The organism is Streptomyces sp. JLSY215 (genome assembly GCF_059682825.1).
In genome coordinates this window covers 5,099,806-5,211,429 of sequence record NZ_CM185022.1, presented here as the reverse complement: position 1 = coordinate 5,211,429, position 111,624 = coordinate 5,099,806, and the positions used below count along the sequence as shown (strand labels likewise).

Here is a 111,624-nt window from a genome sequence, read left to right as displayed (position 1 = left end):
TGGGCAGGGCGGGGTCCGGCGGCGCGGGCGGCTCCGGGTCCGGCAGTCGCGCCAACTCGCGGGTTTTCGTGGCGGGTTGGACGGTGAGCCGGGTGCCGTCGGGGAGGACGGCCGTGTGCGGGACCTCGTCCGCCGGTACCGCCACCGCCTCGAAGACGCCGTACGGGGTGCCCTTGCCGGGCGGCGCGGTCACATGGAAGCCGGGGTAGCTGGCCAGCGCCAGCTCGACCGCGGCGCCGCTGACCGCCCGCCCGACCGCGTCCTGATCGGCGTCGCGCACCACCAGCCGCAGCAGCGCGCTCGCCTCCTCCTGCACGTCGGCGTCCGCCCGGTCGGTACGGGCCAGCGTCCAGCGCACCTCGGCGGGGCGGTGCGCCGCGGCGTCCAGGGCGGCCTCCATCTGGCGGCGTACGAGGCGGGCCTTGGCCGCCACGTCCAGCCCGGTCAGCACGAAGGTGACCTCGTTGCGCCAGCCGCCGAGGCGGGTCAGCCCGGTCTTGAGGGTCGGCGGCGGCGCCTCGCCGCGCACCCCCGCGATCCGGACCCGGTCCGGCCCGTCCTGCGTCAGCCGTACGGTGTCGAGCCGGGCCGTCACGTCCGGCCCGGCGTAGCGCGCACCGGCCGTCTCGTACAGCAGCTGGGCGGTGACCGTACCCGTCGTGACCGCGCCGCCGGTGCCGGGATGCTTGGTGATCACCGAGCCGCCGTCGGCGGTGATCTCGGCGAGCGGGAAGCCGGGCCGCAGCAGGTCGGGGGCGCCGTCGTCGGCGAAGAAGCTGTAGTTCCCGCCGGTCGCCTGGGTGCCGCACTCCAGCACATGCCCGGCGACGACGGCACCGGCCAGCTGGTCCAGGTCCTGCGGCCGCCAGCCGAAGTGCGCCGCGGCGGCCCCGCTGACCAGCGCGGCATCGGTCACCCGGCCGGTCACCACCACATCGGCCCCGGCCCGCAGGCACTCCGCGATCCCCCCGCCGCCCAGATAGGCATGGGCGGTCAGCACGCCCTCGCCCCAGGACCGCCGGTGCAGCAGGTCATCGCCCTCGACATGGGCCACCCGTACGGGCACACCGGTCTTCGCCGCCAACTCCCGCACCGCATCGGCCAGTCCGGCCGGATTCAGCCCGCCCGCGTTGGTGACGAGCCGCACACCGCGCTCGGCGGCCAGCCCCAGCCCCTCCTCCAGCTGCCGCAGAAAGGTGGTGGCGTAGCCGCGCCCGGGGTCCTTGAGGCGGTCCCGGCCGAGGATGAGCATGGTCAGCTCGGCGAGATAGTCGCCGGTCAGTACGTCGAGGGGGCCGCCGGTGAGCATCTCGCGGAGGGCGTCGAAGCGGTCGCCGTAGAAGCCGGAGGCGTTGCCGATGCGCAGGACGGCGGGGTCGGCTCCGATGGGGCGGGCGGGGCGGCCCGTCGCGGCTGTGCCGGCGGGGCGGCCCGTCGCGGCCGTGCCGGCGGGGCGACTCGTCGCCGCCGTGGGGCCTATGGGGCCGTCGGTCATCGGGCGCCGCCGTTCCCCGCCGGGGCACGGCCCTTCCCCGGCGGCCCGGCGAAGGCCTGCGCGATGCCGAGCCAGCGCTCCGCGTCCGCCCCTTCGCTCCGCAGGGTCGGCAGATCGGCGCGATGCGCCCGCTGGGTGACCAGCAGACAGAACTCCAGCGCGTCCCCAGTCACCCGCTGCGCCGCGTCCTCGGGCCCGTACGCCCAGAGCTCCCGCCCGCCCGGCGCCCGCAGCTCCACCCGGAACTCCTCCCCGGGCGGGGTGAGCTGATGAACGGAGTAGGCGAAGTCGCGGGTCCGCACCCCGATCCGGGCGATATGGCGCAGCCGGGCGGTGGGGATACGCGTCACGCCCAGCGCGTCGGCGACGTCCTGTCCGTGCGCCCAGGTCTCCATCAGCCGCGCGGTCGCCATCGAGGCGACGCTCATCGGCGGCCCGTACCACGGCAGTTTGTCGCCCGCCGGCCAGTTGGCGAGCGCCTCCCACAGCGCCTCGCGGCCGGTCCGCCAGTCCTTGAGCAGTGCGGCGGGCGGCGTCCGCGCCCCGGCCTCGGCCCCCTCGTCGACGAAGGTCAGCGGCGCGGCGAGCGCCTCCGGTACGGCCTCGCGGACGAAGCGGTCCGGGTCGGCGGCGGCGAGCAGCGACTTGCGGTCGGTCCAGGCCAGATGGGCGATCTGGTGGGCGACGGTCCAGCCCGCGGCGGGTGTCGGCGTCGCCCACCGGTCGGCGGGGAGCCCGGCGACCAGGGCGTCCAGCTCCTCGCTCTCTTCCCTGAGGTCCGCAAGTACGGCGCCGGGTTCGGACACGCGACACTCCCCTCGTCGCGCCAACTGCCGTGCGGGCAGGGCGCATTGACATCGGCGTACGGATATACGGATGCGGTGCGATGCGGTGCGGGTGCTGGAGCGAGCCTGGCAGCGGCGGCAGAAACAATCAAGCACGCCTGCATGATTTTCCGCCACGGAGATGCCCGGCGCGGCACCGTCGCCCGCCGCACGCGCAGTCACCCCAAGGGGATCCGACACCAGTCGGCCGGCGGGGCTCAGTCCGGCTTCGGCCGGGACCGCAGGTGTCGCATCTGGGTGTGGCTGAGGTCGTTGGCCCGCCGCATGTGCCGGGTGATGACTTCGAGTTCGTCGTCGGTGTGGTCGTCGAGGAGCGTCTGCCAGGTCCGGCCGAGGTCGTCCCAGAGCGCGGTGACGCGGGCGAGGCGGTCCGGCACGGTGGTGACCAGCACCCGGCGGCGGTCCTGCTGGTCGGGGGCGCGGACCACGTAGCCGCCGCGTTCGAGCCGGTCCACCAGGCGGGTGGCCGAGCCCGTGGTGAGGCCCGTCATATCGGCGATCTGCTTGACGGTGAGCGGTCCGGGTTCGGCCGTCATCAGGCTCAGGCACTGCACATCGGTCGGGTGCAGCCCGAGGTGGTCGGCGACCGCCTGGTTGAACAGGACATACGCCGCCAGATAGCGGCGGGACTCCATGGACAACTCCTCGTACAGCCGGGCCCGGCGCGGGTCCGCCATCTGGATCACACTCCAATTCACTGCGCGACGCAGCGATCTGTCGTATTCTGCTGTGCGACGCAGTTAATGCGCTGCGCAGTTATTTTACCTCGTGGAGGAACCATGCTCACCGTGGCCGTCACCGGAGCCACCGGCGCCCAGGGCGGAGCCACCGCCTGCGCCCTGCTGGCCGCCGGCCGTCGGGTCCGCGCCCTGACCCGCCGTACCGACTCACCCGCCGCCCACGCCCTCCGCGGCCTCGGCGCCGAGGTGCGGCACGCCGACTTCGACGACCGGGCCTCCCTCGACGCGGCCCTCTCCGGCGTCGATGCGCTCTTCGCCGTCACCACACCGTTCGGCGCCGACACCGCCACCGAAACCCGGCAGGGCAAGGCCCTCGTCGACGCCGCGGCGGCCGCCCGCCTCGGGCACGTCGTCCTCACCTCCGCCGCCCACGCCGACCGCCGCACCGGCGTCCCGCACTACGAGAGCAAACGCCTGATCGAGGAGCACCTGCGCGCGGCCGGCGTGCCCTGGACCGTGATCGCCCCGGCGGCGTTCATGGACAACTACGCCTCCGGCTGGACCCTCGACGGGCTGCGCGAGGGCGTCTTCGCCTGGCCCATGCCCGCCGACCGGCCCCTCACCCTCATCCCCGCCACCGACATCGGCGCATTCGCCGCACTGGTCCTCCAGCGCCGCGACGAGTTCGCCGGCCGCCGTATCGACATCGCCTCCGACGAGTGCACCCCCCGGCAGATCGCGGACGCCCTCGCGGCCGCCCTCGGCCGTCCGGTCGCGCACCAGGAGGTTCCCCTGGACTACGTCCGGACCCGGTCCGACGACCTGGCGGCGATGTTCGCGTACTTCACCACCACCGGCCTGGACGTCGACGTCGCCGCGCTGCGGCGCGACCACCCCGAGGTCGGCTGGCAGAGCTTCGGCGACTGGGCCGCCCGCCAGGACTGGCCCGCGCTGCTGTCCTCCAGCTCCACCTCCACCGAAGGAGCACCGTCTTGAAACCCATCGGCTACTGGCTCAACCGCACCGACCAAGCACTCACCCGCTCCATGGACGACGTGCTGTCGGAGTTCGGCCTCACCCGGATCGCCTGGCAGGTCCTCAACCTCCTGCGCGACTCCCCCGAAGCCGCCGAGTCAGACGTCCGGTCGGCCCTCGCCGCCAACGCCGACGTCGCCACTCTGACGGCCGCCGTCGACACCCTGCTCACCGACGGCTGGGCGACCCGTCCGACACCGGACCGGCTCGCCCTCACCCCGACGGGACGTCAGCGTCTGGCCGGCGTCGCCGCGCGCGTCGATGCGTTCCGCGCGCTGTCGATGACCGGCATCTCGCCGGACGAGTACCGCACCGCCGTGCGCGTGCTGGAACGCATGACGCACAACGTCGAAAGCGCGACGGGGCCCAGCCGTTGATCATGTCCTGCCGTGGGCCGTGGGCGAGCCTGCCGGCACACATCGGCAGATGCGGTGAATCCGGCGCGCCACCCGTTGGCAGCGGCCGCACGCTGATCGCGTCTCGCCATGGCCTTATCCCTCCGGTACTGGGGTGCCACGCTCCCAGAGTTCATCGCAGTGCGCCATGAACCGCGAGAAGACCCCGTCGTCGCTGTGCCGGCGCAGATGCATCAGCGGCGAGTCGTGTCCGACAGCCGTTGCCAGGTGTGGGGTGACGAGCGCTTCGTCGTCGAAACGGAAGACCGACAGCGAGACATGGTTCATGGCGTCGGCCGGCGTCGAGAAGCGCGCTTCGAGACCGGGGACCCGCCCCAGCCTCGCAAGCTGCTCAAGAGTGGTGTTGATCCGCGTGGAGACCGTCAGCGAGACACCCTCGATCTCCTCGCGTTGGCGTGTGACGTCCCCGCCGGGGTCACCGAGCAGGAAGCGGACGCGGCAGCCGCGCTCGGCCTTGCGGCGCAAGGTTTCCGGGAAGGCCGGCACCTGTGTCCACAGGAAGTAGGACGTGAAGCCGCCGAAGAACAGCTCATCGCTCGCGTCCTCGATCAGCTTGGCCCAGACGCCGGACGGGCAGGCCGACCGGTACGCGTAACTCTCCACGATCTCCCGGCCGCCACCGGCCCTGAGCCGTTCCTTGACGGCCTTCGGCCACAACATCTCTGCCTCAACTCCCAATGCATTGGAGGCGTCTTCACGATTCCTCGCGTGCGGGATCAGTTCTTCGTCCGCGACCCACCGTTCCACGGTCTTGCCGGAAACTCCCACGCGGAGGGCAAGCATCCTGGGCGAAAGCCCCGCCGTCTCCATAGCTGACCGTAAGGCCGTATTCAAGGCTCCCCCTGGGGACGTTTGGGCGTTCTTCGACCGTAGCCCCAGAAGGCCCGGCAGTCCCGGGAAACGGCGCGATACGACCCTCACGGGCGGTCAGTCTGGCCTCGACGAAGACCCCCGCGGCCGTGGTGGACGGCCCGGGGGCGTGGCCATCAACCCTGAGAGGTTGACGACGTGATGCAAGCTATCGCGAGACTCTGTTGCCCGCTCTTGCGGATGCTGTTTCCGGCCCCTGGGCGCCACCGGGCGCCAGGTCCGGTGACGTCTCCGCCTGTCCTGGTCGAGGACATTCCGGCCGTCCTGCCTCCGCGACACATGCGACCGGAGCCGCTGCGCGGCGAGGACTCGTACCTGATCCGCCCGTACGTCCTCACCCATGAGGAGCGGCGGGAACGCCGGGCTCAGCGCGGACGGCGGCAGGCGTTGTGGCTTGCCGTGCACGGGTACGACGTGGGGCCGCGCTGGATTCACGGTGTGGAGGTGGGGGCCTGATGGCCCGCATGTGCCGGCCCGTTCAGTTGGGGGAACCGGCGCCGGAGCCCGTGCCGGTTGCGGGATGTGACGTGTGCGGGGCGCTGGCCGAGCAGCGGGCCACGGCGTACGCCGTCGGGGACCGGTCGAAGGTGTCGGACTGCAACGTCGAGATGCGGCGGCACGCCCATCCGCAGGTGGTGCGGGTATGAGCGAGGGCAGTGGCAGCGGCAGTGCGCGCCGCAGGAACAGGAATGTGTCGTATCAGGATCCGCTTGCCGTGCCGCGTTCCGGTCTCGCGGACCCCAGTTGCTGCCCGGGGTGCGCTCTGCTGAAAGAGCAGCTGCGCGAAGTCCTCTGGGCGCAGAACGGCCTGGCCTTGTGGGAGGTGCTCGACAACATGACGAGGCACAAGGAATACGGGCATCCGGACGGGCCGGCCCCGCCCCAGTAGGTCGGGGCGGCGGTCGCTCGGCAGGGCGGGCCGGCGGGCGGTGGCACGGCCGAGCCCCGCCCGTCACCTCACGTGTGCGCCTTCCCCGCGCTCCGTACCGCGCCCACGCTCGCCACCACGACCAGGCCGATGGCCAGCACCTCGGCCCAGCCCAGCGCCTGGTGCAGCACGAGGAAGCCCGCGGTGGCGCCCGCGGCCGGCTCCAGGCTCATCATCACCGCGAAGCCGGACGCCGGAAGCTTGCGCAGGGCGAGCAGTTCCAGGGTGTACGGCAGGACGGACGACATCAGGGCGACGGCCGCGCCCAGCCCCAGGGTGACCGGGTCCAGCAGGGCGGCCCCGGCGGTGGCGATGCCGAGCGGCAGGCTGAGCACCGCCGCGACGGTCATCGCCAGCGCCAGCCCGTCCGCCTGCGGGAAGCGCTGACCCGTACGGGCCGAGAGCAGGATGTACGAGGCCCAGAGCCCGCCGGCCGCCAGCGCGAACGCGGCGCCGACGAGATTGAGACCGTCGAACCCCTCGCGCCCCAGCAGCACCACGCCACCCAGCGCCAGCGCCGCCCACACCAGGCTCAGCAGCCGGCGTGAGGTGGCCACCGACAGGATCAGCGGCCCGAGGAACTCCAGGGTCACCGCGGCGCCCAGCGGGATGCGGTCGATCGCCTCGTAGAAGAGCGAGTTCATGGCGACCAGGGCGACGCCGAAGGCGAGCACCGTGGCCCAGTCGCCGCGCGTGTAGCCGCGCAGCTTGGGACGGCAGATCAACAGCAGCACCAGCGAGGCGGCGACCAGCCGCAGCGTGACGACGCCCAGCGCACCGGCCCGCGGGAAGAGCAGCACCGCCACGGAGGCGCCGAACTGCAGCGAGACGATCCCGCCGATCACCAGCGCCACCGACCCGATCCGTCCGCGCGCCCCGGCCGCGCCCGAGGCCCCTGCCGCGGCCTCGGCCGTCAGCACCTCCGGCGACGGTGGCACGGGCTGCGGGATGCCGCCGTCACGGGGGTACGCGGAAGAGGCGGCCGTGGCGCCGACGGGCGAGGCGCCGGCCCCGGTCGCACCGGGGAGATCTGAGGTACGGGGGGAAGCAGAGGCGGGGCCGGTCGGTATCGGGCCGTCGGCGCTGCCATGGCTGGAATTCACATCCCTACGCTAAGGCTCGCCCTTCCGTCCGTGAAATGCCGTTTCCGCTGTTGTTATGCTCCGCGCGTATGAGCGTCGAGCTGCGTCATTTCCGTTGCTTTCTGGCCATCGCCGACACGCTCAGCGTGACCCGCGCCGCCGAACGCCTCCATCTGACCCAGCCCGCCGTCTCCCGTACGCTCCGGCAGCTGGAGCAGGAAGTGGGCGTCCGCCTCGTCGACCGCTCCACCCATCACCTCGCGCTCACCCCCGACGGCCTCGCCTTCCGCGACCGGGCGGCGATCGCGGTCACCGCCTTCGACCGCGCCCTCGGCCACGCCCGCGGCGCCGCCTGGCCGCTGCGCCTGGGGCACGCCTGGTCGGCGGCCGGCACGTACACCACCGCCCTGCTCCGCCGCTGGCACGAGGAACACCCCGACACCCCGCTCGAACTCCTGCGCATCGACGACCGCACGGCCGGCCTCGCCCGCGGCGATGTGGACGCGGCCCTGCTCCGCGGTGAGGTACGCGCGCCGGGCCTGGTCACCGAGCGGCTCACCACCGAACCCCGCGTCGCCGGCCTCCCCGCCGACGACCCGCTGGCCCACCGCGCCGCCCTCTCCCTCACCGAGCTGTCCGACCGCACCGTGGCCCTGAACACCGTCTCCGGCACCACCACCCTCGACCTGTGGCCCGAGTCCGCCCGCCCGGCCACCACGATCACCATCGGCAACACCGACGACTGGATCGCCGCCGTCACCGGCGGCCGCGCCATCGGGGTCACCACCTCCGCCACCGCCGATATGCACCCCCACCCCGGAGTGGCCTATGTCCCCCTCACCGACGCCCCGCCGGTCCCCGTGATCCTCGCCTGGCGCGACGGCCCCGGACACCCGCGCATCCCGGATCTGGTCGCGCTGGCCCATGAGGTCCTCGGCGGGGCGGACGGCTAGGGACGGCCAGGGCGGAGAGGCCCCGCCCGGCGCGGCGCGGGTGATCCGCGCCGTCGCGGCGTCACCGCTCCCCCGTATCCCGCTCCCCCGCATCCCTCTCGTCCGCCGGCTCCCCCAGCGCCTCCGCGAGCACCTCCGCGAGATGGCGTCCCGGGCGGCCGGCCAGCTGGTCGAGCTGGGTCCGGCAGGAGAAGCCGTCGGCGAGGATCTCGGTTTCCGGTCCCGACTCCCTTACGGCGGGCAGGAGTTGCTCCTCGGCGCAGGCCGCGGAGACCTCGTAGTGACCGCGTTCGAAGCCGAAGTTGCCGGCCAGGCCGCAGCAGCCGCCGCTCAAACGGCCGGTCAGACCGGCCTGTTCGCGGAGGCGTCGGTCGGCGGCGTCGCCGAGGACGGCGTGCTGGTGGCAGTGCGTCTGGCCGGCGACGGGGCGGTCGATGCGGGGCGGCCGCCAGTCGGGGGCCAGCGTCACCAGGGCTTCGGCGAAGGTCAGGACGGAGGAGGCGAGCCGGGCGGCGCGCGGGTCGCCGGAGAGGAGTTCGGGCAGGTCCGTACGGAGGGCGGCGGCGCAGCTGGGTTCGAGGACGACGAGGGGGTGGGCGCCGTCTCGGAGCAGCGGGCTCAGGATGTCGACCGTGCGGCGCATGACGGCGCGGGCCCGGTCGAGCTGGCCGGTGGAGACATAGGTCAGCCCGCAGCAGAGCGGGCGGTGGCGGCGGGGCGTCCGTCCCGCCGGGCGCAGGGGTGCGGTCGGCGGGAGGAGGGGGCGCAGGCCCGCCGCTTCCAGGACCCGTACCGCCGCCCGGCCGACCTCCGGGGAGAGGTGGTTGGTGAAGGTGTCGGGCCAGAGGATCACGGTGCGGCCGCTCTCCGGGGGCCGGCGGCGCCACCACCAGCGGGTGAAGGGCTCGGTGGCCAGGCGGGGGATCGCGCGCTCGGGGGCGATGCCGCCGAGGCGTTTGGCGACGGCGGCCAGCGGCGTACGGGCGAGGGCGTTGAGGACGGGGGCCGCCGGGGCCGCGGCACGGAGCCACTCCGGCAGGCGCCCCAGCGCGTAGTGCGCGGCGGGGCGGATGCGGCCCGCGTAGTGGTGGTGCAGGAATTCCGCCTTGTACGTGGCCATGTCGACGCCCACCGGGCAGTCGCTGCGGCAGCCCTTGCAGGAGAGGCAGAGGTCGAGGGCGTCGCGTACCTCGGGCGAGCGCCAGCCGTCGGTGATCACCTCACCGGCCAGCATTTCGTGCAGGAGACGGGCCCGGCCGCGGGTCGAGTGCCGTTCCTCGCCGGTGGCGCGGAAGGAGGGGCACATGACGTCCGTGGCGGCGGGACCCAGGGTGGCCGTACGGCATTTGGCCACGCCCACGCAGCGGCGTACCGCGGCGGAGAAGTCGCCCTTGTCTTCCGGATAGCCGAACTCCACCGGGACGGGACGCCTCGGCAGGACGTCGAAGCGGAGGTTCTCGTCGAGGCGGGCGGGGCGTACGAGCATGCCGGGGTTGAGGCCGGCGGCCGGGTCCCACAGGTCCTTGAAACGGCCGAACACCTCGACCAGCTCCCGGCCGTACATCTTCGGCAGGAGTTCGGCGCGGGCCTGGCCGTCTCCGTGTTCGCCGGAGAGGGAGCCGCCGTGGGACACCACCAACTCGCCCAGGTCGTAGGAGAATTCGCGGAATCGGCGGATGCCGGGATCGCTCATCAGGTCGAAGTCGATACGGATGTGGATGCAGCCGTCGCCGAAATGACCGTAGGGGGTGCCGCGCAGGCCGTACTGGGCGAGGAGGGCGCGGAAGTCCCGCAGGTAGGGGCCCAGTCGGGGCGGTGGGACGGCGCAGTCCTCCCATCCGGGCCAGGCCTCGCCGCCGTCCGGCGTACGGGTCGCCGTGCCGGAGGCGTCCTCGCGGATCCGCCACAGGGCGCGTTGGCCGGCGGGGTCCGCGACGATGGTGTGGTCGGTGGTGCCGTCGGCCGCCGCCCGGCTCAGCGCCTCGGCGCGGGCGGCGGCCTCCGCGGGGCTTTCGCCGCCCGTCTCCACGAACAGCCAGGCGCCGCCCTTGGGCAGCCCGGACGCGTCGCCGACCAGGTCGGCGGCCATGCCCTCGACGGTGAGCGGGCCGTGTGCCAGGAGGGTGTGTGCGGCTTCGGCGGCCGCGCTCTCGTCCGGGTAGCCGAGGACGGCGAGCGCCCGCGCCGCCGGGGTCTCCACCAGGCGGACCGCCGCCTCGGTCAGTACGCCGAGGGTGCCCTCGCTGCCGGTCAGGGCGCGGGCGAGGTCGGTGCCCGCTTCCGGCAGCAGGGCGTCCAGGGCGTAACCGGAGATCCGGCGGGGCAGGTCCTGGGGATAGCCGGTGCGCAGGAGCGCCAACTCCGCCGCCACCAGCGCCTTGACGCCGTCCCGGAGACGGGGCGGCAGGCCGGTCGGCGCGCCCGTGGAGTCCGTGCCGCGCCCGGCCCGTACCCGCTCGCCGCCGTACGTCAGCAGCTCCAGTTCGCGGACGCTGTCGGCGGTGGTGCCCCAGGCCACCGAGTGGGAACCGCAGGAGTTGTTGCCGATCATGCCGCCGAGGGTGCAGCGGCTGTGGGTGGAGGGGTCGGGGCCGAAGGTCAGGCCGTGCGGGGCCGCGGCGGCCCGCAGGTCGTCCAGGATGACGCCCGGCTGGACGACGGCGGTGCGGGACTGGGGGTCGAGGGATTCGATGCGGTGCATATGGCGGGTGAAGTCGAGGACCACGCCGACGCCGGTCGCCTGCCCGGCGATGCTGGTGCCGCCGCCGCGCGGCACCACGGGTACGCCGTGCTCCCGGCACACCCGCAGCGCCGCCGCGACGTCGTCGGCGTCCCGGGGCGCGACCACCGCCCGGGGCACCCGCCGGTAGTTGGACGCGTCCATCGTCATCAGCGCCCGGTCGGCGGCGGCGAACGAGACCTCGCCGCGCACCGCCGCCGTCAGGTCGTTCGCCAGGTCCCGCTGCTCCGTCTCCGTACGATCAGCCATGCCCCCAGCCTGCCCGTCATGAGGCGTCGGATGTGTCGATCGCCCCGCCCGCGAAGGGGTGGAACGGGAAGAGGCCGCCGGGATCGTGGGCGGCCCTGAGGTCCGCCAGCCGCCGGTGCAGGCCGGTCCCGTGGAGGCTGCGCGCCACCTCCGCCGCGTCCGCCCGCGTCCGCTGCTCGCCGAACAGGAAGTTCACATTGCGGCCGATCCGCCACGGCGCGACGGCCGCCAACGCCTCGTCGTGCAGCGCCCGTACGGCCGCGAGCTCGGTGCCGTCCGTGGGCGAGAGCACCGACAGCGCGAAGCGGGCGGCGCGGTGGCCGACCGCACCGGCCGCTGAGCGTGCGGCCATCGCCCCGCCCAGGTGCCGCAGCTGAACCACGACCATCATCGGCGCCGCGGGTCCGCTCAGCGCGGCCACCCGGCGCAGCGCGGCCGCGTCCAGGCCGCTGAGCAGCGCGTTGTCGCCGTGGTAGGCGTGCGGGTCGGTGGGGTCCTGGTGGATGGTGCCCGAGGCGGTGTAGGGCATCTCGCGCAGATCGTCATGGGCCCGCGGGCCGACCGCGCGCAGCGGCGCCACCAGCTTCTCGCCGTCCTCGGCGCTCCCCGTGTAGGCGATCCGGATCTGCGCGAGATAGCGGCCGCGCAGCGCGTCGGGCAGCTGGGGGATATCGGGATAGGCGATCAGCGCGAGCGAGGACGTCAGCTCGTCCGGGACGGTGTCCGTCCAGTGCAGATACGCCGCGAGCGCGTCGTCGATCCGCTCCCCGTCGAAGACCAACTGGCCGCCGTACAGCCGCGCCACCGGCATCAGCGCGAACTCCATCGCGGTCACCACCCCGAAGCCGTGGCCGCCGCCGAGCAGCGCCCGGAACAGGTCGGGGTCGGTGTCGGCGGTGAGGTGCCGCTGCCGGGCGTCGGCCGTGACGAGGTCGATGGACCGGACGTGGTCGGCGGCGAAACCGTAGGTGCGGGCCAGGATCCCGACCCCGCCGCCGAGGGTGTAGCCGATGACGCCGACGCCCGGGGAGGAGCCGTTGAGCGGGGCGAGGCCGTGCGGGGCGGCGGCCTCGACGACCTGGCCCCAGACGGCGCCCGCCGCGACGCGTGCGGTGCGGGCCGCCGGGTCCACGTGCACGCCGGACATCCGCCGGGTGGTGATCAGCAGCCCGCCTTCGGTGGCCGCGGACAGCCCGTGGCCGGTGGCCTGGACGGCGACCGGGAGGCCCTGTTCGCGGGCGAAGGCGACGGCGGCGGCCACATCGTCGGCCGACTCCGCCCCGACGATGACGGCCGGGCGGTGCCGGTAGGCGGTCTGGAAGCCGGAGCGTTCGGCGTCGTAGCCGGCGTCGGAGGGGAGGAGTACGGGTCCCTGGACGCGGCGGACGAGGCCGGCGAGCGCCGCCGGATCGGGCGCGGGGGTGGTGGCGGAGTGCGGGAGGAGTGCGTCGGTCGTCTGCATGCCCCGCACTCTCACGGCATAACTTGACACCCGCCGTCATATATAAAATCCGGGGGTGAAGTCGGACCGTCTGCTGTCGATCCTGCTGCTGCTCCAGACGCGCGGCCGGGTCCCCGCCTCCGAACTCGCCGCCCGGCTGGAGGTCTCCACCCGGACCGTCTACCGCGACATCGAGTCGTTGTCGGCGGCCGGTGTGCCCGTCTATGCGGAGCGCGGGCGGCACGGCGGCATCGCGCTGCTGCCCGGCTTCCGTACGGATGTGACGGGGATGACCACCGACGAGGCGCGCGCCCTGTTCATCCTGGCCACGCAGGGCGCGCACTCCGCCCTCGGGCTGGACGACGCGCTCGGTTCGGCGCTGCGCAAGGTGATGGCGGCGCTGCCCGCGCCGCACCGCCCGGCCGCCGAGCTGGCGAGCCGCCGCATCCTCGTCGACCCGGACAAATGGCTGGCCCGCCCGTCTCCTGACATGCCGTCTCCCACCGCCGTCGACCTGGACGTCCTGAACACCGCCGTCTTCACCGATCTGCGGCTGCGCATCCGCTACCGGCACAGCGGCGAGACCCGGCTACGTACGTACACCGTCGATCCGTACGGGCTGGTGGTGAAGGCCGGCACCTGGTACCTCGTCGCCGACCGGCGCGGCACGCCGCGGCTGTTCCGCGCGGACCGGGTGGCGTCGGCGACCCTCACCGACGCCCCGGTGCGGCGGCGCGCGGGCGTGGAGCTGGCGGAGGTCTGGCAGGAGCTGCGGAGCGGGGTGGAGGAGCGCCCGGTGGGAGTCCGGGTGACCGCGCGGATCCGGCCCGAGCGGCTGGATCTGGCGGTACGGATCCTGGGGCCGGCGCTGGCCGGACCGCCCCGGAGGGGGGACGCCGAGGACGACTGGGCCGTCATCGAGCTGGCGTACCCGGTGATCGAGGCCGTCCGTCAGCTGCTCCAGTTCGGCGACACGCTGGAGGTGCTGCACCCGCCCGAGGCGCGGCGGGTGATGGCCCGTGCGGCGGCCGCCCTCGGCGAGATGTACGGCGGGGAGGGGGCCGGGCCGCGGGATGATCATCCGAGCCGCCGGCCGTGATCCGCCGTCTCACCGCACGACTCGCCGTCATCTCATCCGGTGGACGCACCGCCGGAGCCCCCACCGCGACGGATTAGGCTGCCTCCGTGGCTGATATCCAGATTCCCGCCGACATCAAGCCCGCCGACGGACGCTTCGGCGCGGGCCCCTCCAAGGTGCGTACGGAGGCGCTCGGCGCCCTGGCCGCCACCGGTACCTCTCTCCTCGGTACGTCCCACCGCCAGGCCCCGGTCAAGAACCTGGTCGGCAAGGTGCGCGACGGCGTACGCGACCTCTTCCAGTTCCCCGAGGGCTATGAAGTCGTCCTCGGCAACGGCGGTTCCACCGCGTTCTGGGACATCGCGACGCACGGCCTGATCGAGAACAAGTCCCAGCACCTCTCCTTCGGCGAGTTCTCCTCCAAGTTCGCCAAGGCCGCGAAGCTCGCGCCGTGGCTGGCCGAGCCCAGCGTCATCTCCGCCGACCCGGGCAGCCACCCGACGCCCGAGGCCGAGGCGGGCGTGGACGTCTACGCCTTCACCCACAACGAGACCTCGACCGGCGTCGCCGCGCCGATCCAGCGGGTCGCGGGCGCCGACGCCGGCTCCCTGGTCCTGGTCGACGCCACCTCCGGCGCCGGCGGCCTCCCCGTCGACATCGCCGAGACCGACGTCTACTACTTCGCCCCGCAGAAGTCCTTCGCCGCCGACGGCGGTCTGTGGCTGGCGGCGTTCTCCCCCGCCGCCCTGGAGCGCGCCCGCGCCATCCACGCGTCCGGCCGCCACATCCCGGAGTTCTTCTCGCTGCCCACGGCGATCGACAACTCCCTGAAGAACCAGACGTACAACACCCCGGCCCTGTCCACCCTCTTCCTGCTCAACGAGCAGCTGGAGTGGATCAACGGCCAGGGCGGCCTGGACTGGGCGGTCCGCCGCACCGCGACCTCCGCGCGCACCCTCTACGGCTGGGCCGAGGACTCCAAGTACGCGACCCCGTTCGTCGTCGACCCGGCCAAGCGCTCGCAGGTCATCGGCACGATCGACTTCAACGAGGACATCGACGCCGCCGCCATCGCCAAGGCCCTGCGCGCCAACGGCATCGTCGACACCGAGCCGTACCGCAAGCTCGGCCGCAACCAGCTGCGGGTGGCGATGTTCCCGGCGATCGACCCGGCGGATGTCGAGGCGCTGACCGCCTGCATCGACTACGTCATCGAGAAGCTCTGACGGTCGCCGCGCACTGCGCACAGGCGGAGAGGCCCCGGCCCCGGCACGTTGTGGCCGGGGCCTCTTCGCTGTCCGGGCCTCTTCGGCAACGCGGTTGACGCTCAGGACCTGCCTATCCACACCTCGTCCCGGCAGAAGGCGGCTCCGCCGGTATGGCGGACGCGGAAGAGGGACATCGGGCCGGGGCCGGACGTGAACCCCCAGAGCGCGAGTCGCCCGAGGGCGGACCAGTCGCGCTCGGAGACCTCCTCGTCGAGATCGAACCCCGCGTACCTCGCCGTCGCGTGATCGATGTGAAGGGCTCGCAGCACTTCCTCCGGATCGCCGTAGACCTCCCAGTCCTCGTCGTCATCGCAGTCCCATCCGAAAACGCGGAGGTTCTCCACGCCGGGGAGGGACACCTCGTTCTCGAGGTAGGCGTTCCCCCAGCTGAGGTCGACCGACCCGACGATCCGGGCCTCCGGGTGCCGGGCACGCTGGCGCGCGATCTCGGACGTCATCCCGTCCGCGAGGAGATCGCTGCCCAGCGCCGGATCGTTGATCCGTACGACACTGCCCCAGCATCCGACCGCGACGAGGTCGAGGTCGGCCCGCACCTCGGGCGTCGGCGGATACCGGCAGTCCGGCAGCTGCTCCAGGACCTCCGCCACCGTCCCCAGCGACTCGACGACCTCGCGGGCGCGCACCGGGTCGTGCGCGGCCGTCGCCGGACCGTCGTACTCGCCCGGAGCGGGGAACGGCGGGAAGAGCAGGGTGAGGTCGACCGCGCCCCCGGCTCGCACGCTCGTCCGGGGGTCGGGCTCGGGGGCGTCGTGCACGGGGCCGCCGGCCGCATCGAGATCAGGTTCCATTGCCATGCCGCAATGCTAAGTACCGGCACTGACAACGCAGTTGGGCCACCCGATGCGGCCGGTCCGCTCACCGGGCGAGCCGCTGGAACCTGCGCACCGCAAGCGGCAGGAACACCGCCGCGATGACCACCGGCCACACCACCGCCATCAGCACCGCATGCGACTCCACCCAGCTCCCGCCCGAGGCCACCGGGTTGCCGAACAGCTCCCGGGTGGCGTTGGCCGTCGAGGAGACCGGGTTCCACCGCGCGAGGGTGCCCAGCCAGTCCGGCATCTTCGACGGCGGGGTGAACACGCTGGAGATCATGGCGAAGGGGTACGCGAGGGCGTACAGACCGCCGGCCATCTCCTGGTTGGGGACCAGGAGGCCGATCAGGACGCCGATCCAGGTGAGCGCGAAGCGCAGCAGCAGGAGCAGGGCGAAGGCGGCGAGGGTGGCGGCCGGGCCGCTGTGGGAGCGCCAGCCGGTGAGCACGGCGATGACCGCCAGCACCGCCAGGTCCAGGACCGCGCCGAGCGCATCGGAGACGCCGCGCCCGCTGACCACGGCGGACGGCGCCATCGGCATGGAGCGGAAGCGGTCGGTGACGCCGCGGTCCCGGTCGATGACGACGACCAGCGCGGTGTTCATGAAGCCGAAGGAGACCGTCATGGCGAAGATGCCGGGCATCGCGTAGGCCGTGTAGTCGGCGCCGTCGCCCACGACCATCGCGCTGCCGAAGACATGGACGAAGAGGAGGGTGGAGACGATCGGGAAGCCGAGCCGCCAGGCGATGTTGACGGGTTGATTGACGAGGTGGGTGAGGTCGCGGCGGACGACGGTCCAGCAGTCCGCGAACGCCCAGTACAGGCGCCGGAAGGCCGTCTCGCCACCGTCCGGGTCCGCGGGCCGTGGCCCCTTGCCGCCGTGCGGGATGTGCAGCACCGTTCCGGCACTCATACCGACGCCACCTCCGCCTTCTCGCCCGTAGGGTGTCCGGTCAGCCGGAGGAAGACCTCGTCCAGGGTGGGCCGGCGCAGCCCGATGTCCGCCACGCCGACCCCCTCGTCCTGCAGGGTGCGGGCGACCTCGGTCAGCGCCGCGACGCCGTCCGTCACCGGCGCCCCGACCCGCCGTTCCGCCTCGTCCGCCGTCGGCCGGACGCCGTCCGCGGCGACCCGCGCCACGGCCGCCGCCGCCCGCGGCAGATCGGCGGCCGTCCGCACCACCACCTGGAGGCTCTCCCCGCCCACCTCCCGTTTCAGCTCGGCGGAGGTGCCGTCGGCGATCGTCCGGCCGTGGTCGATGACGGCGATACGGTCGGCCAACTGGTCGGCCTCGTCGAGGTACTGGGTGGTCAGAAGGACGGTGGTACCGGTCGCCACGAGCGAGCGGACCGCCTCCCAGACCTCGTTGCGGCCGCGCGGATCGAGGCCCGTGGTGGGCTCGTCGAGGAAGAGGACGTCGGGCGCGAGGATCAGGCTGGCGGCCAGGTCGAGGCGGCGGCGCATACCGCCGCTGTAGGTCCTGGCCTGCTTCCCGGCCGCTTCCCCCAGGCCGAACCGTTCGAGGAGTTCGACGGCTCGCGCGCGGGATCCGCGGGCGCCCAGATGGAAGAGCCGCCCGAACATCTCCAGATTCTGACGACCGGTCAGCATCTCGTCTACGGCGGCATACTGGCCCGCCAGCCCGATCCGCCGCCGCACCCGCAGGGGCTCGCGGGCCACGTCGCAGCCGGCCACCGTCGCCCGGCCACCGTCCGGCCGCAGCAGGGTGGCCAGGATGCGGACGGCCGTGGTCTTGCCCGCGCCGTTCGGGCCGAGCAGCCCGTGCACCGTGCCGCGGCGCACGGCGAGATCGAGCCCGTCCAGCGCCCGTTTCTCCCCGTACCGCTTGGTCAGCCCCTCCACCAGGACCGCGTCGCCCGCTTCCCCGCGCGCGCCCCGCACACCGACCGCCATCGCTTCCCCTCCCGCGTCATGGACGCCCGCAAGCGGCGCCCGCCATCAAACTGGGTACACCGTACCCGATTGCGCGTACGGCGTACCCAGTTAATGTCGCGGCCGCATAGAATGACCGCACCATGACGACAGAACACAGCGGCAGCGGCGATGTCTCACGGAGCCTGGAGCTGCTCTGGGGCACCGGCGAACGCCCCAGCCGGGGACCCAAGCCGGGCCTGACCCTCGACCGGATCGTCACCGCGGCGGTGACAGTCGCCGACGCCGAGGGGCTCGGCGCGCTCTCCATGCGCCGGGTCGCCGCCGAGCTCGGCGTGGGCGCCATGTCGCTCTACCGCTACGTACCGGGCAAGGGCGAACTCCTCGACCTGATGCTCGACAAGGTCGTGGAGTTCGACGCCGCCGCACACCCCGACCCCGCCGCCGGCTGGCGCCCCGCGCTCGAAGCCGTCGCCCGCAACAACTGGCGGCTGCACCTTCAGCACCCCTGGCTGCTCCAGGTCGACCAGACGCATCCGCTGCTCGGGCCCAACGCCCTGGACGTGTTCGAGTACGCGCTGCGCGCCCTGACCGGCACGGCACTGACCGACCGCGAGAAGGTCCATGTCATGGTCGCCCTCGACGGTTTCGTCCACGGCACCGCCCGCACCCAGCTCAACTCCGCCCACGCCGAACGGCGCACCGGCATCAGCGCCGAGGACTTCTGGCGCGCCCAGGAGCCGATCCTCAGCAAGGCCATGCGCAGCGGCCGCTACCCGACCTTGGCCCAACTCGCCGAGGACGCGTTCACCGGCGACGACAACCCGGTCTTCGAACTGGGCCTGTCCGCGCTGCTGGACGGCTTCGCCGCGACCCTCGCCGCCCGCACCCCCGGCTCCCGCCAGGACGGGCCTGGGGACGGGCTTGAGGATGGCCCCGGGGACTGACCTCCGAACGGCCCCCGAACGGCCCTCCGAAGAGCCCCCCGAACGGACGCATCGCGGAATCAGACCCCCTCACGGAGTGACGAAACGGGACGGATATGCCTGGATGGAGGCATGACGACCCCACCGAGCCCCGGTCTCGCCGAGTTCGAACGCCAGGGAGCGATCCTGCTCACCACATACAAGCGGGACGGCACCGGCGTCGGCACCCCCGTCAATCTCGCCGTCGACGGCGACCACGCCTACTTCCGCACCTACGGCAGCGCCTGGAAGGTCAAGCGGATGCGGAACTTTCCGGAGGTGGAGATCTGCGCCGCCACCTGGCGCGGCCGGCCGACCGGTCCCACATACAAGGCACGGGTGCGGCTGCTCGACCCGCAGACCCGCGAGTACCGGCGCGCCGAGCGCTCCCTGACCCGTAAGTATCCGCTGATCCACGGGCTGCTGGTGCCGCTGGCGCACCGCCTCAAGAAGGAGAAGTCGCTGCATTACGAGCTGCGCCTGACGGAGGACGCGGGCCCCGCTGGGGGCATGGGCGCCCCGTAGCCCACCGGCGCGCCCCGTAGCTCCCGGCCCCTACCGCTTACGCACCATCCGGCGCAGCCCCACCACCGCCACCGCGACCACCCCGAGCACCAGCGCCCCCTTCACCACACCGGGCTCCGTCGCGCCGGTGGACCCGGTCCCCGAACTCCCCTTCCCCGCGCCTCCGTTGCCCCCGGCCCCGTCCTGCGCCGCGGAGTCGTCCTTCACCGAGTCCGGCAGCTGCGCCCCGCTCAGCCCGACCGGCTCGACCGTGCTGTCGCTGCCCTCCGACCCGTACATCAGCGTCCGGCCGTCGCGGGTGAAGGTCACCGACTCCCCCTGCTGCTGGATCGGCGCCCCCACGCTGCCGATGTCCTTCGGGCGCCCGTTCTGCCAGCGGTACATCCGGGCGCCGAAGTAGCCGCGCATGACCATCCGGGTGCCGTCCGGGGAGAACGCCCCGTCCGTCACCCACAGATCGATCGGCGCGACCTTGCGGAACACGTTGGTGCCGGTGGTCGTCAGCCGTTGCGGGCCCTCGTAGAGCGCGCCGCCGCCGTCCTGTTTCTTGCTGGCGATGTAGACCCGGCCGGTCTTGGGATGCACCATCAGCGCCTCGGCGTCGCGCGGCCCGTCCGCGTACTTCACGGTGAACTGGGCGGCGGTGACGGTGGCGTCGCGCAGCCGCTTCGGCTCGGGGAACCGGTAGATCCACACATGGCTCCAGGTGCCGCCGAGGTTGTCGCCGATGTCGCCGACGTAGATGTTCCCGTCGGGGCCCAGCGAGATGGCCTCCACATCGCGCGGCGCTCCGATGCCGCGCAGGGTGATCCGCGCGACCGTACGGCCGGATGCGGAGTCGACGGCGTAGACGTACGGGCCGTCGTCGCTGTCGTTGTGGGTCCAGTAGATCCCGGGGTGCGCGCGGCTGGCGGCCAGCCCGCTGGACTCCGTGATCCGGGAGTCGCCGATGGTGAAACCGTCGGGCTCGTCGGCGGCGGCCGGCGCGACCGCCGCCGCCCAGAGGATCCCCGCGGCACCGGCCGCGCACAGAAGCGAACGCATGGGGAAAGAGTGCCATCCCGGAGCGGGGGCGGGGCGCGTGGCCGCGGCGGCGCATGGGTGCACGGCCGCGTGGCCAGCGTCACGCCCCCGCCGCGTACCGGAGAGTAAGGTTCCTCGGCCATCATGGCCCGATGAGGATCATGTTCGTCGGTGACTCGATGACGATCGGTACCCCCGGCGATTTCACCTGGCGCTACCGCATGTGGCAGCACCTGAACGCGACGGCCGACGGCCCGTACCGCATCGTGGGACCGCGCCGCGCGCTGCATGACACCCTCCGGGACTCCCCCACCTCCCACGACTACGCGGACCCCGGCTTCCCCGAGGAGGCGCGCGGCCATCTCGCCGGGTGGGGCGAGGGCTGGCTGCACATGGCGCCGCTGATCGGGGACGCGGTGCGCCGGTACGAGGCCGACACGCTGCTGGTCTCCCTCGGGCTGATAGACCTCGGCTTCTACACGAACGCCGAGCAGACCGCGGAGAACGTGCGGCGCTTCGTGGCCGCGGCGCGGGAGGCCGCGCCGCGGGTACGGGCGGTGCTGATGCCCGTCATACGCAATGTGCGGGCCGCGACGGATGCCGCGTTCGGGGCGCAGTGCGAGCGGTTCAACGAGCTGCTGGGCAAGGCGGTCGCCGAACTCTCCGCGCCCGGCTCGCCCTTGCTGCTGGCCTCCGAGCCGGACGGGTGGGAGATCGGGACCGCCACGTACGACGGGACGCATCCGTCGGCCCTGGGGGAGCATCTGCTGGCGGGGGCGTTCGCGGATGCGATGCACCAGGCCTGGGGGGTCGGGGGGCCGTACGGACACGCCTACCGGTCGGCCTGAGCCTCGCCGCCGTGCGGCGGCGGCGCGGGACCGGGACCGGCGGAACGCCCGCTTGATTCGAGCGCACTCGAAGGCGTTGGCTGAACGCCATGAAGTACACGCAGCTCGGACGCACCGGACTCCAGGTCAGCCGACTCGTCCTCGGCACGATGAACTTCGGCCCGCAGACGGACGAGGCCGACAGCCACACGATCATGGACGCCGCACTCGAAGCGGGCATCAACTTCGTCGACACCGCGAACGTCTACGGCTGGGGCGCGAACAAGGGCCGTACGGAGGAAATCGTCGGCTCCTGGTTCGCCAAGGGCGGCGGCCGCCGCGACCGGACCGTGCTGGCCACCAAGGTCTACGGCAACATGGGCGCCGACGGCGATCAGGTCTGGCCCAACCACCACAAGCTCTCGGCGCTGAACATCCGGCGCGCGGTCGACGCCAGCCTCCAGCGGCTGGGCACCGACTACATCGACCTCTACCAGTTCCACCACGTCGACCGGAACACGCCCTGGGACGAGATCTGGCAGGCCATCGACGTCCTCGTCCAGCAGGGCAAGATCCTCTACGCCGGGTCGTCCAACCACGCCGGCTGGCACATCGCGCAGGCCAACGAGAGCGCCCGGCGGCGCGGTTCCTACGGTCTGGTCAGCGAACAGTGCCTCTACAACCTCGCCGAGCGGCGCGCGGAGATGGAGGTCATCCCGGCGGCCGAGGGCTACGGCCTCGGCATCATCCCCTGGTCCCCGCTGCACGGCGGGCTGCTCGGCGGCGCGCTCCGCAAGGAGCAGGAGGGCGGCGCCGGCCGGACGAATTCCGGGCGCGCCGCCGACATGCTGGCCGACCCCGCGGTCCGCGCGCAGGTCCAGGCGTACGAGGACCTGGCCGACAAGCACGGTCTGCGGCCCGGCGAGCTCGCGCTGGCGTGGCTGCTCACCCGGCCCGCGGTGACGGGCCCGATCGTCGGCCCGCGCACCACCGAACAGCTCGCCTCCGCGCTGCGCGCCGTCGAGCTGACGCTGCCCGCGGAGCTGCTGGCGTCCCTCGACGAGATCTTCCCGGGCCCCGGCCCGTCGCCGGAGGCCTTCGCCTGGTGAGCGCACGCGCCCGGCGGCCGGAACGTCCTCGGCGGCCGGGCGCCCGGCCAGGCCCTGGCTAGCGCACGGCCGCCGCCACGATCACCACGATGAGCAGCACGGCAAAGAGCCCGGACATGATCCGGTTACGGGTTTTGGGGTCCACCCAATGAGCGTAACCGGACCGGATCCGGGCGCTTCGGCGGCCCGGCCCCGGTCAGTGTCCGAGGGGCCAGGACGCCAGCTTCTCGTAATGCGGCTGGCGGCCGGCGATGCCCGGCTGCGGCGGATGGCTGCGCATCAGCGCCAGCTCCCGCACCGTCCACGCCGTGCCCTCGAAGCCGTCCATCCCGGCCGCGAACGGGGCGAGGCGCTGGTCGCTGCGGTTGCGGGCGAGCGTGAGATGCGGGTGGTAGGGACGGTACGTACGGTGCGCGGCCGCCGTCAGACCGGCCCGCCGCCCGGCCGCCTCGGCCGAGTCGGCCAGCTTGCCCATGACCGTCAGCCCGCCCTCGCCGCCCGCCCACAGCACCCGCTCGTCGAACCGTCCGCCGCCCGCGATCCGCAGCTCGTACGGCTCCTGCCGCCGCGCGGCCCGCGCCAGCCGCTCCTGGAGGTCGGGCAGCACCTCGTCCGCCACCTCCCCGTAGAAGGCGAGCGTGAAGTGCCAGCCGTCCTGTCCGGTCCAGCGCAGCCGGTCGGCTCCGGACAGCGCCTTCAACCGCGCCACCTCGTCGGCCAGTTCATGGATGACGGCGTCGGGGGGCAGCACGGCGGCGAAGAGTCTCATACCTGCCAGTCTCGCCCAGGCGGCGGCCGGGGACCCTCCGTATACGGCATCTCACGCCGTCACGGCGACCCGCTTCGCGTCGGCTTCCCCGGCCTCCCGGGACGCCCCGTCCTCCGCGGACTCCACGGTCTCACCGGCCTCACCGGTCTCCCCGGCCGCACCGGACTCCCGGGCCCCGGGCACGCTCCGTGCCACGAACGCCACATGCCGCTTCCCCCGCCGCAGGTCTATCTTCAGCCGCAGGCCGCCCATCCGGGCGAGGATCAGGCCGATGGCCGCCGCGGCCGCGGCCGAGACCAGACCGCCCGCCAGGAAGCCGATACGGGCCCCGAAGGTGTCCGTGACCCAGCCGACCAGCGGCGCGCCGAGCGGCGTACCGCCCACGAAGACCATCATGAACAGGCTCATCACCCGGCCGCGCATCAGCGGATCGGTGGCCATCTGGATGCTGGAGTTGGCGGTGACGTTGATGGTCAGGCCGAAGACGCCGATGGGGGCGAGCAGCGCCGCGAAGACCCAGATCGACGGGGAGAGCGCGGCCACCACCTCCAGGGCGCCGAAGATCAGCGCCGAGCCGACCAGCAGCCGCAGCCGGGAGGTGGCGCGCCGGGCGGCGAGCAGCGCGCCGATCAGCGAGCCGGCCGCCATCAGGCCGTTGAACAGGGAGTACGTGCCGGCCCCGGCGTGGAAGACCTGGGCGGCGAACGCGGTCAGCCAGATCGGGAAGTTGAAGCCGAAGGTGCCGATGAACCCGACCAGGACGATGGGCCAGATCAGCTCGGGGCGCCCGGAGACGTAGCGCAGGCCTTCCCGCAGCTGGCCCTTGCCGCGCGGGACGGAGGTGGCCTTGTGGAGCTCGGACGTGCGCATCATCAGCAGGCCGATGATGGGCGCCAGGAAGGACAGGCCGTTGAACAGGAAGGCCCAGCCGCTGCCGAGGGCCGTGATCAGCACACCGGCGACGGCCGGTCCGATCAGCCGGGCGGACTGGAAGTTGGCGGAGTTGAGGCTGACGGCGTTGCGCAGATCCGCCTGGCCGACCATCTCGGAGACGAAGGCCTGCCGGCAGGGGTTGTCGACGACGGTGACCAGGCCCAGGAGGAAGGCCACCAGGTAGACGTGCCAGACCTGCACGTGGCCGCTGAGGGTGAGCACCGCGAGGGCGAGGCCGGTCAGCCCCATGGCGGCCTGGGTGGCCAGCAGCAGCTTCCGCTTGGCGAAGCGGTCGGCGATCACGCCGCCGTACAGGCCGAAGAGCAGCATCGGCAGGAACTGCAGCGCGGTGGTGATGCCGACGGCGCCGGACGAGCCGGTGAGGCTCAGCACCAGCCAGTCCTGGGCGATGCGCTGCATCCAGGTGCCGGTGTTGGACACCACCTGGCCGGTGGCGAAGAGGCGGTAGTTGCGGATCCTCAGCGAACTGAACGTGCCCTTGCGCGGTGTGGCGGCGGGGCCGGCGGCGATACCCGGGGCGGCTGTGCTGCCCGGGGCGGTCGCGGTCGCGTCGTCGGAAACCGTGTCGTGGTGGGAGTTCGGTGCGGGGGCGGAGTGTGCTCCGGATCCCGTACTCAAAGTGGCTTCGCCTCCTCGGCCTGGGGTTTTACAGCTGTGCGAGCTTGTCCAGCACGGGAGCTGCGGCCCGTACCTTTGCCCACTCGTCATCGTCCAGCCCGGCGGCCAGCTCGGCGAGCCAGGCATTGCGCTTGCGGCGGCTCTCTTCGAGCATCGCCTCGGCCTGTTCCGTCTGCGTGACGACCTTCTGACGCCGGTCGTCGGGGTGCGCCTCGAGCCGGACCAGGCCCTTGGCCTCCAGCATCGCCACGATGCGGGTCATCGACGGCGGCTGCACATGCTCCTTGCGGGCCAGCTCGCCGGGCGTGGCGCGGCCGCACCGGGCGAGGGTGCCGAGCACCGACATCTCGGTGGGGCTCAGCGATTCATCGACCCGCTGGTGCTTGAGACGGCGGGACAGGCGCATCACGGCGGACCGCAGAGCGTTCACGGCGGCAGCGTCGTCGCCGCTGGACAGTTCCGGCATGGTCGTTAGCATAACTCATTACCTTTTCTAAGTAAAGCCGTGGGCGGGACCCGGCGAAGCGCCCCCCGATTTCCCCCTTCACTCACCCATTCGGGTGAGGACGCGGCCGAAATCCGCCCGCCTGAGCGGCTCGCACCGGGACCGTGTCCTCATGGGATCGAGAGTGCTCAGCGTGCGCGTGGACGGGGAGTTGCTGGAGCGCATTCGGCAGCACGCCGCAAAACGCGGAATGAGCGTCCAGGACTATGTGGTCCGGACGCTCATCCGCGATGACTTCGACGAACGCTTCCAGTCGTCGGTCGACGAGACGGAGCGGTTCTACGAGGCGCCGCCGTTGTGAGGCGGCCGCCGTTGGTTACTTGACGCCCAGCGCCTGCTCGATCGGATGCAGCAGGAAGTAGACGAGGAAGCAGAGCCCGACCACGTTCAGCAGCCACGGGATCTGCTTGAACCGTCCGGTCGCCGTGCGCAGCAGGATGTACGACAGCACGCCGATGCCGATGCCGTTCGTGATGCTGTACGTGAACGGCATCGAGATCACCGTCAGGAACGCCGGGATGCCGACGGTGAAGTCGCCCCAGTCGATGTCCTTGACGTTCGAGGCCAGGATCAGGAAGCCGACGACGAGCAGCGCGGGCGTGGCGGCCTGCGAGGGCACGACGGTCGCCAGCGGCGTGAAGATCAGCGCGAGCAGGAAGAGCCCGCCGGTCATCAGGTTCGCGAGGCCGGTCCGCGCGCCCTCGCCGACACCGGCCGTGGACTCCACGAAGCAGGTGTTGGCGGAGGCGGAGCCCGCGCCGCCGGCCGCGACCGCGATGCCGTCGACCATCAGGATCCGGCCCATGTTCGGCAGGTTGCCGGTCTCGTTGTCCAGCAGCCCGGCCTCCTCGCCGACGCCGATGATGGTGCCCATCGCGTCGAAGAAGCCGGACAGCAGCACCGTGAAGACGAAGAGGCAGCCGGTCAGCACGCCGACTTCCTTGAAGCCGCCGAAGAGGCTGATGTGGCCGATCAGACCGAAGTCCGGGGCGCCGATGATCTTCTCCGGGACGTTCGGGACGGCCAGCCCCCACGCCGCGTCCGGGATGTCGGCGACGGCGTTGATGATGATCGCGACCACCGCCATCGTCACCATGCCGATGAGAATGGCGCCCTTGGTCTTGCGCACGGTCAGGACGAACATCAGCACCAGACCGAGCACGAACACCAGCACCGGCCACCCCTGGAGCTGGCCGCCCTGCCCCAGGCCCAGCGGCACGGTGGTGTGCGCGGCGTCCGGGTTGCGGGTCACGAAGCCGGCGTCGACGAGGCCGACGAGCGAGATGAACAGGCCGATGCCGATGGCGATGGCCCGGCGCAGCCCGCCGGGGATCGCGTCCATCACCCGCTGCCGCAGGCCCGAGGCGACCAGGATCATCAGCACCAGACCGGCGAGCACGACCATGCCCATCGCGTCCGGCCAGCTCATCTTGGGGGCGAGCTGGAGCGAGACGACGGCATTGATGCCGAGGCCGGCGGCGATGGCGATCGGGACGTTGCCCATCAGGCCCATCAGGACGGTGCTCAGACCGGCCATCAGCGCCGTGGCGGTGACCAGCTGACCGTTGTCGAGGTGGTGGCCGAATTTATCGACACCGGCACCGAGGATGATCGGGTTCAGCACGATGATGTAGGCCATCGCGAAGAAGGTCGCCAGACCGCCGCGGAGTTCGCGGCTCACCGTCGACCCCCGCTCGGAGATCTTGAAGAAGCGGTCGAAGCCGTTCTTGGGCGGCTCGGGAGCCGGGTTCTTGAGAATGTCGACCGGCGTGGTGGCCGAGGGGGACATGCGGGACCTCAGTCGGACGGGCCTTGAATCAGGCGCAGTGGCCCAACAGCCCGGAACGCGAGCAGGGACAGGGCCAGGGACATAAACACAATCAACCGGATCAGCTTGGATGAATCAACGATTCAAACCCGCCAGACCCAGAAAGGTTCAGTATGAATAAACAATCCGTTGATCGCTATCTCCGCGCGTAGATGCTTGTGGCGTCCGGCCCGACCCTGGGGGCACCGGCCCGCGCCTGGGGACATACGCCCTCCCCGTAAGCTGACCCCCATGTGGAAGAAGTCCGAACTGCGCGAGGCCCCGGCGCCCCTCGAAGGTCCCGTCGTCGGCACGATCACCGGCGGCACCATCATCTGGTTCGTGCTCTTCCTCGGCCAGCTCCCCTTCTACGGCTGGTACGCCGACCACGACCGCGCCTGGCTGATCTGGACCTGCCTGGCCGGCGCCGGCCTCGGCCTGCTCGGCATCTGGTACGTCCGCAAGCGCGATGCCGCCATCAAGCGCGACGCCGCACTCAAGCGGGACGCGGCGAGCGACCCCGTCTGAGGGCCCACCGGCACCCGCCCCGGCAGGTGAACCGGACATTCCCCCCGTAACGTCGGGGACATGACGCACCGGGCGAGAGCCGAGGTCGACGGACCCGAGGACGGGCCCGGAGGCGGCCCCGGACCGGCCGCCGGGCGCCCCGGTGCCGAGGCCCCCGCCCGCCGCCCCGTCCCCGAAGCCGCGCACCCCGGCCTGACCGCCGCCGAGGTCGCCGAACGAGCGGCCCGGGGCGAGATCAACGACGTGCCCGTGCGCTCTTCCCGCTCCACGGCCGACATCGTCCGGGCCAACGTCTTCACCCGGTTCAACGCCATCATCGGCGTGCTCTTCGCGATCATCCTCGTCGTCGGCCCGATCCAGGACGGCCTGTTCGGCTTCGTCATCGTCGCCAACACCGGTATCGGCATCGTCCAGGAGCTGCGCGCCAAGAAGACCCTGGACAACCTGGCCGTCATCGGCGAGGCCCGCCCGACCGTACGCCGCGACGGAGTGGCCGCCGAGATCCCCACGTCCGAGGTGGTCCTCGACGACGTCCTCGAACTCGGCCCCGGCGACAAGATCATCGTGGACGGCGAGGCCCTGGAGACCGACGGCCTGGAGATCGACGAGTCGCTCCTGACCGGCGAGGCCGACCCGGTCCTCAAAAAGCCCGGCGACCCGATGATGTCCGGCAGCTTCGTCGTCGCGGGCGCCGGTGCCTTCACCGCCACCAAGGTCGGCCGCGAGGCCTACGCGGCCCAGCTCGCGGAGGAGGCGAGCCGGTTCACGCTGGTCCACTCCGAGCTGCGCACCGGCATCAGCCAGATCCTCAAATACGTGACGTGGATGATGATCCCCACCGCCCTCGGCCTCATCCTCAGCCACCTGCTCACGCTGGGGCTCCCCGCCGACGAAGCCATCCGCCGCATGGTCGCCGGCATCGTCCCGATGATCCCCGAGGGCCTGGTCCTGCTCACCTCCGTGGCCTTCGCCATCGGCGTCATCCGCCTCGGCCGCAAGCAGTGCCTGGTCCAGGAACTGCCCGCCATCGAGGGCCTGGCCAGGGTCGATGTGGTCTGCCTGGACAAGACCGGCACCCTCACCGAGGGCGGCATGGACGTCCGCGAAATCCGCCCCCGGAACGGCGCCGAGGAGCCGTACGTCACCCGGGTACTGGCCGCCCTGGGCGCCTGCGACCCCCGCCCCAACGCCTCGCTCCAGGCCATCATCGACGCCTACCCCGCCACCGACACCACCTGGACCGCGGCCGACACCCTCCCCTTCTCCTCCGCCCGCAAGTACAGCGGCGCCTCCCTCGTCACCCCCGACGGCGACCGCACCACCTGGCTCCTGGGCGCCCCGGATGTCCTCCTGCCCTCGGGCGACCGGACCCTGGCCGACATCGACACGCTGAACGCCCAGGGCCTGCGCGTGCTCCTCCTGGCCGCCACCGACCACGCCCTGGACGACCCCGAGGTCACCGCGGCGGTCCGCCCCACCGCCCTCGTCGTCCTCGAACAGCGCCTGCGCCCCGACGCCCGCGACACCCTGCGCTACTTCGCCGACCAGGGCGTCCAGGCCAAGGTCATCTCCGGCGACAACGCGGTGTCGGTGGGCGCGGTGGCCGGCACACTCGGCCTGCCGGGAGCCGACGCCCCCGTGGACGCCCGCAGCCTCCCCGCCGATCCGGCCGACATGGCCACCGTCCTCGGCCGGCGCACCGTCTTCGGCCGCGTCACCCCGCAGCAGAAGCGCAACATGGTGGCCGCCCTGCAGTCCGACGGCCACAACGTCGCCATGACCGGCGACGGCGTCAATGACGTCCTCGCCCTCAAGGACGCGGACATCGGCGTCGCCATGGGGGCCGGCTCGGAGGCCACCCGCGCCGTCGCGCAGATCGTCCTCCTCAACAACAGCTTCGCCACCCTCCCCTCGGTCGTCGCCGAGGGCCGCCGTGTCATCGGCAACATCACCCGGGTGGCCACCCTCTTCCTCACCAAGACCGTCTACTCGGTCCTCCTGGCGATCCTGGTGGCCGCCTGCCAAATCCCCTACCCCTACCTGCCCCGCCACCTGACCCTGCTGTCCACCCTCACCATCGGCGTCCCGGCCTTCTTCCTGGCCCTCGCCCCCAACACGGAACGCGCCCGCCCCCACTTCGTCCGCCGTGTCATGCGCTACGCCATCCCCTCCGGCCTGATCACCGGCGCCGCCGCCTTCGCCACGTACCTCCTGGCCCGCGGCTACTACACCGGCCCGAACGCCCTCCCCGCGGAAACCAGCGCCGCCACCCTGACCCTCTTCCTCGCCGCCATGTGGGTCCTCGTGATCATCGCCCGCCCCTACACCTGGTGGCGGATCGCCCTGGTCCTGTGCATGGCCCTGGGCTTTGTGATCGTCCTGGCCACACCCTGGCTGCAACGCTTCTTCGACCTGAAGCTCGTCGGCACGACCATGCCCTGGACCGCCGTCGCCATCGCCGCCGTCGCCGCCGTACTGCTGGAGATCACCTGGCGCTGGGTCGCCCGCCGCTTCCCCGCCTGAGGAATTGGCGACTCCGCTCACCTCCCCCTAGGGTTCATGCCCATGACATTCAATGCGGGGGACCTGAAGTACGAAATCCTGGCCAGGGGCCACCACCACGGCGGCGGCGGCACCTACTCCAGCACCGGCGACGGCACCATGGAGTGGTGGATGTGGGTGATCCTCGCCATCGGCGTGATCGCCATCCTCTGGAGCGTGGTCAAGAAGTTCACGAACTGACCTGACGCACCTGCCGCTCACCCCAGGGGCGCGGCCCAGCTCCACACATTGGGCCGCGCCTTTCGGTTTCCTGCTCCCGGCTTGAGCGCCTGTTGAGCGATGGGGAGCAAGCGAGTTACGGACGTCGGCCCGCACAGGCGACACCGAGCTCGCCTCCGCAATGTCCCAACTTAGGCGCCCACTGCTTCGCCGAGGATGTCCGCAACCGGTTGAGCCAGAGGGCAGCGGATCGATCTCGCCTTGAAGCCTTGATCAATTCAACCTTGCCCAGCCTCCAGGCCCCTGAGAGCCGTAGAGCTATACCGGCTCTACGCGGAGTTTAATTTCATGGTTATGCTCGACATGATCCACGACAACTCCTTCAATCAGGTCTCCTATATCCGGCCATTCCTCTCGAGATGCCATTTTCCCATTGGGGAGATAGGATCCAGCGTCAACCACGACAGCGACATCGGGAAATTCGGCAAGTCGCACGAAGAAGCCAAATCCGCTGTGCCGAACGACAGATCCTTGCGCGCGCGCACCAAACGGGAGATGCCGCTTCACCTCTCCCCATGCGTGATCATCAATCATCCGTGACGAACCTCTTTCATATCCGGTGCCAAGTTCTCGGGTACGTGTTCAATTGTGCTAGATCTTCGTGCGGAATCGGGACTTCCATAATCGGCCCACCCTCATACGGCCTTTCATGTTTCTGGAAGTAGCGCCTGTAGTCTTCGGCGGGTATTTCTATCTCAATCAGGCCTTCACCGTAAAACTTTGCGTATTTGTTGTAAACCATATCGGCGTCATTCTTTGCGAAATATGCGCACCCGTCCATCCCTGACGGATGATTTTTCCCTCCGGGGAAGTCCTCCGGTAGGTACCCGTTGTCCTTCTGATGCTGCCCCAATCCTTTCTGAGGAGCCTTGAACAGATATACTGGACGCTCGCCCTCGTAAGGCGCAAGTCCGAGAGGGTCGAATGCCGCCAACGGGTTGCGCACATAAGCGACCGGATTATCGGATGGAGCCAGACCCAACGGATCTGGTGACAGGTATCGCCCCGTTACCGGATCACAATGCCGGAAATAATTGTAGTGAAGCGATGTCTCCGGATCGAAATACTGCCCCGGGAATCTCAGTGGTGTGTACGCCGTGGCTTCGCGGTTCCATTGCGTGGCTCCCCAGAGGGTTGACCGGGCGCGCCAAGCAATGTTTCCGGTTTCCGAGACGAGCGCAGTAGGACTGCCAACGAGATCGGTAACAATGGCGAAGAAGCGCTCATCGACCTCCGACTGCGGCATCACAAGCGGATCCGAGTCGTTTAGCTTGCGTTCCCGTTGGATCAGCGGGGTAAAGCCCTGGTGATCCCACGTGAGAACAATGCCGCCGCCGGTCTGTTCGCAGAGTCTGTGACCATCCCAGGTGAAGTCCACCCGCTCTAGGACGGTTTGCTGATCTCCGGCGAAGCGCTGTTTCGAAGTACGGCGGCCGAGGGGATCGTAGGTGTACTTCCAGCAGGTGCCGTCGGGGGTGGTACAGGCAGTCAGACGGTCTTCCGCATCCCAAGCGAAACGCCATGTATCAGGCTTGCGGGAGAGGCGGATCTTCTGGCGGACGGTGGTGCGGCCAGCCGCGTCGTATTCGTAACGGATAGCTCCGGCATGATTGACGCGGGTGCCGGTGTAGGTGCGCTCGCCCCGAGCCTCGGGGACCGGGTGGCGATCCGGCCAGGTGGCGTGTGTTTGGTTTCCGGCTGCGTCGTACGCGTAGGCCTCGGTCCAGTTGCGGGCGGAGACAGTGGTGACCCGGCCGCCCTTATCGAGTTCGAAGCGGCGAACACCGCCGAGATGATCGTCGATACCAGTGAGGTAACCGTCCGCGCGGTAGGTATAGGCCTGGTGTTGGAGGGTTTCGGAGGCAAATGTGACGTGCTGGTCGGTGAGTCGACCCACGGCATCGAATTGGTTGGCGAAGGCGAGGTCGCCAAGGGCGCGAGAAACCTCCTTCCCTAGCGCATCGTGTTCGAAAGCCACGGTGCGGCCGGAGACGTCAAGCCTGGTGCACCGCCCTGCTGCATCGTAGGTCCATTGACTCAGGGCGCCGGTGGGCGTGGTGCGAGATATGCGGCGCCCGAGAGTGTCATAGGTGAATGTGGTGGTGCGGCCGTTCACCGTCTCGGCGAGGAGTTGACCGAACTCATTGTGACTCTGGATGAGTTCGCTGTCAGGGGCAATGATCTGGGCCAGTCGCCCGGCTGCGTCGTAGCTGAAGGTGGTGAGCTCGCCGTCGACGTCCTTGGTGACTATGCGGCCCAGCGCGTCGTGGGTGAAGCGGATCGTGTGGCCGAGTGCTGTGGTGCGTGAGGTCAGTCGGCCGGCTGCGTCGAGTGTGTAGGTCTGGGTGCGGTTGTCGAAGTCCGTTTCGGATATCAAGCGCCCGGCGTTGTCGTACTCATACCGCCATGTCAGACCCTGAGGGTTGACGACCTTCATCAGTTTGAGTTCGGTGTCATGGATGAACTCGTGACGTGCACCGTCCGGGTCAGTGCGCGCCTTCAGCTGGTCGAAGTGGCCGAATTCGAAGGTGGTGACCTGGCCCAGGGAATCGGTGTGGGTGGTGCAGTTGCCTTCGCCGTCGTAGGTCCAGGATTCCGTCGTCGCATCCGGGTTGAGGCGGGCCGCAAGGTGGCCTTCCGGGGTCCACTGGTAGTGGGTGGTGTTGCCGAGAGGATCAGTGACGGAAGTGGTGCGGCCGTAGGCATCCCGGTGAAAGGTAGTGACGGAGCCGAGCGGGTCGGTGACGGTGCACGGGAGACCCGCAGCGTCGCACTCGATGCGGGTTGTGTTGCCGAGGGGGTCTGTGACCGTGGCGAGGTGGCCAAGAGCGTCGTGGGTGAAGTGGCTGGTGTTGCCTGCGGGGTCAGTGACGGACGTCCGGTTGCCCTTGGCGTCGTACTCCTGGCGGACCGAATGGCCATCCGGGCCGATGACATGTGCCGGCAGGCCCAGGTCGGTGTAGGTGGCGGTGCTGGTGGTGCCGTCCGGGCCGACGACGGAGACGAGGTGTCCGCCGTCGTCGTAGGTGAAGTGGGTGGTGACACCCAGCGGATCGGTGATCGCCAGAGGCCGGTCGGCGGCGTCGTAGGTGGTGCGGGTGGTGTTGCCGAGCGGGTCGGTGACCGCGATGACCTGGAGGCGGTCGTTGATCAGGTACCGGGTGCGGAAGCCTTCACCGTTGGTGTGGGTGGTTGTCCGGTGCCCGGTTTCAGGGTCGACGTCGCCGTAGATGAATCGGTTGGCGATGTGGCCTTCGGCGCCGGACTGGGCGGTGCAGCGATGGCGTGGGTCGTAGGTGTACTCGTAGCGGGAGTCGTTGGAGTCGACCCAGGCGGTCATGCGGTGGTCGGCGTCGTACTCGAACCGGGTGACGGCGCCGGTGGAGTTGGTGACGGTGGTGAGGTTGCCGTCCTCGTCGTGTCCGTACGAGCGGATCAACTGGTCGGAGCCGTCCTCGGCCGCACCGGCCAAGTGCAGTGCGGTGAGGCGGCCTTCTTCGTCGCAGGTCAGCTTGAGTTCGTAGCCGGCGCTGTGGCGGATCGCGTACGGGATGCCGGTCTCATCCGCGTAGTCGAAGGTGATCCGGTGGCCGTTGCGGTCGGTGATCTCGTCGGGCAGCGCGATGCCGGGGGCGTGCAGGGCGTCGCTGAAGTAGCGGGTGTGCCCGGTCTCGGGGTCGTTGACGGCCCAGTCGTCCTGGAGGGTGCGCATCAGGGGCCAGCGAGGGCCGTGCCGGGGGAGTACCCGTTCGCCGGTTCCCGGGACCGGGTAGCGCAGCAGCATTCCGGTCTCGGTGACGAAGATGATCTCTTCGGTGCCGATTTCCAGCCGCTGGTCGATGGTGGAGGACCAGGATGGACCGATGTGGCGCCCGATGCGGGTCGAGGACTCGTATTTACGGGTGAAGGCGAGCGGCAGGGCACCGGGCAGGGAGATATCGGTCTGGGCCAGGAACACCTTGCCCGTGGCCAGGTCGACCGGGTCTGTGCCCTCCGTCTCCTTCGTCTCATCCTTGCGGGTCTTGTCGTGCGCGTTGCCGGCTCCGGCTTCCTCATGGGCCCCGCCGGACCGGCCACCGCCCGATTCGCCACGGCCCGGCCGGCCGCCGCCGCCCGTGCCGTTGGGCGCGTGCGGCATGTCCTCCTTGCTGCCCTTGAGGTGCTTGCCGAATGCCTCGGCCTGCTTGGCCTCGTTCTCGGCGTGGTTGGCTGCGACCTTCTTCATCCGGTGACCCGTCCCGTGGTACAGGTCCTCGACCGCCTTGCCCGCATCCTTGCCCAGCGTCGTGCCGAGCTTTTCGGCGGCGTGCTCCAGCGCCTTGACGATCGGATTGCTCATTCGAAGCTCGCCCCCGCAGCCTTCGTCTCGAATTCCGCGGCATGCCCGGCCACCATCCGCGCATGGCCGTGCATCTTCTCCGCGCGTGCGTGCAGCGCCTCCGGGTGGATCGAGAAGCTCTCCCCCGCGCTGCCCCCGCCTCCGCCCGCGGAGACACCGAGGGCGGACTCGGCGGCCTGGAAGACCAGGCCGCCCACCGCCTTGCCCACCGTCTCCACCAGTGGGTCGATGGCCGCCTCGATGACCTGGCCGATGATGTACTGCTCCAGCTGCTGGACCAGGTAGTCCATGAGCTTCTCGGCGGCCTCGACGACCAGCGCCTCGGCCGCTTCTGCGATCCCGAGGGTGGCGACGGCCGCGGCCTGGTCGGCGATGAACGTGATGGCCAGCACGGTCAGTTCGGCGATCGCCTCCACCTTCATCGCCACGATCGTGTCCGCCGCGATATCCAGAGCCGTCGCCACCGTGTGACAGGCATTGACCAGCTCCGTCATATGGCTGTCGGACATCTGGCCCCACTTGGCCAGCAGGGCTTCGTACGACGCGCCCTGATACACGTCCTCCAGCTGTTTGACCGTGGCCGTGGATTCCTTGTGGGTGTCATCCAGCTTCTGCGCGAAATCCCGCACGTGAGAGCCGAATTCGCGGACCTTGTCCTCGTCGATGTTCGGCCAGTTCACCCCGATGAACTGAAGGAACGACACCACCTGCTCAGGCAGCTCGATCGCCATACTGATCCCCCCCTCAGTAGCGTCTCCGGCCAGCCCATCAGACGCTGTTCAAGGAGGCGCAAGGAGAGGGCAAACAAACGCTCTAAGGGGAGTCAGAGATATTCCTATTGGCGGGAATTGGCGGAAAATCGCTGCTGGTTCAGGCCCCGACTTTTCTTGATCTTCTCGTCCTGGGCCCCGTGCAAATAGTCAGGGAACCCGTACGCGATCTCGTCATGTGACCCGTACGGAATCTCGCCGCGCATCCCGTACGAACGGGACCCGGCCCGGCCCCGGTCCGGCCCCGCTCCGCCACCCCCACGGCGCACCCGGACGCCGCTCCGGCTCTGCTCGCCCGGCCGGCGGGCCGGACTCCATCACCGTCGTCGAGGTCGGGGAATGTGCAGACCTGCCGACCGCCCGCCCGCAAGGCTGGCGCCCCCGCCCCGCTGCCCCTATGGTCCGTCCCCATGAAGCTCATTTCGGGGGACTCGGCGTACGAGATCCTGGCCCGCGGTCACCACCACTACTCCCACCACTACGGCGGCAGTCACGGGACCAGCGACGGCGTCATGGACTGGTGGGAGTGGCTGATCCTGGGCATCGGCCTGATCGTCGTCGTCTGGGCGCTGGTGAAGAAGTTCAGCTCCGACTGACGCCCCCCGCGCGGACAGCGGGCCCCGTCAACGTGCGGCGGGGCCTAGGCACGCCTGACCGGCCTCCGGTCAGTCGAACCACCGTGCCTCCGCCAGCTCCTCCCCCCGCTCCGGGTCCTCCAGCAGGGCCGCGACCTCGAAGCGGCGGGGCCACTGGGCGGCGGCCCAGGAGAGGCCGGCGGCGACGCCTTCCAGGGTGGCGGCGTGCAAGGTGGCGTCGGGGGTCCAGCGCCAGTCCAGTTCCGTGCCGTCCGCCAGCACCAGTGCCTCGTGCTCGATGTACGAGGCGGGAGTGGCGGGGCCGAGCAGCACGCGCACCGGCTCCGGGACGTCGTGCCGGACGCCCTCCGACCGGACCTCGGCGGTGACGGCCTCGCTCAGGCGGCGGACCTGGAGGAGTTCGGCCAGTTCGGCGGCGCGGGACGGGCGGACCGGGAGGAGCGGGAGGTCGGCGGCGAGCGGCATCAGGTCGGGGGCGTCGGCGACCAGTGCGGTGCCCGCGTCCACGACCTGGATCTCGCCGCCGACCACGGCGCGCAGCTCGTCGGGCAGGGTGACGTCGTCGGGGTCGAGGTCGGTCAACGCGCCGTAGAGGGCGTGCAGTTGGGCCGCGCCGACGGCCGCGTCCGGGTCCGTGAGGCGGGCCAGGAGTTCCGCCGCGCCGCCCGGCTCGTCCAGCAGCGCGGTGAGGGACGTACGGACGCCGAGGGCGCGCAGGACCTGGTCGTCGACCTCGCCGGCGTCGGCGGATTCGTAGAGGCCGGACAGGAGCGGGTCGCCGCCGGCCGCGCGGAGGCCCGCGGGGCGGCGGCCGTCCAGTACGGGGTGCCCGCGCAGCCACCAGGCGGTGTAGGGGCGTACGGACTCCGTGGTGCCGTCGGGGAGGAGGACCCGTACGGGGGTGGTCAGGGCGTCGCGCAGGGGTGGCTGGGAGAGCATGGCGAGGACCTGGGGCCAGCAGTCCTCGTCGACCAGGTCGAGATCGCGCACGGCGACCAGCTCCGTGACGACCGGGGGGACCGGCGTCCCGGGCAGGCCGTCGAGGATGTCCTCGCACCACACGTCCACGGCGTCGAGGAGCCCCGGGTCGTCGGGTTCGGCGAAGTCCCCGTCGCGCGGCTCCAGTTCGTCCGGGTCGAGGACGACGTCGGCGGCGCGGACGAGGGCGAAGGCGGCCAGGACGCCGACGGCGGTCAGCGGCTGCTCGCCCCAGCGGTCGGCCAACTCGGCGTCGCAAGCCGCGAGTTCACCTTCCCGGATGACGCGTTCGAAGGGGCTGCCGGGGAAGACCAGCTCCCCGGCCGGGGCCAGCTCGCCGTCCTCGTCCGGCAGCGCCAGGGCGGCCAGCCAGGGCTCGTCGCCGGGGGCGAGGTTGGCGTCGCGGACCAGGCCGAGGACCGCCTCGGCCAGCTCCTCGGCGCCGAGCGGCGCCCCGATGCCGCCGCCCAGCTCGTCCGCGAAGAGGTCGAAGGCGTCCTCATCGGCGTCGAGGGAGTTCTCCACGGCCGCCCGCACCTGGGGAGTGGTGAGCACGGCGCGCGGGGAGGCCGGGGTGGCGCCCAGTTTTTCCAGGAGGGGGTGTACGGCATCGGGGTGGGCGACCTTGAGGCCGAGGCGGGCGAGGGTGCGGTGCCGGGCCTCGGTGTCGCCGTTCTCGTAGGGGCCGCCGCCGGGCAGCGGCAGCAGGACCTGCCGGGGTCCGATCGTGGTCCGTACGCCGCCGCTCGCGCCGCCCGGTCCCTGCCCGGCCGCGGCGTCCGCTTCCCGCCCGCCCGACCCGGCGAGCGGTACCGGCAGTCCGCTGAGCCGGTCCGGGTCCGTACCGGCCAGCGCGTCATACAGGCGCCACCACCAGCCGGGCGCCCGCTCGACGCCCGCCAGCCGGTCCACCATCTCGCCGAGCGGCACCCGCGCCACGCCCAACGCCCGCAGCTCCGGGCGCCGTTCCAGACCCGCCGGCAGCAGGCTGGGGAACAGCTCGGACAGCACGCCGACGGTCGCCGCGCCGGCGCCCTCCAGCAGCTCGGCGTCCACGGGGCGCAGGACATAGCGCTCGGCGGTGTCCTCCTCCCCGTCCCACTCGGGCGCCTCCGCCGGCTCCTGGGGCGTACCCGCGCTCGGCAGGAAGCGCACCCGCGGCAGCATCTCCAGCACCTGGCGGCGCAGTTCGCCGTCCAGGCCGCCCTTGCCGAGGGGGCCCGGTACGAGGTCGAGGGTGCCGACGGAGACCGGCTGCCAGTCGCGCAGCAGGGAGGCGTAGGTGACGGCGGCCTGCTCCACCAGGAAGTCGGCCAGGGGTCCCGCGGCGACATGGCGGCGGGTCGGTTCGAGGGGGAACGACGCGATGAGCAGCGCGGGCAGACCGAGCGCCTCGTCCGTCGGGGTCGGCGCATGCACCACGGCGGCGGTCGAGGGACGCACCGGCGCCCCCTCCGCGTCCACCGGCACCGCCCAGGTCACCGACCACACGGGGCGCAGCCGCTCCTCGAGCGGCCGGTCGGCGAGCAGCGCCGGCTCCAGCGGGCCGCCGTCCGTGGCCACCCGCCAGCGGGTGGCGCCCCGCTCGCTGTCGTCGATCAGAACGTAATCGCCGTCCTGGCGGCGCCTCAGCTCCCGTACGCCGTCCCGGGTCTCGATCACGACCTCGGAGAGGCCCGGCAGGGTCAGCAGCAGGGCCGCGTCGACGCCGGCCAGCAGCCGCTCGGCGAGGTCCTGCGCCGCGCCGTCGCGCAGCGGCAGCACCACGGCGGTGTCGTAGCCCTCCGGCGCGCCGCCCTCCGCGGGCAGCGGGAGGCGCAGCAGCGGCACATGGCCGTCGCGGCGGCGCAGCTCGCCGCCCAGGCCGGGGCTGTGCGCGGCCACCTCCTGGGTCAGCGCGCGGGCCTCGGCGAGCGACCAGCGGACGCCGCCGGTACGGCCCACCAGCGCGGGCTCGTCGCTGACGGACAGCACGGCGGCGAACCCGACGCCGAACCGGCCGACCGCACCGGCCGCCACACTGCTCTCCCGCTTCGCGGAGGCCCGCAGCGTGGACAGCGATTCGACGCCGGTGGCGTCGAGGGGGGCGCCGGTGTTGGAGGCGACGAGGACGGCGGATTCGGTGTCGTCGGCGGCGTGCAGGGTCAGCCGCAGCCGGCCGGGGACGCCGGCGCGGGCGGCCGCGTCGGCGGCGTTCTGCGCCAGCTCGACGACGAGGCGGTCGCGATAGCCGCCCAGCGCGAGGTCTTCCTCGGCGTTGGCGTCCTCCCGGAAACGGGCGGGCGACGCGGCCCAGGCGTCCAGTACGCCGCGGCGCTGCCGCGCGGTCCCGAACGGGTCAGCGCCCTCGTCGACGCCCCGTACCCACGACGTACCAGCCACGTGTTCGTCTCCCTTGAGGTGGTCCTGCTGGGCCAGACGTTACCCTCCTGGGTTCGCCCCACGTTGCCGAGTGCGGCGCCGTGCCTCGTCTGTTGTTCTGGACCCGCCTTCGGCGGGATCGGGGGAGGTGGCGGGGTTGGCCGCGGGCCAGGGTGGTGGGTGCGGTGCCGGGCCTCCAGGACTTCGTCCCTACGGCCCGTCCCCTCCCGGCCGTTTCGCGGCCACCCCGGGGTGGGGGGTGAGGTCCGCTGTAGCCGGCCTGAGAGGTTCAGCGGGCGGCCCGTCTTGTACCTCCCTCCCCCGGCCGGAGGTCGACGACGTACGGGAGGCGTCAGGCCGTAGGGACGCAGTCCTGGAGGCCTGCCGCCGCACCCACCCCACACGCACACAACGACCGCCACGGCCAACCCCCACCCACGCCCGCCGAAGGCGGGCGCACCCCCACGGCGGGAAACCCGACAACGTGGGGCCCAAACCGGCGGCAGCCGCCTAGCTGTGGCCCAGCTCCTCCGCCGGCCCCGCGTCCGACACGGACCCGCCCGGCTCCGGACGCAGCGACAGCGGCTCGACGACGGTCTCGTCCACCACCGGCGCGGCCGGCCGCGGCGGTGCCGGCATGACGGCCGCCTCCGAATGCGCCCCGCAGCCGTACGCGAGGGAGACGACCCGGCCGTCCGCCGGGGCGAACTCATTGGCGCACACGCCGAAGGCCTGGCGCAGCGAGCCGGTGAGGGGGGTGAGGAAACCGCAGGTCATGCACGTGGCGGGGGCCGCCTGGGCCATCGGGGTCTTGGCTCCGTACGCCTCTTCCCAGCGGTCGGCCGCGGCGTGCAGGCCATAGCGGGAGAGGACGCGGGCGCGGCGCATGCCCAGTTCCTCGGCGACGGAGGCGATGCCGCCGCGCGTGGGGAGGGGCTGGGTCGCGGGTGAGCCCTCGACGACGTCGGCCTCCTCCGTGTCGGCGACGTCGGCGGCCATGCCCTCGGCGACCACGGAGTTCGGCGGCGGGCCGTCCTCGCCGGAGTAGCCGGGCTCCAGGCGCAGGTCCTCGGCCTCGGTGGGCAGCAGATCGCCGGGGCCCATGTCGCCGGGGCGCAGCCGCTCGCTCCAGGGGACCCATTCGGGGGCGAGGATCGCGTCGGGTCCGGGCAGCAGGACCGACTCGTCGACGGTGACGGTCTTGGCGCGGGAGGCCCGGACGATCGTCACGGCCCAGCGCCAGCCCCGGTAGCCGGGTTCGTTGCAGGCGAAGAGATGGGTGACGACACGGTCCGCGTCGGCGACGGCATCGATGTGGTCGCCGACCATTCCGGGAAGCGCGGTTTCCTCCGCCGCCGCCCGGGCAAGGTCGACCGCCTCGGCGCACAGACGGTCAGGGGTCCGGCTTCGCATCGCAGCACTCACAAGAATCGATTCTCTCTTCCACGCCGTCTCACGAGTGCGCCAGCCAAGGCTGTCCTGTCTGTCCGGACGACCGGCGGGGCCGGGGCGGGCGGAGCGGACCAGAGGACCGCGTCGACGTCCGCGCCCGATCGGTTTCGGTCGAGCGCACCTCTTACGTCCCATTCTGAGGGATAGCAACGAGGCACGCGGCCAAAAACGACCGCCGGTGGCGCGCTACACACGCTACCCCTTCAACGGTGTACGACCCCTCGGCGGGAGCGGCAAATGTCAGCGGCTGCTCGCAGAGGCCGCTGCGCCCCGCGCGGCAGGGCGGTGAAAGCGTCATCTCCCGGGCGAGTTGGGGCAATATGACGAGGTGGCCGGCCGAACAGGCGGGGACTCAGGCAACCGGGCCCGCCGGGCGGGCCGGGCGGCCGGCCGCGCGCTGTGTACACCGTTCACCGGGGCGGCCCGGGGGGTGCGCCGCGCGACCCGTGCGCACGGCGCGGGCGAATCCGGTCTGAGCAAGCTGATCGAGCTGCACGCGGTGAACTCCGCGGGCGACATGATGATCACGATCGCGCTGGCCTCGACGGTGTTCTTCTCGGTGCCGACGGATCAGGCGCGCGGCCGGGTGGCGCTGTACCTGGCGGTGACGATGGCGCCGTTCGCCCTGCTCGCGCCCGTGATCGGGCCGCTGCTGGACCGGGTGCCGCACGGCCGCCGGGCGGCGATGGCGGGCGCGATGCTGGCGCGGGCGCTGCTGGCGCTGACGATGTCGGGCGCGGTGGCGAGCGGCGGGCTGGAGCTCTATCCGGCGGCGCTGGGGGTCCTGGTGGCGTCGAAGGCGTACGGGGTGGTGCGCAGCGCGGTGGTGCCGCGACTGCTGCCGCCGCGGATCTCGCTGGTCAAGGCCAATTCCCGGGTGACGCTGGCGGGGTTGCTGGCGACCGGGGTGGCGGCGCCGGCCGGTGCCGGGCTGCATCTGATCGGGCCGAGCTGGCCGCTGTACGGGGCGTTCGTGGTCTTTGCGACCGGTACGTTCCTGTCGTTCTCGCTGCCGCACAAGGTCGACTCGGCGAAGGGCGAGCGGCGGGCGCGGCTGGCGTCCCGGGACACCGTCGAGGTGTCGGGCGCCAGGCCGCCCAAGCCGGGGCTGCGTACGGTCGGGCCGTCGGTGCTGCACGGCCTGCAGGCCAACGCCTGTCTGCGGTCGCTGTCCGGCTTTCTGACGTTTTTCCTCGCGTTCCTGCTGCGCGAGCATCCGCTGGGCGGGCTGGGCCCGGCGACGTCGCTGGGGCTGGTGGTGGCGGCGGCCGGGGGCGGCAATGCGCTGGGAACGGCGGTGGGCGCGTGGCTGAAAGCGCGCGGTCCGGAGGCGATCATCGCGGCCGTGCTGGGGCTGGCGCTGAGCGCGACGGTGCTCGCGGCGGTGTTCTACAACGTGATCGCGATCGTCGTGGTGCCCGCCGCGGCGGCCGCGGCCGGGCTCTGCCAGGCGCTGGCCAAGCTGTCGCTGGACGCCATGATCCAGCGCGATGTGCCGGAGGCCGTACGGACCTCGGCGTTCGCCCGGTCGGAGACGGCGCTGCAGATGTCGTGGGTGGTGGGCGGCGCCATCGGCATCTCGTTGCCGCTGGTCGGCATGGTGGGCCTGTCGGTGGCGGCGGGGCTGGTGGCACTCGGGGCGGCGCTGGCCGTACGGGGGCTGCTCGGCGCGGCCCGCCGGGGCGGCACGGCGCAGGCCCGGGTGGTCTGACCGGCAGGGCCGGGTGGTCCGACCGGCGGGTCCAGGTGGCCCGGCCGGGCGTCCGGGTGGACCGGCCGGCGGGCCCTGGTGGCCCGTCCGGCGCGGCACGCCGTACCCGCGCGTGGCGTGGGCCGAAGCGCCCGATAGCCTGCCCGTATGACCGCTGCGTTGATCTCCTGGGGCAAGGGCCGCCGCGCCGCTGCCGCCATTGGTGCCGTGTCCCTGGGCCTCCTCACCCTCTCCGCCTGTGAGAAGCCGACCGCGCTCGTGACCGTGACGGCCGGCGACTCGACGGTGTCGGCCGAGGCGACTCCCGGTTGCGACGGCAACGGCAAGCCCCTCGACAAGGTGAAATTCACTGCCTGCATCTCCAAGGAGGGCGGCAAGACGATCACCGTCAGCCCCGGCGAGAAGGTGCGCATCGGCGTGGAGCCGGACATCGCCGAGAACGGCTGGCTCGCGTTCGCCGGTGACAGCGGCCAGACCGTGCCGAAGACCCGCCAGACCTACCGCACGCTCGACAGCAGCAAGCTGTTCATCAAGCAGGACCCGCAGACCCAGCAGATCATCAACGTCGACAAGGTCACCCTGCAGGTCGCGGAGTACCCCAAGGGCGGCGGCCAGATCCCCTCGGCCATCTTCCACTTCACGCTGAAGCAGAAGGACTGACCGGCGCTGACCGGCACCGGGAACCGGCCACGCACGGCACGGAGCGCCTGATGCGCATCCTGGTCGTCACCGCGGTGGCCGCCGAGCGCGACGCGGTGTGTGCCGCGTCCGGGCCGTACGACGTGGCGGCGCTGCCCGGCGGATACGGCCTGCACCGGGCGCAGCGGCCCGCCGCCCAGGCCCCGCCGCTCGACGTCCTGGCCGCCGGTGTCGGCCCCGCCGCGGCGGCCGCCGGCACGGCCACCGCGCTGACCGCCGCCGCGCTCGCCGGCGAGCCGTACGGCCTGGTCGTCTCGGCCGGTATCGGCGGCGGCTTCGCGCCTCGGGCGCCCCTGGGGTCGGTGGTGGTCGCGGACGCGATCGTTGCCGCCGATCTGGGCGCCGAGACCCCCGACGGCTTCGTTCCGGTCACCGACCTCGGTTTCGGGACGGTGGCCCACCGCCCCGATCCGGCGCTGGTCAAGGCCGTCGCCGCGGCGGCCGGCGGCACGGCGGGCACCGTGCTCACCGTCTCCACGGTCACCGGCAGCGCCGCCCGCACCGCCGAGCTGGCGGCCCGTCATCCGGGGGTGCTGGCCGAGGCGATGGAGGGCTTCGGGGTCGCCGAGGCGGCCGCCGCGCACGGCGTGCCGGTGCTGGAGCTCCGTACGGTCTCCAACGCCGTCGGGCCCCGCGACCGCGCCGCCTGGCGGATCGGCGAGGCGCTCGCCGCCCTGACCGCCGCCTTCCGCACGCTGCCCGCAGCCTGTGCACCGTTTCCGAGGAGGAACCCGTGACCGAGACCCGGCCGCTGAACATCGCGTACTCGCCGTGCCCGAACGACACCTTCGTCTTCGACGCCCTGGCGCACGGCAGGGTCCCCGGCGCGCCGGAACTCGCGGTCACCTTCGCCGATATCGACATCACCAACGGCATGGCCGAGCGCGGCGAGTTCGATGTGCTGAAGGTCTCCTACGCCGTGCTGCCCTGGGTCCTGGAGGAGTACGCGCTGCTGCCGTGCGGCGGCGCGCTCGGGCGCGGCTGCGGGCCCCTGGTGCTGACCAAGGAGCGGGGCACGGCCGCCGACCTGACGGGCAAAACGGTCGCGGTGCCCAGCGAACGCTCCACCGCCTACCTGCTGTTCCGGCTGTGGGCGGCCGCCGAAGTGCCGGGCGGTGTGGGCGAGATCGTGGTGCTGCCGTTCCACGAGATCATGCCGGCGGTGCGCGACGGCAAGGTGGACGCGGGCCTGGTCATCCACGAGGCGCGCTTCACCTACCAGAACTACGGGCTCGCCTGCCTGGCCGACATGGGCGAGCACTGGGAGGCCACCACCGGCCTGCCGATCCCGCTCGGCGCGATCATCGCCAAGCGGTCGCTGGGCGAGCCGGCGCTGCGCGCTCTGGCGGCGGCGATCCGCAGTTCCGTACGGATGGCCTGGGACGACCCGGAGGCCTCCCGCCCCTATGTCCTGGAGCACGCCCAGGAAATGGACCCGGCCGTCGCGGACCAGCACATCGGGCTGTACGTCAATGAATTCACCGCCGACCTCGGCGAGGACGGCTATGCCGCGGTGCGCGGGCTGCTCACCCGCGCCGCGGCCGAGGGGCTCGTACCGCCCCTCGGCCGCGATGCGCTGAATTGTGTGTGAGGTCAGACGTCCAGCTGGTCGGCCACCGCACGGAGCATTCCGGCAATCTTCGCGCCGTGTGCCTTGTCGGGGTAGCGGCCGCGCTCCAGCTGCTGGGTGACGTTTTCCAGCAGCGTGGTGAGGTCCTGCACGATCGAGGCGAGCTCGTCCGGCTTACGGCGCTGTGCGGCCGCCACCGAGGGCGCGGGGTCCAGGAGCGTCACGGTCAGCGCCTGGTCGCCGCGCTGACCGGCGACCACGCCGAATTCGACGCGCTGGCCGGGCTTGAGTGCGTCCACGCCGTCGGGCAGTACCGACGAGTGCACAAAGACGTCGCCGCCGTCGTCGCGGGAGAGAAAGCCGAAGCCCTTCTCGCTGTTGAACCACTTGACCTTGCCGGTAGGCACGTCTGTCCTCGTCCTTGTACTCGTCGGAAAATGCCGGGAAAAAATGCTGGGAAAGAGATGGGCCGGGCCCGCTGCGGAATCTGCGGATCTGCGGAAGAAGCGGGTCGGGATAAACGGGTCTGGATAGCAGTGCAGCGGGTCACAGGACCCGCCACCACAAGGCTAATGGTCCGGTGCCCGGTGACAAGACGTCGCAGGGGGGATCCTGATGTGCTTCTGGCCCGGACTTACCCTGGTCAGGTGTCTGACGAAACGCCCCAGGCCGGGGATCTGCTGGTCCGAATCGGCGCGATCATGTTCCTAGTTGGCGCAGTGGCCACTCTCGCCACGGTGACGCCGCTGTTCCTCGGGACCGATCCGCTGCCATCCGTCTTCTACTGGGTATGCATGCTGATGGGCGCCGGGTTCGCGGTCGCCGCGGCGGGCGTGATCCGGTCCGCCAGGGCCCAGCGGCATCAGGCGGAAGCGTCCGCCAGCCCCGCGCCGTAGTAGCGATCCAGCCACGACGGGAACTCCGTCAGATCGCCGAGCACCACGTCGGCACCGGCCGCGCGCAGCTCCTCGGCGTCGCACGGCCCGGTGGCGACCGCGACGGACAGCGCGCCCGCGGCGCGCGCCCCGCGGACGTCGCCGGTGTGGTCGCCGACGTAGATCGACGCCTGGTGCTCGCGCAGCGCCTCGGCCTTGGCCTCCGCCCACAGCGAGCCGATGACGGCGTCCGCGTCGATGCCCAGATGCGCCAGATGCAGTTTGGCGTTGGGCTCGAACTTGGCCGTGACGACGACGGCGCGCCCGCCGGCTCCCTCCGCCGCCGGGCGCCCTGCCGCCTGAACGGCGGCGATGGCCTCACGCGCGCCGGGCATGGCCAGCGTCCCCGTGATGGCGTGCTCCGGATACAGCCCCCGGTAGACGTCGCTGATCTCCGCCACCCGTTCCGCCGGGAACCAACGCCGGATCTCCTCCTCCAGCGGCGGCCCGATCCGGCTGATGGCCGCGTCGGCATCGATGTACGTACCGGTCCTGGCGGCCAGCGCCTGGTAGGTGGCCTTGATGCCGGGGCGGGAGTCGATCAGCGTCATATCGAGGTCGAATCCGACCGTCAGGGGGTGAGCCATGTGGGTCATTCTCCCCACGTTGTCGGCCACCCCCGTTTCGGGGCCCCACGTTGTCGGCTGTCCCGCCGTGGGGGTGCGCCCGCCTTCGGCGGGCGGGGGTGGGGGTTGGCCGTGGCGGTCGTTGTGCCCGTGGGGGCGGGTACGGCGGCAGGCCTCCAGGACTGCGTCCCTACGGCCTGACGCCTCCCGTCCGTCGTCGACCTCCGGCCGGGAGGGGGAGGGGGAGGGGGACAAGACGGGCCGCCGGGTGCTGGTCCGGGCGCAACCCAGGGATGTCATCCCCCACCCCGGGGTGGCCGCGAAACCGCCGGGAGGGGACGGGCCGTAGGGACGAAGTCCTGGAGGCCCGGCACCGCACCCACCACCATCGCCCCGCGGCCAACCCCACCACCTCCCCCGATCCCGCCGAAGGCGGGTCCAGAACAACAGAAGAAGTACGGCGCCGCACCCGGCCACGTGGGGCGAACCCCGAAGGGCACGCGCACCCGGCAACGTGGGGCCTACCGGCCCCGGCCCCGCCCCCGGCGCAGGCGCCACAGCAAGAACCCCGCCGACCCCACCGCCGCCACCCGGGCCACCCCCGGCAGGGCGTCGAGGAAGCCCTGCCCCAGCAGGCCGGGCGCGAGTGGTTCGCCCCAGCGGCCGTCGAAGCGGCCCCACAGCCACACCATCAGCCCGCCGACGGCGGTCCCCGGCACCCAGAGCGCCGCGCACTTCGCCTCGCGCCGGGTCAGCCGCCGCGATACGTACGCCAGCGCCCAGCCGCCCCCGAGCGCGAGCCAGGCCCCGGTCACGGCACCGGCGAGCAGCAGCACCACGGACAGGGTGGGGATGGGGCTGAGCCAGGCCCACGGGGACGCCGGGGCCGTTTCGGGCGCTTCCTCAAGCTCTTCGGCATCCGCGTCCGGCTGGGCCTCGGGCTCGGGAGCGCGCCGCAGGCCGAGGGCGCGCCGCAGCATCCGGGGCAGCGGGCGCTTGCCGTCGCTCGCTGCCTGGTCGTCCTGGCCCCGCGCGTCCGCCGCATCCGGGTTGTCCGCTGCGTCCTTCCCGTCCTTGGGGCGGTCCCAGATCTCCGCGATCTCGATGCCGCCGACGAAACCGTGGACGGTCTCCTCCGGCGCGTAGGGCGAGGGGTCCACCCGCCACCAGTCCGGCGGATCGTCCGCGTCGCCCAGCTCGTCGGCGCCTGCCAGATGCGGCGGCGCGGCGGTCGGCTCCGGCTCCGGTTCGGCGGGCCGGGTGCCCTTGCGCAGGAAGCCGGGCAGCGCCGGGCCCGCCCCGTCGCGCGGTGCGGGCAGCTTGCCGGTCAGGGCGCCGCGCCAGGCCGGGGCGCGCGGCGGGGCCGCCGTCGGCCGGACCGTGTCCCCGTTGCCCGCGGCCGTCACCACGGCCTCCGGCGTCCCCAGCCGCGACAGCATCCGTTTCACGCCGGGGACCGTGTCGGCCTTCTGGGCGTCGATCTCCGCCCGCAGCCCGGCCACCAGCCGCATCCGTGCGGCGGCCGGCAGCCCGCGCTGCTGGGCCAGGTCTCCGACCCGGCTCAGATAGTCAAAGACGAGCTGATCGCTCTCGATCCCCACGACATAACCCCACGAAATCCCCTGCGGCGTCCGCTGGTTGCTGCTCCGACCGTACCGTCCGGCGGGATGGCGTGCCGTCGTGGACGGGCGCGCCATGCGTGCGTCCCCGGGCGCCCCGTCCGCCGGACGGTGCCCTCCGATCCCTCCCCCCGCTAACGTAAGACGAATGACCGATACACCCCGCACCCTGGCCGAGGAGCTCAGAACCCGCACCGACGGCGGGCTCATCGGCCTGCTGCGGGCCCGGCCCGACCTGCTCAATCCGGTGCCCGGGGACGTCACCCAGCTCGCCACCAGGGCCGGGACCCGGGCGTCGGTGGTGCGCGCCGTGGAGCGGCTGGACCGGTTCGCGCTGCAGACCGCCGAGGCGCTGGCGGTGGCGCCCGATCCCTGCCCGTACGGGACGCTCGCGGGGCTGATGGGCGGGGACGCCGGGGACGCGGCGGTGGCCGCGGAGCTGCCCCGGGCGGTGGCCGCGCTGCGGGCGCAGGCGCTGGTCTGGGGGCCGGACGACCGGCTGCGGCTGGTGCGTACGGCCCGTGAGCTGCTCACTCCGAGCGCCACGCATCCGTCCCCGACCGGGCTCGGCCCCACGGTGGCGGAGGCCATGGCCGGGACGTCGCCGGGTCGGCTCCAGGAGATCATCGCCGCGGCCGGGCTGCCCGCGACCCATGACCCGGTCACCGCCGTGGCCGCCCTCACCGGCCTTTTCTCCGACCGGACCGCCATGGCGGCGCTGCTCGACACCGCGCCGGCCGAGTCCGTCGCCGTCCTCGACAAGCTGCTGTGGGGCCCTCCGTACGGCGGTGTCACCGACCGTCCGGCGCCGCATCTGCAGTGGCTGCTCGACCGGGGTCTGCTGATCCCGGCGGGCGCGCGCAACGTCGTCCTGCCCCGGGAGGTGGCCCTGCATCTGCGCGCCGGGCGCGCCCACCACTCCCCCGAGCCGCTGCCGCCCGCCCTCGCGCCGGTCACGGAACGCGATCCCCGGCTCGTGGACAACGCCGCCGCGAGCCAGGCGTTCACGACCCTGGCGACCGTCGAGGAGCTGCTCAAGGAGTGGGACCTGGGCGGGCCGCCCGTGCTGCGCGCCGGGGGCCTGAGCGTCCGCGACCTCAAGCGGACCGCCACCGCACTGGACACCACCGAGCAGCTGGCCGCCTTCTGGCTCGAACTCGCCTACGGGGCGGGACTGATCGCCTCCGACGGCGAGGCCGATGAGCGGTACGCCGCCACGCCGGCCGCCGAGGACTGGCTCCAGCTGCCCGACCACGAGCGCTGGGGCACGCTCGCGGCCGCCTGGCTGTCCGCGACCCGTACCGCGGGCCTGGTGGGCACCGCCGACGCGAAGGGCCGCGCGCTGGCCGCCCTCGGCCCCAACCTGGACCGTTCCCCGGCCCCCGAGGTCCGCCACCGCGCCCTCGCCCTGCTGGCCGACCTCCCGCCCGGCACGTCCGTACCCCCCGCGGCGGTGCTGGCCCGCCTCCAGTGGGAGCGGCCGCTGAGAGGGGCCGCGGCGACGAGGGCGGCGGGCGCTCCGGAGGCGACGCCGGGCGGCGCCGCGCCCCCGGAGTCCGACCTGCGCACCCGGATCGCCCAATGGACGCTCGAAGAGGCCGAGTTGCTGGGGCTGACCGGCCGCGGCGCGCTCGCCGCGCATGCCCGCCCCCTGGTCGAGGCCGGACCGGCCGCCGCCCCCGCCGAGCGCGCGGCCGCGACCGCCCGCGCCGTCGCCCTGCTCGCCCCGCTCCTCCCCGAGCCGCTCGACCACGTCCTCCTCCAGGCGGACCTGACGGCCGTCGCCCCCGGGCCGCTGCGCCGTCCGCTCGCCGAGGCGCTCGGCGTGCTGGCCGACGTCGAGTCCAAGGGCGGCGCGACGGTGTACCGCTTCACCCCGGGCTCGGTGCGCCGCGCCCTGGACGCCGGCCGCTCCGCCGCCGAACTCCAGGAATTCCTCGCCACCCACTCCCGTACCCCGGTCCCGCAGCCGCTCGCGTACCTCATCGACGACATCGCCCGTAAGCACGGCCAGCTGCGGATCGGCGCGGCCGCCGCCTACATCCGGTGCGACGACGACGCCCTGCTCTCCGAGATCCTCGCGGACCGGCGCGCCGCCGGCCTGCGGCTGCGCCGCCTGGCGCCGACCGTGCTGGCCGCGACGACCAGCCCCGACCAGCTCCTCGACGGCCTGCGGTCCATGGGCTACGCCCCCGCCGCGGAATCCGCCACCGGCGATGTGCTGATCGCCCGCACCGACTCCTACCGCACCGCGCCCCGTACGGCCCCGACCCCGGTGCCCGAGGGCCCGCCCTCCCCCGACGCCACGCTCCTGGAAGCGGCCGTGCGCGCCATCCGCGCCGGCGATCTGGCCGCCACCGCCGAGCGCAAGCCGCTGCACGCCCCCGCCCCGACCCCGGGCGCGCTGCCCCGCACCACCTCCGCCGAGACGCTCGCCACCATGCAGGCCGCGGTCCTCACCAGCTCCGCCCTGTGGATCGGCTATGTCAACGCCGACGGCGCCGCCAGCCAGCGCGTGATCGCTCCGGTACGCGTCGAGGGCGGCTTCGTCACGGCCTACGACCACACCTCGGACGAGGTCCGCACGTATCCGCTGCACCGGATCACGGGGGTGGCGGAGCTGGCGGACGACGCGGTGTGAGGGCCTGCCGTCCGCTCCCCGCTCATCGCAGGTCAGCGGCCCGGCCCGCGGTCGCCCCCGTTCCCCGCCCGGCGCCACAGCAGCACCATGCCGAGCGCCAGCACGGTCACCGCGACCAGCACGATGACGGCCTTGATCACGAGATCCGTCATGAGGTGCGAGAGCAGCTCGGACGAGTCCGTCGCGAGGTGCGTCGCCGCCGTGGCGAGAGTCGCCGTCGCAAGAGGTGTCATCGCCGGCCGCCCCTTCCGCCCGAGCGGCGGGGGCCGTCCTCCAGCCGCCGGGTGGCGGCCCGCACCGCCGCGCGCACCGCGGGTTCTGCGTAACGGCGGGCATCGTCGAACCTGCCGCGCCGCTTGAGGGTCAGGGCGACGGCGAAGACCACCAGGGCCAGCACCACGAGGCCGCCCGCGATCAGGCCGAACCTGACGAGCATGAAATTGAGATAGCTCTCCACGCTGCACTCCTTTTTATATCACGACTGTGATACGAAACAATTTATCACGGCCGTGATACAAAGGCTCCATGCCGAAGTACGTGGACCCGGACGCCCGCCGCCGCGAGGTCGTCGACGCCCTCTTCCGTGTCGCCGTCCGCGACGGCCTGCAACGCGCCTCCCTGCGGGCCGTCGCCGAGGAAGCCGGCCTCAACATCGGATCGCTGCGCCACTACTTCGCCGGCCAGCAGGAGCTGATGCGGTTCGCGATGCAGTCGATGCTCGACCGGGTCGGTGCCCGGCTGCTCCGGCGCGTCGAGGAGATCGGCGAGTTCGCCGGCCACTCCCCCGCCGAGCAGTTCCGGCTGGCGGCCGGGCTGCTGGGCGAACTCCTCCCGCTCGGGGAAGACCGCCGGGCCGAGGTCATCGTGTTTCTCGACTTCAGCGCGGCGGCCCGCACCAACCCCGCCTTCGCCGATCTCGCGGAACAGACCGCCACCGGCACCCGACGGCTCGTCCACCGCGTCCTGGAACGCCTCGCGGGGACCGGCGCCCTGGGCACCGGCCGCGACCTCGGCATCGAGACCGAGCGCCTGGCCGCGCTCCTGGACGGCCTGGGCCTCGGCGCCGCCCTGCACCCGCAGGTGCTCGCCCCCCACCGCTGCGCCGAGGCGCTGCGCGCCCACCTCGCGGACCTCGCCACCCCCGCCGCTTCCCCGGCCGGCGCCGAGGGCTGACGCCGCCCGCCGCGATCGCGGGCCGCGGCCGGTCCGAACGGCCCTCCCGTCCTGTCCGCCCGATGCGGCACACTGGACGTTTGGCCGCACTGTGCGGCCGGGAGCCGCGCGGCCGGCCGCCGGCCGGGAAGCGAAAGGCGAGGCGCGTGAACGGACCTCTCATCGTCCAGAGCGACAAAACGCTGCTTCTGGAGGTGGACCACGAGCTGGCGGACGCCTGCCGACGGGCCATCGCGCCCTTCGCGGAGCTGGAACGGGCGCCGGAGCACATCCACACGTACCGCGTGACGCCGCTGGGACTGTGGAACGCGCGGGCCGCCGGGCACGACGCCGAGCAGGTCGTCGATGCCCTGGTGCAGTTCTCGCGGTATCCGGTGCCGCATGCCCTGCTGGTCGACATCGCCGAGACGATGTCGCGCTACGGGCGGCTGACCCTGACCAAGCACCCGGCTCACGGGCTCGTGCTCACCACCACCGACCGGCCGGTGCTGGAGGAGATCCTGCGGTCGAAGAAGGTGCAGCCGCTGGTCGGGGCGCGGATCGATCCGGACGCGGTCGTGGTGCACCCGTCCGAGCGCGGGCAGATCAAGCAGACGCTGCTCAAGCTGGGCTGGCCCGCCGAGGACCTGGCCGGTTACGTCGACGGCGAGGCGCATCCGATCGAGCTGGATGAGGACGGCTGGGCGTTGCGGCCGTATCAGCAGCAGGCCGTGGAGGGCTTCTGGCACGGCGGCTCGGGTGTCGTCGTGCTGCCGTGCGGCGCGGGAAAGACGCTGGTCGGAGCCGGTGCGATGGCCCAGGCGAAGGCCACGACGCTGATTCTCGTCACGAATACGGTCTCGGCCCGGCAGTGGAAGCACGAGCTGGTGAAGCGGACGTCGCTGACCGAGGACGAGATCGGCGAGTACAGCGGGGCGCGCAAGGAGATCCGGCCGGTCACCATCGCGACGTACCAGGTGCTGACCACGAAGCGGAAGGGCGTCTATCCGCATCTGGAGCTCTTCGACTCCCGGGACTGGGGCCTGATCGTCTACGACGAGGTGCATCTGCTGCCCGCGCCGGTCTTCAAGTTCACCGCCGATCTGCAGGCCCGGCGGCGGCTGGGGCTGACCGCGACGCTGGTGCGGGAGGACGGGCGGGAGTCGGACGTCTTCTCGCTCATCGGGCCGAAGCGGTTCGACGCGCCGTGGAAGGAGATCGAGGCGCAGGGGTACATCGCCCCGGCCGACTGTGTCGAGGTGCGGGTCAATCTGACCGAGTCGGAACGGCTGACGTACGCGATGGCCGAGACCGAGGAGAAGTACCGCTACTGCGCGACGACGGCCAGTAAGCAGCAGGTGACGGAGGCGCTGGTACGGCGCCATCGGGGCGAGCAGACGCTGGTCATCGGGCAGTACATCGATCAGCTGGATGAGCTGGGCGAGCATCTGGACGCGCCGGTGATCAAGGGGGAGACCACCAACGCGCAGCGGGAGAAGCTCTTCGATGCGTTCCGGGAGGGGGAGATCTCGGTGCTGGTGGTGTCGAAGGTGGCGAACTTCTCCGTCGACCTGCCGGAGGCCACGGTCGCGATCCAGGTGTCCGGGACGTTCGGGTCGCGGCAGGAGGAGGCGCAGCGGCTGGGGCGGGTGCTGCGGCCCAAGGCGGACGGCCATGAGGCGCGGTTCTACTCGGTCGTCGCGCGGGACACCATCGACCAGGACTTCGCGGCGCACCGCCAGCGCTTCCTGGCCGAGCAGGGCTATGCGTACCGGATCATGGACTCGGACGAGCTGCTGGCGGCGGACGAGGACGTCTGAGGCGGGAGCGGTTTCCGGGCGGGGCCGGGCCGGGGGGTCTTGGCGCCGGGGCCGCGGCTCTCGCCTCGGGGCCGGGGCCGCCGGCGCAGGGCCGGGCGCCCGGCCCCCGTCGGCCCGGCGGCGTCAGCTCGTCCCGGCCCGGGTGCTCAGCGGCTCGGCCGCGCGGGGCGGCGGGATCCGGCCCGGGTCCGCGGGCCGGTCCGGGGCGGCGCGCGTCCACCAGACCAGCGCGGCCAGCAGCGCCAGCCCGAGCAGGGGGTACGGCGAGGCCAGCGGCTGCTGCCACCAGGGCAGATGCAGATCGAGGTCGCCGGCGTGCGGCACGATCCACAGGGTGCGGGCGGTGAAGGCGAGCGTGATCGTGGCCAGCAGCACCCGGCGCCAGAGGACATCGCGGGTGTGCGCGGCGAGCAGGGCCAGCAGCGGTACGCACCACACCCAGTGGTGCGACCAGCTGATCGGCGAGACCAGCAGCGCCGTGACGGCGGTGGCGAGCACGCCCCAGCTGTCGAGGCCGCGCCGCAGATAGACCCGGCGGGCGACGGCCAGCCCGGCGGCCCCGGTGAGCAGCGCCGCCGCCGCCCACAGCAGGCCCGGCTCGGGGTCGTGCAGGAGGCGGGCGATCAGGCCCTGGAGGGACTGGTTGTCGACGATCCAGGCCTTGCCGACCCGGCCCGTTTCGAACATCCGCCGCGTCCAGAACTCCACGCTGGCGCCCGGCAGGAACGCCAGGCCGATCAGCACCGATGCGACGAACCCGGCGAGGGCGGTGACGGCGGCCTTCACCCGTCCGGTGATCAGGAGGTAGAGGGCGAAGATCGCGGGGGTGAGCTTGATGCCCGCCGCGATGCCGGTGGCGAAGCCCTTGAAGCGGGCGCCGTCGGGGCGCGAGAGGTCCCACAGGACCAGGCAGGCCAGGGCGAGGTTGACCTGGCCGAAGACGAAGGTCTGGAAGACCGGTTCGAGCCAGAGGCCGAGTGCGGTGGCGGTGAGCACGGCGGGCGCGGCACCGGCGGCTTTGCGCAGGCCGGCGGCCTTGCAGGAGAGGTGGATCAGCAGGGTGAGCAGCACTGCGTTGACGAGCACGCAGACGACTTTGAGCGTGGCGAGCGAGAGCCAGGTCGTGGGGATGAAGAGCAGGGCGGCAAAGGGCGGGTAGGTGGCCGGAAGGTGCCACTTGGTGACCGTGAAACCGTAGAGATCACCGCCGGTGGCGGCGGCTTCGCCCTCCGCGCGGTAGACGACTATGTCGGACATCGGGAGCGGCACGACCTCGTACAGCACCCACAGGCCCGCGAACGACAGCATGAGCAGCGCCGCCGCGAGCGCGAGCCGGCGTGGGTGGGCAACGCTCCGTGCCCAGGTACGTTGCCAGGTCCGTCTCAGGGTCTGTCGCCACGTGCTGACCCCGGCCCTGTCGGCGGCAGACACCCGCTGACCCCTCCCTCGTCGCCCTGAGCGCGCTCTCCGCGGCGACGCTAGTGGATCGAGACCGACGGCCCGTAACGGTTTCCGGTCATCCGGATGTCGCAGTGGGGTCGGCCGCCGGCGCCGGATGGTGCGCGCTCGGGGCAGGTGCTGTCGCGGGGCGGGCGGGCACAGGTGCGGGTCGGGGAGGAAGGGCTTTGACGGACGTCAATCCTCGCCGTACTCCCCCAGCACCGCGACGCTGAAGGCCGCCGCGACGAAGACCTTGACGGCCCGGAGGGCATTGCCGATCACATGGTGGCTCTCATGGGGGTGCGCCGCGGCACCTGGGGAATCTGCGTCGGGGCCGAGGGCGGTGGCGCCCTTGACCGGGTTCAGGGACGTCGGGTGGACGGATGCGGGGTGAAAGGCTGCGCTGCTCATGCCTCAATGATGAATTTCACGCGATTGCCGCACATCGGTCCATGGGCCCATCCTTCCGGGCCTGGTTGTCCGTCTCAGGGGCTACCCCGACCCCTACGGGAGACCCACGGACGTAGGGGATGCCCCTCCCCCGCCGTAGACCGCCGCCGTACGCCCCTGCCGCCGTACACCCCCTCATACGCCGCTGCCGGTGAGCCCCTGCCGTACAAGGGCCTCCAGCCCCCCGCGGACCGCCGAATATCCATTGGCGCCCCTGATGGGTGCTGACTACAATCGCGCGTCTGCCCTGCCTCCCGTCGAGGAGTGCCGCCGGCCGGACGGAAACCGGTCGGCCCCGCCCGCGCCCGCCCTCCGCGGCACGCGGCCGCCGCTGTACTTCACCGGACATTTCCCACCGGAGGCAACGCCGTGCCCTCGCCTGCCCACTCCCCCCACCCGTCGCCCGGCACCGACCCGTCCGCCGGCACGGACCCGTCGCCCGGCACGGACCCGCTCCAGCGCGAGCGCGCGCACCTCGCCACCTCCCGCTCCGCCCTGCGCGCCATGCGCGAGGACGCCGAGGCGCTCAACATCGCCGATGTCACCGCGAACTGGGTCAACGCCGAGGTCCTCCAGGGCGAGATCGACGCCCGCATCAAGGCCCTCGCCGACCTCGCCCACACCCCGCTCTTCTTCGGCCGCCTGGACTATCTGCACGCCCCCGGCGTCGACCTCGCCGAGGGCGCCGACGGAGAGAGCTTCTACATCGGGCGGCGGCACGTCCACGACGCCGACGGCGACCCGCTGGTCATCGACTGGCGCGCGCCCGTCTCCCAGCCGTTCTACCGGGCCTCCAAGAAGGACCCGATGGACCTCGAACTGCGTCGCCGATTCGGTTACACCGGCGGCGAGTTGACCGCCTACGAGGACGAGCGGCTCACCGACCCGGCGGAGGCGTCCCACACCAGCCGGCTCCTCCAGACGGAGATCGAGCGCCCGCGCGTCGGCCCGATGCGGGACATCGTCGCCACGATCCAGCCGGAGCAGGACGAGATCGTGCGCGCCGGTATCGGCGGTTCGGTCTGCGTCCAGGGCGCGCCGGGCACCGGCAAGACGGCCGTCGGCCTGCACCGTGTCGCCTATCTCCTGTACGCCCACCGGGAGCGGCTGGCCCGCTCCGGCACCCTCGTCATCGGCCCGAACCGCTCCTTCCTGCACTACATCGAGCAGGTGCTGCCCGCCCTGGGCGAGCTGGAGGTCAAACAGGCGACGGTCGACGACCTGGTGGGGCATGTGGAGGTGCGTGGCAGGGACGAGGCGGCCGCCGCGACGATCAAGGGCGACGCCCGGATGGCCCAGGTGCTGCGGCGGGCCGTCCGCGCGGGCATCACCATGCCGCAGGAGCCGTGCGTGGTCGTCCGCGGCTCCCGGCGCTGGCGCGTGCCGGCGTATGAACTCGAAGAGATCGTGCGGGAGTTGATGGAGCGGGAGATCCGCTACGGGGCGGCGCGGGACGCGCTGCCGCAGCGGATCGCGCACGCCGTCCTGGTGCGGATGGAGCAGGCGGGCGAGGCGCCGGACGACCGGGTGCAGGACGCGGTGGCCCGTAACGCCGCCGTGAAGGCCGTGGTCAAGGCGGCGTGGCCGCCGGTCGATCCGGCCAAGCTGGTGCTGCGGCTGCTGGGCGACGCGGAATTCCTCGCCGAGCAGGCGGCGGACATCCTGACGCCCGAGGAGCAGAAGGCGATCCTGTGGGCCAAGCCGCCCCGGAGCGTGAAGAGCGCCAAGTGGTCCTCCGCGGACGCGGTGTTGATCGACGAGGCGATGGACCTGGTGGAGCGCACCCACTCGCTGGGCCATGTGGTGCTCGACGAGGCGCAGGACCTGTCCCCGATGCAGTACCGGGCGGTGGGCCGGCGCTGTACGACGGGTTCGGCGACGGTGCTCGGCGATATCGCGCAGGGCACGACCCCGTGGGCGACCGACACCTGGGAGGAGGCGCTGGCCCACCTGGGCAAGCCGGGTGCGGCCGTCGAGGAGCTGACCCAGGGCTTCCGGGTGCCGCGCGAGGTCATCGCGTACGCGTCCCGGCTGCTGCCGGCCATCGCCCCCGACCTGACGGAGGCCACCTCGATCCGGGAGTCGGCCGGCGACTTCGAGGTCCGGCGGGTCGCGACGGAGGACCTGGACGCGTCCGTTCTCGCGGCGTGCGACGAGGCGTTGACGAAGGAGGGGTCGATCGGCCTGATCGCGGCGGAGGCCCGTATTCCGGTGTTGCGCGCGGCCCTGGAGGCGGCGGGGGTGGCCCCGCTCGCGCCCGGCGAGGAGACGTCCGCCGAGTCCCGCCTGACGCTGGTGCCCGCCACCCTCGCCAAGGGTCTGGAGTACGACCACGTGGTGCTGGACGAGCCCGCGGCGATCGTGGACGGTGAGCCGGACGAGCGGACCGGGCTGCGGCGGCTGTATGTGTGCCTGACGCGTCCGGTGTCCGGGCTGACGGTGATTCATGCGACGGAGCTGCCGGAGCAGTTGGCCGTGGGGGCCTGAGGGACCCCGGGGTCCCCGGGGTCCCCGGGGATCCGCCCGCGCCCCGCGCCTCAGGGACGGGGCGGGGCGTCCGCGACGGGTTCCTGCCGTGCGGTGCCGGCCGGCCGGTCCGTGATCGCTTCGGGCATCTTCGGCTCGTGCAGTGTGTGCAGCAGCAGCCGGCCGAGGAGGGGCAGGGCGATCAGCGGCGCCAGGGCGGTCTGCAGGGACGTGGCGTCGGCGAGGGCGCCGATGAGGGGGCTCGCGAGGCCGCCGACACTGACGGTCAGGCCCAGGGTGACGCCGCCGGCGGTGCCCATGTGCCGTGGCAGGTAGTCCTGGCCGAGCGTGACGTGCAGCGAGAAGGGCACGTACAGGCCGGCCGAGGTGAGCGCCACGAACAGATAGAGCGGCGGGCCGGGCACGAAGACGACGCCGGCGACGGCCAGGACGGTCAGGGCGTAGGACCACCGGACGACCGTGAGGCGTCCGTAGTGCGTGGCGAGCTTTCCGCCGGCCACCGTGCCCACGGCGCCGCCCAGGTAGAGCACGAACAGGGCGGCCGTACCGGACCCGGCGCCGCCGCCGGTGCGCTGGCGCACGTACAGCGAGATGAAGGTACTCAGACCGACGAAGACGATCGAGCGGCAGACGATGGCCCCGGACAGTTTGGCGAAGGAGGCCCAGTCGTCCCGGCCGGTGGCCTGGGCCGCGCGGCCGGTCGCGGGCGCGGCGGACGCCACAGCGGCGGCGGCACTCGCAGAGGCGGAGGAGGCACTCGCAGCGGCGGCGGCCCTGATCGCCCGCAGCGCGGCCGCGGTCAGCACCGCGCCCGCGACGGCCGGGACGATCAGCAGCGGGGAGGCGCGCAGGCCGCCGGCGGCGACGGTGGCGGAGACCAGCAGCGGGGCGGCGGCGAAGCCGAGGTTGCCGCCGAGGGAGAACCAGGCCATCGCGGTGTGGCCGCCGCGGCCTGCGTGGCGTGCCAGGCGGGCGGCCTCGGGGTGGTAGGCGGCGACGCCGATCCCGGACAGCGCGACCACCGCGAGGGTGAGGGCGTAGGAGCCGCCGACGCCGCTCAGGGCGACTCCGGCGCCGCCCACCAGCGTGCTCACCGGCAGCAGCCACGGCATGGCCCATTTGTCGGTGAGCGCCCCGAACAGCGGCTGCACCACCGAGGACAGCAGCGAGGCGGCGAGCACGATCCCGGAGGCCGCGGCGTAGGTGTAGGCCCGTTCGGAGACGAAGAACGGCACCAGCGCGGCCACCGCTCCCTGGTAGATGTCCACGCAGGCATGCCCCAGGGACATCAGCGTCAGGGGCCGGTTGCGCGAGGTCTGTTGTGTTGGCACCCGTTCATCGTCGCCACCGCACCGCATGGCGCGCTTCCGATAAAATGCCTAAGCATGCCGGTTATCCGCCACGAGCCCCAGGCGCCCACCCGCACCCAGACGCTGGCCCCGGGAGCGCGTATCGATGCGCACCGCCATGACGAGCACCAAATCGTCTACGCGGGCTCCGGCGTCCTGGCCGTCACCACCGACGCCGGCACGTGGTTCGCCCCCGGCACGCGCGCCATCTGGGTCCCCGCCGGCTGCGTCCACGCCCATCGCGCACGCGGCCACCTCGACCTGCACACGCTCGGCCTGCCCGCCGACACCAACCCCCTCGGCCTCGACGCCCCCACGGTCCTCACGGTCAGCCCGCTGCTGCGCGAACTGATCCTTGCCTACACCCGCAGCCCCCACACCGACGGCCCCGAGCGACGGCGGCTGCGCGCGGTCCTCCTCGACCAGCTGCGCGCCTCTCCCCAGCTGCCGATGCAACTGCCCAGCCCCACGGACCCCCGCCTGACGGCCGTCTGCGCTCTCCTGCACGACGACCCCGCGGACCCGCGCACCCTGGCCGCCCTGGGCGCCGCGACGGGCACCGGGGAGCGCACCCTCAGCCGCCTCTTCCGCCGCGAACTGGGCATGACCTTCCCCCAGTGGCGCACCCAACTGCGCCTCTACCACGCCCTGGGCATGCTGGCCGAGGAGCTGCCGGTGACCACGGTCGCCCACCGGTGCGGCTGGTCCTCCACCAGCGCGTTCATCGACGTCTTCCGGCGCGCCTTCGGCTACACGCCCGGGGTCCACCACCGGCGGCCCTGAGGGCGCCGGTGTGCGTTCCGCCGCGCCGGGTTCTCCTCCAGGGCCCGCCCGACGGGTCGGGGGCGGACAGGCCCTGGATGCCTTGACCCATCGGACAGGCCCTAGACGCCCGCCCCGTCCCGGACCCCGTCCAGCGCGTCCCGCCACACCCGTACCGCCGCCGCGTCCACCGGGGCGGACCAGCCGGCCGGGCGCGCCGCGCCGCCGATGTGGAACGCGTCGAGGCCCGCCGCGCGCAGCCGGGGCAGATGCCCGAGGGTGAGCCCGCCGCCCACCAGGATGCGCGGCGCGTACCCGGCGTCGCCGGCCGCCGTCCGGGCCTGCTCCGCGACCAGCGTCGTCAGCCCCGCCTCGACGCCGTCCGCGGAGCCCGCCGTCAGATACGTGTCGAGCGCGGCGGCCTCGGGCAGGTCGGCCAGTTCCTTGCGCAGCGCGTCCCGGTCGGCGGCGCGGTCGATGGCGCGGTGGAAGGTCCAGCGGCAGCCGTCGATCGCCGTCGCCACGGCCCGTACGGCCGCGAGGTCGGGCCGTCCGTCCGGGGTCAGAAAGCCCAGTACGAACTCGTCCGCGCCCGCCGCCCGCAGCTCCGCGGCGTCCGCGCACAGCGCCGCGACGTCCTTGGCGTCCCCGGCCGCGAAGCCGTCGGCGGCGCGCAGCATCACCCGCAGGGGGATGTCGACGGCCGCCCGGATCGCCGCGAAGACGGCCCGGGGCGGGGTGAGCCCGTCGGCCGCCATGTCGGTGACCAGTTCCAGGCGGTCGGCCCCACCGGCCTGGGCGGCGATCGCGTCCTCCGGGCCAAGCGCGATCACCTCCAGGAGCGCGCGCTTGCTCATATGACCCCAATCCAGGAATGACAGGTCTAGTCCAATAAGCAGCGTAATGCCTGGTCGGCCCTCCCGCGTCACTTCGCCTCCGGACGCGCCGGGATCCACCAGGAAGCCACCCGCACCCCCTCGCCCACCCCACCCCAAAACCGACCCGAAACCCCTCAATGGTGCAGGTATGGATCAGGCCCAACATGGGTAACACGCTTTTTCCGTAAGTGCGTTGTCACGCAGCGCCTGCGGAGTGACGATGTGCGCGTGACCGACGAATGCACCTGTGACTCATGAGCGTGGGGAGATCCGGATGTCCGACCTGGCGACCGTTTCCGCGGAGGTAGCTCCGTATCTCGCCCTGGCCGCGAACAGCCTGGGCACCTCCGTGATCACCGCCGCCCAGCAGCGGATCGCCGAACGCACCGTCACGGCCGGCGAGGGCTTCTTCCGCCGGCTGCTGCGCCGCGACGGCGCCGACGGCCTCGACGACGGCCTCGGCGACGGCAGCGCACAGCCGCTCCTGGACGCCGCCCGCGCGGACGACCTCGACCGGCAGCTCGCGGGCCTCGACGACCGGGAGCGCCAGCTGCTGTCCGCCGCGGTGACCGCCTGGCTGGCGGACCCCGCCGACCGACGCGACGCCGACGGCCTGCTGGCGCACCTCTCCCGGCTGACCCCGGCCCAGGGCACGACCACCACCATCAACACCGCGACGACACACGGCGATCACTCCATCGCCGCCAACACCATCGGCACCCTCAACTTCGGCACCACCGGAGCCACCGGCCCCCGGGACGGCTCATGACCCACCCAGGGGACACCGGAAATCTCCGGGACCGCGACGGCACGGTCAACAAAAGCGCGAGGACGGACGGCGACCACTCCATCGCCGTCAACGACATCAAGAACGTGATCATCAGGTGGGTGATGCACCCCAGCGCCCGCTGGGCGCCCCTCCTGGTGGCCTGCACCGGCCTGGTGATCGCCGGGAGCACCTGGCCGGACGGACCCGCGAGCCAGTACGCCCTGTGGGGCACGCTCGCCGCGCTGTCGGTCGTCACGGCCGCCGCGCGCGTGCTCAACCGAAGACCGCGCGGCGCCCGGGTGGTCGGCGCCCTCTCCCTGGCCTCCGTCCTGGCGACGGTCGGCGCCTGGCTGGCATTCCAGAGCGTCGTCACCCACGGCGAGATCGATGTGACCGGGCAGGTGCGCACCCGCGGCGCCCAGCCGCTGGACGCCACCACGCACCGCTCCCTCTCCTTCCTCCTGGACGCCGCCGCCCTGAAGGAACCGCGCAACCACCTGCGCCTGACGGTGGCCATCGACGACCACGACCCGGCCGGCCCGACCTGCCTCCCGGACACCGGCGCCACGGTCTCCCTGCTCACCGCGGGCGTCGCGGCGCAGACGACGGACCTCCGCCCCGGCGGGACGGCCGAATTCACCCTCGGCGCGCGCGTCAGCTCCGTACGGATCGATCTGCGGCTGCACACCGCCCGCGGCTGCCGGATGGACGTACGGGCGACCGGCGCCGTCCTGCACGACAACTGACACCGCGCCCACCGCGACGAACGACAGGCACGACGAACGACCGGCGCGGGCGATCGACACGCACGACGAACGACCGGCACCGCAAACGTCAGGCACCGCAAACGACCGGCACCACAAACGACAGGCACGACGAACGACAGGTACCAGGAACGGGGACCCGCACATGATCATCGGACCGAGGCGCACCGGACGCAGAGCCCGCCCCCGCCACCGCGCCACCCTCCTGGCGGCGGCGCTCGCCCTCACCGCCCTGACGGCGACCGCCTGCGGCGAGGACCAGCCGCCCTCCCTCTTCGCGGACGGCAAGGTCCTGGTCGGCACGAAGAACGACCAGCCCGGTACGGCCGTCGTCCGCAACTACAAGTTCTCCGGCTTCGACACCGCCGTGACCCGCCGGGTCCTCAAGGCCGTCGGCGCCACACCGGACTTCGGGATCGTGCCGTCCGAGGACCGCAGTGCGGTGCTCAGGGACAAGTCGAAGGACCTGGTTGTCGCGACGTACTCGATCACCGTGGACCGGATGAAGGACGTCGACTTCGCCGGGCCGTACGCGACCACCTACCAGGGCATCATGGTCCGCAAGAACGATCACCGGATCAAGAAGCCCGCCGACGTCATCGGCAAGCGCGTCTGCACATGGCCGGGGACCACCGCCTCCACCACCCTGGCGGGCCCCGAGTACGACCGGATCGTGGTCTACGAACAGCCGGACGCCGCCACCTGCATCAACGACCTCAAGGTCAAGAAGGTCGCCGACGCGGTCTCCATCGACCAGATGATCCTCTACGGCTTCACACAGGAGAACCCGGACCTCAGGGTCGTCCCCGACATCATCTACGGCGCCGCCAACCAGTACGGCATCGCCATGGCCAAGGGCCACCGCCAGGACTGCCTGAAACTGCGCGACGCCCTGCGGGACTACCTCAGCGACAACGCCTGGAGCCAGGACTTCGCGACGTCCCTGCCGTCGATCCCGAAGGCCGACGCCACCTGGGAGACCGACTTCAAACCGCGGACGGAGACCCTCGACTCGCTGTCCTGCCGCGACAAGCCCAGGACCTGACACACACCGCGCGGCGGGGCCCGGAGGTTCAGGCGTAGAGCGCCAACTCCCCCTCCGCCGCGCCCTCCAGCTCATACCGCGTACCGACCAGGGAACGTCCCGCATAGAGCCGGATCAGCGTCGGGACATCGCAGATCAGCCTGGCCTGTGGACGTCCGTCGGCCGCGACGCCGAGTTCCAGCGACCGTCCGCCGCCCCCGTCGCCGCCCGGGAGCTCGGCCCGGAGCAGCGGCGTACGCCGCTTCCTCGCCGCGATCACCAGCAGGTCGAGCGCCGCCTCGGCGCCCTCCCCGTCGTACGCGCCGCGCACGCCGAAGGCATCCCGTACGTCGCCCGCGTGCACCCACTCCCCCAGCGCCACCAGGTCAAGCCGCCCCCCGGCCGCGGCGACGACCGGTCCCGCCTCGGTGAACCCGCGCTCCAGCTCGTCCAGCACCCGGGCCAGCGGCCAGTCGGCCCGCTCGGCGACATCGGCGGCATTCGACTCGGGCGAGAACACCCCCGGCTCCAGGCGGCCTTCGACGATCCGGATCAGCGCCGCGCCGCAGTGCGCCAGCACATCCCGTACGGCCCACCCGGGACACGCCGTACGGAGCCCGAACCGCTCCTCGGGCGTGGCCCGGAGCAGCGGCATGAGGGCATCCCGCTCGGTCACGAGCAACCGCCCCGGCAGCTCGGCATCGCGGACGCTCTCTGATACTTCCGGTGTTCCGGACACAGCCCACCCCGTGATCGGTACGACGATGACGATGACGATGACGACGGCATTGACACTGACACTGACGATGACAATGACGGCGATACGGCTGCACGGTAACCGCGACCCGGCCCCGACCGCAGGCGATTCCCGGGGCCCGGAGGATCTTGACCCGCGGGGCACAATGACTGCCATGACCTCCGAGTACCGCAAGGCGAACCCCACCGCCCCGGCGGAGCTGGCCCGACGTTGGGCCGTCACCGTCGCCGAGGCCCGCGACGCGCACGCCGCCGAGGGCCCCGACCCGGCCCCGTACGCGGACAACCTCCTGGCCCGGTGGGCCGAACCCCAGCGTCGCTATCACACGGTCGCCCATCTGGCCGCCGTCCTGGAGCGCATCGACGAACTGGCCGAGCACGCCGACGATCTGCCCGTCGTCCAGTTGGCGGCCTGGTTCCACGACGCGGTCTACCGCCCGGACCGCTCCGAGAACGAGGAGCGCAGCGCCGCCCTGGCCGAACGCGCCCTGCCCGAACTGGGCGTCGGCGCGGCCCGTACGGCCGAGGTGGCGCGCCTGGTACGGCTCACGGTCACCCATGATCCGTCTCCGGACGACCCCGACGGCGAGGTGCTGTGCGACGCCGATCTGGCGGTGCTGGCCGGTTCGCCGGACGACTACGCGGCCTACGCGGCGGCGGTCCGTGAGGAGTACGCCTTCGTCCCCGATGCCGACTTCGCCGCGGGCCGCGCCGCGGTGCTGAGCCAACTCCTCGCGCTGCCCCGCCTGTTCCGGACCCCGATGGCGTACGACCGGTGGGAACACACGGCGCGCCGCAACCTCACGACGGAGCTGGATCTGCTGAGCGGGTGACGGGGCGGGACGGGGTGACGGGGCGGGACGGGGTGCGTCAGCCTTCCGCGGTGCGGCGCCGCACCCTGGGCAGGCCGTCGTCCGTCAGCACCACCCGGGCCTCGTCCTCGGTCACATCGGCCCGCCGGTCGTCGCGCAGGGCGCCGTGCGCGGGGCACGCGCACCGGTCGAACAGCGGATCCGGGCAGTCGGCGAAGCCCTGGCGCAGCCGGGCGACGTCCTCCGGCTCCAGCCGCCAGCTCCAGTCCATGTCCCAGGGATCGTCCGGCTCCCACGGCCAGAAGCAGTCATGGCTGAAGTGGTAGAGCACGCCATGCCCGCATTCGGGGCATTCCAGGGCCCGCGTGTAGTCGTGGACCTGGTCGTGTTCCGGCCCGGACCCGTGCGGCACCCCCCGCTCATGGATCTCCGCCACCGGCCGCCGTACGCCCCCGCAGCGCTCGCGCTCGCACTCCCTCATCAGCCCCATGCGCGGCAGCCTACGGGCGGGCCGGTCTGGCGCTCGGGTCGGTGATCGCTTGGGCCGGTGATCGCTTGGGTCGGTGGCCGCTTGGCCCGGTGGGGGGCGGTGGTCGCCCCTCGGTCATGCGCGGCCATGCGCGGTCGCCCCTCACCCTTCTCGGCGCTCGACCCTCGGACCTCGGACCTCGGACCTCGGACCTCGGCGGAATTCTCCGCCGCAGGGAATGTCAGGGGTCCTACCGCTGTTAGTACCTGTCATGCCAGCTCGACCCGAACGCGCCGAACGCGTCCGCATGCCCATCGCCGTCTACGTCCTGGGGCTGTCCGTATTTGCCCTGGGTACGTCCGAATTCATGCTCTCCGGCATCCTCCAGCCGCTCGCCCGCGATCTGGAGGTCTCCATCCCGCAGGCCGGACTGCTGGTCTCCGCGTTCGCGATCGGCATGGTGGTCGGTGCTCCGGTCCTCGCCGCGGCGACCCTGCGGCTGCCGCGCCGTACGACCCTGATAGCCCTGCTCGGTCTCTTCGGGCTGGGGCAGGTGGCCGGTGCGCTGGCGCCGACGTACGGCGTGCTGTTCGCCTCGCGGGTGGTGAGCGCGCTGGCCTGCGCCGGTTTCTGGGCGGTCGGCGCGGCGGTGGCCGTCTCGCTGGTGCCGGTGACCGCGCGGGCCCGCGCGATGGCCGTGATGGTCGGCGGGCTGAGCATCGCCAATATCGCGGGAGTCCCCGCGGGCGCGCTGCTCGGCCAGCATGCGGGCTGGCGGGCGGCCTTCTGGGCGGTGGCCGCGCTGTCCGCGGTCGGGCTGATCGGCGTGATCGCGCTGGTGCCGCGGACGACCGTGCCCACCGGCGACGACCGGCCCCAGCTGCGCCGCGAGCTCAGGATCTACAAGGACAAGCAGGTCTGGCTGGCGCTGAGCGCCACGGCCATGAACGCCGCGGCCGTCTTCGCGCTCTTCTCCTACCTCTCTCCGCTGCTGACCGACACCGCCGGGCTCGCCGAGAGCTGGGTGCCGACGGTGCTCGCGCTCTTCGGCGTCGGCGCGCTGATCGGTACGTTCATCGGCGGCCGGGTCGCCGACGCCCATCTCTTCGGCACGCTGTTCGTCGGCATCTCCGCCTCCACGGTCGTGCTGGCCCTGCTGGCACTCATGGCGCACAGCCCGATCGCCGCGGTCGCGCTCTCGCTGATGCTCGGCGTGACGGCCTTCACGACGGCCCCGGCGCTCAACGCCCGGATGTTCAATGTGGCCAACGCCGCGCCGACCCTGGCGGGCGCGACCACCACCGCCGCGTTCAACATCGGCAACACCCTCGGCCCCTGGCTGGGCGGTCTGGCCATCGGCGCTCACTGGGGCTACCCGTCCGTGGCCTGGACCGGCGCGGCGCTGGCCGCCGTGGCCGTTGTCGTGACGGCCGTCGCCTTCCGCCTGCACCGGTCGGCCGACCAGCGCTCCCGGCTCGTCGCCTCCTCGGCCGACGTGACCCTCGCGAAGAGCGAGCCCGCCGAGCAGCACTAGCAGCGGCTTCAGCAGCGGCAGCGGCTGCAGCAGCGGCAGGGGCTCCGAGCGCGGGGGCGGGACTCACGATCGTGGGCCCGCCCCCGCACGCTTACCCCACGGGTTGCGGCTCGCGGGTCTGCTCCTCCGCCACGGGGGCGGAGGAGGGGGCCGATTCGCCCTCCGATATGCCGAACCGGGCGTGGAAGCGGCGCAGGGGACCCGGCGCCCACCAGGTGGCCCGGCCCGTCAGGCGCATGACCGCCGGGACCAGCAGGCTGCGCACGACCATCGCGTCCATGAGGACCGCGAGCGCGATGCCCAGGCCCAGCATCTTCGTGTTGGCGACCCGGGACGTGCCGATCGCCACCATCACCACCGCGAGGATCAGAGCGGCCGCGGTGATCAGGCCGCCGGTGCGCTGGAGTCCGTACCGCACGGCATGCGCATGGTCGCCCGTGTGGTCGTACTCCTCCTTGATGCGGGAGAGCAGGAACACCCCGTAGTCCATGGAGAGCCCGAAGGCGACGCAGAACATCAGCACGGGGAGCGTGGTCTCTATGTCTCCGGTGCTGGTGAAGTTCAGGACGTCGGAGAGGTGGCCGTCCTGGAACACCCAGACGACCGCGCCGAACATCGCCGTGAGGCTGAGGGCGTTGAGCGCCACCGCCTGGAGGGGTATGAGCACGCTTCCGGTGAGCAGGAAGACCAGCAGCAGCGTCACGACGGCGATGATGCCGGCGGCCCAGGGCAGCCGGTCGCCGATGGCGTCCTTGGAGTCGACCAGGACGGCCGCCGTGCCGGTGACGGAGGTACGGAACGGGGCCTCGGCGGCGCGCACTTCATGGACCGCGCGCTGGGCGTCCTGGCCGACCGCCTCGCCCTTCGGGAGCACCGTGAAATAGGCCGTGTCGCCCTTCACCATCGGTCCGTCCACCCGCTCCACCCCGGGCAGGTCGTCGATCCGCCGGCGGTAGTCGGCGTACTGGGCGTGGGTCGCCCGGCCCTCGGCGAGCACCTCCAGGCCGCCGCCGGGGCTGCCGGCGAAGCCGTCGCGGATGTGCTGCTGGACGATGTGGGACTCGGCGGTCGTGGGCAGCTGGCGATCGTCGGCGGTGCCGAACTTGACGCCCAGGAAGGGGAGTCCGAGGAGGACGAGGCCGACGCTGGTGGCGAGGGCGAAGAGCGGGGCGCGCCGCATCACCAGGGCGGCGGCGCGGGCCCAGCCGCGGCCCGGTTCGGTGCGGGGTGCGCCGCGGCGCAGGAGTCGTCGCAGGTCCAGGGCGTTGACGCGGTGGCCGAGAAGGACGAGCGCGGCCGGGAGGAGGATCAGCGCGGCGGCCGCGGCGAGCAGCACCACGGCGATGCCGGCATAGGCGAACGAGCGCAGGAAGTACTGCGGGAACACCATCATCGCGGCCAGCGAGACGGCGACGGTCAGCGCGGAGAAGAGGACGGTGCGTCCGGCGGTACGCAGGGTCGCCCCGACCGCCTGGCGCGGCTCGGCGCCCGCGGCCAGTTCCTCGCGGAACCGGCGGACGATGAACAGGGCGTAGTCGATGGCGAGGCCGAGGCCCAGTGCGGTCGTCAGATTCATGGCGAAGACCGATACGTCCGTGATCTCGGTGAGGCCGCGCAGGACCGCGTTGGTACCGAGGATGGCGACGATGCCGATGCCGAGCGGCAGCAGGGCGGCCACCGCGCTGCCGAAGACCATGACGAGCAGTACGAGCGTGATCGGCAGGGCGATCGTCTCCGCCCGGACCAGGTCCTCGCCGATCATCGTCTGGATTTCGTGTCGCACCGCGACCGGGCCGCCCACGGAGACCCGGACCGGGCCGTGCTGTCCGCGGAGCGTGGGGGCGATGCGGTCGAGGGTCTCGCCCGCGGTCTTGTCGTCACCGGTGACCCGGGCCGCGATCAGGGCCTCGTGTCCGTCCTTTGCGCGCAGCTGCGGGGACGGCGTCCGCCAGTACGACCCGACGCCCGTGACCCCCCGCTCGTGTGCGAGGCGGGCCGTCAGCCGCTTGGCCTGGGCGGCGATCGCGGGATCGTCGACGGACGCCCGTCCGCTGTCCACGAGAAGGAGGAGGTTCGGCTGCGAGGCGGGGAACTCCCGCTCCAGCGCCTTGGTCGCATACGTGGACTGCGCGGCCGGGTCCTCCCAGCCGCCGGCGCCCAGACGGTCGGCGACCCCGCTGCCGACGAACACGGCCAGCGCGGTCAGCACCAGTGCCACCAGCAGCGACAGGCGAGGCCGCGCCGTCACGAAACGGGTCCAGCCCCCCAGCCTCGGGCCGTCCGGCGGGCTGTTGACTTCGGACATGACGCGGTGTCCCCTTCACCGTGACCCTTGCGTCCGCGCAGGCAGCATGGGTCGCTCATTGCCATAGACTGGCAAACACGAGCGATCGCTCGCGTTTTTCAAGAATGCGAGCGATGTCTCGTGTTTGTCAATCGCGTTCGGAGAGCTGAGGAAAAGCGTGGTCGACAAGGCACACCCCGAGGACGGACCGCCCCGCGGCCGGGCGGCGGCCGGAAAGCCGCGGACCGCGCCGGCCGACGGCGGGCAGGACGAGAAGTCGCGTCGGCGTCAGGCCCGCGGCGAACGCCGCATCTCCCAGCTGCTCGAAGCCGCGGCGGCCGTGTTCTGCAAGACCGGGTACACCGCGGCCTCCACGAACGCCATCGCCCGCGAGGCCGGCGTCTCGCCCGGCACGCTGTACCAGTTCTTCCCGAACAAGGAGGCCATCGCCATCGAGCTGGGCGACCGGCTCATCCACCAGATGCGCGATACGCACGGCGAGGTCCTCGCCCCCGGCGACGCGGACGTCCCGCTGCGTGAGCGGCTGGACGGCATCGTGGACCACTTCGTCGACTTCAACTGCCGGAACCCGGCCTTCTTCGCGCTGATGCACGGCCCGGACGCCCCGGGCCGGATGGCCGAGGAGCACGACGCGCTGCACGCGGCCCTACTGGCGCGCATCCAGGATCTGATCGCCTTCTATCTGCCCGACGCGCCGAAGGCCGATGTCGCCCGTACCGCGGAGATGAGCCTCGGCCTGTTCAAGGTGGGCCTGGAGCTCATCCTGGCGCACGAGGGCGCCGAACGGGACGCGTACACCACGGAGTTGAAGCACGTCCTGTTCCGCTATCTGGACCCGATGATCGGCGACGCGCTCCCCGCCTCCGCACGGCCGTGACGGGGCGGGCCGAGCCGGCGCCCCCCGGTTCCCGCCGGAGCAGAATCCGTATGCCGGAATTCGGGATTCGGTATCGCGATTGTTAGCCTGACGCGCACCCGTCAACACCGTGCGGGCGCGCGCCCGATCGCCTGGGAACCATCGGACGCCCACACCCCGGCCCTCCACGGCCGGTCACCTCGGGGGAATGCCATATGAAGCGTCGTCATGTTCGCACCGCGGCCGTCTGCGGCCTGATGGCCGTCGCCCTGACCGGCGCCGCCGGCTGCGGCGGCCTGGTCCCGAAGGCCAAGATCAACGTCCCCAGCAATGAGCCGACATCCGGAACCCTCAGCGAGGCCGAGTCGGACATCACCATCACCAGCTGCAGCATCGACTCCGCGTTCGGCACCGTGAATGCCAAGCTGCGCGTGCACAACGGCAACTCCCGGAGCCGCGCGGACTACAACGGCATGGTGCAGTTCAGGGACAAGCTCGGCAACGACATCGGCACAGAGAACTTCACCGCGAACGGCCTTGCCGCCGGTGAGACCCGGCCAGTCCCTGTCTCCTACGAGTACAGCGAGTACGAGGACAAGCCGACGAGCGTCAGGTGCAAACTTGACGTCGAACGACTCCTCAAGTCCAACGACAAGTTCAACGGCTGAGCCCGCACGGCGGGAGCCCGCAGGGCCGCGCCGTCAGTGCAGGTCCACCTGGAACGCATGACGGTGGTCGGCGGGGCAGGTGAAGATGCGCAGGTCGCCGTAGCGGCCGACGACGACCCCCGTTTCGGCGTCGCTGGCCACGGTGAACAGGAGCGTCATGGCCGTACCGCAGTCGTCGCAGGTGAAGGCCATGGGGTACGTCAGGTGCCAGGTCGGCCAGCCGCCGAGTTTCCAGCCGGCGAGGCGGGTGATGACGTCGCCGCCGTCGCCGGTCTCGCGGACCAGTTCCTCCAGCCGCGGCTGGAGTTCGGCCGGCAGTTCCTCGCGGAAGGGGAAGTCGGTCACGGGCTCGGCGGTGAAGGCGCACGCCCGGGGCAGGTAGCCGTCCTCGTCGTACCGTGAGGGCGCCGGCGGAGTCGCCAACGGGCCGGTCACGTCGGCGGCCCGACGCCAGCGCAGCTCGACCACGGGGCTGGTGTCGGCCTGCTGCTCCGGAGGGTCCCAGTGCTCGTTCGGGCACCAAAGGATCTGCAAGAGGTCGATGTCGGCGGGCCACCAGGGGCCCGGCACATCGCGGCGGAAGATCTGCGCGACCGGCACCATGGCCGTGGCAGGCGCGTCGTCGGGACAGTTCACATCGGGCAACGAGCACTCGGGCCACGGTTCGTCGCCCGGCCACAGCAGCGGGCCGCCGAGAGAACTGTTCCCGCTGTCCGGCTCCGCCCGCTCGGGATGGAGAATCACGGCGTCGCGCGCGTGGGGAGCGAGTTCGGGAAGCGCGGTGAGTATCGCTTCGCGCGTGGGTCTGGGGGTGCTGGTCATGATGCCTTCCGGGCAGCCGGTCGCGGATCGCCCGCAGCGTATAGGTCGGCTCTGACAGTCGTTCCCCGACGCCGAACGGAACCGTTGGACGCAACCATCGAACGGAACCGCCGAACGGAACCGTGAAACGGAAGCCTCGGTCACCGCCCGCTATCCAACAGACCCATCGGTCAGACCCATCCGACAGGCCCACCCGGCAGCCCCATCGGCCAGGCCCCTTCGGACAGCATCTAGGCGACCTCGCCCGGCGCCGCCCGGTGCTTGGGGCGCCGCAGGCCCGCCGCCGTCAGCCGGCGCAGCAGTTCCTTGCAGCCGACCTCCACGGCCCCGGCCCGCACCGCGTCGGCATGGCGCTCCGCGGGCAGGTCGTAGTGGTCGCGCTCGAAGGCCCGCCGCGGGATGCCTATTCGGGCCGCGAACGCATGCAGCTCCTCGAACGAGGTGTCGCTGACCAGGTGCGACCACATCCGGCCGTGCCCCGGCCAGGTAGGCGGATCGACGTAGATCGCCACTCAGCCCATCACCTCAGCTCTCCATGGGCGCGCGCAGCCTGCCGACGCGCGCCACCGCGACCGCCGTCTTGGGGCAGACCCAATGCGGATCGGGCCCCAACTCCGGCTCGACATCGAGCGCATGAGGATCGCCGGACGTGGTGCACACCGGGCACAGCGGCCAGCGGCCGTACCGCTCCAGCAGTGCGTCCTGCACGTCCTGTGCTATCAGCCCAGCGACGAATTCCGCGCCCTCAGGCCACTGCTCCAGCCACCATCGGCGGTGGGCGACCGCGTCCTCGACGAGGGAGACGATGTCGGCGTCGGCGACATCGTCCGCGATCAGGTCGGCGAGCACCAGCGCCCGCGCGGCATGCAGTGCCTGTTCCAGCTCCATGCGGTCCATTGTCGCGCGGACCGCCGACACCGCCCGCCGGTTGTCCACAGGCCGGGCGCGCGGGTGGGACTTTTCCACAACCCGCCACGGCGAGTGTTGACGCGGTACGCGGATGAAATTACTTTTCACACGTGAGCAGCAGCGTGAAGGAAACTTTCAAGGACGCGGCGAAGGAAGCCGCGAAGGACCTGGCCGCCGAGACCCGGCCGGCCCCGATCCCGCCCGCCCCCGCGGCCCTGGCCGTCCGGGTCCGCGCGCTGAGCCCGACGATGACCCGCTCCATGCAGCGGGTCGCGGAGACGGTCGCGGGCGATCCCGCCGGCTGCGCCGCCCTGACCGTCACCGGCCTCGCGGAGCGCACGGGCACCAGCGAAGCCACCGTCGTCCGCACGTCCCGTCTGCTCGGCTACCCCGGCTACCGCGATCTGCGGCTCGCCCTGGCCGCGCTCGCCGCGCAGCAGGCGGCCGGCGGCGCGCCCGCGGTGACCGCGGACATAGCGGTCGACGATTCGCTCACCGACGTCGTCGCCAAGCTCGCGCAGGAAGAGCAGCAGTGTCTGGCCGACACCGCCGCGGGGCTGGACGTCAGCCAGCTGGAGGCGGCCGTCGCCGCGCTCTGCTCGGCCCGCCGCATCGATGTGTACGGCATCGGGGCGTCCAATCTCGTCGGCCAGGACCTCGCGCAGAAGCTGCTGCGCATCGGCCTGATCGCGCATGCGCACTCCGACCCGCACCTCGCCGTGACCAACGCCGTACAGATGCGCACCGGCGACGTCGCCCTCGCGATCACGCACTCGGGCCGGACCACCGATGTCATAGAGCCGCTGCGGGTGGCCTTCGACAACGGCGCGACGACCATCGCGATCACCGGCCGGCCGGACAGCGAGGTCGCCGCGTACGCCGATCACATCCTGACCACCTCCACGGCCCGCGAGAGCGAGCTGCGGCCGGCCGCGATGTCGTCCAGGACCAGCCAGCTCCTCGTCGTGGACTGTCTCTTCATAGGCGTCGCCCAGCGCACGTACGAGACCGCGGCGCCCGCGCTGTCGGCCTCCTACGAGGCGCTCGCCCACCGCCACCAGCCCTGACCCGGCCCTGGCCACTGCCGCCGTGGGCACAGGTGCCGCCAGGGCGGCACGGGTGGGTACGGCGGCACCCCCACGGCCGGGCGGCCGGACACCGCAACGGCCCCCAGCCACGAGCCGAACGGAAAGAGCCCGCACGCCATGACCTCCACCGCCGACTACGCCCACCTCCGCGCCGAGCTGGACACCCTCACCACGGAGGCGTTCCGACCCGAGCTCGCGGAGATCGACCGTCGTTCCACCCTGGAGATCGCCTGCACGATGAACGCCGAGGACGCCACCGTCCCCGCCGCCGTCGCCGCTCAGCTGCCCCGGATCGCCGCCGCCATCGACGCCACGGCCGAGCGGATGGCCCGCGGCGGCCGGCTGGTCTACGCCGGCGCCGGCACGGCGGGCCGGCTGGGTGTGCTGGACGCCAGCGAGTGCCCGCCGACGTTCAACACCGACCCCGCCGATGTCCTCGGCCTGATCGCGGGCGGCCCGTCGGCCATGGTCACCGCCGTCGAGGGCGCCGAGGACAGCAAGGAGCTCGCCGCCGAGGATCTGACCGCGATCGGGCTGACCGGCCAGGACACCGTTGTCGGCATCTCCGCCTCCGGCCGCACCCCGTATGCCGTAGGCGCCGTCGAGCATGCCCGCGCCCTCGGCGCGCTCACCCTCGGCCTGTCCTGCAACGCCGGCTCCCCGCTCGCCGCGGCCGCCGAGCACGGCATCGAGGTCGTCGTGGGCCCCGAGCTGCTGACGGGCTCCACCCGGCTCAAGGCCGGTACGGCGCAGAAGCTCGTCCTCAACATGCTCTCGACCATCACCATGATCCGCCTGGGCAAGACCTACGGAAACCTGATGGTCGACGTCCGCGCCTCCAACGACAAGCTGCGGGCCCGCTCGCGCCGCATCGTCGCGCTGGCCACCGGCGCCTTGGACCAGGAGATCGAGGCCGCGCTCAGCGCGACGGACGGCGAGGTCAAGAACGCCATCCTCACCATCCTGGGCAAGGTCGACGGCCCCACCGCGGCCCGCCTGCTGGAAGCGTCCCACGGCCATCTCCGCGCCGCCCTCGAATCCGCCGCCCACGCCGCTGAGCCCGGCAGGACCAGCCGGACCGGCCGCACCGGCACGCCCTGACCGCACGAGCGGCCGCCCCTCCCGTCCGCCCTCGCTCCCCGCCCGCCCCCTCCCGTCCCGTCCTCGTCGTCCGCACAGCAAGGCACCCCCGATGGCTATGCCCGAAGACAAGAACCGAGACAAGAACCGAGACCAGAGCCGAGACCACGACCGCGCCGCCAGCCGGGCCGCAAACCAAGACGGCGGCCAAGACGGCAGCCAAGGCCAGCCCCGAGACACGAGCCAAGGCAAGAGCCGAGACACGGGCCAAGACGCGGGCCAGGACAAGCACCGCGACCTGGCCGCCGCGATCCTGGCCCTGGTCGGCGGCGCCGGGAACGTCACGTCCGTCGCCCACTGCATGACCCGGCTGCGCCTGGGCATCCGGGACCGCGCGCTGGTCCAGGACGACGCCCTCAAGGCCGCGCCGGGTGTCATGGGCGTGGTCGAGGACGACACGTACCAGATCGTGCTGGGCCCCGGGGCGGTCGCCCGGGTCACCCCGGAGTTCGAGCGCCTGGCCCAGGAGGAGGCCCACGCCACCGCCCCCGGGGCCACGACGACGGCGCCTCCGGAGCCCGCCCCCGCCACGGCCGCCACCACGGCCGCCGGCCTCGCCGCCCAGGGCGCCGCGCTCAGAGCCGACCGCAAGGCCAAGAACGCCACCCCGTTCAAGCTCTTCCTCCGCAAGATCGCCAACATCTTCGTCCCGCTGATCCCGGCGCTGATCGGCTGCGGCATCGTCGCGGGCATCAACGGCCTGCTGACCAATCTCGGCTGGGCGCCCTCGCTCGTCCCCGCCCTGACCGCCATCGCCGCCAGCTTCATGTCGCTGATCGCCGTCTTCGTCGGCTACAACACCGCCAAGGAATTCGGCGGCACGCCGGTCCTCGGCGGCGCGGTCGCCGCGGTGATCGTCTTCCCCGGCGTCGCCAACATCTCCGCCTTCGGCCACAAGCTCGCCCCCGGCCAGGGCGGCGTCCTCGGCGCGCTCGCCGCCGCCCTCCTCGCCGTCCAGGTGGAGCGCCGCTGCCGCAAGCTGATCCCCGACGCGCTGGACGTCCTCGTCACCCCCACCCTGACGGTCCTGCTCACCGGCCTGGTCACGATCTTCGGCCTGATGTACGTCGCCGGAGAGGTCTCCACCGCCATCGGCGCCTTCGCCAACTGGCTGCTCGCCCACGGCGGCGCGATCGCCGGTTTCGTCCTGGGCGGCCTCTTCCTCCCGCTGGTCATGCTGGGCCTCCATCAGGCCCTGATCCCCATCCACACCACCCTCATCGAGCAGCAGGGCTACACGGTCCTGCTCCCCATCCTCGCCATGGCGGGTGCGGGCCAGGTCGGCGCGGCGATCGCCGTCTACCTCCGCCTCCCCCGCAACGGCTCGATCCGTACGACCATCAAGTCCGCCCTGCCCGCGGGTTTCCTGGGCGTCGGCGAACCCCTCATCTACGGCGTCTCGCTGCCCCTCGGCCGTCCTTTCATCACCGCCTGCATCGGTGGCGCCTTCGGCGGCGGCTTCGTCGGCCTCTTCAACCAGCTCGGCGACACCGTCGGCTCCACCGCCATCGGCCCCTCCGGCTGGGCCCTGTTCCCGCTGGTCAAGGGCAACCAGGGCATCGGCGCCACGATCGCCGTCTACGCCATGGGCCTGGTGGTCGGCTACTTGGTCGGCTTCCTGGCCACGTACTTCTTCGGCTTCAGCAAGCAGATGCTCGCCGACCTGAACGCCGCCCCCGCCACCACCGCCCCGGCCGACACCCCGGCCACGGCGTCCGACGACCCGACGCCGGACGGCCCGGCCCCAGGCGGCCCGGCGCCCGGAGGCCCGACGCCCGACGACTCGCCGCCCGACAAGGAACCCATCTCCGCCTGACCACACGCCCGCCCGGCTCACCCGTACCCATTCACGGAAACCGGCTCATCCGATTCAACTCGGCCACCCTGGCGCGCAGTTCGTCCCCGGGCCCGGCGGGCCGCAGCGCCCCGGGCGGGCAGTCCCACTCCCGCCCGCCGCCGGGCGGCCGCAGCTGCACATACGGCCCCTCGTGGCCCATGACCTTGCCGATCCGCCCGTCCCGCCCGTCCAAGGCGTAGCTGCCGGGCAGCGGGATCGTCACGCCCGTCGCTCCCCGGTGTCGTGCCCCGGAGCGGCGGCCCTGGCGTACTCCGCCAGTACGCCCGCGAGCCGCCCGGCGGTGTCCAGATTGCAGCGCCCCAGCTCGATCAGCGGCGCCATGTAGGTGCTCGGCAACGCCACCGGGTCGAGGCCCAGCGACGGCAACGTGATGCCCACTGCCCTCAGCGCCGATTCCAGCTCCGCCAGGACGGCCTCGGCCCGCTCCTCCCGCTCGGGCCCCGTCAGCATTCCCCTCATCACACTCCCTGCCTCCACGCTGAGTTTCCAGTTCGGCACACAGCGTGGTGGGTGTGCATCTAGCCTGGCCAGAGGCGCAGATCCAACATCCACCCGTGTCCGACAGGGAGTTGCTGCGATGCCGGGACCCAAGAAACTCGACCCCTCCTCCTCGCCCCGCGCCATGCTCGGCGCCGAACTGCGCCACCAGCGCGAAAAGGCCGGGCTGACCCAGGAAGAGCTGGGCGCCTTCCTCTTCGCCAGCGGATCGCTCATCGGCCAGCTGGAGGCCGGGACCCGCCGGATGATGCCGGAGTACGCCGAGAAGTTCGACGAGATCCTGAAGACGGACGGTTACTTCGCCCGCAACTGCCAGGCCGCGACGAAGTCGAAGTACCCCGACCACTTCGCCGAGGCGGCGGAGGCGGAAGCGATCGCGGCCACCATCAAGGAGTACGCGCCGCAGCTCATTCCGGGGCCGCTCCAGACGAGGGCGTATGCGCGGGCGGTGTTCCGCGCCTACCAGCCAACGGCACCGGAAGAGGTCATCGACCAGCTGGTGGAAGCGCGGCTGGAACGCGGACAGCTCCTCGACGACCCCACAACCCCGTTTGTCTGGGCGGTCCTTGACGAGGCGGCGTTGCGTCGCGAGGTCGGTGGCCCCGCGGTGATGGCGGAGGCCCTGCGCCATATCGCGGACCTGGCCCGTCGCCGCCGGATCATCGTGCAGGTGATCCCGTTCGCGGCGGGTGGCCACGCGGCGATGGAGGGCGCCGTAAAGCTGATGTCCTTCGAGGACGCGCCCTCGCTCGCCCATCTCGAAGGCCTGGAGACCGGCCGACTGGAGGACGACCCAGCCACGGTCGCCCGCCACCAACGGACCTACGAACTGCTCACGGCCGACGCACTCTCGCCCGAAGAATCCCTGGCCATGGTCGAATCTTTGGCCCAGGATTACGCCCATGACGAGCATCGGACATGAGTACGACCTGACGCATGCCACCTGGCACAAGTCGAGCTACAGCGGCGGCGACGGCGGCGACTGCCTGGAGGTCGCCCGTGACTTCCCCGGCGCCGCCCGCTGGCGCAAGTCCAGCTACAGCGGAGGCAGCGGCGGAAACTGCCTCGAAGTCCGCGATGACCTGCCCGGCATCGTGCCCGTCCGCGACTCGAAGGACCCACACGGCCCGGCGCTCGCGTTCCGAATACCGGCCTGGTCGGCATTCGTCGCCGACATCAAATCGGGTGCCCTGCGAGGCGCCTGACACGCCGCTCGGGATCCGGGGCTCAAGCCGCGGATTCCGAGCCCTCTCTCCAAGGAACGGGCGGGAGAAAACCACCCACCCACCCGCCCAACCCCCGCGCGCACCAGCGAACATGACCATGCGTGATCGGGTTGCGACCGCGCGTCGAGTCGGTCTAGCGTGCGTCGCAACAGCATCCGCACATGCGACGGCCCCAACAGGTGGTAGCACACCTGCCAGGGCCTAGCCCGCAAGATCGAAAGCGCGATCTCATGGCTTCGGAAGACTTTAGCGTCGGCGTGCCCGCGCCCGCATCCCACCCCTCCGCGAAACCCGGTTACGGGAAACGCGGTGCACCCGACCAACACCCCCGCCGCCCCACCGACTTCGCCCACCTCCCCCGGCGCGAGGCCTCCATCGCGGCGTACCTCGACCGCCTCCCCGACGGCGCGGACATCTCCGTAAAGACGCTGGCCAAGGTGTTACCGGACTACGGCCAATGCGCCCTTCGCACGGCCCTCCGCCGCCTCTCCGAGGCCGGTCACCTCCGCCGCATCACCGAGACCCTGCCGAGTGACGACGGCAGCGTGCGCTGGGTGACGCGGACGTACTTCTCCCGTACGGCCCGCGACGACGCCTGGTGGACGGCGTTCTGCACCGGAAGCATCCCCAGCCCCGGGCCCGACCCGGCACAGCCGCCGCCTCCCCCGTCGCCCCCGTCACCCCAACACCGCCCCCGCTCCCAGGCGTACGACCTCCTCGCCGCCCTCGGCCGCGCCGAACCCCGTATGACGCTCTCGGCCGCCGACTGCGCCGCCCTCGAACCGCTCGCCGAGGAATGGCTGACCCGCGGCGCCACCCCGGAACAGCTCCTGCACGCCCTGACCTCGGGGCTCCCACCGGAAGGCGTCCACCATCCCGGCCGCCTCGCCCGCAGCCGCCTGCTCACCAAGATGCCGCCACCCGCACCGGAACCGGCCCCGTCCCCACCAGGCCGCCGCCCGCTCCGCATCGTCGAGTGCACCATCTGCCGGGCCCCGGGCCGCCCCGAAGCCCTCCCGGGCGGCATCTGCGGCCCCTGCCAAGGCGAAACCCCACCGGCCGCCGGCCCCGGCCTGCCACCCGCCGATGTCCGCACCCGCGTCCAGCAGCTGCGCAACGCCACCGCCGCCCGCGCCCCCGAGCAACGCCGCGTACCCGGGAACTACGTACCGGCGATCCACGCCCGGCGAAGCCGCGTATAACCAGCTCAGGGCGCCGACCGGCCCCTGCCCCGACCCGACAGGACCGGGCACAGGATGTCGGGTCCGGCACCATTGCTCCTTCCTAACGTAGTGAGAACAAGGGAAGGAGACCGGAGTGCTGGAGCGGCTGAACCAGGCCATGGACCACATCGAGCGCCATCTCGACCAGCGGATCGAGGTGCCCGAACTGGCGCGGATCGCGATGACGTCGGAGTACCACTTCCGGCGGATGTTCTCCGCGCTGGCGGGACTTCCGCTGTCGGAGTACATCCGGCGCCGGCGGCTGACCGTCGCGGGTGCCGAGGTGCTGGCCGACGAGCGGACGCTGCTGGAGATCGCCGTGCGCTACGGCTACGGATCGGGCGAGGCGTTCGCCCGCGCGTTCCGGACCCTGCACGGCGTGGGTCCCGGCGAGGCCAGGCGCACGGGTGCGGCACTGCGCTCCCAGCCGCGGATGTCCTTCCGCCTCATCATCGAAGGGAGCAGCACCATGGACTACCGGGTCGTGGAGAAGGGGGAGTTCTATGTGGTCGGGAAGAAGGCGCGGGTCCCGCTCGTCCACGAGGGGGTGAACCCGGCGATCGCCGCGTTCATCCGGGGCATCGACAAGGAGGGCATCCGGCGTATCGCCGCGCTGTCCGACCAGGAGCCGGACGGGATCGTCGCCGTGACCGACGACCTGGACCCGAGCCGGGCCGAGGGGACCGAACTCGACTACTACCACGGTGTGGTGAGGAGTTCGCCCGCCCCCGAGGGCCTGGACCTGGGCCTCGACACGCTCACCGTCCCGGCCGGGACCTGGGCCGTGTTCGAGAGCTCCGGGCCGTTCCCGCAGTCGCTCCAGTACCTCTGGCGGGACGTCTACACGCAGTGGTTCCCGTCCAACCCGTACCGCAGCCGGCCGGGCCCGGAGATCCTGCGCACCCGGCTGTCGGACGACGGGACGCAGGCGGACTCGGCGCTGTGGATACCCGCGGAGCGGACCGCCTGATCCCGCCGGGAAATCCCGGTCAGCGACGGGAGGCGGGGCGCTGGGGCGGCGCGATGCGTACCGGCTTTTCGACGGGGGCGTTCTCGATGTCGTCGAGCTGCCCGATGATCGTGCTGCGCAGGTCGTCGTAGTTCTCGAAGTGGTAGTCGTTGAAGAGCGTGTAGCCCGACCACATCAAATTGGCGCACACCCGCGCCGGCACCTTGCCCGTCCGGGCGCCCATGCCGACCAGGGCCACCGACCGGATGCTGCCGGGCGCCTTCTCGTTCTGCTGGTGGATCGCCTGGAACGCGGCGGCGCAGGCCAGGGCCACATTCAGGGTCTCGCTGACGTTCTCCGAGGACGTGTGCATCGTGGGCGTCGAGATCAGGAACTTCGGGTTGGTCGCCCCGGACGGGACGCACACCGCGCTTCCCACCGGGAGGTTTCCGGCGAAGCGGTCGCGGATCGCCCGCTGTACGCGCAGCTGGATGCCCGCTCCGAGATGCCGCTTGACGGCCGCGTCGACGCCGCCGTCCATCAGGCCCCGGGAGTTGGTCGGGCTGACCCAGGCATCGACCTGCTCATTGAGCATGGAGCCTTTGCGGATCGCTATCCCGGGGGTGTCGGCGAACGCCGCCCGCCACGCCTCGACCACCTTTGCGTTGATGTCGGTCAACACGACTTCAAGCGGCGGCTGCACGCGGTCCACGGTCATCTTCCACTCCCATCGAGAAACGGCCCTTGCGCCATTCATGACGCTACCGTGCCCCACTGACAACGCACTTGGGGGCCGCGTTTCGTGACCGATCGTCAGGATTGCGAGCGCCCTGACCCGGTGTTAGCCTGCCGCCAGATTTCCGCGGGCAAGCCTTGAAATCCGACGCTGCCGACGAGCGGCCACCGGCCCACATCCGGCCTCCATCCAGTCCCTCTGCAGCTTCTCGGCAGTTGCTCTGCATGGCGTTCCGGGTTCTTTGTCGCCACATTCAGGGGCTTCGCCTGCACATCGACTACCTCGCGCGCCATGCCCCTATCGGCACGGTTTGATAATTCGGAGCCTTTTCACCATGAGCGATGCCACCACCCCGGCCCAGCCCGACCCGAATGACCCGCTGGCCCTCACCGAACTCTTCAAGGGCGGCGGTGAACCGTGGCTTCCGCTGCTGAAGCCGGTCATCGAGGCGCAGCCGGACGCGGCCACGTTCATCGGCCCGGACCGCGGACCGGAGGTCGTTCCCGTCCGCGAACTGACCTTCCAGGCGCTCAAGCCGAACCCGCCGCACAAGTGGAAGGTCGTGGTCTTCGGTCAGAACCCGTATCCGCGGCCGGAAAGCGCCACCGGCATCGCCATGTTCGACAACACCTTCCATGACTGGAAAGACAGCCAGTTCGGCAGGGTCGTCAGCATCCGCTGCATCATCAAGGCGGCGGCGATGTGGAAGTACGGCATTGCCAAGAAGACCCCGATTGCCGATATTCGTGCGCTGTTGAAGAAGCAGGACACCGTCCAGCCGCCGGAATGGTTCCAGGCGATGCTCACGCAGGGGGTGCTGCTGTTGAACGCGGCACTCACCGCCAGCAGTGACGGAGGACGGGGCGCCGACCGGCATCCCGCATTCTGGCGGCCGGTCGCCGAGCGGATCGTCGAGGAGATATTCAAGGCCAAGCGGAATGCCGATGAAGAGGACCGTGGTGTGGTCTTCGCGTGGTGGGGCGCTCATGCACGCAATCTGAAAAAGATTGTCCTCCAACTCCAGGAGAAGTATCCCGAGGTCGAGGTCCGGCATATCGACCACTGCAATCCCGCGGCGCAGGGCGACATCTTCTGCGAGGGCGACCATTTCGAGATGGTCAACGACGCCCTCGCGTCGCTGGGCGCCGAGGCGATCGACTGGCTGCCGAGCAAGGGGTGGAACGAGCGCGCGGCGGAGGACGGCGGGGCGGACGGCAACATCGCCGATCGGATGGGTGCGTTCATCGCGTCCACCATGGAGCTGCATCAGCTGTATCTGGACCGCCTCGCCAGCGTCAAGGACGAGGGGCTCGTCCTCCCCGCGATCACGGGGGTGTTCGACACCCCGCTCATGGACTTCCGCGAGGCGGTCGGCCCGGTCGCCCAGCTGCTGGCCGGTCTCGACCGGCACGTCACGCTGTCGCACGAATTCGGCAAGCGGCGGGCGGACGAAGCGGCCGGCGGCCTCTCCGCCGACGCGATCGCCGCGCTCTACCTCTACACCTGCGAGTCCGCGTTCTACCGGGAGATCAACGCCATCCTGCGCGCCCCGGACCGGGCCAAGGTCGTTCCGTACCTCCCGTATCTGCGGCTGCTGTTCTCGGCGGTGTCGGGGCTTCCCGCCCGCACGGAGCCGCTGTACCGCGGGGTGTCGCTGGACCTGCGGGCGCAGTACCCGCTCGGCCGGACCGTGACGTGGTGGGGCGTGTCCTCGTGCACCTCCAAGCTCGGCGTGGCGCGGGGATTCCTCGGCAGCCGCGGCAAGCGGACGCTCTTCGAGGTCGCCCCCGTACGGGCCGTGGGCATCCGCAGCTTCTCCGCGTTCACCGACGAGGAGGAATTCATCCTCCTGCCGGGCACACAGCTCAAGGTGGCGGAGGTGACGACCGAGCGCGGCGGCCTGTGCACGGTGAAGCTGACCGAATCGGAAGAGCAGCCGCTCGTGTCCTGAGCGGGCGCCGGGGTGCGGGTGCACGTCGCACGGGAAGGACTGTTGCACCCTCTGGTGCCGTTTGGTGACAGGAAAGACACCCTACGCATATCCACGGTCCGCAGAATTCCTCTGTCGCCACACGCGCCAGACCCACTGGCACATACGGGGGAATTCCATGCACCGCTCCATCACATCCGCCGCCGCGGCCGTCGTGCTCGCCACCACCCTTGTGGCGTGCGGGGGTCCGGACGGGGACAGCAGCAAGGCCGGGGCCACGAAGAGCGCCGCTCCCAGCGGCGCCGCGGCGCCCGGCGGCTCGCAGAGCCCGGACGCCGCGCCCAGCGGCAGCGCAACGCCGAGTAGCTTCAAGGTCGGTGACACCCTCTCGCTGGAGGGGGTGTCCGGTCAGGGTCCAACGAGCCGCGTCCAGGCCGATGTCACGCTGGCCAGGTACGAGGACAACGCCAAACCGTCGCTGGAAGCCTTCGCAGCCCCCGACGGGCAGCGCCTGGTCGCGACGCAGTTCACCATCCTCAGCACCGGCAACACCACCTACGACGACCCCGGCAACCTGGGGGCGAAGGTCATCGACTCGACCGGGAAGGTTTACCCCGGTAAGCCCGGTATCCCCACCGTCGGTGACTCCCTGGACCTCACCATGATCCTCCCGCCGGGCAAGAAGACCACCGGCTGGGTGATCTTCAACGTGCCGAAGGACGCGAAGATCACGAACGTGACGTACCAGATGGACTCGCTCCTGCAGACCAACGGAGAGCACACGGGCAGGTGGAGCCTCCACCCCTGAGGTGGTCTTCCGTTCCAGCGGGCAGGACCTCACCGGCACCGCCGCCGCCACGTACACGGAAGTCGCCGTACAACGCCACCGGGGCGGCACCTCTCCTTGCGGAGGGGTGCCGCCCCGGCGGACTTCTGGACGTGCGGCCCGGGAGGACCGGCAGTCTGATCCGGGAGGGATCAGAAGTCCATGTCACCGCCCGGCATGCCGCCCGGAGCGGCCGCGGCGGCCTTCTCCGGCTTGTCGGCGATGACGGCCTCGGTGGTGAGGAACAGCGCGGCGATGGAGGCGGCGTTCTGCAGGGCAGAGCGGGTCACCTTCGCCGGGTCGAGGATGCCCTCGGCGATCATGTCGACGTACTCGCCGGTGGCGGCGTTCAGACCGTGGCCGACGGCCAGGTTGCGCACCTTCTCCACGACGACGCCGCCCTCAAGACCACCGTTGACGGCGATCTGCTTGAGCGGGGCCTCCAGGGCGAGCTTCACGGCGTTGGCGCCGGTCGCCTCGTCACCGTCGAGCTCCAGCTTCTCGAAGACCGCGGAGGCCTGCAGCAGGGCGACGCCACCGCCGGCGACGATGCCCTCCTCGACGGCCGCCTTCGCGTTGCGAACGGCGTCCTCGATGCGGTGCTTGCGCTCCTTGAGCTCGACCTCGGTGGCGGCACCGGCCTTGATGACGGCCACGCCGCCGGCCAGCTTCGCCAGACGCTCCTGGAGCTTCTCGCGGTCGTAGTCCGAGTCGCTGTTCTCGATCTCGGCGCGGATCTGGTTGACGCGGCCCTGGACCTGGTCGCTGTCGCCGGCACCGTCGACGATGGTGGTCTCGTCCTTGGTGATGACGACCTTGCGGGCGCGGCCCAGCAGGTCGAGACCGGCGTTCTCCAGCTTGAGGCCGACCTCCTCGGAGATGACCGTGCCACCGGTGAGGATGGCGATGTCGCCGAGCATGGCCTTGCGGCGGTCACCGAAGCCCGGGGCCTTGACGGCGACGGACTTGAAGGTGCCACGGATCTTGTTGACGACCAGGGTCGACAGGGCCTCGCCCTCAACGTCCTCGGCGATGATCAGCAGCGGCTTGCCGGACTGCATGACCTTCTCGAGCAGCGGAAGGAGGTCCTTCACGTTGCCGATCTTGGAGTTGACGATCAGGATGTACGGGTCATCCAGGGCCGCCTCCATGCGCTCCATGTCGGTCGCGAAGTACGCCGAGATGTAGCCCTTGTCGAAGCGCATACCCTCGGTGAGCTCCAGCTCCAGACCGAAGGTCTGGGACTCCTCGACGGTGATGACGCCTTCCTTGCCGACCTTGTCCATGGCCTCGGCGATGAGCTCGCCGATCTGGGTGTCGGCGGCGGAGATGGAGGCGGTCGAAGCGATCTGCTCCTTGGTCTCCACGTCCTTGGCCTGCTCCAGCAGGGCGGCGGAGACGGCCTCGACGGCGCGCTCGATGCCGCGCTTGAGGGCCATCGGGTTGGCACCGGCGGCCACGTTGCGCAGACCCTCGCGCACCAGGGCCTGGGCCAGGACGGTCGCGGTCGTCGTGCCGTCACCGGCGACGTCGTCCGTCTTCTTCGCGACCTCCTTGACCAGCTCGGCGCCGATCTTCTCGTACGGGTCCTCGAGCTCGATCTCCTTGGCGATGGATACACCATCGTTGGTGATCGTGGGGGCGCCCCACTTCTTCTCGAGGACGACGTTGCGGCCCTTGGGGCCGAGGGTGACCTTGACGGCGTCGGCGAGCTGGTTCATCCCGCGCTCGAGACCGCGCCGTGCCTCCTCGTCGAACGCGATGATCTTGGCCATGTGAAGTGGTCCTCCCGGACATCGGGGTGGATTGCTCCGGACCGCGCTGGCGCCCGCGACGGACGGTCTGCTTGCCGTGTGGTTCCTTGCCCCACCCGGCCCGCGGACCTCACCGACCCGATCCTTGGTTATCACTCTCACCCGGAGAGTGCTAACGCCAATGATTAGCACTCGACCCCCTCGAGTGCAAGCGAGTCAGGGGGGAGTCTCATCCTTGGGCGGCGGTCGGGGCGAGCGCGTCCGGCGGCGTCTCACCGTGCATGCAAGAAGGTCCGCACCCCGCTCAGGGGTACGGACCTTCTCGACGCTGCAGTCGGCCGGCGCCTCAGGCGCTCACCCGGACCATGTCTGCCTGCGGCCCCTTCTGGCCCTGCGAGATCTCGAACTCGACCCGCTGACCCTCCTCAAGGGTGCGGTAGCCGTCCATCTGGATCGCGCTGTAGTGGACGAATACATCCGCACCACCGTCGACCGCGATGAAGCCGTACCCCTTCTCCGCGTTGAACCACTTGACGGTGCCCTGAGCCATGCCTAACTCCCCTATTACTGGCCCTTGCGCAGGACCGCACTCCGCGGACCCGGGTCAGACCTCACCCCGCGAAAGGCCCGTGGGGTGTGCGCCGGAACGCGTCGACCGCCGCTGAATGTATCTGCACCAATGCCCAGCGCAACAGGTCAATCGGACGAGAATTCCGGGGCCGAAGAATCGGTAATTATGCGGTGAAGTCGCGTTACGCCGGGGCAAGTCGGGCCGGGCATAGCTCACGTATCCGACAAATGCTGCACACACTTCGGGCACAACTCATCGCGATCACATATGCGTTGGGCACGCGCGCGGAGTTGTACGAGGGTCGTACGCGGGTTGTACGAGGGCTCATACGAAGAAGATCGCCCCCATGGTATCGCCTTTCGCGACATGGAATTGCCCCATCCGCTTTTAGGCGGATGGGGCAATTCTCGCCACTCAGACCAAGAGATGGCGCAAATCAGATCCCGGTGAGGAACGGGGGCCGACAGAAGGGGTCAGCAGCCTCCGGCCACCGCAGGAATGATGGAGACGCCCGCGCCGTCCGGCGTCGGCGTCTCCAGGCCCTGCTCGAAGCGGACGTCGTCGTCGTTGACGTAGACGTTCACGAACCGGCGCAGCTTGCCCGCGTCGTCCAGCACACGGGCCGCGATCCCGGTGTGGTTCTTCTCCAGGTCGGCGATCACCTCGGAGAGGGTCGCGCCCTCGGCGACGACCTCGGCCTCACCGTTGGTGTACGTGCGGAGGATGGTGGGGATGCGGACCTTCACGCTCATGGTTCTGCCTTCCAGCGACTGCGGGGTGCGGTTTCGGGGGTACGGGTCCGGGGCTCAGCCGGCCAGGCCGGCCGCGCGGAACGCGTCCAGGTCGGGCCGGATGGTGGCCGTGGGCCCGGATGCGACGGCGTCCAGAGTCTTGAGGCCGTCGCCGGTGTTGAGGATGACGGTGGTCAGGGCCGGGTCGAGCAGACCGTCCTCGATGAGCTTCTTGGTGACGCCGACGGTCACGCCGCCCGCGGTCTCCGCGAAGATCCCTTCCGTCCGCGCCAGCAGCTTGATGGCGTCCACGACCTGCTCGTCGTTGACATCCTCCACCGCACCGCCCGTACGGCGCGCGATGTCGAGCACGTACGGCCCGTCGGCCGGGTTGCCGATGGCCAGCGACTTGGCGATGGTGTTCGGCTTCTGGGGGCGTACGACGTCGTGCCCGGCCTTGAAGGCCGCCGACACCGGCGAGCAGCCCTCCGCCTGGGCGCCGAAGATCTTGTACGGCTTGTCCTCGACCAGGCCGAGGGCGATCAGCTCCTTCAGACCCTTGTCGATCTTCGTGAGCTGGGAGCCGGAGGCGATCGGAATGACGATCTGGTCCGGGAGCTGCCAGCCGAGCTGCTCGCAGATCTCGTACGCCAGCGTCTTGGAACCCTCGCCGTAGTAGGGGCGCAGGTTGACGTTGACGAAGCCCCAGCCCTCGCCGAGCGGGTCGCCGATGAGCTCCGAGCAGAAGCGGTTGACGTCGTCGTAATTGCCCTCGATGCCGACCAGGTCGCCGCCGTAGACCGCGGCCATGACGACCTTGCCGGCCTCCAGGTCGTGCGGGATGAAGACGCAGGACTTCAGGCCCGCCCGGCGGGCCGCGGCGCCGACCGCGCCCGCGAGGTTGCCGGTGGAGGAGCAGGAGAGGGTGGTGAAACCGAAGGCGCGGGCGGCCTCGACGGCGATCGCGACGACACGGTCCTTGAAGGAGTGCGTCGGGTTGCCGGAGTCGTCCTTGACGTACAGGCCGCCCGTGACGCCCAGCTCGGCGGCGAGGCGGTCGGCCTTGACGAGCTTGGTGAAGCCGGGATTGAGGTTCGGCTTGTCGGCGACGTCGGCGGGGACGGGCAGCAGCGGGGCGTAGCGCCAGATGTTGTTCGGTCCGGCCTCGATCCGCTTCTTCAGGCCCTCGGGATCGCCGCTCGGGAGGTCGTACGCCACTTCGAGCGGCCCGAAACATTCCTGGCACGCGAAGATCGGACCGAGGTCGAAGCGCTGTCCGCACTCGCGGCAGGAGAGGCCGACGGCCGGACCCAGAGCGACAGTGGAGGTGGTGGCGGTTTCGGTGACTTGCACAGCCATGGAGGCGAGGCCCTTTCTCCTCATCTTCCTCGCGACGCATCTCGCCACGAGACGGATTTGGCACCTTCCCTAGCCGGGAGCCTCGCGCGCGCTGCTGCGGCGGAGACCGGCTGGAGGGTTGCCGGGGCTTCAACGGGCCGTATCCCTCTGCCCCTCTGGATGAGCGGTATGGCGCTGGGCCGAAACCCAGGCTTTTGTGGCGGTGACCCCGGCATGCGACGGTCATCCGCGTTGTTCAAGACTGTAACCGAAGGCGCTGACAGTTGAGATAGTCGTCCGAACCGCGAGATGGATCACAATGGATCACCCACGGGCCATTGGTCCGGCGGCCACCGAGGAGTCGTAGACGTGCTGGAAGAGGTGGAGCGCTGGCTCAGCAGCCGCTCCTGGTCCGCGGCCGACCGCCCGCTCGGGCGGCTGGTGGAGGCCAAGCGCCAGACGGGCCGGACGGTCAGCGTAGTGCTGCCCGCACTCGACGAGGAAGCCACCGTCGGCGCGATCGTCGCGGCGATCCGCGCGGACCTGATGACCGGCACCGTTCCCCTGGTCGACGAGCTGGTGGTGCTGGACTCGGGGTCCAGGGACCGGACGGCCGAGGTCGCGGCGGCGGCCGGGGCCAAGGTGGTCCACCGGGACAGCGTCCTGCCCCGCCTGCCGGCCGTCCCCGGCAAGGGTGAGGTCCTGTGGCGGTCCCTGCTCGCCACCACGGGCGACATCGTCTGCTTCATCGACGCCGACCTGCGCGAATTCTCCTCGACCTTCGTCTCCGGCATCGTCGGGCCGCTGCTGACCGACGCCGATGTCCACTTCGTCAAGGCGATGTACGACCGTCCCCTGGAGACCGGCGGCGAGGGTTCCGGAGCGGGCCAGGGCGGCCGGGTCACGGAGCTGGTCGCCCGCCCCCTGCTCAATCTCCACTGGCCGCAGCTGGCCGGCTTCGTCCAGCCCCTGGGCGGCGAGTACGCGGTCCGGCGCTCCCTCCTGGAACGGCTGCCCTTCCCGGTCGGCTACGGCGTCGAGCTCGGCCTTCTGGTCGACGCCCTGCACACCGTCGGCCTGGACGCCCTCGCCCAGGTGGACGTCGGCGTCCGCAAGCACCGCCACCAGGACGGCCAGGCCCTCGGCCGGATGGCCGCCGCGATCTACCGCACCGCCCAGCTCCGTCTCACCCGCGGCCATCTGATCCGGCCCCGTCTCACCCAGTTCGACCGCGGCGAGAACGGCTTCGTGGCGCGCACCACGGATGTGGACACCGAGGAGCGGCCCCCGATGGCGGAGATCCCGGAGTACGCGGAGCGGCGGGCGGCCTGAAACGGCTGCGGGTTCCCTCGGCTGAATTCCGTACGTTTGCGCGGATCGGTAGCTGGTTAATGTCGCGACATGGTCTCCGAGACGGTCTCCGAGCGCAGTGCGGTCCCGCCAGGTGCCGACGTTCTCGTCGCGTCCAATCGCGGTCCGGTGTCCTACGCCGTCGGTGAAGGCGGTGCGCTGACCGCCAAGCGGGGCGGCGGGGGGCTGGTGTCGGGGCTGTCCGCCATCGGTCCGGACACCGATGCGGTGTGGGTGTGTGCGGCGCTCGGGAAGGGCGACCGGGAGGCCGTGCGGCGGACGGGCGGCGACCTGGATCCGGCGGACACGGGCGGGCAGCGGGTCCGGATGCTGGATATTCCGGCGGATGTGTATGCCGATGCCTACAACGGAATTGCCAATTCCGTGCTGTGGTTCGTCCACCACATGCTGTATCAGACTCCGCTGGAGCCGGCATTCGATACGGAATTCCGTGCGCAGTGGGCGTCGTACGAAACGTACAACGCGGCCTTCGCGGACGCGCTGGCCGAGGCCGCGGCGCCCGGGGCCGCCGTCCTCGTGCAGGACTATCACCTGGCGCTGGTGCCCGGGATGCTCCGCGAAAGCCGCCCCGACCTGCGGATCGCGCATTTCTCGCACACGCCGTGGGCGCCCGCGGAGTACTTCGCGATGCTGCCCGACGACATCCAGCAGAAGCTGGTGACGGGCATCCTCGGCGCGGACCGGGCGAATTTCCTGACCCAGCACTGGGCACGGGCCTTCATGGGCTGCTGCCAGTGGGCGCTGGGGTCGGAATGCGACGCGTACTGGCCGCGCGACGAGGACCCGTATCTCATCTCGACATGGCTCAAGCCGCGCAAGACCCATATCGGGGTGCACGGTCTCGGCGCCGACGCGGAGTTCCTGCGCGAGCGGGCGCACCGCCCCGATGTCGAGGAGCGGCTGGCGGCACTGCGCGAGCAGATCGGCGGGACGGACCGGAAGACCATCGTCCGGGTCGACCGCACCGAGCTGTCGAAGAACATCGTGCGCGGTCTGCTCGCCTACCGCCGGCTGCTCGCCGACCGCCCCGAGTGGCGCGAGCGGGTGGTGCACCTCGCGTTCGCCTATCCCTCGCGGCAGGACCTGGCCGTCTATCGCGACTACACCGCGACGGTGGGGCGGCTGGCAGAGGAGATCAATGCCGAGTACGGGACGGACGGTTGGCAGCCGGTCGTGCTGCATGTGAAGGACGACTTCGCGCGGTCGCTGGCCGCCTACCGGCTCGCCGATGTGGCCCTGGTCAATCCGATCCGCGACGGCATGAATCTGGTCGCGAAGGAAGTGCCGGTGGTCTCCGAGCGGGGCTGTGCGCTGGTCCTCTCCCGGGGAGCGGGCGCGTACTGGGAGCTGCGCGAGGACGCGATCGTCGTCAACCCGTACGACATCACGGCCACGGCCGAGGCGCTGCACGAGGCGCTCTCCATGGACGACGGCGAGCGGCGCGCCCGCTGCGAGCGGCTGGCCGCGGCCGCCACGGCGCTGCCGCCGGCCCAGTGGTTCCTGGACCAGCTGCGCGCGTTGGAGGAGTGAGCGGGGCTCAGGCTCCGGCCAGGTGGTCCGCCAGGGCGCCGAGGAGGCCGACGACCCCCGTCGGCCCGTCCACCACCAGGTCGGCGCGGTCGGCCAGTTCGGTGACCTCGTTGCTGCCGCTGCAGACCAGGACGCCGGTGAGGCCTTCGGAGCGGAGTTTTTCGACGGCGGCGAAGGCGGCGAGGTCGCCGAGGTCGTCGCCGGCGTACAGGACGGTCGTGGCGCCGGTTTCGTGGATCCAGTCGGCCAGGGCCACGCCCTTGTCCATGCCGGGCGGGCGCAGTTCCAGGACGAAGCGGCCCGGTTCGACGATCAGGCCGTGGCGTTCGGCGAGGGCGGCGAGCGGGCCGCGGAGCCGGTCGAAGGCGCCCTGGGGGTCGGTCGCGCGGCGGGTGTGGACGGCGATGGCGCGGCCGCCCTTGGTCTCGATGGCGGTCTCGACCCAGGTGCCGTGCCAGACGCCGGAGGCGTCCAGTACGCCGGGGAGTTCGGCCTGTATGGCGGTGATGCCGGGGTGCGGCGGCGGGGCGTGGACGGTGCCGGTGGCGGCTTCCCAGCGCTCGGCGCCGTAGTGGCCGAGGACGGTGAGATGGCCGAGGCCGGGGACGGCGGCGAAGCCGCCGAGGCGGACCGCGACGGCGGCCGGGCGGCCGGTGATGACGGCGGCGGCGCGCAGCTGCGGGACGAGGCGGCCCAGGGCGGCGGTGGCGCCGGAGTGGGCGCGGGCCGTTTCCGGGTCGGGGACGATGTCGGCGAGGGTGCCGTCGTAGTCGAGGGCGATGACGGTGCGTTCGGGGTGGGTCAGGAGAGCGGCGAGGCCTTCGCGGCCGGCCGGGGTCTGCGGCGTCGGGACGGGGTGCGGCGCGTTCGGGGGGCTGCCCATGGCGCCGACCCTACCGGCGGGGTGCGGGCGCATGCCGGGTGTACGGGGGCACGGGGGCGGCGGGCGGGCGGGTGTGTCGTGGGTGCGGCGCGGCGGCGGGCGTCCGGCCCCGGCGGCGGGCGTCGGGCGCGGCTCAGCGGCGGGCGCGGCTCAGCGGCGGGCGCGGCGGGCGTCGCGTATCCGGCGCAGGCGGTTGACGGTGACCGGGTCGTGGGCGAGCGCGCGGGGGTCGTCCAACAGGGCGTTCAGGAGCTGGTAGTAGCGGGTCGGGGAGATGCCGAGCCGCTCGCGGATGACGCGCTCCTTGGCGCCGGGGCCGGGCCAGGAGCGGCGCTCGACGCCGAGCACCGCTTCGTCCCGGGAGGAGAGCGGGGCGGCGGCCGCGCCCTCCGGCTCCCTGCGGCCGGCGGCGTCGGCGGCGGCCGGGGTGCCGGGGCCGTCCGGGGTATCCCTGCCGTCCGGAGTGCCCGTGCCCTCGCTCCCGCCCGCCATGTCCTCGCCGCCCGTCATCACGTTTCCACGATAAGCCCACGGTCCGACAGCGCCCGGCCGGATGCCCCGGCGGCCGCCGGGGCCCTTACGGCGCGGTGTTGTCGGCCATGTCCGCCTCGTTCTGGATCTCGCTGAGCACGGCGGACGGGTTGCCGTCGGGCCCGACGGCGGCGCCCATCTTGGCCTTGAGGGTCTTGGAGACCATGGGCCAGGAAACCTTGTCGGCCGGGTAGAACTCGGCGCTCCTGAGCTGCCTGAGGAAGCTGTGCAGCTTGCTGTACTTGTCGTCCTCCATCATCGCCTGGGAGGCGGAGGCGGTGACCGGGAGCAGTCCGTAGGTGCCGGAGAACTTCAGGACGTTCTTCTCGCTGTAGACGAAGTCGAGGAACTTGCCGATCTGTTTGCCGTGGCCGTTCTGCTTGAAGGCGGTCATCCAGTCGGCGACGCCCATGGTGGCCTTGGCCTTGCCGTCGATGCCGGGGAGGTCGGTGGTGCCGTAGTCGATGCCCTTGGCGGCGGCCTGTTCCATCAGGGTGGGGTGGCCGTTGAGCATGCCGACATCGCCGTCGGCGAAGCCCTGGAAGGCGTCGGCGCGGTTGACCTTGGCGGGGTCGGCGCCGGTCAGGCCCTTGCCGACGAGGTCCTTCTGCAGCCATTCGAAGGTCTTGACGTTCTCCGGCGAGTCGATCGTGTACTTGCCGATGTTGTCCGTGTAGGCGCCGCCACCACCGAGCATCCACATCAACGTCTCGGCCTGGGTCTCCTCCGGGCCGAGCGGGAGCGCGAAGGGCATCTTGACGCCGTGGCTCTTCAGCAGCTGGGCGTCATGGGCGATGTCGTCCCAGGTCTTCGGCGGGTGGGCGATGCCCGCCTCGGCGAACAGCTTCTTGTTGTAGAAGAGGCGCCGGGTGCTGGCCCCGAAGGGCATGCCGTACAGCACGCGGTTGTATTCGCCGGCGTCCGCGAGGGCGGGGGTGAAGTCGGCCTGGGTGGGTATGGAGAGCAGCTCGTCGGCGCTGTAGAGCTTGCCGTGGGCGGCGTAGTCGGCGTACGCGCCGATCTGCGCCATGTCGGGGGCCTTACCCGCCTTGACCGCGTCCTCGACCTTCTTGTCGACGTCGGTCCAGCTGTAGACCTCGACGTCGACCTTGATGTCGGGGTTCTTCTTCTCGAACTCGCGGGTGAGCGCGTCCCAGTAGTGCTGGGAGCTGTTGGCCTCGCTGTCGCCGTAATCCGCCGCGATGAGCTTGAGCGTGACATCGCCGTCGCCCGAGCCGCTGCCGCAGCCGGTGAGAGTGAGGGTCATGACGGTGGCAATCCCCGCCGCCGTCAGGCTCAAGTACCGCCGCTGCACCGTTGTTTACCGCCCTGTCCCGAGATCTGTTCTGCCGGGTCCATCTCGGTGTCGGGGATCACCCTTCACCGCCATGAACAGCGAGTTTTACTCGCCCGTCTCCATAAGGTCTACACCACCGGAAGTCTCGCTTCGGTATCGCCCTTCCCACGCGAAGATCACGAGGCCGGGCGCCGACCAGGCCAAACAGGCGCAAGAGCCCACGGATACGGTGAGTGGACTAGACCTTTTATGCGAGATCGCGCAAAACTGTTGCCGTGAGAAACGTCATCGCCCTGGATGTGGGCGGCACCGGAATGAAGGCCGCCCTCGTAGGGGCGGACGGCACCGTTCTGTACGAGGCGCGGCGCCCCACCGGCCGCGAGCGCGGGGCCGACGCGGTCATCGAGACGATCCTCGGCTTCGCCGCCGAGCTCCAGGCGCTGGGCGGGGCCCGGTTCGGCGCCCCGGCGGCGGCCGCCGGGGTCGCGGTCCCCGGCACGGTTGACGAGGAGTCGGGCACCGCCGTGTATTCCGCCAATCTCGGCTGGCAGGACGTCCCGATGCGGGACCTGCTGTCCGAGCGGCTCGGCGGGGTGCCGGTCGCGCTCGGGCACGACGTACGCACCGGCGGCCTGGCCGAGGGCCGGATCGGCGCGGGCAAGGATGCCGACCGGTTCCTGTTCGTTCCCCTCGGTACGGGCATCGCGGGCGCCATCGGCATCGGCGGCCGGATCGAGGCGGGCGCGCACGGCAGCGCGGGCGAGATCGGCCATATCGTCGTGCGGCCCGGCGGGCGGGAGTGCGCCTGCGGGCAGCGCGGCTGCCTGGAGACGGTGGCCTCGGCCGCCGCGGTCGGCCGCGACTGGGCGCTGGCCTGCGGCGATCCCCGGGCCGGCGCGGCGGACGCGGCCAAGGCCGTGGAGTCGGGCGACGAACGCGCCGTCGCCGTCTGGCGCAACGCCGTGGACGCCCTCGCCGACGGCCTGGTCACCGGCCTCACCCTGCTCGACCCGCAGATGCTGATCATCGGCGGCGGGCTCGCCGAGGCGGGCGACACGCTGTTCGCGCCTCTGCGGGAAGCGGTCCGCCGGCGCGTTACGTTCCAGCCCGTTCCCTCGATCGTTCCGGCGGCCCTCGGGGACGCGGCCGGTTGCCTGGGCGCAGGACTGCTCGCCTGGGATCTTCTCTCCACGGAGGTAACCGCCTGATGTCACTGCACCCTTCCGCGGGACGGCCCGCGCAGGCCCGGCGCACCCTCCTGGCCGGCGCCCGTATCGCCCGCTCGGCCGGTGTGGCCGACAGCGGCCGGATCACCGTCGAGGGCGGCCGGATCACCGACATCCGCAGCCGGGACCTCGACGCCGGCGGCCCCCTCCCCGGCGGCCGGGACACCGAGGTCCTCGACCTCTCCGGCCACCTCGTCGTCCCCGGCTTCGTCGATATGCACCTCCACGGCGGAGGCGGCGGCTCCTTCTCGTCGGCCGACCCCGAGGAATGCCTGCGGGTCATCGACACCCACCGGCGGCACGGCACCACCTCGATGGTCGCCTCCACCGTCACCGGCGCCCTGGACGACCTCGCCCGGCAGGCCGCGGTGCTCGCCGAGCTCGTCCAGCAGGGCGAACTGGCCGGCATCCACTTCGAGGGCCCGTTCATCTCCCCCGGCCGCTGCGGCGCCCACCAGCCCGACCTGCTGCGCGACCCCGACCCGGCCGCGGTCCGCAAGCTGATCGACGCCGCGCGCGGCACCGCCCGGATGATGACCGTCGCCCCCGAACTGCCCGGCGGCCTGGAGTCCGTACGGATGCTCACCGACGCCGGGATCGTCGCGGCGATCGGCCACACCGACGCCTCCTACGACGCCACCCGCGAGGCCATCGCCGCGGGCGCGACGGTGGCCACCCACCTCTTCAACGCCATGCCCGGCCTCGCCCACCGCGCGCCCGGCCCGATCGCGGCCCTCCTGGAGGACGAGCGGATCACCGTCGAGCTGATCAACGACGGCACCCATCTGCACCCCGCGATCCTCCAGATGGCCGTCCGGGACGCCGGCGCCGACCGCGTCGCGTTCATCACGGACGCGATGGGCGCGGCGGGGATGAACGACGGGATGTATCCGCTCGGCCCGATGCAGGTCGAGGTCAAGGACGGCGTCGCCCGGATCAGCGAGGGCCCGACGGCCGGGTCCATCGCCGGATCCACCCTCACCCTGGACCGCGCCTTCAAGCGGGCCGTCACCGTGGACCACCTGACCGTGGATCAGGCCGTACAGGCACTTTCGGCCAACCCGGCGCGGCTGCTCGGCATCGACGACCGGGTGGGCTCCCTGGCGGTCGGCAAGGACGCCGACCTGGTGGTGCTGGACGCCGGATACGACCTGGTGGGCGTGATGCGCCAGGGCGCGTGGCTGGTACGTCCCGAAGGGGTCTGAACGGCCCCGCGGCGGACGCCGCGCGAACGGGCGGTGACCGGCCCGCGGCCCCCTGGTGACCGGTTCCCCGCCGGGTACCGGTCTCCCTGGGTCTGGGCCAACCCCCATCGGCGATGGCATGATCGCTCGCGCACTTGTCCGCATGCCACCGCCGAACGCGGTTGCCCGACCTTGGGCCGTACCTCGGCCAACTACTGCCCGGCCAACGGCTGCCGCCCACCGGCACAGCCGTCCGAGCACGGTGCGGGAGGGGGAACCATGATCCTCACGGTCACGCTGAACGCCGCCCTGGACATCACCTATCGTCTGCCCCGGCTCCGCACCCACACCACGAACCGGGTCACCGAGGTCGCCGAACGCCCCGGCGGCAAGGGCCTGAACGTCGCGCGCGTCCTGGCCGCGCTGGGCCACCGTACGGTCGCCACCGGCTTCGCGGGCGGCGGCACCGGAACGGCGCTGCGCACCCTGCTCCGCCAGGAGAGCGACGTCACCGACGCCCTGGTGCCGGTCGGTGGCGCCACCCGCCGCACGATCGCCGTCGTGGACGAGACCACTGGCGACACCACCCAGCTCAACGAACCGGGCCCGACCGTCTCGCCCGCCGAATGGGACACCTTCCTGGGCACCTACCGCGAACTCCTCGGCGACGCACGGGCCGTGGCGCTCTGCGGCAGCCTGCCGCCCGGCGTCCCCGTCGACGTCTACGCCCGGCTCACCCGCGCCGCCCGCACCGCAGGCGTCCCGGTCCTCCTCGACACCAGCGGCGAACCGCTGCGCCGCGGCCTGGCCGCCCGTCCCGACCTCGCCAAACCCAACGCCGACGAACTCGCCGCCCTCACCGGCAGCACCGAACCGCTGCGCGCCGCCCGCGACGCCCGGCGCCGGGGCGCCCACGCGGTGGCCGCGTCACTGGGCGCCAAGGGCATACTCGCGGTCACCGCGGACGGCGCCTGGCAGGCCGCACCGCCGCGGCATATCGCCGGCAACCCGACCGGTGCCGGCGATTCGGCCGTGGCCGGTCTGCTGTCAGGGCTGGTGGAGGACCTGCCGTGGCCGGAGCGGCTGACGCGCGCGGTGGCCCTGTCGGCCGCAACCGTGCGGGCCGCGGCCGCTGGCGAGTTCGATCCGGTGACGTACGAGGAGCTGCTGCCGCACGTCGTGGTGACGGATCATCCTACGGCGGCGTGAACCGGACGTTTCACGTGAAACACCGGCACTGAAAGGGGCGTTGACGCCGAACGTCCGGTTACTACTTCTTCGGCGGCGTCAGCCACACCTTGTCGAGGTTGGCGTCGCACTGGTTGCCGGCCTCACAGGACATCTTGATGACGTTGGTGCCCTTATTGAGGTTCACGACCGAATAGGACTTGGTCCAGCCCTTGTCCCAGGCACCCTCTGCGGCATGCGCGAAGTTGCTCAGGGAGATGGGCCGGGGGTCGGCCTTGCCGTTCACGGTCAGCGTGAGGTTGGCGTCCTTACCGGGCACGCCGTAGCCGACGTTGAGCCAGTAGGTGCCGGCCTTGTCGACGTCCACCGTCCAACTGACGGATGCGCCGGGGGTGTTCATTCCCGCGACATAGGTGCCGTTCGCCGAACGCGCCCCGGGCACGTCCTTGGCCGTGGTGGCGCCGCCGTCGAGCCGCAGGCTGCCCGCGTCCTGCTTGGGGAGCTCGCCGGGAGCGGGCTTGGCGGTGGGCTCCTTGCTGGGGGCCACCGAGTCACCGGCCGTCGGGCCCGGCTGCTTCGCCGAGTCGTTCTTGTCCTTGTTGCCGTTCGTGAGCATCGCGACGCCGATACCTATGCACACCACCGCGACCACGGCGACCGCCCCGATCAGCAGCCCGTTACGGCGGCGAGGGGCCTGGTCGTAGCCCTGGGCCGGGACGGAACGCGTCCGCTCGTTGCCGGGCAGGGTCTCGGGCGCGGCGTAGTGCGCGTTCTGGTTGCCGTACGCCTGCTGGGTCTGCTGGGCGCCGTACTGCCGCTCGCCGACCGCACGCACCTGGTTGTAGGAGGTTCTCGGGACCCCCGGCTGCCGCGCCGCCCCGCCGCCGGCCGCCGAGCCCGGTGCGCCACCCTCGCCGCCTTCCGCGCGGTAGAGATAGCCGAACGGGTCGTCGTTCTCCGGCGTGTCCGCGCCGTTGTTGCCGGCCGTCATTCCGTGTCACTCCCAAGCGGTGTGTGCGCGTCTGTCTGCGTCCATACGCATTCGCGCCATCTGCGCGAACTGTCTCTTTCGGGCCCCCGGCGGCAGAGCGCCGCATCGGCGCAGCCTACCCCTTCGGGGCATGCCCACACCGAGCCCGGACAGCCACAAGATCGCTACAGATCGGTGAACGGCAGGTGGGCCCCGGCGGAAGGCGGCGGTGTGAGATACGCGGCACCGCGCCTGTGCGGGAGGGCCCGGCTACGCGCTGTGGCGCGGGCGGCTGCGCTCCGTACCGCGCGGGCCGTCTGCCGGGGCTCAGCCCGCCCGGCGGTTCGCCTTCGACCGGGACCGCTTCTCGACGTACATCCGCTGGTCGGCCGAGGCGAGGACCTCCTCGGCGGTCATGCCGCAGCTGGCCCAGCCGATGCCGAAGCTGGCGCCGACCCGCACCGCCCGGCCGTCCACCCGGATCGGCGGGATGATGGCGTTCCGCAGCCGCACCGCGAGATCCTGGGCGTCGGCCGTGCCCAGGCCGTCCGCGAGCACCACGAATTCATCGCCGCCGAGCCGGGCGACCGTATCGCCGTCCCGCACGCCGCTGGTCAGCCGGCGGGCGACCTCGATCAGCACCGCGTCGCCCGTGTGGTGCCCGAAGCGGTCGTTGATCGACTTGAAGCCGTCGAGGTCGCAGAAGAGGACCGCCAGCCCCTTGGAGCCGTCGTCCTCCGCGCCCTCCGCGGGCGCGACGGTGTGGACATGGTGGTCGTAGGCGCCCGGACCGCCGCCGAAGGGCTCCTTGCCGTCCGTCCGGAACGCATGCCGATCGCCCGGGTCCACCGCGGCGGTGGCCGAGGAGGCGTACGCATCGGCGTCCGTACCCGGGGGGCGGGCGCACAGCCGGGCGCCGAGCCGGGACCGCAGCTCGGCGCTGTTGGGCAGGCCGGTCAGCGAGTCGTGGCTGGCGCGGTGCGCGAGCTGGAGCTCGTGCCGCTTGCGCTCCTCGATGTCCTCGACGTGTGTGAGCAGGAAGCGGGGCCCGTCGGCGGTGTCGGCGACCACGGAGTTGCGCAGCGAGACCCACACATAGGTCCCGTCGCGGCGGGCCAGCCGCAGCTCGGCCCGGCCGCCCTCCGCCGAGGTGCGCAGCAGGGTCCCGATGTCCTCGGGATGGACGAGGTCGGAGAAGGAGTAGCGGCGCATCGCGGAGGCCGGGCGCCCCAGCAGCCGGCACAGCGCATCATTGGTGCGCAGCAGCCGTCCGTGCTGGTCACCGCCCATCTCGGCGACGGCCATCCCGCTCGGCGCGTACTCGAAGGCCTGCCGGAAGCTTTCCTCGCTGGCGCGCAGGGCCTGCTGCTCGCGTTCGAGGCGGACCAGGGCGCGCTGCATATTGGCCCGGAGCCGGGCGTTGCTGATCGCGATGGCGGACTGGAACGCGTACATCTGCAGCGCCTCCTGCCCCCATGCGCCGGGGCGCCGGCCGTTGCGCGGCCGGTCGACGGAGATCACGCCGAGCAGCTCGCCGCTGCCGTTGGCCGCGGAGTACATCGGCGCGAAGAGGCGGTCCATCGGGTGCCACTCGTCGGGGAAGCGCGGCGCGGGGCCCGCCGTGTGCCACTGCGGGACGTCGTCGTCGTCCAGCACCCAGCCCTCGGTGTACGGGATGAAGCGCAGCTCGCCCCAGCGTTCCCCCATCGACAGCCGGCGGTCCCAGGAGGACCGGGAGCCGACCCGCCCGGCCATCAGCGCCTCGGCGCCCGCGCTGCCGGCCACCGCGGCGACGACGAGATCGCCGTCCTGACGGACGAGATTGACCGCCGCCAGCTCATAGCCGAGCCCGGCGATCGCACCGTCGGCAACGGACTGCAAGGTGTCCGCAAGGCTGCGTGCGGTGTTCAGTTCGGCGACCACTTGGTGCAGCTGCCGCAGGGTCGCAAGACGGACGTACGGCTCCGACTCGGTCTCCATCGCTCGCTCTCCCTGAGACCTCGACAGCAACTCCAGGATTCTTCGATCGCCCGATTCCACGCTCTTTCTTCGCTCACTGAATCACAGTGAGCTGTTCACTCGGTACACAGGGTCAACAATTACCGCGTGCTGTGACTCAAGTCACAGCCCCCGAAGGGATGTTGATGACCCGCAAGAGCGCCAGCTGAGAGGGCCTGCGCGCCCTCCCCCGCGCGGCACCTGCCCTTTCCTGAACGCAAATTCGGGCATCCGCGTTCCCCTCGCGCCCCCTTCTCCGGACCTCCGTCGGCGGACCTAGGGCGCGGCTGGTCCCAGGGCCCGATGCGACACGGGGCCGGGCGACGTTAGCGTTCATGGCGTGTTCACGAAAACCCCCGCCGAAGCCGCCACCTCCGGACCCGCCGCCCCTTCCTCCCCCACCGTCGCCCTGGCGTCCGCGCCGGGTGGCGCACCGATCCCGCATGCTGAGGGGGTGAGTGACGATGAATTCCGCGCCGCCCTGTCCCGCCTCGCCGCCGGCGTGGTGCTGATCACCGCCCACGACCCGGACGACGGGCCGCACGGCGAGGACGTCGGCATGACCGCCACCGCATTCGTTTCCGTGTCCCTCGAACCGCCGCTGGTGATGGTGAGCGTTCGCAACGACTCCCGCATGGACGACCTGCTGGCGCACCAGCCGCTGTGGGCGGTCTCGGTGCTGGCGGACAGCCAGCGGCACATTGCCGGACGATTCGCGATGAAGGGCCGCATCAGCGACCGGCTGCTCTTCGCGGACATCGCGCATGTACGGGGTGAAGCGGCGGGTGCGCCGCTCGTCGGCGGCGCGCTCGCGACGCTGGAGTGCCGGACCGAGGAGCGGGTGGTGGCCGGCGATCACACCCTCGTCATCGGACGCGTACTGGCCGCATCGGTCCCGAGCGGGGACGCGGGGCCGCTCACATACTTCCGGGGGAAGTACCGGCACTTGGGCTGAGGCGGGAGCGGCGACGGTGGGGGCGGCGACGGTGGAGGGCACTCAGCCCCAATCGCGTCCCGTGCGGCCGCGCTTGGTCTCGCCGCGCTGCTTCTTCTCGCGCAGCCGTCGCTCGTTGATACCGCGCGGAATCCGCGACTTGCGGCGCGGCTTGGGCGGCGGGGCGGTGGCCTGGGCGAGCAGCGTCGTCAGCCGGACGGCCGCGGTCTCGCGGTTACGCCATTGGGAGCGATGGTCGGAGGCCCGCACGGACAACACGCCGTCGACCAGGCGGCCCGCCAGCCGCTCCAGGGCGCGCTCCTTCCAGACCTCGGGCAGGGCCTGCGTCCTGGCGAGGTCGAAGCGCAGCTCCACTTGGCTGTCGCTGGTGTTGACGTGCTGGCCGCCGGGACCGGAGGACCGCGAGAAACGCCATACGAGCTCGGCCTCTGGAAGGACGACCGAACCGCGGATGACATAGGGCCCGGACATGAGTCCTATGATCCCTCGCATTTCCGCGTCCCGTCACCCGCTTTTCGGCTCCCCACGCAGGACGTCCACATCAGGATGCGGCAAAGAAAGTAAAGGCAGCTGGAACCTCGTGGTCCCCTGACGGCGTTGTGGTGGGTGACGGTAGCTTCGTCCGCAGTACGAAGCCCGACGCTTCGACGAGTCGACAAGGAAAGGGACTTCCCATGGCTGTAAGCCTGTCCAAGGGCGGCAACGTCTCCCTCACCAAGGAGGCACCGGGCCTGACCGCCGTCACGGTCGGCCTCGGCTGGGACGTCCGCACCACCACCGGCACGGACTTCGACCTGGACGCCAGCGCGATCGCGGTCAACCCGAGCGGCAAGGTCTTCTCCGACCAGCACTTCGTCTTCTTCAACAACAAGGCGACGCCGGACCAGACCATCGTGCACACGGGTGACAACGTCACCGGCCAGGGCGAGGGCGACGACGAGCAGATCAACGTCAACCTGGCGGGCCTGCCGGCCGACATCGAGAAGATCGTCTTCCCGGTCTCGATCTACGACGCCGAGAATCGCAGCCAGAACTTCGGCCAGGTGCGCAACGCCTTCATCCGCATCGTCAACCAGGCCGGCGGCGCCGAAATCGCCCGCTACGACCTGAGCGAGGACGCCGCCACGGAGACCGCCATGGTCTTCGGTGAGCTGTACCGCAACGGTGCGGAGTGGAAGTTCCGCGCGGTGGGCCAGGGCTACGCCTCGGGCCTGGTGGGCATTGCGCAGGACTTCGGCGTCAACGTCTGAGGATCCGGTTTCGGGTCCGGGTAGTCGGGTCCGCACTGTCGGGTCCGCGTTGTCGGGTCCGCGTTGTCGGGTCCGCGTTGCGGGTCAGGATCCCGATGCACCCGCTTCGGCGCCGCTGATGAGCGGCGGCGGATGCCGGTGATTCCTGGTGAGCGCCGGTAGCTGCCGATGGAGGGCCGGCTCCCTTTTGGGGGCCGGCCCTCCGCGTTCCGGCGTTCCGGTGGGTGCGGCTACTTGCCGAGCACCGCCGCGCCGGCCTGCGCGAACTGCTCGTCGGTGGCGCCGCTCGGAGCACCCGCGACGCCGATACCGGCGATCGGCGCGCCCGCCGACTGCACCGGGGCGCCGCCCGCCAGGAACAGGGTGCCCGGGATGTCCTTGAGCGTCGGCGCCTGGTCGAGGCGCTTGACCAGCTCGGACGTGGGGGCGTTCCACGAGACGGCGGTGTACGCCTTCTTCACCGCGGACTCGTACGACTGCGGACCGGCGCCGTCGCCGCGCAGCTGGACCAGCGTGTTGCCGTTGCGGTCCACGACGGCGACCGAGACCTTCTGGCCCGCCTTCTCCGCGGCGTCCATGGTGGCCTGCGCGGCCTTGGTGGCGGCGGCGAGGGTGAGGTGCGTGGAGTGGGTGAGGTTCTTGGTGTCGGCGCTGCCGGCCGCGGCGGGGGCGGCGCTCGGAGCCGGGGCGGCGGACGCGGACACGGCACCGAAGGCGCCCGCACCGGCCAGCACGGCGGCGACGGCGGCACCGGCGACGAGCCGGTTGCGGCGGGACATCTTCCGGGGCTGGTTCTCGGTGTGCTTCGGCATGGTCGGGGCTCCTTCGGGACGGGACCGGAGTTCGGTGGTATGCCTCAATCCTCGGAGCGGGCGGGGCGCTCCCGGGTCGACGTACCGGCTCCCGTCGCCGGGCATGATGGGGGATACCGGTGTCAGCCGATCGGTTGATACGGGATGCTCGCCACCCGGGCTACGACTACGGGAGACCGTTACGGGCAAGCCCCGCTAGGAGACCCTGAGCCCCGTGCACCCCTCGCGCCCCCTTCATCCCCCTCAGCAGCCCGCGCCGCCGGACGCGAACCCCGACGCCCGCTGGCTGGGACCCGTCATGCACACGGCGTTCTTTCTGCTCCTGGCGGCCTCGCTCGCCCGCTTCCTGATCCGCCACCCCGGCGAGCCCCGCACCCCATGGATCATCGCCCTCAGCGTCGTCCTCGGGCTTCTGTACGTCCTCGGTCCGGCGCTGGGATCCCGTACGGACGACGAGCGCCACCCCACCGTGCGCCGGCTGCTGTGGCTGGGTGCGGTCGTCGCGACCTGGGTCGTCCTGGTCCTGCTCGCGCCGAGCTTCGCGTGGTGCGCGGTGCCGCTCTTCTACACGGGGCTGCGTACCCTGCCCGCCGGCGCCGCGTCGCTGCTGGTGGGCGTGCTCACCGCGTTCGTCGTCGTGGCCCAGCTGCGGCTGTCGACCGCGTTCGACCCGAATCTGCTGCTCGCGCCGCCGGCCGTCGCCGCGCTCGCCACCGCCGTCTTCGTCCATATGGAACGCCAGGCCGCCCGGCAGCGCGCGCTGATCGACGATCTGATCCGCACCCGGCGCGAACTGGCCGCCACCGAACGGCGCGAGGGCACGCTCGCCGAGCGGCAGCGGCTGTCGATGGAGATCCACGACACGCTCGCCCAGGGGCTGTCGAGCCAGCAGATGCTGCTCCAGGCGGCCGAGCGCACCTGGGACACGGCCCCGGGCACCGCTCGCGGTCATGTCCGTACGGCCACCGGGATCACCGCCCGCAATCTGGCCGAGGCCCGCCGCTTCGTGCACGACCTCGCCCCCGCCGACCTCGCCGACGGCGCCTCGCTGCCCGAGGCGCTGCGCGAACTCGCCGCCCGTACCGGCGAGTCGGCCTCCGGGGCCGCCGCGCCGCTCGCCGTACGCCTCCACCTGGACGGCACCTCCACCGCCCTCCCCGACCGGGTGCAGTCCGCGCTGTTGCGCATCGCGCAGGGCGCCCTCGCCAACGTCCGCGAGCACGCCGGCGCGACCACCGCCACCCTGACCCTGACCTACCTCGGCGACCAGGTCGTCCTGGACATCGCCGACGACGGCCGGGGCTTCGACCCCACCGATCCGGCCGCGCCCGCCCCCGACCGCGAACGGGGCCACGGCCTGCCCGCGATGCACGCCCGGGTGCGCCAGCTCGGCGGCACCCTCACCATTGAGTCCGCGCCGGGCGAGGGCACCGTCCTGTCCGCCGCCGTCCCCCTGGAGCACGCCTGATGACCAGCCCCGACGCCCCCGAACCCGGTCCCGGGCCCGACGCCCCGTCCGAGGCCGCGGCCGCGGCCGTACGCATCCTGCTCTGCGACGACCACGCGGTCGTACGCGCCGGGCTGCTCGCCCTGCTCAGCAGCGCGCCGGGCATCGAGGTCGTCGGCGAGGCCGGGAACGGCGAGGAAGCGGTGGCGACGGCCGCCAAGCTCCGCCCCGATGTCGTCCTGATGGATCTGCAGCTGGGCTCCGGCATCGACGGCATCGAGGCCACCCGCCGTATCACCCGTCTCCGTCCCGCCCCCCATGTGCTGGTCCTGACCACCTACGACACCGACGCCGACATCACCCGCGCCATCGAGGCCGGCGCCACCGGCTACCTCCTCAAGGCCGAACGGCCCGACGAGCTCTTCGCCGCCATCCGCGCCGCCGCCGAGGGCCGCAGCACCCTCTCCGCGCCGGTCGCCCATCGCGTACTGGCCCAGATGCGCAGCCCCCGCCCCACGCTCACCGACCGGGAACGCGACATCCTCGGCCAGCTCGCGCGGGGCCTGGGCAACCGCGAGATCGCCCGCGCGCTGTTCATCAGCGAGGCCACCGTCAAGACGCACCTGGGCCGCATCTACGACAAGCTCGGCGTGGACACCCGCGCGGGCGCGGTCTCGGTCGCCAAGGAGCAGCGGCTGCTGCCCTAGCTGACGGGAAGCAGCGGCGCAGACGCCGCGGCTCCGAGGCCGTGGACTAGAGCGCGGAGAGGTCGACCGCCTCGGCCATGGCCCGGTAGCCCCGGTCGTTCGGGTGCAGATGGTCTCCGACGTCGTATGCGGCCGCGATCCGGTCCGGGTCGGCGGGGTCGGCCAGCGCGCGGTCCAGGTCCAGCACCCCGTCGAACTCGCCGGAGCCGCGTATCCAGTCGTTGAGCGCGTCCCGCTTGGCCTCGCCGCGCTCGGTGTAGTACATCGCCCCCTTGTACGGCATCAGCGTCGCGCCGATGACCTTCAGGCCCTTGGCGTGCGCTTCACGTATCAACTCCCGTTGTGCGGATATCAGTTGTCCGACGCCGACCTCGGGGGTCGGGCCGCCCGGTGCGTCCGGCCACTCGCTCATGCCGATGTCGTTGATGCCCTCCAGCACGATGACCGTGCCCGCATTCGGCTCGTTGAGGACGTCCTTGCGGAAGCGGGTCACGGCCTTCTCGCCGGCCCAGCTCGTGTCATTCGTGAGCTGATTGCCGCCGATTCCCTCGTTGACGACGCTGCGCGGCCGTCCGGCGGCGGCGAACCGCTCGGCCAGCTCGTCCGGATAGCGGTTGTTGGCGTCGGGCGTGGAGCCGTAGCCGTCAGTGATGGAATCCCCGAACGCCACCACGCCGTCGCGCTGCCCCGTCCGGCCCCCGGAGACCTCGACGCCCGAGAGGTAGTACCAGGACTGCGAGGTCTCGGTGAACGCTCCGGCTTCGGTGTCCGCGCGGTGGTCACCCGCGGCGCGATAGCTCGTGGCCGCTGCCAGGGCGTGGAAGGTGGCCGGGCCGGTCGGGGCTTCCAGATAGAGCGTGACGGTCAGCGACTCCAGGGGGCCGACCTTCAGCCCGACGGCGTCGCTGCGCAGCTCCCGGCCGGCCGGTACGGTCGCCGACCGGCCGTGCCCGAAGGTCAGCGTCCGCACCGATCCGGGCTCCACGGACGCCCCCTGGGCCGTCCGGGCGATGGTCGCGCCGGCCACCTTCAGCGGGGTGCGGCCATAGCGGTTCGACAGCTCGATACGGGCTTGGGTGCCGCCGGTGCTGACGCGGATCACCTGCCGGACCGTCTGCCGTGCGAAGCCGGTCTCGGACCAGTTCGGGGCGAGCCCGGCGGTCGGCGCCTGCGGCGAGGCCGCCCATCCGCCCTGCCACGGGCCGTTGCCGGGCCGGGCGGCCGGCCGCTCGGCCGCGTACGCCGCCCCCTGAGCGACACCCCCGCCGGGCGACGCGGGCAGTACCGGCAGCGCCGCGAGGGCGACCGCCGCGGCCACCGCGACTCCCGAACGTCTCAGCATGGAACCAGCCATGATCAATCCCCACCCTCTGGCCATCGGCCGTGCGTGCCCGGCCGTTCATCCGTGGCCGTTCGTCCGTCGTCGTTCGTCCGTGGTCGTTCGTCCGTCGTCGTTCGTCCGTGGTCGTTCGTCCGTGGCCGGTCGATCCGGCCACCGTTCCCGCCGGTCCGCCCGGCCGGACGGTCCGCCCGTCCGGTCCGCCCCACCGGCGTGACACCATCAATGACGTGATCGACCTCGGCTATTCCCTCTCCCGCCGCTTTCCGGATCCCCCGCAGCTGGACTACCGGACCGCGGATGTGCGCACCCTGCGCCACGACCTCTTCTGCGGCGATGTCTATATCGCCGACACCAAGGCGGACCGCGAGCTGTCCACCGCCTGGGGCTGGGTGCCGGTCCTGGACTTCGCCTGGGCGCTGTGCGACATCGTCGAGCAGCTCGACACCGACCCCCGTGGCAGCCGCTCCTCCCGTCCCGTCCACGCCGAGCTGGACTTCACCGAATCCTCCGACCGGATGCTCTTCGAGCGGCGCTTCGGGTGGGTGGACATCGACGCCGACTGGATGCCGGCCGACGAGGCCCCGCTCACCTTCAACCACGCCGCGCTGCGCCGCGAGGCTCGCGACTTCCTGCACGATCTGATCGCCGACCTCACCGATCTGCACGACGGCCTCGGCGACAACCCGGTCATCTGGGACCTCCAGGCCCGCTTCCCCCGCGTCTGACCGCCCCTCATCGGCCACCGCCGGGCGGCCACCGCCGACCGTCCGCCACCCGTCGGCCCACGCTCATCGGCCGCCGTCCGTCGGCCCCGGGGCCGTCACTCCACCCGTACGCCTATCTGCGCCGCGAACGCCGGGGCCAGATCGAGGAGTTGGGCCGCGCTGATCACCGCGCCCGACAGCCCGTCGACGCCCCGCGCGATGTCGACCGCGGCCGCACCCCGCAGATCGACGTCCTTCATCCGGGTCGCGGTGAAATCCACCCGCGCCAGGGTGCAGTCGTCGAACGTCACCCGCTCCAGCTCCGCGCCCGAGAAGTCCGCCTCGACCAGCACACACCCCTCGAAGGCGACGTCCCTCAGCTTGGCCTGGCGCAGATTCGGAAAGTCGATCTTCCCGCCGCGCACCACGACCCGCTCCAGCACCGCGGCGTGCAGCTGTGTCCCGCCGAGCCGGGCGTCCGTCACCTCCACATCACGCAGGGACGCCTGCGCGAGGTCCGTACCGACCCCGCGCACCCCGCTCAGCACGCTGTCGATGATCCGGGCCCTGCCGAGGGCCGTCTCGTCCAGCGCGCACCGCCGCACCGCGCAGTCCATGAACCGGGCGCCGTGCGCCGTCTGCCCCGCCCAGTCGGCGTCCGTGAACTCCAGCCCGTCGTAGTCACCTTCGGGCTCGAGCTCCCCGCCGTCGAACGGCCGCAGCTCCGGCAGCCGCACCTCGGGCCGCCGCACCGCCCGCACCGTCCCCTTGCCGCGCCCTGCCACGCGATCACCGCCTCTCGCCGCTCGTCACACCTGCCCCCATCGTGAACCACACCACTGACAATCGCCCTGACCTGCGGAAAGCCGACGGTGGCGGCGGTAGCAACGGCAGCGGTCGCGAGGGCGGCCGAGTCGGCGCCGGACGTAGGGGGTTGACCTCAACCAAACCTGAGGTAGCAGGGTGGCGGCAGCCGGTGGTCACCACCACCCGCGCCCGCGTCCCTGGGACGCACCCGTCTCCCTCAAGGAGTAGCCCGCCATGCACGCGATACGACTGCACGCCTTCGGTCCGGCCGACAACCTCCGTTACGAGACCGTCGACGCCCCTCGGCCGGGCCCCGGTGAGGTCCGGATCGCGGTGGCGGCGGCCGGCGTTCACCTGCTGGACGCGGTCCTGCGCGAGGGACTGGAGGGCGGGCCGGCGCCGCTTCCCGAGCTGCCGACCGTGCCCGGCCGTGAGGTCGCCGGCACGGTGGAGGCGCTCGGCGAGGGCACCGACCCCCTCTGGCTCGGCCGACGCGTCGTCGCCCACCTGGGTATGGCCCCCGGCGGCTACGCCGAACTGGCCGTGGTCGCCGCCGAGCGCCTGCATCCCGTCCCCGACGGGCTCGACGCGGCCCAGGCCGTCGCCATGATCGGCACCGGCCGCACCACCATGGGCATCCTGCGCTCCGCCGACCTCACCGCCGACGACATCGCGATCATCCCGGCGGCCGCCGGCGGCATCGGCTCGCTCCTCGTCCAGCACGCGAAGAACACCGGCGCCACGGCCATCGGCCTGGCCGGCGGCCCGGCCAAGGCGGCGCGGGTCCGCGAACTGGGCGCCGACCTCGCCCTCGACTACACCGACGACGACTGGCCCGCCCTGGTACGCGCCTTCCTCGACGACCGCGGCGCGCCCGGCGCCACCGTCGTCTTCGACTCGGTCGGCGGCACTCCCGGCCGCGCCGCCGTCGGCCTCCTGGCGCCCGGGGGCCGCCACCTCGTCTTCGGCTGGTCCGCGGGCGGGCTGCTCACCGGCGGCCCGCTGGAGTTCGCGGACGGCGAGCTCGCGGCCCACGGCATCACGTCCCAGCAGGTCCTCGGGCCGGTCATGCTGGCCAAGGCGGGTGGCGACAACCCGATCCGCACCCTGGAGAGCGAGGCCCTCGCCGAGGCGGCGGCCGGCCGGCTCGTCCCGGCGGTCCAGCGCTTCCCGCTGGCCGAGGCGGCCGCCGCCCACCGCGCCCTGGAGACCCGCGCCACGATGGGCAAGGTGGTCCTGGAGCCGTGAAGTGCCTGATGGGAGCCGTGAAGAGCCTGGTGGGTGCCGCAACGCAGCCCGGTCCCGTAACGGAAGCCGTAATGGAAGCCGTGACGGAAGCCGTGACGGAAGCCGTAACGGGACCCGATCCCCCGGTGGAAGCCGATGCCCTACCGGCGCGCGTCGTCCCCGTCCCCCTCCTGCCGCCCCCGGCCCCGGCCCGTGCACAGCGCGCCGCCCATCAGCGCCGCCGCGGCCCCCGCCCCGCCGCCGAGCGCCAGCGACGCGGCTCCGTTCTCGGTCCGGTGCCGTGTGCTGCCGCCGGCCTCGCCCCCGCTCCCCTTCCCCGCCGCGTCCGCCGCCACCGGTGCCCGCCCGTCAGCGCCCGGGTGCGCGGCGGTGGGCGCCGCCCCGGCGAGCGGGACCACCGCGCCCGCCGCAGCGGCGGCGAAGGTCAGCGCGGTCAGGAATCCGGCGCGAGAGGTCTTGATCGGCATGGTGGTGCTCCTTCGGGTCGGTACATGAGCCGTGCCCTGAGGCCCAACACCCACCACGCTACGAACCGCCCCCGCCCGTCCGCCTCCGCCCAACAGCCACTTCCGCACCACCGAAAGTACGCACCCCGCCCGGGACGAAGAGGACCGACGGCCACGGGGGACGGGGACCAACGGCCACCGGGGAGGAGGACGAACGGCCACCGGGGGCGAGGGACAAAAGTCCCCCGCCCCCGGATTGCCGATTCCCGACCCCGGATCCCCCGGCCCCGGCCCCGGCCCCGGCTACTGCACCACCGCCATCCCCCGCTCCGTCTCGTTCAGCCGCCGCCCGCCCGTCTCCGTGCACGTCACGATGTCCTCGATCCGCACCCCGAAGCGCCCCGGCAGATAGATGCCCGGTTCGATCGAGAAGCACATCCCGGCCACCAGCGGCAGATGCTCGCCCTCGACGATGTACGGCGGCTCGTGCGTGGTCACCCCGATGCCGTGACCGGTCCGGTGGATGAAGTACTCGCCGTACCCGGCGGCCTTGATGACCCGCCTGGCCACCCGGTCGATGTCCTGGCACGCGACCCCGGGCCGGACCGCCTCGAACGCCGCCTGCTGCGCCTCCCGCACGATGTCGTGCACCTTGCGCTCCTCGGCGCCCGGCTCGCCGACGTGCACGGTCCGCGTGGTGTCCGACCCGTAGCCGTCCTTGAGGCCGCCGAAGTCGAGCACGACCATGTCGCCGTCCTCGATGACCCGCTCCCCCGCCTCATGGTGCGGATCGGCGCCATTGGGGCCGGACCCCACGACCGTGAAGTCCACCTGGCTGTGCCCGTGCTCGATCAGCAGCCGCGCGAGATCCGCCGCCACCTCGGACTCCCGGCGCCCGGCGAACCGTACGCCCAGGATCTTCTCGTACGTCGCGTCCGCGGCCGCCCCGGCCGCCGCCAGGCGCGCCACCTCGTGCGCGTCCTTGACGGCGCGCAGCATCGGCAGGGCCTGCGACAGCGCCCGGTACGCGCTCCCCGGCAGCGTCCGCTGGAGCCCCAGCAGATGCATCGCCCAGGTCGCGTCCGACATCCCGTAACGGCCCTCCGGCTCCAGCCACTCGGCCAGCTCCTCGTACGGGTCCGCACCATCGGTCCAGCCCCTCACCTCCATCGCTCCGGCCCCGGTCGCCCGCTGCGCATCGGGCTGCTCCAGTACGGGCACCAGCAGCCGCGGCCGCCTTCCGGGCGCGATCACCAGGGCGGTCAGCCGCTCGGTGTCGGCGGGGGGCCGGTAGCCGCACAGCCACACCAGGTCCGGGCCGGGCGTGACGATCAACCCCGTCAGCCCCACACGGGCCGCGGCCTGCGCCGCCCGTGC

At 71.9% G+C, this 111,624-nt stretch carries 107 protein-coding genes and 1 riboswitch (2 of these 108 cut by a window edge); of the genes, 55 read left to right on the top strand and 52 right to left on the bottom strand.

The features are described from left to right. From AC5677_RS23495 to AC5677_RS23485, 3 genes are all read right to left on the bottom strand, one after another. Positions 1-1,495, bottom strand: the 5' portion of a protein-coding gene (locus AC5677_RS23495) for an acyclic terpene utilization AtuA family protein (RefSeq protein ID WP_497189891.1). Its footprint begins 329 nt before the window's first position; 1,495 of the gene's 1,824 nt are visible here — the first part of the coding sequence; its start codon is at positions 1,493-1,495; its stop codon lies off the left edge, out of view. Continuing rightward, positions 1,492-2,301, bottom strand: a complete 810-nt coding sequence (locus AC5677_RS23490; protein WP_497189890.1) for a TIGR03084 family metal-binding protein — start codon at positions 2,299-2,301, stop codon at positions 1,492-1,494. The genes AC5677_RS23495 and AC5677_RS23490 overlap by 4 nt, the downstream gene beginning before the upstream one ends. Positions 2,302-2,537: 236 nt before the next feature. Then, on the bottom strand, positions 2,538-3,017 hold the full coding sequence (locus AC5677_RS23485) for a MarR family winged helix-turn-helix transcriptional regulator (protein ID WP_497189889.1): 480 nt from the start codon (positions 3,015-3,017) through the stop codon (positions 2,538-2,540). Between the two features lie 102 nt (positions 3,018-3,119). Between AC5677_RS23485 and AC5677_RS23480 the strand changes: the two genes are divergently transcribed. Together AC5677_RS23480 and AC5677_RS23475 are read left to right on the top strand one after the other, a co-directional pair. Continuing rightward, on the top strand, positions 3,120-4,016 hold the full coding sequence (locus AC5677_RS23480) for an NmrA/HSCARG family protein (RefSeq protein ID WP_497189888.1): 897 nt from the start codon (positions 3,120-3,122) through the stop codon (positions 4,014-4,016). Further along, a complete protein-coding gene (locus tag AC5677_RS23475; protein WP_497189887.1) occupies positions 4,013-4,432 on the top strand; it encodes a MarR family winged helix-turn-helix transcriptional regulator in 420 nt (139 codons plus the stop codon). Before AC5677_RS23480 ends, AC5677_RS23475 begins: the two co-directional genes overlap by 4 nt. Positions 4,433-4,546: 114 nt before the next feature. On the opposite strand, the gene AC5677_RS23470 is transcribed toward AC5677_RS23475, so the two are convergent. Further along, complete coding sequence (locus AC5677_RS23470) at positions 4,547-5,281, bottom strand: XRE family transcriptional regulator (protein ID WP_497189886.1); 735 nt, start codon at positions 5,279-5,281, stop codon at positions 4,547-4,549. A gap of 282 nt (positions 5,282-5,563) precedes the next feature. Here AC5677_RS23470 and AC5677_RS23465 point away from each other — a divergent pair, with 282 nt between their 5' ends. The 3 genes from AC5677_RS23465 to AC5677_RS23455 are packed head-to-tail and all read left to right on the top strand — an operon-like array spanning position 5,564 to position 6,230. Beyond that, the gene (locus AC5677_RS23465) at positions 5,564-5,797 is read left to right on the top strand and encodes a hypothetical protein (RefSeq protein WP_497189885.1); all 234 of its coding nucleotides are present in this window, start codon (positions 5,564-5,566) and stop codon (positions 5,795-5,797) included. Beyond that, positions 5,797-5,988, top strand: coding sequence for a hypothetical protein (locus tag AC5677_RS23460; protein ID WP_497189884.1), 192 nt, complete (start codon positions 5,797-5,799; stop codon positions 5,986-5,988). The genes AC5677_RS23465 and AC5677_RS23460 overlap by 1 nt, the downstream gene beginning before the upstream one ends. Beyond that, complete coding sequence (locus AC5677_RS23455) at positions 5,985-6,230, top strand: hypothetical protein (protein ID WP_497189883.1); 246 nt, start codon at positions 5,985-5,987, stop codon at positions 6,228-6,230. Before AC5677_RS23460 ends, AC5677_RS23455 begins: the two co-directional genes overlap by 4 nt. A gap of 68 nt (positions 6,231-6,298) precedes the next feature. On the opposite strand, the gene AC5677_RS23450 is transcribed toward AC5677_RS23455, so the two are convergent. Beyond that, positions 6,299-7,207 (bottom strand): EamA family transporter, encoded by a 909-nt coding sequence (locus AC5677_RS23450; RefSeq protein WP_497196729.1) that lies wholly within the window; start codon positions 7,205-7,207, stop codon positions 6,299-6,301. Positions 7,208-7,440: 233 nt separating this feature from the next. On the opposite strand from AC5677_RS23450, the gene AC5677_RS23445 reads away from it, so the two are divergent. Further along, positions 7,441-8,304 carry a LysR family transcriptional regulator gene (locus AC5677_RS23445; RefSeq protein ID WP_497189882.1) on the top strand — a complete coding sequence of 288 codons (864 nt, stop codon included), beginning with the start codon at positions 7,441-7,443 and terminating at the stop codon, positions 8,302-8,304. A gap of 61 nt (positions 8,305-8,365) precedes the next feature. On the opposite strand, the gene AC5677_RS23440 is transcribed toward AC5677_RS23445, so the two are convergent. Both AC5677_RS23440 and AC5677_RS23435 read right to left on the bottom strand, forming a co-directional pair. Next, a complete protein-coding gene (locus AC5677_RS23440; protein WP_497189881.1) occupies positions 8,366-11,293 on the bottom strand; it encodes an FAD-binding and (Fe-S)-binding domain-containing protein in 2,928 nt (975 codons plus the stop codon). A 16-nt stretch (positions 11,294-11,309) separates the two neighbouring features. Beyond that, positions 11,310-12,755 carry an FAD-binding oxidoreductase gene (locus AC5677_RS23435; protein ID WP_497189880.1) on the bottom strand — a complete coding sequence of 482 codons (1,446 nt, stop codon included), beginning with the start codon at positions 12,753-12,755 and terminating at the stop codon, positions 11,310-11,312. Between the two features lie 55 nt (positions 12,756-12,810). Here AC5677_RS23435 and AC5677_RS23430 point away from each other — a divergent pair, with 55 nt between their 5' ends. Together AC5677_RS23430 and serC are read left to right on the top strand one after the other, a co-directional pair. Next, a complete protein-coding gene (locus AC5677_RS23430; RefSeq protein WP_497189879.1) occupies positions 12,811-13,833 on the top strand; it encodes a helix-turn-helix transcriptional regulator in 1,023 nt (340 codons plus the stop codon). An 86-nt stretch (positions 13,834-13,919) separates the two neighbouring features. Beyond that, entirely contained in the window at positions 13,920-15,038 is a 1,119-nt protein-coding gene (serC, locus tag AC5677_RS23425; protein ID WP_497189878.1) for a phosphoserine transaminase, read from the top strand. A 101-nt stretch (positions 15,039-15,139) separates the two neighbouring features. On the opposite strand, the gene AC5677_RS23420 is transcribed toward serC, so the two are convergent. The 3 genes from AC5677_RS23420 to AC5677_RS23410 form a co-directional block, all read right to left on the bottom strand. Beyond that, the gene (locus AC5677_RS23420; protein WP_497189877.1) at positions 15,140-15,895 is read right to left on the bottom strand and encodes a DUF6333 family protein; all 756 of its coding nucleotides are present in this window, start codon (positions 15,893-15,895) and stop codon (positions 15,140-15,142) included. A gap of 61 nt (positions 15,896-15,956) precedes the next feature. Beyond that, entirely contained in the window at positions 15,957-16,829 is an 873-nt protein-coding gene (locus AC5677_RS23415; protein WP_497189876.1) for an ABC transporter permease, read from the bottom strand. Beyond that, a complete protein-coding gene (locus AC5677_RS23410; protein ID WP_497189875.1) occupies positions 16,826-17,830 on the bottom strand; it encodes an ATP-binding cassette domain-containing protein in 1,005 nt (334 codons plus the stop codon). Before AC5677_RS23410 ends, AC5677_RS23415 begins: the two co-directional genes overlap by 4 nt. A 122-nt stretch (positions 17,831-17,952) precedes the next feature. Here AC5677_RS23410 and AC5677_RS23405 point away from each other — a divergent pair, with 122 nt between their 5' ends. Then, entirely contained in the window at positions 17,953-18,756 is an 804-nt protein-coding gene (locus AC5677_RS23405; RefSeq protein WP_497189874.1) for a TetR/AcrR family transcriptional regulator, read from the top strand. A 111-nt stretch (positions 18,757-18,867) separates the two neighbouring features. After that, positions 18,868-19,299 (top strand): PPOX class F420-dependent oxidoreductase, encoded by a 432-nt coding sequence (locus AC5677_RS23400; RefSeq protein WP_497189873.1) that lies wholly within the window; start codon positions 18,868-18,870, stop codon positions 19,297-19,299. 30 nt (positions 19,300-19,329) lie between these two features. On the opposite strand, the gene AC5677_RS23395 is transcribed toward AC5677_RS23400, so the two are convergent. Further along, on the bottom strand, positions 19,330-20,343 hold the full coding sequence (locus tag AC5677_RS23395; RefSeq protein ID WP_497189872.1) for an SdiA-regulated/phytase-like domain-containing protein: 1,014 nt from the start codon (positions 20,341-20,343) through the stop codon (positions 19,330-19,332). 131 nt (positions 20,344-20,474) lie between these two features. Here AC5677_RS23395 and AC5677_RS23390 point away from each other — a divergent pair, with 131 nt between their 5' ends. Both AC5677_RS23390 and AC5677_RS23385 read left to right on the top strand, forming a co-directional pair. Continuing rightward, on the top strand, positions 20,475-21,170 hold the full coding sequence (locus AC5677_RS23390) for a GDSL-type esterase/lipase family protein (RefSeq protein WP_497189871.1): 696 nt from the start codon (positions 20,475-20,477) through the stop codon (positions 21,168-21,170). A gap of 89 nt (positions 21,171-21,259) precedes the next feature. Further along, positions 21,260-22,258, top strand: coding sequence for an aldo/keto reductase (locus AC5677_RS23385; protein ID WP_497189870.1), 999 nt, complete (start codon positions 21,260-21,262; stop codon positions 22,256-22,258). 196 nt (positions 22,259-22,454) lie between these two features. On the opposite strand, the gene thpR is transcribed toward AC5677_RS23385, so the two are convergent. Genes thpR through AC5677_RS23370 form a run of 3 tightly spaced genes read right to left on the bottom strand, consistent with a single transcriptional unit; the run spans position 22,455 to position 25,065 of the window. Next, positions 22,455-23,027: an RNA 2',3'-cyclic phosphodiesterase gene (gene thpR / locus AC5677_RS23380; RefSeq protein WP_497189869.1), complete on the bottom strand. Its 573-nt coding sequence runs from the start codon at positions 23,025-23,027 to the stop codon at positions 22,455-22,457. Positions 23,028-23,078: 51 nt separating this feature from the next. Beyond that, positions 23,079-24,599: an MFS transporter gene (locus AC5677_RS23375; protein ID WP_497189868.1), complete on the bottom strand. Its 1,521-nt coding sequence runs from the start codon at positions 24,597-24,599 to the stop codon at positions 23,079-23,081. Positions 24,600-24,627: 28 nt separating this feature from the next. Beyond that, positions 24,628-25,065, bottom strand: a complete 438-nt coding sequence (locus AC5677_RS23370; protein WP_497189867.1) for a MarR family winged helix-turn-helix transcriptional regulator — start codon at positions 25,063-25,065, stop codon at positions 24,628-24,630. Between the two features lie 151 nt (positions 25,066-25,216). Between AC5677_RS23370 and AC5677_RS23365 the strand changes: the two genes are divergently transcribed. Continuing rightward, positions 25,217-25,405, top strand: a complete 189-nt coding sequence (locus AC5677_RS23365; protein ID WP_046926506.1) for a ribbon-helix-helix protein, CopG family — start codon at positions 25,217-25,219, stop codon at positions 25,403-25,405. A gap of 15 nt (positions 25,406-25,420) precedes the next feature. Here AC5677_RS23365 and AC5677_RS23360 read toward each other — a convergent pair whose 3' ends face one another. Further along, entirely contained in the window at positions 25,421-26,893 is a 1,473-nt protein-coding gene (locus AC5677_RS23360) for an NCS2 family permease (protein ID WP_497189866.1), read from the bottom strand. Positions 26,894-27,163: 270 nt separating this feature from the next. On the opposite strand from AC5677_RS23360, the gene AC5677_RS23355 reads away from it, so the two are divergent. From AC5677_RS23355 to AC5677_RS23340, 4 genes are all read left to right on the top strand, one after another. Next, a complete protein-coding gene (locus AC5677_RS23355; protein ID WP_497189865.1) occupies positions 27,164-27,439 on the top strand; it encodes a DUF2530 domain-containing protein in 276 nt (91 codons plus the stop codon). Between the two features lie 60 nt (positions 27,440-27,499). After that, positions 27,500-29,962, top strand: coding sequence for an HAD-IC family P-type ATPase (locus AC5677_RS23350; RefSeq protein WP_497189864.1), 2,463 nt, complete (start codon positions 27,500-27,502; stop codon positions 29,960-29,962). Positions 29,963-30,004: 42 nt separating this feature from the next. After that, complete coding sequence (locus AC5677_RS23345; RefSeq protein ID WP_497189863.1) at positions 30,005-30,181, top strand: hypothetical protein; 177 nt, start codon at positions 30,005-30,007, stop codon at positions 30,179-30,181. A 333-nt stretch (positions 30,182-30,514) separates the two neighbouring features. Next, a complete protein-coding gene (locus AC5677_RS23340; RefSeq protein ID WP_497189862.1) occupies positions 30,515-30,760 on the top strand; it encodes a hypothetical protein in 246 nt (81 codons plus the stop codon). A 10-nt stretch (positions 30,761-30,770) separates the two neighbouring features. Here the strand turns inward: AC5677_RS23340 and AC5677_RS23335 are convergent, their stop codons facing one another. Both AC5677_RS23335 and AC5677_RS23330 read right to left on the bottom strand, forming a co-directional pair. Next, on the bottom strand, positions 30,771-34,559 hold the full coding sequence (locus AC5677_RS23335) for a DUF6531 domain-containing protein (RefSeq protein WP_497189861.1): 3,789 nt from the start codon (positions 34,557-34,559) through the stop codon (positions 30,771-30,773). Next, entirely contained in the window at positions 34,556-35,290 is a 735-nt protein-coding gene (locus tag AC5677_RS23330; RefSeq protein ID WP_497189860.1) for a WXG100-like domain-containing protein, read from the bottom strand. Before AC5677_RS23330 ends, AC5677_RS23335 begins: the two co-directional genes overlap by 4 nt. Before the next feature lie 449 nt (positions 35,291-35,739). On the opposite strand from AC5677_RS23330, the gene AC5677_RS23325 reads away from it, so the two are divergent. After that, positions 35,740-35,925: a hypothetical protein gene (locus AC5677_RS23325; protein ID WP_497189859.1), complete on the top strand. Its 186-nt coding sequence runs from the start codon at positions 35,740-35,742 to the stop codon at positions 35,923-35,925. Positions 35,926-35,994: 69 nt separating this feature from the next. On the opposite strand, the gene AC5677_RS23320 is transcribed toward AC5677_RS23325, so the two are convergent. Both AC5677_RS23320 and AC5677_RS23315 read right to left on the bottom strand, forming a co-directional pair. After that, positions 35,995-39,285: a sacsin N-terminal ATP-binding-like domain-containing protein gene (locus AC5677_RS23320; protein WP_497189858.1), complete on the bottom strand. Its 3,291-nt coding sequence runs from the start codon at positions 39,283-39,285 to the stop codon at positions 35,995-35,997. 489 nt (positions 39,286-39,774) lie between these two features. Continuing rightward, complete coding sequence (locus tag AC5677_RS23315) at positions 39,775-40,677, bottom strand: DUF3027 domain-containing protein (protein ID WP_497189857.1); 903 nt, start codon at positions 40,675-40,677, stop codon at positions 39,775-39,777. A 349-nt stretch (positions 40,678-41,026) separates the two neighbouring features. On the opposite strand from AC5677_RS23315, the gene AC5677_RS23310 reads away from it, so the two are divergent. The 4 genes from AC5677_RS23310 to AC5677_RS23295 all read left to right on the top strand — a co-directional run bounded on the left by AC5677_RS23310 (position 41,027) and on the right by AC5677_RS23295 (position 44,717). Beyond that, positions 41,027-42,427 (top strand): MFS transporter, encoded by a 1,401-nt coding sequence (locus tag AC5677_RS23310; RefSeq protein ID WP_497189856.1) that lies wholly within the window; start codon positions 41,027-41,029, stop codon positions 42,425-42,427. A gap of 147 nt (positions 42,428-42,574) precedes the next feature. Continuing rightward, entirely contained in the window at positions 42,575-43,087 is a 513-nt protein-coding gene (locus tag AC5677_RS23305) for a hypothetical protein (RefSeq protein WP_497189855.1), read from the top strand. A gap of 50 nt (positions 43,088-43,137) precedes the next feature. Next, complete coding sequence (locus AC5677_RS23300; protein ID WP_497189854.1) at positions 43,138-43,863, top strand: futalosine hydrolase; 726 nt, start codon at positions 43,138-43,140, stop codon at positions 43,861-43,863. Further along, a complete protein-coding gene (locus tag AC5677_RS23295; RefSeq protein WP_497189853.1) occupies positions 43,860-44,717 on the top strand; it encodes a 1,4-dihydroxy-6-naphtoate synthase in 858 nt (285 codons plus the stop codon). Before AC5677_RS23300 ends, AC5677_RS23295 begins: the two co-directional genes overlap by 4 nt. A 2-nt stretch (positions 44,718-44,719) precedes the next feature. On the opposite strand, the gene AC5677_RS23290 is transcribed toward AC5677_RS23295, so the two are convergent. Next, the gene (locus AC5677_RS23290) at positions 44,720-45,103 is read right to left on the bottom strand and encodes a cold-shock protein (RefSeq protein WP_046926517.1); all 384 of its coding nucleotides are present in this window, start codon (positions 45,101-45,103) and stop codon (positions 44,720-44,722) included. 240 nt (positions 45,104-45,343) lie between these two features. Between AC5677_RS23290 and AC5677_RS23285 the strand changes: the two genes are divergently transcribed. Next, entirely contained in the window at positions 45,344-45,592 is a 249-nt protein-coding gene (locus AC5677_RS23285; RefSeq protein ID WP_497189852.1) for a hypothetical protein, read from the top strand. Here AC5677_RS23285 and AC5677_RS23280 read toward each other — a convergent pair. Both AC5677_RS23280 and AC5677_RS23275 read right to left on the bottom strand, forming a co-directional pair. Then, positions 45,559-46,227, bottom strand: coding sequence for an HAD family hydrolase (locus tag AC5677_RS23280; RefSeq protein WP_497189851.1), 669 nt, complete (start codon positions 46,225-46,227; stop codon positions 45,559-45,561). The two genes, AC5677_RS23285 and AC5677_RS23280, sit on opposite strands and share 34 nt — an antisense overlap. Before the next feature lie 491 nt (positions 46,228-46,718). Then, positions 46,719-47,798 (bottom strand): hypothetical protein, encoded by a 1,080-nt coding sequence (locus AC5677_RS23275; protein ID WP_497189850.1) that lies wholly within the window; start codon positions 47,796-47,798, stop codon positions 46,719-46,721. A 166-nt stretch (positions 47,799-47,964) separates the two neighbouring features. Here AC5677_RS23275 and AC5677_RS23270 point away from each other — a divergent pair, with 166 nt between their 5' ends. Continuing rightward, on the top strand, positions 47,965-50,457 hold the full coding sequence (locus tag AC5677_RS23270) for a helicase-associated domain-containing protein (protein ID WP_497189849.1): 2,493 nt from the start codon (positions 47,965-47,967) through the stop codon (positions 50,455-50,457). A gap of 32 nt (positions 50,458-50,489) precedes the next feature. On the opposite strand, the gene AC5677_RS23265 is transcribed toward AC5677_RS23270, so the two are convergent. Together AC5677_RS23265 and AC5677_RS23260 are read right to left on the bottom strand one after the other, a co-directional pair. Beyond that, positions 50,490-50,690 (bottom strand): hypothetical protein, encoded by a 201-nt coding sequence (locus AC5677_RS23265; protein ID WP_497189848.1) that lies wholly within the window; start codon positions 50,688-50,690, stop codon positions 50,490-50,492. After that, positions 50,687-50,914, bottom strand: coding sequence for a hypothetical protein (locus AC5677_RS23260; RefSeq protein ID WP_497189847.1), 228 nt, complete (start codon positions 50,912-50,914; stop codon positions 50,687-50,689). The genes AC5677_RS23265 and AC5677_RS23260 overlap by 4 nt, the downstream gene beginning before the upstream one ends. Positions 50,915-50,982: 68 nt before the next feature. Here AC5677_RS23260 and AC5677_RS23255 point away from each other — a divergent pair, with 68 nt between their 5' ends. Next, a complete protein-coding gene (locus tag AC5677_RS23255) occupies positions 50,983-51,630 on the top strand; it encodes a TetR/AcrR family transcriptional regulator (RefSeq protein ID WP_497189846.1) in 648 nt (215 codons plus the stop codon). Positions 51,631-51,776: 146 nt separating this feature from the next. Next, positions 51,777-53,429, top strand: coding sequence for a DNA repair helicase XPB (locus AC5677_RS23250; protein WP_497189845.1), 1,653 nt, complete (start codon positions 51,777-51,779; stop codon positions 53,427-53,429). A gap of 123 nt (positions 53,430-53,552) precedes the next feature. Here AC5677_RS23250 and AC5677_RS23245 read toward each other — a convergent pair whose 3' ends face one another. Further along, positions 53,553-54,737, bottom strand: coding sequence for a glycosyltransferase 87 family protein (locus AC5677_RS23245; protein WP_497189844.1), 1,185 nt, complete (start codon positions 54,735-54,737; stop codon positions 53,553-53,555). Between the two features lie 327 nt (positions 54,738-55,064). After that, positions 55,065-55,280, bottom strand: a complete 216-nt coding sequence (locus tag AC5677_RS23240) for a hypothetical protein (RefSeq protein WP_497189843.1) — start codon at positions 55,278-55,280, stop codon at positions 55,065-55,067. A gap of 408 nt (positions 55,281-55,688) precedes the next feature. Between AC5677_RS23240 and AC5677_RS23235 the strand changes: the two genes are divergently transcribed. After that, on the top strand, positions 55,689-57,806 hold the full coding sequence (locus AC5677_RS23235; protein ID WP_497189842.1) for a HelD family protein: 2,118 nt from the start codon (positions 55,689-55,691) through the stop codon (positions 57,804-57,806). 50 nt (positions 57,807-57,856) lie between these two features. Here AC5677_RS23235 and AC5677_RS23230 read toward each other — a convergent pair whose 3' ends face one another. Beyond that, positions 57,857-59,095 (bottom strand): MFS transporter, encoded by a 1,239-nt coding sequence (locus tag AC5677_RS23230; protein ID WP_497196728.1) that lies wholly within the window; start codon positions 59,093-59,095, stop codon positions 57,857-57,859. Positions 59,096-59,191: 96 nt separating this feature from the next. On the opposite strand from AC5677_RS23230, the gene AC5677_RS23225 reads away from it, so the two are divergent. Next, positions 59,192-59,938 (top strand): AraC family transcriptional regulator, encoded by a 747-nt coding sequence (locus tag AC5677_RS23225; RefSeq protein WP_497189841.1) that lies wholly within the window; start codon positions 59,192-59,194, stop codon positions 59,936-59,938. A 101-nt stretch (positions 59,939-60,039) separates the two neighbouring features. On the opposite strand, the gene AC5677_RS23220 is transcribed toward AC5677_RS23225, so the two are convergent. Continuing rightward, positions 60,040-60,774, bottom strand: coding sequence for a copper homeostasis protein CutC (locus AC5677_RS23220; protein WP_497189840.1), 735 nt, complete (start codon positions 60,772-60,774; stop codon positions 60,040-60,042). A gap of 295 nt (positions 60,775-61,069) precedes the next feature. Between AC5677_RS23220 and AC5677_RS23215 the strand changes: the two genes are divergently transcribed. The 3 genes from AC5677_RS23215 to AC5677_RS23205 all read left to right on the top strand — a co-directional run bounded on the left by AC5677_RS23215 (position 61,070) and on the right by AC5677_RS23205 (position 63,373). Further along, a complete protein-coding gene (locus AC5677_RS23215; protein ID WP_497189839.1) occupies positions 61,070-61,564 on the top strand; it encodes a hypothetical protein in 495 nt (164 codons plus the stop codon). Next, positions 61,561-62,310 (top strand): hypothetical protein, encoded by a 750-nt coding sequence (locus tag AC5677_RS23210; RefSeq protein WP_497189838.1) that lies wholly within the window; start codon positions 61,561-61,563, stop codon positions 62,308-62,310. Before AC5677_RS23215 ends, AC5677_RS23210 begins: the two co-directional genes overlap by 4 nt. Positions 62,311-62,473: 163 nt before the next feature. Then, positions 62,474-63,373, top strand: a complete 900-nt coding sequence (locus AC5677_RS23205) for a transporter substrate-binding domain-containing protein (protein ID WP_497189837.1) — start codon at positions 62,474-62,476, stop codon at positions 63,371-63,373. Between the two features lie 28 nt (positions 63,374-63,401). Here AC5677_RS23205 and AC5677_RS23200 read toward each other — a convergent pair whose 3' ends face one another. Beyond that, a complete protein-coding gene (locus AC5677_RS23200; RefSeq protein ID WP_497189836.1) occupies positions 63,402-64,028 on the bottom strand; it encodes a maleylpyruvate isomerase family mycothiol-dependent enzyme in 627 nt (208 codons plus the stop codon). A 235-nt stretch (positions 64,029-64,263) separates the two neighbouring features. Between AC5677_RS23200 and AC5677_RS23195 the strand changes: the two genes are divergently transcribed. Continuing rightward, positions 64,264-64,941: an HD domain-containing protein gene (locus tag AC5677_RS23195; RefSeq protein WP_497189835.1), complete on the top strand. Its 678-nt coding sequence runs from the start codon at positions 64,264-64,266 to the stop codon at positions 64,939-64,941. A gap of 37 nt (positions 64,942-64,978) precedes the next feature. On the opposite strand, the gene AC5677_RS23190 is transcribed toward AC5677_RS23195, so the two are convergent. Then, on the bottom strand, positions 64,979-65,410 hold the full coding sequence (locus tag AC5677_RS23190; protein WP_497189834.1) for a hypothetical protein: 432 nt from the start codon (positions 65,408-65,410) through the stop codon (positions 64,979-64,981). Positions 65,411-65,696: 286 nt separating this feature from the next. On the opposite strand from AC5677_RS23190, the gene AC5677_RS23185 reads away from it, so the two are divergent. Then, positions 65,697-66,923, top strand: a complete 1,227-nt coding sequence (locus tag AC5677_RS23185; RefSeq protein ID WP_497196727.1) for a Cmx/CmrA family chloramphenicol efflux MFS transporter — start codon at positions 65,697-65,699, stop codon at positions 66,921-66,923. Between the two features lie 91 nt (positions 66,924-67,014). Here AC5677_RS23185 and AC5677_RS23180 read toward each other — a convergent pair whose 3' ends face one another. Then, on the bottom strand, positions 67,015-69,228 hold the full coding sequence (locus AC5677_RS23180) for an MMPL family transporter (RefSeq protein ID WP_497189833.1): 2,214 nt from the start codon (positions 69,226-69,228) through the stop codon (positions 67,015-67,017). A 157-nt stretch (positions 69,229-69,385) separates the two neighbouring features. Between AC5677_RS23180 and AC5677_RS23175 the strand changes: the two genes are divergently transcribed. Further along, positions 69,386-70,105 (top strand): TetR/AcrR family transcriptional regulator, encoded by a 720-nt coding sequence (locus AC5677_RS23175; protein ID WP_497189832.1) that lies wholly within the window; start codon positions 69,386-69,388, stop codon positions 70,103-70,105. Between the two features lie 194 nt (positions 70,106-70,299). Beyond that, positions 70,300-70,752: a hypothetical protein gene (locus AC5677_RS23170; protein ID WP_497189831.1), complete on the top strand. Its 453-nt coding sequence runs from the start codon at positions 70,300-70,302 to the stop codon at positions 70,750-70,752. 33 nt (positions 70,753-70,785) lie between these two features. On the opposite strand, the gene AC5677_RS23165 is transcribed toward AC5677_RS23170, so the two are convergent. The 3 genes from AC5677_RS23165 to AC5677_RS23155 all read right to left on the bottom strand — a co-directional run bounded on the left by AC5677_RS23165 (position 70,786) and on the right by AC5677_RS23155 (position 72,471). Further along, a complete protein-coding gene (locus AC5677_RS23165) occupies positions 70,786-71,574 on the bottom strand; it encodes a hypothetical protein (RefSeq protein WP_497189830.1) in 789 nt (262 codons plus the stop codon). Between the two features lie 230 nt (positions 71,575-71,804). Further along, positions 71,805-72,086 (bottom strand): DUF4031 domain-containing protein, encoded by a 282-nt coding sequence (locus tag AC5677_RS23160; protein ID WP_497189829.1) that lies wholly within the window; start codon positions 72,084-72,086, stop codon positions 71,805-71,807. Between the two features lie 13 nt (positions 72,087-72,099). Then, complete coding sequence (locus AC5677_RS23155; protein WP_497189828.1) at positions 72,100-72,471, bottom strand: DUF8819 family protein; 372 nt, start codon at positions 72,469-72,471, stop codon at positions 72,100-72,102. Positions 72,472-72,593: 122 nt separating this feature from the next. Between AC5677_RS23155 and AC5677_RS23150 the strand changes: the two genes are divergently transcribed. From AC5677_RS23150 to AC5677_RS23140, 3 genes are all read left to right on the top strand, one after another. Continuing rightward, complete coding sequence (locus AC5677_RS23150; protein WP_497189827.1) at positions 72,594-73,550, top strand: MurR/RpiR family transcriptional regulator; 957 nt, start codon at positions 72,594-72,596, stop codon at positions 73,548-73,550. A gap of 138 nt (positions 73,551-73,688) precedes the next feature. Next, positions 73,689-74,672, top strand: a complete 984-nt coding sequence (gene murQ, locus AC5677_RS23145; protein ID WP_497189826.1) for an N-acetylmuramic acid 6-phosphate etherase — start codon at positions 73,689-73,691, stop codon at positions 74,670-74,672. Positions 74,673-74,763: 91 nt separating this feature from the next. Beyond that, a complete protein-coding gene (locus AC5677_RS23140; protein WP_497189825.1) occupies positions 74,764-76,527 on the top strand; it encodes a PTS transporter subunit EIIC in 1,764 nt (587 codons plus the stop codon). A 31-nt stretch (positions 76,528-76,558) separates the two neighbouring features. Here AC5677_RS23140 and AC5677_RS23135 read toward each other — a convergent pair whose 3' ends face one another. Both AC5677_RS23135 and AC5677_RS23130 read right to left on the bottom strand, forming a co-directional pair. Beyond that, a complete protein-coding gene (locus tag AC5677_RS23135; protein WP_497196726.1) occupies positions 76,559-76,765 on the bottom strand; it encodes a hypothetical protein in 207 nt (68 codons plus the stop codon). A 2-nt stretch (positions 76,766-76,767) separates the two neighbouring features. Continuing rightward, entirely contained in the window at positions 76,768-77,028 is a 261-nt protein-coding gene (locus AC5677_RS23130; RefSeq protein WP_497189824.1) for a hypothetical protein, read from the bottom strand. Positions 77,029-77,146: 118 nt separating this feature from the next. Between AC5677_RS23130 and AC5677_RS23125 the strand changes: the two genes are divergently transcribed. The 4 genes from AC5677_RS23125 to AC5677_RS23110 all read left to right on the top strand — a co-directional run bounded on the left by AC5677_RS23125 (position 77,147) and on the right by AC5677_RS23110 (position 80,486). Continuing rightward, complete coding sequence (locus AC5677_RS23125; RefSeq protein ID WP_497189823.1) at positions 77,147-77,989, top strand: helix-turn-helix domain-containing protein; 843 nt, start codon at positions 77,147-77,149, stop codon at positions 77,987-77,989. Then, positions 77,970-78,272 (top strand): DUF397 domain-containing protein, encoded by a 303-nt coding sequence (locus AC5677_RS23120; RefSeq protein WP_497189822.1) that lies wholly within the window; start codon positions 77,970-77,972, stop codon positions 78,270-78,272. Before AC5677_RS23125 ends, AC5677_RS23120 begins: the two co-directional genes overlap by 20 nt. Before the next feature lie 251 nt (positions 78,273-78,523). Then, the gene (locus tag AC5677_RS23115; protein ID WP_497189821.1) at positions 78,524-79,495 is read left to right on the top strand and encodes a hypothetical protein; all 972 of its coding nucleotides are present in this window, start codon (positions 78,524-78,526) and stop codon (positions 79,493-79,495) included. A gap of 115 nt (positions 79,496-79,610) precedes the next feature. Beyond that, positions 79,611-80,486: a GyrI-like domain-containing protein gene (locus AC5677_RS23110; RefSeq protein ID WP_497189820.1), complete on the top strand. Its 876-nt coding sequence runs from the start codon at positions 79,611-79,613 to the stop codon at positions 80,484-80,486. A gap of 19 nt (positions 80,487-80,505) precedes the next feature. Here AC5677_RS23110 and AC5677_RS23105 read toward each other — a convergent pair whose 3' ends face one another. Next, entirely contained in the window at positions 80,506-81,183 is a 678-nt protein-coding gene (locus tag AC5677_RS23105; RefSeq protein WP_497189819.1) for a macro domain-containing protein, read from the bottom strand. Positions 81,184-81,535: 352 nt separating this feature from the next. Between AC5677_RS23105 and AC5677_RS23100 the strand changes: the two genes are divergently transcribed. Together AC5677_RS23100 and AC5677_RS23095 are read left to right on the top strand one after the other, a co-directional pair. Beyond that, a complete protein-coding gene (locus AC5677_RS23100; RefSeq protein ID WP_497189818.1) occupies positions 81,536-83,152 on the top strand; it encodes an ADP-ribosyltransferase domain-containing protein in 1,617 nt (538 codons plus the stop codon). A gap of 157 nt (positions 83,153-83,309) precedes the next feature. Next, positions 83,310-83,939 carry a DUF4352 domain-containing protein gene (locus AC5677_RS23095; RefSeq protein ID WP_497189817.1) on the top strand — a complete coding sequence of 210 codons (630 nt, stop codon included), beginning with the start codon at positions 83,310-83,312 and terminating at the stop codon, positions 83,937-83,939. A 170-nt stretch (positions 83,940-84,109) separates the two neighbouring features. Here the strand turns inward: AC5677_RS23095 and groL are convergent, their stop codons facing one another. The 4 genes from groL to thrC all read right to left on the bottom strand — a co-directional run bounded on the left by groL (position 84,110) and on the right by thrC (position 88,372). Beyond that, positions 84,110-85,732, bottom strand: a complete 1,623-nt coding sequence (gene groL, locus AC5677_RS23090; RefSeq protein WP_497189816.1) for a chaperonin GroEL — start codon at positions 85,730-85,732, stop codon at positions 84,110-84,112. Positions 85,733-86,057: 325 nt separating this feature from the next. Then, entirely contained in the window at positions 86,058-86,261 is a 204-nt protein-coding gene (locus AC5677_RS23085) for a cold-shock protein (protein WP_010035953.1), read from the bottom strand. A gap of 494 nt (positions 86,262-86,755) precedes the next feature. Next, positions 86,756-87,034, bottom strand: a complete 279-nt coding sequence (locus tag AC5677_RS23080; RefSeq protein ID WP_497189815.1) for a MoaD/ThiS family protein — start codon at positions 87,032-87,034, stop codon at positions 86,756-86,758. 54 nt (positions 87,035-87,088) lie between these two features. Continuing rightward, a complete protein-coding gene (gene thrC, locus AC5677_RS23075; protein WP_497189814.1) occupies positions 87,089-88,372 on the bottom strand; it encodes a threonine synthase in 1,284 nt (427 codons plus the stop codon). Positions 88,373-88,389: 17 nt separating this feature from the next. Then, a riboswitch (SAM riboswitch) is annotated at positions 88,390-88,538 on the bottom strand. Positions 88,539-88,720: 182 nt separating this feature from the next. On the opposite strand from thrC, the gene AC5677_RS23070 reads away from it, so the two are divergent. Together AC5677_RS23070 and AC5677_RS23065 are read left to right on the top strand one after the other, a co-directional pair. Next, entirely contained in the window at positions 88,721-89,683 is a 963-nt protein-coding gene (locus AC5677_RS23070; RefSeq protein WP_497189813.1) for a glucosyl-3-phosphoglycerate synthase, read from the top strand. A 69-nt stretch (positions 89,684-89,752) separates the two neighbouring features. Next, the gene (locus AC5677_RS23065; protein WP_497189812.1) at positions 89,753-91,252 is read left to right on the top strand and encodes an alpha,alpha-trehalose-phosphate synthase (UDP-forming); all 1,500 of its coding nucleotides are present in this window, start codon (positions 89,753-89,755) and stop codon (positions 91,250-91,252) included. 7 nt (positions 91,253-91,259) lie between these two features. Here AC5677_RS23065 and otsB read toward each other — a convergent pair whose 3' ends face one another. From otsB to AC5677_RS23050, 3 genes are all read right to left on the bottom strand, one after another. Then, positions 91,260-92,135 (bottom strand): trehalose-phosphatase, encoded by an 876-nt coding sequence (gene otsB / locus AC5677_RS23060; RefSeq protein ID WP_497189811.1) that lies wholly within the window; start codon positions 92,133-92,135, stop codon positions 91,260-91,262. A 150-nt stretch (positions 92,136-92,285) separates the two neighbouring features. Next, the gene (locus AC5677_RS23055; RefSeq protein ID WP_497196725.1) at positions 92,286-92,627 is read right to left on the bottom strand and encodes a DUF3263 domain-containing protein; all 342 of its coding nucleotides are present in this window, start codon (positions 92,625-92,627) and stop codon (positions 92,286-92,288) included. 85 nt (positions 92,628-92,712) lie between these two features. Continuing rightward, entirely contained in the window at positions 92,713-93,981 is a 1,269-nt protein-coding gene (locus tag AC5677_RS23050; RefSeq protein WP_497189810.1) for an extracellular solute-binding protein, read from the bottom strand. A 257-nt stretch (positions 93,982-94,238) separates the two neighbouring features. Here AC5677_RS23050 and AC5677_RS23045 point away from each other — a divergent pair, with 257 nt between their 5' ends. From AC5677_RS23045 to AC5677_RS23035, 3 genes are all read left to right on the top strand, one after another. Then, positions 94,239-95,171 (top strand): ROK family protein, encoded by a 933-nt coding sequence (locus tag AC5677_RS23045; protein WP_497189809.1) that lies wholly within the window; start codon positions 94,239-94,241, stop codon positions 95,169-95,171. Continuing rightward, positions 95,171-96,394, top strand: coding sequence for an N-acetylglucosamine-6-phosphate deacetylase (gene nagA / locus AC5677_RS23040; protein ID WP_497189808.1), 1,224 nt, complete (start codon positions 95,171-95,173; stop codon positions 96,392-96,394). Before AC5677_RS23045 ends, nagA begins: the two co-directional genes overlap by 1 nt. A gap of 258 nt (positions 96,395-96,652) precedes the next feature. Next, positions 96,653-97,582, top strand: a complete 930-nt coding sequence (locus tag AC5677_RS23035) for a 1-phosphofructokinase family hexose kinase (RefSeq protein WP_497189807.1) — start codon at positions 96,653-96,655, stop codon at positions 97,580-97,582. Positions 97,583-97,643: 61 nt separating this feature from the next. On the opposite strand, the gene AC5677_RS23030 is transcribed toward AC5677_RS23035, so the two are convergent. Together AC5677_RS23030 and cdgB are read right to left on the bottom strand one after the other, a co-directional pair. Beyond that, entirely contained in the window at positions 97,644-98,552 is a 909-nt protein-coding gene (locus AC5677_RS23030) for a CBM35 domain-containing protein (protein ID WP_497189806.1), read from the bottom strand. A 306-nt stretch (positions 98,553-98,858) separates the two neighbouring features. Continuing rightward, on the bottom strand, positions 98,859-100,511 hold the full coding sequence (cdgB, locus tag AC5677_RS23025; protein WP_497189805.1) for a diguanylate cyclase CdgB: 1,653 nt from the start codon (positions 100,509-100,511) through the stop codon (positions 98,859-98,861). 358 nt (positions 100,512-100,869) lie between these two features. Here cdgB and AC5677_RS23020 point away from each other — a divergent pair, with 358 nt between their 5' ends. Then, a complete protein-coding gene (locus AC5677_RS23020) occupies positions 100,870-101,484 on the top strand; it encodes a flavin reductase family protein (RefSeq protein ID WP_497189804.1) in 615 nt (204 codons plus the stop codon). Between the two features lie 42 nt (positions 101,485-101,526). Here AC5677_RS23020 and arfB read toward each other — a convergent pair whose 3' ends face one another. Next, positions 101,527-101,955 carry an alternative ribosome rescue aminoacyl-tRNA hydrolase ArfB gene (gene arfB, locus AC5677_RS23015; protein WP_497189803.1) on the bottom strand — a complete coding sequence of 143 codons (429 nt, stop codon included), beginning with the start codon at positions 101,953-101,955 and terminating at the stop codon, positions 101,527-101,529. 203 nt (positions 101,956-102,158) lie between these two features. Between arfB and AC5677_RS23010 the strand changes: the two genes are divergently transcribed. Beyond that, positions 102,159-102,734, top strand: a complete 576-nt coding sequence (locus AC5677_RS23010) for a TerD family protein (RefSeq protein ID WP_400064187.1) — start codon at positions 102,159-102,161, stop codon at positions 102,732-102,734. Positions 102,735-102,964: 230 nt separating this feature from the next. On the opposite strand, the gene AC5677_RS23005 is transcribed toward AC5677_RS23010, so the two are convergent. Beyond that, on the bottom strand, positions 102,965-103,546 hold the full coding sequence (locus tag AC5677_RS23005) for a GlcG/HbpS family heme-binding protein (protein WP_497189802.1): 582 nt from the start codon (positions 103,544-103,546) through the stop codon (positions 102,965-102,967). 298 nt (positions 103,547-103,844) lie between these two features. On the opposite strand from AC5677_RS23005, the gene AC5677_RS23000 reads away from it, so the two are divergent. Further along, positions 103,845-105,014, top strand: a complete 1,170-nt coding sequence (locus tag AC5677_RS23000; RefSeq protein WP_497196724.1) for a sensor histidine kinase — start codon at positions 103,845-103,847, stop codon at positions 105,012-105,014. Continuing rightward, positions 105,014-105,700 carry a response regulator gene (locus tag AC5677_RS22995; RefSeq protein WP_497189801.1) on the top strand — a complete coding sequence of 229 codons (687 nt, stop codon included), beginning with the start codon at positions 105,014-105,016 and terminating at the stop codon, positions 105,698-105,700. The genes AC5677_RS23000 and AC5677_RS22995 overlap by 1 nt, the downstream gene beginning before the upstream one ends. A 46-nt stretch (positions 105,701-105,746) precedes the next feature. Here AC5677_RS22995 and AC5677_RS22990 read toward each other — a convergent pair whose 3' ends face one another. Beyond that, positions 105,747-107,042, bottom strand: a complete 1,296-nt coding sequence (locus AC5677_RS22990) for an SGNH/GDSL hydrolase family protein (RefSeq protein ID WP_497189800.1) — start codon at positions 107,040-107,042, stop codon at positions 105,747-105,749. Between the two features lie 227 nt (positions 107,043-107,269). Here AC5677_RS22990 and AC5677_RS22985 point away from each other — a divergent pair, with 227 nt between their 5' ends. Beyond that, entirely contained in the window at positions 107,270-107,767 is a 498-nt protein-coding gene (locus AC5677_RS22985) for a hypothetical protein (protein ID WP_403511198.1), read from the top strand. Between the two features lie 95 nt (positions 107,768-107,862). Here the strand turns inward: AC5677_RS22985 and AC5677_RS22980 are convergent, their stop codons facing one another. Beyond that, positions 107,863-108,507 carry a pentapeptide repeat-containing protein gene (locus AC5677_RS22980; RefSeq protein ID WP_497196723.1) on the bottom strand — a complete coding sequence of 215 codons (645 nt, stop codon included), beginning with the start codon at positions 108,505-108,507 and terminating at the stop codon, positions 107,863-107,865. A 280-nt stretch (positions 108,508-108,787) separates the two neighbouring features. Between AC5677_RS22980 and AC5677_RS22975 the strand changes: the two genes are divergently transcribed. Then, positions 108,788-109,801 carry a zinc-binding dehydrogenase gene (locus AC5677_RS22975; protein ID WP_497189799.1) on the top strand — a complete coding sequence of 338 codons (1,014 nt, stop codon included), beginning with the start codon at positions 108,788-108,790 and terminating at the stop codon, positions 109,799-109,801. A 140-nt stretch (positions 109,802-109,941) separates the two neighbouring features. On the opposite strand, the gene AC5677_RS22970 is transcribed toward AC5677_RS22975, so the two are convergent. After that, the gene (locus AC5677_RS22970; RefSeq protein ID WP_497189798.1) at positions 109,942-110,268 is read right to left on the bottom strand and encodes a hypothetical protein; all 327 of its coding nucleotides are present in this window, start codon (positions 110,266-110,268) and stop codon (positions 109,942-109,944) included. Positions 110,269-110,550: 282 nt separating this feature from the next. Next, positions 110,551-111,624, bottom strand: partial view of an aminopeptidase P family protein gene (locus AC5677_RS22965; RefSeq protein WP_497189797.1) — the 3' portion only. Its footprint extends 30 nt past the window's final position; only the last 1,074 of its 1,104 coding nucleotides appear in the window; the start codon falls outside the window, past its right edge; its stop codon occupies positions 110,551-110,553.

What these genes read in the sequence shown, in the direction of transcription:
- AC5677_RS23485 (WP_497189889.1), bottom strand. Translation starts at nt 3,017, where the DNA reads ATGGCGGACCCGCGCCGGGCCCGGCTGTACGAGGAGTTGTCCATGGAG.
- AC5677_RS23480 (WP_497189888.1), top strand. Translation starts at nt 3,120, where the DNA reads ATGCTCACCGTGGCCGTCACCGGAGCCACCGGCGCCCAGGGCGGAGCC.
- AC5677_RS23470 (WP_497189886.1), bottom strand. Translation starts at nt 5,281, where the DNA reads ATGGAGACGGCGGGGCTTTCGCCCAGGATGCTTGCCCTCCGCGTGGGA.
- AC5677_RS23460 (WP_497189884.1), top strand. Translation starts at nt 5,797, where the DNA reads ATGGCCCGCATGTGCCGGCCCGTTCAGTTGGGGGAACCGGCGCCGGAG.
- AC5677_RS23455 (WP_497189883.1), top strand. Translation starts at nt 5,985, where the DNA reads ATGAGCGAGGGCAGTGGCAGCGGCAGTGCGCGCCGCAGGAACAGGAAT.
- AC5677_RS23445 (WP_497189882.1), top strand. Translation starts at nt 7,441, where the DNA reads ATGAGCGTCGAGCTGCGTCATTTCCGTTGCTTTCTGGCCATCGCCGAC.
- AC5677_RS23440 (WP_497189881.1), bottom strand. Translation starts at nt 11,293, where the DNA reads ATGGCTGATCGTACGGAGACGGAGCAGCGGGACCTGGCGAACGACCTG.
- AC5677_RS23435 (WP_497189880.1), bottom strand. Translation starts at nt 12,755, where the DNA reads ATGCAGACGACCGACGCACTCCTCCCGCACTCCGCCACCACCCCCGCG.
- AC5677_RS23420 (WP_497189877.1), bottom strand. Translation starts at nt 15,895, where the DNA reads ATGGCAATGGAACCTGATCTCGATGCGGCCGGCGGCCCCGTGCACGAC.
- AC5677_RS23415 (WP_497189876.1), bottom strand. Translation starts at nt 16,829, where the DNA reads ATGAGTGCCGGAACGGTGCTGCACATCCCGCACGGCGGCAAGGGGCCA.
- AC5677_RS23410 (WP_497189875.1), bottom strand. Translation starts at nt 17,830, where the DNA reads ATGGCGGTCGGTGTGCGGGGCGCGCGCGGGGAAGCGGGCGACGCGGTC.
- AC5677_RS23405 (WP_497189874.1), top strand. Translation starts at nt 17,953, where the DNA reads ATGACGACAGAACACAGCGGCAGCGGCGATGTCTCACGGAGCCTGGAG.
- AC5677_RS23400 (WP_497189873.1), top strand. Translation starts at nt 18,868, where the DNA reads ATGACGACCCCACCGAGCCCCGGTCTCGCCGAGTTCGAACGCCAGGGA.
- AC5677_RS23395 (WP_497189872.1), bottom strand. Translation starts at nt 20,343, where the DNA reads ATGCGTTCGCTTCTGTGCGCGGCCGGTGCCGCGGGGATCCTCTGGGCG.
- AC5677_RS23390 (WP_497189871.1), top strand. Translation starts at nt 20,475, where the DNA reads ATGAGGATCATGTTCGTCGGTGACTCGATGACGATCGGTACCCCCGGC.
- AC5677_RS23385 (WP_497189870.1), top strand. Translation starts at nt 21,260, where the DNA reads ATGAAGTACACGCAGCTCGGACGCACCGGACTCCAGGTCAGCCGACTC.
- thpR (WP_497189869.1), bottom strand. Translation starts at nt 23,027, where the DNA reads ATGAGACTCTTCGCCGCCGTGCTGCCCCCCGACGCCGTCATCCATGAA.
- AC5677_RS23370 (WP_497189867.1), bottom strand. Translation starts at nt 25,065, where the DNA reads ATGCCGGAACTGTCCAGCGGCGACGACGCTGCCGCCGTGAACGCTCTG.
- AC5677_RS23365 (WP_046926506.1), top strand. Translation starts at nt 25,217, where the DNA reads ATGGGATCGAGAGTGCTCAGCGTGCGCGTGGACGGGGAGTTGCTGGAG.
- AC5677_RS23360 (WP_497189866.1), bottom strand. Translation starts at nt 26,893, where the DNA reads ATGTCCCCCTCGGCCACCACGCCGGTCGACATTCTCAAGAACCCGGCT.
- AC5677_RS23355 (WP_497189865.1), top strand. Translation starts at nt 27,164, where the DNA reads ATGTGGAAGAAGTCCGAACTGCGCGAGGCCCCGGCGCCCCTCGAAGGT.
- AC5677_RS23350 (WP_497189864.1), top strand. Translation starts at nt 27,500, where the DNA reads ATGACGCACCGGGCGAGAGCCGAGGTCGACGGACCCGAGGACGGGCCC.
- AC5677_RS23345 (WP_497189863.1), top strand. Translation starts at nt 30,005, where the DNA reads ATGACATTCAATGCGGGGGACCTGAAGTACGAAATCCTGGCCAGGGGC.
- AC5677_RS23340 (WP_497189862.1), top strand. Translation starts at nt 30,515, where the DNA reads ATGCTCGACATGATCCACGACAACTCCTTCAATCAGGTCTCCTATATC.
- AC5677_RS23335 (WP_497189861.1), bottom strand. Translation starts at nt 34,559, where the DNA reads ATGAGCAATCCGATCGTCAAGGCGCTGGAGCACGCCGCCGAAAAGCTC.
- AC5677_RS23330 (WP_497189860.1), bottom strand. Translation starts at nt 35,290, where the DNA reads ATGGCGATCGAGCTGCCTGAGCAGGTGGTGTCGTTCCTTCAGTTCATC.
- AC5677_RS23325 (WP_497189859.1), top strand. Translation starts at nt 35,740, where the DNA reads ATGAAGCTCATTTCGGGGGACTCGGCGTACGAGATCCTGGCCCGCGGT.
- AC5677_RS23315 (WP_497189857.1), bottom strand. Translation starts at nt 40,677, where the DNA reads ATGCGAAGCCGGACCCCTGACCGTCTGTGCGCCGAGGCGGTCGACCTT.
- AC5677_RS23305 (WP_497189855.1), top strand. Translation starts at nt 42,575, where the DNA reads ATGACCGCTGCGTTGATCTCCTGGGGCAAGGGCCGCCGCGCCGCTGCC.
- AC5677_RS23300 (WP_497189854.1), top strand. Translation starts at nt 43,138, where the DNA reads ATGCGCATCCTGGTCGTCACCGCGGTGGCCGCCGAGCGCGACGCGGTG.
- AC5677_RS23280 (WP_497189851.1), bottom strand. Translation starts at nt 46,227, where the DNA reads ATGACCCACATGGCTCACCCCCTGACGGTCGGATTCGACCTCGATATG.
- AC5677_RS23270 (WP_497189849.1), top strand. Translation starts at nt 47,965, where the DNA reads ATGACCGATACACCCCGCACCCTGGCCGAGGAGCTCAGAACCCGCACC.
- AC5677_RS23265 (WP_497189848.1), bottom strand. Translation starts at nt 50,690, where the DNA reads ATGACACCTCTTGCGACGGCGACTCTCGCCACGGCGGCGACGCACCTC.
- AC5677_RS23255 (WP_497189846.1), top strand. Translation starts at nt 50,983, where the DNA reads ATGCCGAAGTACGTGGACCCGGACGCCCGCCGCCGCGAGGTCGTCGAC.
- AC5677_RS23245 (WP_497189844.1), bottom strand. Translation starts at nt 54,737, where the DNA reads ATGCTGTCGTTCGCGGGCCTGTGGGTGCTGTACGAGGTCGTGCCGCTC.
- AC5677_RS23240 (WP_497189843.1), bottom strand. Translation starts at nt 55,280, where the DNA reads ATGAGCAGCGCAGCCTTTCACCCCGCATCCGTCCACCCGACGTCCCTG.
- AC5677_RS23230 (WP_497196728.1), bottom strand. Translation starts at nt 59,095, where the DNA reads ATGTCCCTGGGGCATGCCTGCGTGGACATCTACCAGGGAGCGGTGGCC.
- AC5677_RS23225 (WP_497189841.1), top strand. Translation starts at nt 59,192, where the DNA reads ATGCCGGTTATCCGCCACGAGCCCCAGGCGCCCACCCGCACCCAGACG.
- AC5677_RS23220 (WP_497189840.1), bottom strand. Translation starts at nt 60,774, where the DNA reads ATGAGCAAGCGCGCGCTCCTGGAGGTGATCGCGCTTGGCCCGGAGGAC.
- AC5677_RS23215 (WP_497189839.1), top strand. Translation starts at nt 61,070, where the DNA reads ATGTCCGACCTGGCGACCGTTTCCGCGGAGGTAGCTCCGTATCTCGCC.
- AC5677_RS23210 (WP_497189838.1), top strand. Translation starts at nt 61,561, where the DNA reads ATGACCCACCCAGGGGACACCGGAAATCTCCGGGACCGCGACGGCACG.
- AC5677_RS23205 (WP_497189837.1), top strand. Translation starts at nt 62,474, where the DNA reads ATGATCATCGGACCGAGGCGCACCGGACGCAGAGCCCGCCCCCGCCAC.
- AC5677_RS23195 (WP_497189835.1), top strand. Translation starts at nt 64,264, where the DNA reads ATGACCTCCGAGTACCGCAAGGCGAACCCCACCGCCCCGGCGGAGCTG.
- AC5677_RS23190 (WP_497189834.1), bottom strand. Translation starts at nt 65,410, where the DNA reads ATGGGGCTGATGAGGGAGTGCGAGCGCGAGCGCTGCGGGGGCGTACGG.
- AC5677_RS23185 (WP_497196727.1), top strand. Translation starts at nt 65,697, where the DNA reads ATGCCCATCGCCGTCTACGTCCTGGGGCTGTCCGTATTTGCCCTGGGT.
- AC5677_RS23180 (WP_497189833.1), bottom strand. Translation starts at nt 69,228, where the DNA reads ATGTCCGAAGTCAACAGCCCGCCGGACGGCCCGAGGCTGGGGGGCTGG.
- AC5677_RS23170 (WP_497189831.1), top strand. Translation starts at nt 70,300, where the DNA reads ATGAAGCGTCGTCATGTTCGCACCGCGGCCGTCTGCGGCCTGATGGCC.
- AC5677_RS23165 (WP_497189830.1), bottom strand. Translation starts at nt 71,574, where the DNA reads ATGACCAGCACCCCCAGACCCACGCGCGAAGCGATACTCACCGCGCTT.
- AC5677_RS23155 (WP_497189828.1), bottom strand. Translation starts at nt 72,471, where the DNA reads ATGGACCGCATGGAGCTGGAACAGGCACTGCATGCCGCGCGGGCGCTG.
- murQ (WP_497189826.1), top strand. Translation starts at nt 73,689, where the DNA reads ATGACCTCCACCGCCGACTACGCCCACCTCCGCGCCGAGCTGGACACC.
- AC5677_RS23140 (WP_497189825.1), top strand. Translation starts at nt 74,764, where the DNA reads ATGGCTATGCCCGAAGACAAGAACCGAGACAAGAACCGAGACCAGAGC.
- AC5677_RS23130 (WP_497189824.1), bottom strand. Translation starts at nt 77,028, where the DNA reads ATGAGGGGAATGCTGACGGGGCCCGAGCGGGAGGAGCGGGCCGAGGCC.
- AC5677_RS23125 (WP_497189823.1), top strand. Translation starts at nt 77,147, where the DNA reads ATGCCGGGACCCAAGAAACTCGACCCCTCCTCCTCGCCCCGCGCCATG.
- AC5677_RS23120 (WP_497189822.1), top strand. Translation starts at nt 77,970, where the DNA reads ATGACGAGCATCGGACATGAGTACGACCTGACGCATGCCACCTGGCAC.
- AC5677_RS23115 (WP_497189821.1), top strand. Translation starts at nt 78,524, where the DNA reads ATGGCTTCGGAAGACTTTAGCGTCGGCGTGCCCGCGCCCGCATCCCAC.
- AC5677_RS23105 (WP_497189819.1), bottom strand. Translation starts at nt 81,183, where the DNA reads ATGACCGTGGACCGCGTGCAGCCGCCGCTTGAAGTCGTGTTGACCGAC.
- AC5677_RS23100 (WP_497189818.1), top strand. Translation starts at nt 81,536, where the DNA reads ATGAGCGATGCCACCACCCCGGCCCAGCCCGACCCGAATGACCCGCTG.
- AC5677_RS23095 (WP_497189817.1), top strand. Translation starts at nt 83,310, where the DNA reads ATGCACCGCTCCATCACATCCGCCGCCGCGGCCGTCGTGCTCGCCACC.
- groL (WP_497189816.1), bottom strand. Translation starts at nt 85,732, where the DNA reads ATGGCCAAGATCATCGCGTTCGACGAGGAGGCACGGCGCGGTCTCGAG.
- AC5677_RS23085 (WP_010035953.1), bottom strand. Translation starts at nt 86,261, where the DNA reads ATGGCTCAGGGCACCGTCAAGTGGTTCAACGCGGAGAAGGGGTACGGC.
- AC5677_RS23080 (WP_497189815.1), bottom strand. Translation starts at nt 87,034, where the DNA reads ATGAGCGTGAAGGTCCGCATCCCCACCATCCTCCGCACGTACACCAAC.
- thrC (WP_497189814.1), bottom strand. Translation starts at nt 88,372, where the DNA reads ATGGCTGTGCAAGTCACCGAAACCGCCACCACCTCCACTGTCGCTCTG.
- AC5677_RS23065 (WP_497189812.1), top strand. Translation starts at nt 89,753, where the DNA reads ATGGTCTCCGAGACGGTCTCCGAGCGCAGTGCGGTCCCGCCAGGTGCC.
- otsB (WP_497189811.1), bottom strand. Translation starts at nt 92,135, where the DNA reads ATGGGCAGCCCCCCGAACGCGCCGCACCCCGTCCCGACGCCGCAGACC.
- AC5677_RS23055 (WP_497196725.1), bottom strand. Translation starts at nt 92,627, where the DNA reads ATGGCGGGCGGGAGCGAGGGCACGGGCACTCCGGACGGCAGGGATACC.
- nagA (WP_497189808.1), top strand. Translation starts at nt 95,171, where the DNA reads ATGTCACTGCACCCTTCCGCGGGACGGCCCGCGCAGGCCCGGCGCACC.
- AC5677_RS23035 (WP_497189807.1), top strand. Translation starts at nt 96,653, where the DNA reads ATGATCCTCACGGTCACGCTGAACGCCGCCCTGGACATCACCTATCGT.
- AC5677_RS23030 (WP_497189806.1), bottom strand. Translation starts at nt 98,552, where the DNA reads ATGACGGCCGGCAACAACGGCGCGGACACGCCGGAGAACGACGACCCG.
- cdgB (WP_497189805.1), bottom strand. Translation starts at nt 100,511, where the DNA reads ATGGAGACCGAGTCGGAGCCGTACGTCCGTCTTGCGACCCTGCGGCAG.
- arfB (WP_497189803.1), bottom strand. Translation starts at nt 101,955, where the DNA reads ATGTCCGGGCCCTATGTCATCCGCGGTTCGGTCGTCCTTCCAGAGGCC.
- AC5677_RS23010 (WP_400064187.1), top strand. Translation starts at nt 102,159, where the DNA reads ATGGCTGTAAGCCTGTCCAAGGGCGGCAACGTCTCCCTCACCAAGGAG.
- AC5677_RS23005 (WP_497189802.1), bottom strand. Translation starts at nt 103,546, where the DNA reads ATGCCGAAGCACACCGAGAACCAGCCCCGGAAGATGTCCCGCCGCAAC.
- AC5677_RS23000 (WP_497196724.1), top strand. Translation starts at nt 103,845, where the DNA reads ATGCACACGGCGTTCTTTCTGCTCCTGGCGGCCTCGCTCGCCCGCTTC.
- AC5677_RS22995 (WP_497189801.1), top strand. Translation starts at nt 105,014, where the DNA reads ATGACCAGCCCCGACGCCCCCGAACCCGGTCCCGGGCCCGACGCCCCG.
- AC5677_RS22990 (WP_497189800.1), bottom strand. Translation starts at nt 107,042, where the DNA reads ATGCTGAGACGTTCGGGAGTCGCGGTGGCCGCGGCGGTCGCCCTCGCG.
- AC5677_RS22975 (WP_497189799.1), top strand. Translation starts at nt 108,788, where the DNA reads ATGCACGCGATACGACTGCACGCCTTCGGTCCGGCCGACAACCTCCGT.
- AC5677_RS22970 (WP_497189798.1), bottom strand. Translation starts at nt 110,268, where the DNA reads ATGCCGATCAAGACCTCTCGCGCCGGATTCCTGACCGCGCTGACCTTC.